At 71.7% G+C, this 102,913-nt stretch carries 98 protein-coding genes, 2 tRNA genes and 3 pseudogenes (1 of these 103 only partly in view); 49 read left to right on the forward strand and 54 right to left on the reverse strand.

Translation table 11 applies throughout. The features are described 5' to 3' along the window. Window positions 1-116: the final stretch of an MOSC domain-containing protein gene (locus AB4Y78_RS10845; protein WP_441714878.1), read on the forward strand. 487 nt of this gene lie to the left of the window's left edge; 116 of the gene's 603 nt are visible here — the last part of the coding sequence; its start codon lies off the left edge, out of view; it ends in the stop codon at window positions 114-116. Window positions 117-164: 48 nt separating this feature from the next. Here AB4Y78_RS10845 and AB4Y78_RS10850 read toward each other — a convergent pair whose 3' ends face one another. Together AB4Y78_RS10850 and AB4Y78_RS10855 are read right to left on the reverse strand one after the other, a co-directional pair. Beyond that, window positions 165-863: a DUF2470 domain-containing protein gene (locus AB4Y78_RS10850; protein WP_441714879.1), complete on the reverse strand. Its 699-nt coding sequence runs from the start codon at window positions 861-863 to the stop codon at window positions 165-167. Between the two features lie 92 nt (window positions 864-955). Continuing rightward, on the reverse strand, window positions 956-2,110 hold the full coding sequence (locus AB4Y78_RS10855; RefSeq protein ID WP_238148002.1) for a glycerophosphodiester phosphodiesterase family protein: 1,155 nt from the start codon (window positions 2,108-2,110) through the stop codon (window positions 956-958). Window positions 2,111-2,272: 162 nt separating this feature from the next. Between AB4Y78_RS10855 and argG the strand changes: the two genes are divergently transcribed. From argG to AB4Y78_RS10915, 12 genes are all read left to right on the forward strand, one after another. Beyond that, a complete protein-coding gene (argG, locus tag AB4Y78_RS10860; RefSeq protein WP_441714882.1) occupies window positions 2,273-3,700 on the forward strand; it encodes an argininosuccinate synthase in 1,428 nt (475 codons plus the stop codon). Between the two features lie 96 nt (window positions 3,701-3,796). Then, entirely contained in the window at window positions 3,797-4,975 is a 1,179-nt protein-coding gene (locus AB4Y78_RS10865) for a PucR family transcriptional regulator (RefSeq protein WP_441714884.1), read from the forward strand. A 55-nt stretch (window positions 4,976-5,030) separates the two neighbouring features. Next, on the forward strand, window positions 5,031-6,212 hold the full coding sequence (locus AB4Y78_RS10870; RefSeq protein ID WP_441714886.1) for an acyltransferase domain-containing protein: 1,182 nt from the start codon (window positions 5,031-5,033) through the stop codon (window positions 6,210-6,212). Then, window positions 6,209-7,207 (forward strand): beta-ketoacyl-ACP synthase III, encoded by a 999-nt coding sequence (locus tag AB4Y78_RS10875; protein ID WP_441714888.1) that lies wholly within the window; start codon window positions 6,209-6,211, stop codon window positions 7,205-7,207. Before AB4Y78_RS10870 ends, AB4Y78_RS10875 begins: the two co-directional genes overlap by 4 nt. A 68-nt stretch (window positions 7,208-7,275) precedes the next feature. Further along, entirely contained in the window at window positions 7,276-7,527 is a 252-nt protein-coding gene (locus AB4Y78_RS10880) for an acyl carrier protein (RefSeq protein WP_007929281.1), read from the forward strand. Between the two features lie 77 nt (window positions 7,528-7,604). After that, window positions 7,605-8,858: a beta-ketoacyl-ACP synthase II gene (gene fabF, locus AB4Y78_RS10885; RefSeq protein ID WP_441714774.1), complete on the forward strand. Its 1,254-nt coding sequence runs from the start codon at window positions 7,605-7,607 to the stop codon at window positions 8,856-8,858. Beyond that, a complete protein-coding gene (locus tag AB4Y78_RS10890; RefSeq protein ID WP_441714768.1) occupies window positions 8,855-10,294 on the forward strand; it encodes an acyl-CoA carboxylase subunit beta in 1,440 nt (479 codons plus the stop codon). Before fabF ends, AB4Y78_RS10890 begins: the two co-directional genes overlap by 4 nt. A gap of 103 nt (window positions 10,295-10,397) precedes the next feature. Then, window positions 10,398-11,186: an amino acid ABC transporter ATP-binding protein gene (locus AB4Y78_RS10895; RefSeq protein ID WP_282070828.1), complete on the forward strand. Its 789-nt coding sequence runs from the start codon at window positions 10,398-10,400 to the stop codon at window positions 11,184-11,186. A 29-nt stretch (window positions 11,187-11,215) separates the two neighbouring features. After that, window positions 11,216-12,040 (forward strand): glutamate ABC transporter substrate-binding protein, encoded by an 825-nt coding sequence (locus tag AB4Y78_RS10900; RefSeq protein WP_441714764.1) that lies wholly within the window; start codon window positions 11,216-11,218, stop codon window positions 12,038-12,040. 92 nt (window positions 12,041-12,132) lie between these two features. Continuing rightward, window positions 12,133-12,813: an amino acid ABC transporter permease gene (locus AB4Y78_RS10905; RefSeq protein ID WP_007929270.1), complete on the forward strand. Its 681-nt coding sequence runs from the start codon at window positions 12,133-12,135 to the stop codon at window positions 12,811-12,813. Beyond that, window positions 12,810-13,685: an amino acid ABC transporter permease gene (locus tag AB4Y78_RS10910; RefSeq protein ID WP_441714760.1), complete on the forward strand. Its 876-nt coding sequence runs from the start codon at window positions 12,810-12,812 to the stop codon at window positions 13,683-13,685. Before AB4Y78_RS10905 ends, AB4Y78_RS10910 begins: the two co-directional genes overlap by 4 nt. A 9-nt stretch (window positions 13,686-13,694) precedes the next feature. Continuing rightward, entirely contained in the window at window positions 13,695-14,120 is a 426-nt protein-coding gene (locus AB4Y78_RS10915; RefSeq protein WP_259909870.1) for a pyridoxamine 5'-phosphate oxidase family protein, read from the forward strand. Between the two features lie 116 nt (window positions 14,121-14,236). Here the strand turns inward: AB4Y78_RS10915 and AB4Y78_RS10920 are convergent, their stop codons facing one another. Next, window positions 14,237-14,749 carry a DUF3145 domain-containing protein gene (locus AB4Y78_RS10920; RefSeq protein ID WP_040881665.1) on the reverse strand — a complete coding sequence of 171 codons (513 nt, stop codon included), beginning with the start codon at window positions 14,747-14,749 and terminating at the stop codon, window positions 14,237-14,239. Window positions 14,750-14,975: 226 nt separating this feature from the next. Here AB4Y78_RS10920 and AB4Y78_RS10925 point away from each other — a divergent pair. The 3 genes from AB4Y78_RS10925 to AB4Y78_RS10935 all read left to right on the forward strand — a co-directional run bounded on the left by AB4Y78_RS10925 (window position 14,976) and on the right by AB4Y78_RS10935 (window position 18,409). After that, a tRNA-Ile gene (locus AB4Y78_RS10925) sits at window positions 14,976-15,049 on the forward strand. Window positions 15,050-15,183: 134 nt separating this feature from the next. Further along, window positions 15,184-17,385 carry a DUF4185 domain-containing protein gene (locus AB4Y78_RS10930; RefSeq protein WP_441737123.1) on the forward strand — a complete coding sequence of 734 codons (2,202 nt, stop codon included), beginning with the start codon at window positions 15,184-15,186 and terminating at the stop codon, window positions 17,383-17,385. A 76-nt stretch (window positions 17,386-17,461) separates the two neighbouring features. Continuing rightward, on the forward strand, window positions 17,462-18,409 hold the full coding sequence (locus AB4Y78_RS10935; RefSeq protein WP_441714755.1) for a transporter substrate-binding domain-containing protein: 948 nt from the start codon (window positions 17,462-17,464) through the stop codon (window positions 18,407-18,409). Window positions 18,410-18,468: 59 nt separating this feature from the next. Here AB4Y78_RS10935 and AB4Y78_RS10940 read toward each other — a convergent pair. The 6 genes from AB4Y78_RS10940 to dusB form a co-directional block, all read right to left on the reverse strand. Beyond that, window positions 18,469-18,541 (reverse strand) — tRNA-Asn (locus AB4Y78_RS10940). Window positions 18,542-18,605: 64 nt separating this feature from the next. Then, window positions 18,606-19,604: an isopenicillin N synthase family dioxygenase gene (locus AB4Y78_RS10945; RefSeq protein ID WP_441714753.1), complete on the reverse strand. Its 999-nt coding sequence runs from the start codon at window positions 19,602-19,604 to the stop codon at window positions 18,606-18,608. Between the two features lie 70 nt (window positions 19,605-19,674). Further along, window positions 19,675-20,187: a hypothetical protein gene (locus AB4Y78_RS10950; RefSeq protein WP_040880920.1), complete on the reverse strand. Its 513-nt coding sequence runs from the start codon at window positions 20,185-20,187 to the stop codon at window positions 19,675-19,677. Further along, window positions 20,187-22,112, reverse strand: coding sequence for a DNA primase (gene dnaG, locus AB4Y78_RS10955; protein ID WP_441714751.1), 1,926 nt, complete (start codon window positions 22,110-22,112; stop codon window positions 20,187-20,189). The genes AB4Y78_RS10950 and dnaG overlap by 1 nt, the downstream gene beginning before the upstream one ends. A gap of 87 nt (window positions 22,113-22,199) precedes the next feature. Further along, on the reverse strand, window positions 22,200-23,429 hold the full coding sequence (locus AB4Y78_RS10960) for a deoxyguanosinetriphosphate triphosphohydrolase (RefSeq protein ID WP_007926339.1): 1,230 nt from the start codon (window positions 23,427-23,429) through the stop codon (window positions 22,200-22,202). A gap of 27 nt (window positions 23,430-23,456) precedes the next feature. Beyond that, window positions 23,457-24,692 (reverse strand): tRNA dihydrouridine synthase DusB, encoded by a 1,236-nt coding sequence (gene dusB, locus AB4Y78_RS10965; protein WP_441737127.1) that lies wholly within the window; start codon window positions 24,690-24,692, stop codon window positions 23,457-23,459. Between the two features lie 49 nt (window positions 24,693-24,741). Between dusB and AB4Y78_RS10970 the strand changes: the two genes are divergently transcribed. From AB4Y78_RS10970 to AB4Y78_RS10980, 3 genes are read left to right on the forward strand one after another with little or no spacing between them, the layout of a single operon-like run. Further along, window positions 24,742-25,389 (forward strand): DUF1648 domain-containing protein, encoded by a 648-nt coding sequence (locus AB4Y78_RS10970; protein WP_441737130.1) that lies wholly within the window; start codon window positions 24,742-24,744, stop codon window positions 25,387-25,389. Next, window positions 25,386-26,336 carry a cation diffusion facilitator family transporter gene (locus AB4Y78_RS10975; protein WP_007926335.1) on the forward strand — a complete coding sequence of 317 codons (951 nt, stop codon included), beginning with the start codon at window positions 25,386-25,388 and terminating at the stop codon, window positions 26,334-26,336. The genes AB4Y78_RS10970 and AB4Y78_RS10975 overlap by 4 nt, the downstream gene beginning before the upstream one ends. Beyond that, window positions 26,333-27,154, forward strand: coding sequence for a sulfurtransferase (locus AB4Y78_RS10980; protein ID WP_441714743.1), 822 nt, complete (start codon window positions 26,333-26,335; stop codon window positions 27,152-27,154). Before AB4Y78_RS10975 ends, AB4Y78_RS10980 begins: the two co-directional genes overlap by 4 nt. A gap of 91 nt (window positions 27,155-27,245) precedes the next feature. Here AB4Y78_RS10980 and AB4Y78_RS10985 read toward each other — a convergent pair whose 3' ends face one another. Further along, window positions 27,246-27,992, reverse strand: coding sequence for an alpha/beta fold hydrolase (locus tag AB4Y78_RS10985; protein WP_441714741.1), 747 nt, complete (start codon window positions 27,990-27,992; stop codon window positions 27,246-27,248). 4 nt (window positions 27,993-27,996) lie between these two features. Next, entirely contained in the window at window positions 27,997-29,403 is a 1,407-nt protein-coding gene (locus AB4Y78_RS10990) for a glycine--tRNA ligase (protein ID WP_282070817.1), read from the reverse strand. A gap of 60 nt (window positions 29,404-29,463) precedes the next feature. Between AB4Y78_RS10990 and AB4Y78_RS10995 the strand changes: the two genes are divergently transcribed. Genes AB4Y78_RS10995 through AB4Y78_RS11015 form a run of 5 tightly spaced genes read left to right on the forward strand, consistent with a single transcriptional unit; the run spans window position 29,464 to window position 32,944 of the window. Beyond that, complete coding sequence (locus AB4Y78_RS10995; RefSeq protein WP_040880987.1) at window positions 29,464-29,772, forward strand: DUF6703 family protein; 309 nt, start codon at window positions 29,464-29,466, stop codon at window positions 29,770-29,772. A gap of 43 nt (window positions 29,773-29,815) precedes the next feature. After that, complete coding sequence (locus AB4Y78_RS11000; protein WP_441714738.1) at window positions 29,816-30,763, forward strand: metal ABC transporter substrate-binding protein; 948 nt, start codon at window positions 29,816-29,818, stop codon at window positions 30,761-30,763. Next, complete coding sequence (locus AB4Y78_RS11005) at window positions 30,760-31,557, forward strand: metal ABC transporter ATP-binding protein (RefSeq protein WP_238148003.1); 798 nt, start codon at window positions 30,760-30,762, stop codon at window positions 31,555-31,557. The genes AB4Y78_RS11000 and AB4Y78_RS11005 overlap by 4 nt, the downstream gene beginning before the upstream one ends. After that, the gene (locus tag AB4Y78_RS11010; protein WP_306514098.1) at window positions 31,554-32,555 is read left to right on the forward strand and encodes a metal ABC transporter permease; all 1,002 of its coding nucleotides are present in this window, start codon (window positions 31,554-31,556) and stop codon (window positions 32,553-32,555) included. Before AB4Y78_RS11005 ends, AB4Y78_RS11010 begins: the two co-directional genes overlap by 4 nt. Then, window positions 32,552-32,944: a Fur family transcriptional regulator gene (locus AB4Y78_RS11015; RefSeq protein WP_259909886.1), complete on the forward strand. Its 393-nt coding sequence runs from the start codon at window positions 32,552-32,554 to the stop codon at window positions 32,942-32,944. Before AB4Y78_RS11010 ends, AB4Y78_RS11015 begins: the two co-directional genes overlap by 4 nt. Here the strand turns inward: AB4Y78_RS11015 and AB4Y78_RS11020 are convergent. The 3 genes from AB4Y78_RS11020 to recO form a co-directional block, all read right to left on the reverse strand. Next, window positions 32,941-33,903 carry a class II glutamine amidotransferase gene (locus tag AB4Y78_RS11020; protein ID WP_007926322.1) on the reverse strand — a complete coding sequence of 321 codons (963 nt, stop codon included), beginning with the start codon at window positions 33,901-33,903 and terminating at the stop codon, window positions 32,941-32,943. The two genes, AB4Y78_RS11015 and AB4Y78_RS11020, sit on opposite strands and share 4 nt — an antisense overlap. Window positions 33,904-33,967: 64 nt before the next feature. Continuing rightward, a complete protein-coding gene (locus AB4Y78_RS11025) occupies window positions 33,968-34,753 on the reverse strand; it encodes an isoprenyl transferase (protein ID WP_007926320.1) in 786 nt (261 codons plus the stop codon). Beyond that, window positions 34,750-35,511 (reverse strand): DNA repair protein RecO, encoded by a 762-nt coding sequence (gene recO, locus AB4Y78_RS11030; protein ID WP_441714733.1) that lies wholly within the window; start codon window positions 35,509-35,511, stop codon window positions 34,750-34,752. Before recO ends, AB4Y78_RS11025 begins: the two co-directional genes overlap by 4 nt. 98 nt (window positions 35,512-35,609) lie before the next feature. Between recO and AB4Y78_RS11035 the strand changes: the two genes are divergently transcribed. Next, a complete protein-coding gene (locus AB4Y78_RS11035; protein WP_441714731.1) occupies window positions 35,610-36,233 on the forward strand; it encodes an alpha-ketoglutarate-dependent dioxygenase AlkB in 624 nt (207 codons plus the stop codon). A 452-nt stretch (window positions 36,234-36,685) separates the two neighbouring features. On the opposite strand, the pseudogene AB4Y78_RS11040 reads toward AB4Y78_RS11035, so the two are convergent. Together AB4Y78_RS11040 and leuA are read right to left on the reverse strand one after the other, a co-directional pair. Beyond that, a pseudogene (locus AB4Y78_RS11040) lies at window positions 36,686-36,874 on the reverse strand (hypothetical protein); the annotation flags it as partial. Window positions 36,875-37,058: 184 nt separating this feature from the next. Continuing rightward, window positions 37,059-38,798 carry a 2-isopropylmalate synthase gene (gene leuA, locus AB4Y78_RS11045; protein ID WP_007926314.1) on the reverse strand — a complete coding sequence of 580 codons (1,740 nt, stop codon included), beginning with the start codon at window positions 38,796-38,798 and terminating at the stop codon, window positions 37,059-37,061. Window positions 38,799-39,045: 247 nt separating this feature from the next. Between leuA and AB4Y78_RS11050 the strand changes: the two genes are divergently transcribed. Genes AB4Y78_RS11050 through AB4Y78_RS11085 form a run of 8 tightly spaced genes read left to right on the forward strand, consistent with a single transcriptional unit; the run spans window position 39,046 to window position 46,596 of the window. Further along, entirely contained in the window at window positions 39,046-40,131 is a 1,086-nt protein-coding gene (locus tag AB4Y78_RS11050) for an MSMEG_0568 family radical SAM protein (RefSeq protein WP_007926312.1), read from the forward strand. After that, window positions 40,131-41,534 carry an MSMEG_0567/sll0787 family protein gene (locus AB4Y78_RS11055; RefSeq protein ID WP_441714727.1) on the forward strand — a complete coding sequence of 468 codons (1,404 nt, stop codon included), beginning with the start codon at window positions 40,131-40,133 and terminating at the stop codon, window positions 41,532-41,534. Before AB4Y78_RS11050 ends, AB4Y78_RS11055 begins: the two co-directional genes overlap by 1 nt. Before the next feature lie 32 nt (window positions 41,535-41,566). Beyond that, window positions 41,567-42,094, forward strand: coding sequence for an MSMEG_0572/Sll0783 family nitrogen starvation response protein (locus AB4Y78_RS11060; protein ID WP_007926309.1), 528 nt, complete (start codon window positions 41,567-41,569; stop codon window positions 42,092-42,094). 29 nt (window positions 42,095-42,123) lie between these two features. Continuing rightward, the gene (locus AB4Y78_RS11065; RefSeq protein ID WP_259909894.1) at window positions 42,124-43,005 is read left to right on the forward strand and encodes a carbon-nitrogen hydrolase family protein; all 882 of its coding nucleotides are present in this window, start codon (window positions 42,124-42,126) and stop codon (window positions 43,003-43,005) included. Continuing rightward, window positions 42,998-43,312 (forward strand): MSMEG_0570 family nitrogen starvation response protein, encoded by a 315-nt coding sequence (locus AB4Y78_RS11070; protein WP_007926305.1) that lies wholly within the window; start codon window positions 42,998-43,000, stop codon window positions 43,310-43,312. The genes AB4Y78_RS11065 and AB4Y78_RS11070 overlap by 8 nt, the downstream gene beginning before the upstream one ends. Then, window positions 43,309-44,562, forward strand: a complete 1,254-nt coding sequence (locus AB4Y78_RS11075) for an MSMEG_0569 family flavin-dependent oxidoreductase (RefSeq protein ID WP_259909895.1) — start codon at window positions 43,309-43,311, stop codon at window positions 44,560-44,562. Before AB4Y78_RS11070 ends, AB4Y78_RS11075 begins: the two co-directional genes overlap by 4 nt. 20 nt (window positions 44,563-44,582) lie before the next feature. Further along, a complete protein-coding gene (locus AB4Y78_RS11080) occupies window positions 44,583-45,443 on the forward strand; it encodes a carbon-nitrogen hydrolase family protein (RefSeq protein ID WP_441714722.1) in 861 nt (286 codons plus the stop codon). Window positions 45,444-45,474: 31 nt separating this feature from the next. Further along, window positions 45,475-46,596, forward strand: coding sequence for an MSMEG_0565 family glycosyltransferase (locus tag AB4Y78_RS11085; protein ID WP_007926300.1), 1,122 nt, complete (start codon window positions 45,475-45,477; stop codon window positions 46,594-46,596). A gap of 98 nt (window positions 46,597-46,694) precedes the next feature. On the opposite strand, the gene AB4Y78_RS11090 is transcribed toward AB4Y78_RS11085, so the two are convergent. The 11 genes from AB4Y78_RS11090 to hrcA form a co-directional block, all read right to left on the reverse strand. After that, on the reverse strand, window positions 46,695-47,732 hold the full coding sequence (locus tag AB4Y78_RS11090; protein ID WP_441714719.1) for an aspartate-semialdehyde dehydrogenase: 1,038 nt from the start codon (window positions 47,730-47,732) through the stop codon (window positions 46,695-46,697). A gap of 69 nt (window positions 47,733-47,801) precedes the next feature. After that, window positions 47,802-49,583: a BCCT family transporter gene (locus tag AB4Y78_RS11095; RefSeq protein ID WP_441714717.1), complete on the reverse strand. Its 1,782-nt coding sequence runs from the start codon at window positions 49,581-49,583 to the stop codon at window positions 47,802-47,804. 211 nt (window positions 49,584-49,794) lie between these two features. Next, window positions 49,795-50,718 (reverse strand): GTPase Era, encoded by a 924-nt coding sequence (gene era / locus AB4Y78_RS11100; protein WP_441714715.1) that lies wholly within the window; start codon window positions 50,716-50,718, stop codon window positions 49,795-49,797. Then, entirely contained in the window at window positions 50,715-52,004 is a 1,290-nt protein-coding gene (locus AB4Y78_RS11105; RefSeq protein ID WP_441714713.1) for a hemolysin family protein, read from the reverse strand. Before AB4Y78_RS11105 ends, era begins: the two co-directional genes overlap by 4 nt. Further along, on the reverse strand, window positions 52,001-52,471 hold the full coding sequence (gene ybeY, locus AB4Y78_RS11110; protein ID WP_007926293.1) for an rRNA maturation RNase YbeY: 471 nt from the start codon (window positions 52,469-52,471) through the stop codon (window positions 52,001-52,003). Before ybeY ends, AB4Y78_RS11105 begins: the two co-directional genes overlap by 4 nt. Then, window positions 52,468-53,520 (reverse strand): PhoH family protein, encoded by a 1,053-nt coding sequence (locus AB4Y78_RS11115; RefSeq protein WP_441714711.1) that lies wholly within the window; start codon window positions 53,518-53,520, stop codon window positions 52,468-52,470. The genes ybeY and AB4Y78_RS11115 overlap by 4 nt, the downstream gene beginning before the upstream one ends. Window positions 53,521-53,570: 50 nt before the next feature. Then, entirely contained in the window at window positions 53,571-54,356 is a 786-nt protein-coding gene (locus AB4Y78_RS11120) for a hypothetical protein (protein ID WP_441714709.1), read from the reverse strand. Next, a complete protein-coding gene (locus tag AB4Y78_RS11125) occupies window positions 54,353-55,093 on the reverse strand; it encodes a 16S rRNA (uracil(1498)-N(3))-methyltransferase (RefSeq protein ID WP_441714708.1) in 741 nt (246 codons plus the stop codon). The genes AB4Y78_RS11120 and AB4Y78_RS11125 overlap by 4 nt, the downstream gene beginning before the upstream one ends. After that, window positions 55,090-55,869 (reverse strand): hypothetical protein, encoded by a 780-nt coding sequence (locus AB4Y78_RS11130; protein ID WP_441714706.1) that lies wholly within the window; start codon window positions 55,867-55,869, stop codon window positions 55,090-55,092. Before AB4Y78_RS11130 ends, AB4Y78_RS11125 begins: the two co-directional genes overlap by 4 nt. Window positions 55,870-55,887: 18 nt before the next feature. Next, window positions 55,888-57,006, reverse strand: coding sequence for a molecular chaperone DnaJ (gene dnaJ / locus AB4Y78_RS11135; RefSeq protein WP_007926288.1), 1,119 nt, complete (start codon window positions 57,004-57,006; stop codon window positions 55,888-55,890). A gap of 55 nt (window positions 57,007-57,061) precedes the next feature. Next, on the reverse strand, window positions 57,062-58,099 hold the full coding sequence (gene hrcA, locus AB4Y78_RS11140) for a heat-inducible transcriptional repressor HrcA (RefSeq protein WP_441737135.1): 1,038 nt from the start codon (window positions 58,097-58,099) through the stop codon (window positions 57,062-57,064). Between the two features lie 139 nt (window positions 58,100-58,238). Between hrcA and AB4Y78_RS11145 the strand changes: the two genes are divergently transcribed. Then, on the forward strand, window positions 58,239-59,114 hold the full coding sequence (locus tag AB4Y78_RS11145) for a DUF3097 domain-containing protein (protein WP_441714702.1): 876 nt from the start codon (window positions 58,239-58,241) through the stop codon (window positions 59,112-59,114). A gap of 4 nt (window positions 59,115-59,118) precedes the next feature. Here AB4Y78_RS11145 and fabG read toward each other — a convergent pair whose 3' ends face one another. From fabG to hemW, 3 genes are all read right to left on the reverse strand, one after another. Further along, the gene (gene fabG / locus AB4Y78_RS11150; RefSeq protein WP_007926283.1) at window positions 59,119-59,874 is read right to left on the reverse strand and encodes a 3-oxoacyl-ACP reductase FabG; all 756 of its coding nucleotides are present in this window, start codon (window positions 59,872-59,874) and stop codon (window positions 59,119-59,121) included. A 68-nt stretch (window positions 59,875-59,942) separates the two neighbouring features. Beyond that, window positions 59,943-60,593, reverse strand: coding sequence for a trimeric intracellular cation channel family protein (locus AB4Y78_RS11155; RefSeq protein ID WP_282070802.1), 651 nt, complete (start codon window positions 60,591-60,593; stop codon window positions 59,943-59,945). After that, window positions 60,586-61,749: a radical SAM family heme chaperone HemW gene (hemW, locus tag AB4Y78_RS11160; RefSeq protein WP_259909910.1), complete on the reverse strand. Its 1,164-nt coding sequence runs from the start codon at window positions 61,747-61,749 to the stop codon at window positions 60,586-60,588. The genes AB4Y78_RS11155 and hemW overlap by 8 nt, the downstream gene beginning before the upstream one ends. A 32-nt stretch (window positions 61,750-61,781) precedes the next feature. Between hemW and AB4Y78_RS11165 the strand changes: the two genes are divergently transcribed. Beyond that, on the forward strand, window positions 61,782-62,555 hold the full coding sequence (locus AB4Y78_RS11165) for a tyrosine-protein phosphatase (RefSeq protein WP_007926280.1): 774 nt from the start codon (window positions 61,782-61,784) through the stop codon (window positions 62,553-62,555). 3 nt (window positions 62,556-62,558) lie between these two features. Here AB4Y78_RS11165 and AB4Y78_RS11170 read toward each other — a convergent pair whose 3' ends face one another. The 4 genes from AB4Y78_RS11170 to AB4Y78_RS11185 form a co-directional block, all read right to left on the reverse strand. Further along, window positions 62,559-63,035, reverse strand: a complete 477-nt coding sequence (locus tag AB4Y78_RS11170) for a hotdog fold domain-containing protein (RefSeq protein WP_007926279.1) — start codon at window positions 63,033-63,035, stop codon at window positions 62,559-62,561. Between the two features lie 76 nt (window positions 63,036-63,111). After that, a complete protein-coding gene (gene lepA, locus AB4Y78_RS11175; protein WP_007926277.1) occupies window positions 63,112-64,968 on the reverse strand; it encodes a translation elongation factor 4 in 1,857 nt (618 codons plus the stop codon). A gap of 49 nt (window positions 64,969-65,017) precedes the next feature. Further along, complete coding sequence (locus tag AB4Y78_RS11180; RefSeq protein WP_441737140.1) at window positions 65,018-66,265, reverse strand: alkaline phosphatase family protein; 1,248 nt, start codon at window positions 66,263-66,265, stop codon at window positions 65,018-65,020. Continuing rightward, window positions 66,262-67,944 (reverse strand): alkaline phosphatase D family protein, encoded by a 1,683-nt coding sequence (locus tag AB4Y78_RS11185; protein WP_441714691.1) that lies wholly within the window; start codon window positions 67,942-67,944, stop codon window positions 66,262-66,264. Before AB4Y78_RS11185 ends, AB4Y78_RS11180 begins: the two co-directional genes overlap by 4 nt. Before the next feature lie 108 nt (window positions 67,945-68,052). Here AB4Y78_RS11185 and AB4Y78_RS11190 point away from each other — a divergent pair, with 108 nt between their 5' ends. Continuing rightward, entirely contained in the window at window positions 68,053-68,493 is a 441-nt protein-coding gene (locus AB4Y78_RS11190) for a type II toxin-antitoxin system PemK/MazF family toxin (protein ID WP_259909914.1), read from the forward strand. A 161-nt stretch (window positions 68,494-68,654) separates the two neighbouring features. Here AB4Y78_RS11190 and rpsT read toward each other — a convergent pair whose 3' ends face one another. The 5 genes from rpsT to AB4Y78_RS11215 form a co-directional block, all read right to left on the reverse strand. Beyond that, on the reverse strand, window positions 68,655-68,915 hold the full coding sequence (gene rpsT / locus AB4Y78_RS11195; RefSeq protein ID WP_007926271.1) for a 30S ribosomal protein S20: 261 nt from the start codon (window positions 68,913-68,915) through the stop codon (window positions 68,655-68,657). A 181-nt stretch (window positions 68,916-69,096) separates the two neighbouring features. Beyond that, complete coding sequence (holA, locus tag AB4Y78_RS11200) at window positions 69,097-70,053, reverse strand: DNA polymerase III subunit delta (RefSeq protein ID WP_441714688.1); 957 nt, start codon at window positions 70,051-70,053, stop codon at window positions 69,097-69,099. Beyond that, window positions 70,050-71,024, reverse strand: a complete 975-nt coding sequence (locus AB4Y78_RS11205) for an aldo/keto reductase (RefSeq protein WP_441714686.1) — start codon at window positions 71,022-71,024, stop codon at window positions 70,050-70,052. Before AB4Y78_RS11205 ends, holA begins: the two co-directional genes overlap by 4 nt. Window positions 71,025-71,033: 9 nt before the next feature. Then, a complete protein-coding gene (locus AB4Y78_RS11210; protein ID WP_441714684.1) occupies window positions 71,034-73,256 on the reverse strand; it encodes an ATP-dependent DNA helicase in 2,223 nt (740 codons plus the stop codon). A gap of 19 nt (window positions 73,257-73,275) precedes the next feature. Further along, window positions 73,276-73,470, reverse strand: coding sequence for a hypothetical protein (locus AB4Y78_RS11215; protein ID WP_441714683.1), 195 nt, complete (start codon window positions 73,468-73,470; stop codon window positions 73,276-73,278). 71 nt (window positions 73,471-73,541) lie between these two features. Between AB4Y78_RS11215 and AB4Y78_RS11220 the strand changes: the two genes are divergently transcribed. From AB4Y78_RS11220 to AB4Y78_RS11230, 3 genes are read left to right on the forward strand one after another with little or no spacing between them, the layout of a single operon-like run. Beyond that, window positions 73,542-75,617 carry an MMPL family transporter gene (locus AB4Y78_RS11220; protein WP_441714681.1) on the forward strand — a complete coding sequence of 692 codons (2,076 nt, stop codon included), beginning with the start codon at window positions 73,542-73,544 and terminating at the stop codon, window positions 75,615-75,617. Further along, entirely contained in the window at window positions 75,614-76,831 is a 1,218-nt protein-coding gene (locus AB4Y78_RS11225) for a sensor histidine kinase (RefSeq protein WP_441714679.1), read from the forward strand. The genes AB4Y78_RS11220 and AB4Y78_RS11225 overlap by 4 nt, the downstream gene beginning before the upstream one ends. Next, the gene (locus AB4Y78_RS11230; RefSeq protein ID WP_441714677.1) at window positions 76,828-77,451 is read left to right on the forward strand and encodes a response regulator; all 624 of its coding nucleotides are present in this window, start codon (window positions 76,828-76,830) and stop codon (window positions 77,449-77,451) included. The genes AB4Y78_RS11225 and AB4Y78_RS11230 overlap by 4 nt, the downstream gene beginning before the upstream one ends. Here the strand turns inward: AB4Y78_RS11230 and AB4Y78_RS11235 are convergent. The 6 genes from AB4Y78_RS11235 to AB4Y78_RS11260 are packed head-to-tail and all read right to left on the reverse strand — an operon-like array spanning window position 77,441 to window position 83,022. Next, complete coding sequence (locus AB4Y78_RS11235) at window positions 77,441-78,106, reverse strand: response regulator transcription factor (RefSeq protein ID WP_128276723.1); 666 nt, start codon at window positions 78,104-78,106, stop codon at window positions 77,441-77,443. The two genes, AB4Y78_RS11230 and AB4Y78_RS11235, sit on opposite strands and share 11 nt — an antisense overlap. Continuing rightward, on the reverse strand, window positions 78,103-79,578 hold the full coding sequence (locus AB4Y78_RS11240; protein WP_441714675.1) for a sensor histidine kinase: 1,476 nt from the start codon (window positions 79,576-79,578) through the stop codon (window positions 78,103-78,105). Before AB4Y78_RS11240 ends, AB4Y78_RS11235 begins: the two co-directional genes overlap by 4 nt. After that, the gene (locus AB4Y78_RS11245; protein ID WP_441714673.1) at window positions 79,578-80,000 is read right to left on the reverse strand and encodes a hypothetical protein; all 423 of its coding nucleotides are present in this window, start codon (window positions 79,998-80,000) and stop codon (window positions 79,578-79,580) included. Before AB4Y78_RS11245 ends, AB4Y78_RS11240 begins: the two co-directional genes overlap by 1 nt. A 58-nt stretch (window positions 80,001-80,058) precedes the next feature. Further along, on the reverse strand, window positions 80,059-81,381 hold the full coding sequence (locus tag AB4Y78_RS11250) for a uracil-xanthine permease family protein (protein WP_441714671.1): 1,323 nt from the start codon (window positions 81,379-81,381) through the stop codon (window positions 80,059-80,061). A gap of 10 nt (window positions 81,382-81,391) precedes the next feature. Then, complete coding sequence (locus AB4Y78_RS11255) at window positions 81,392-82,048, reverse strand: hypothetical protein (protein ID WP_441714669.1); 657 nt, start codon at window positions 82,046-82,048, stop codon at window positions 81,392-81,394. Continuing rightward, window positions 82,045-83,022: a GNAT family N-acetyltransferase gene (locus tag AB4Y78_RS11260; protein ID WP_265229668.1), complete on the reverse strand. Its 978-nt coding sequence runs from the start codon at window positions 83,020-83,022 to the stop codon at window positions 82,045-82,047. Before AB4Y78_RS11260 ends, AB4Y78_RS11255 begins: the two co-directional genes overlap by 4 nt. Window positions 83,023-83,068: 46 nt before the next feature. On the opposite strand from AB4Y78_RS11260, the gene AB4Y78_RS11265 reads away from it, so the two are divergent. The 5 genes and pseudogenes from AB4Y78_RS11265 to AB4Y78_RS11285 all read left to right on the forward strand — a co-directional run bounded on the left by AB4Y78_RS11265 (window position 83,069) and on the right by AB4Y78_RS11285 (window position 88,210). Continuing rightward, entirely contained in the window at window positions 83,069-85,651 is a 2,583-nt protein-coding gene (locus tag AB4Y78_RS11265) for a DEAD/DEAH box helicase (RefSeq protein ID WP_441714667.1), read from the forward strand. A 24-nt stretch (window positions 85,652-85,675) separates the two neighbouring features. Next, window positions 85,676-86,452: pseudogene (locus tag AB4Y78_RS11270) on the forward strand (transporter substrate-binding domain-containing protein); the annotation flags it as partial. 66 nt (window positions 86,453-86,518) lie between these two features. Further along, window positions 86,519-87,142: an amino acid ABC transporter permease gene (locus tag AB4Y78_RS11275; protein WP_441714772.1), complete on the forward strand. Its 624-nt coding sequence runs from the start codon at window positions 86,519-86,521 to the stop codon at window positions 87,140-87,142. Next, the gene (locus AB4Y78_RS11280) at window positions 87,129-87,929 is read left to right on the forward strand and encodes an amino acid ABC transporter ATP-binding protein (RefSeq protein WP_441737143.1); all 801 of its coding nucleotides are present in this window, start codon (window positions 87,129-87,131) and stop codon (window positions 87,927-87,929) included. Before AB4Y78_RS11275 ends, AB4Y78_RS11280 begins: the two co-directional genes overlap by 14 nt. After that, on the forward strand, window positions 87,926-88,210 hold the full coding sequence (locus tag AB4Y78_RS11285) for a DUF4031 domain-containing protein (RefSeq protein WP_441714663.1): 285 nt from the start codon (window positions 87,926-87,928) through the stop codon (window positions 88,208-88,210). Before AB4Y78_RS11280 ends, AB4Y78_RS11285 begins: the two co-directional genes overlap by 4 nt. On the opposite strand, the gene AB4Y78_RS11290 is transcribed toward AB4Y78_RS11285, so the two are convergent. After that, on the reverse strand, window positions 88,167-88,826 hold the full coding sequence (locus AB4Y78_RS11290) for an HD domain-containing protein (RefSeq protein WP_441714661.1): 660 nt from the start codon (window positions 88,824-88,826) through the stop codon (window positions 88,167-88,169). The two genes, AB4Y78_RS11285 and AB4Y78_RS11290, sit on opposite strands and share 44 nt — an antisense overlap. Before the next feature lie 18 nt (window positions 88,827-88,844). Here AB4Y78_RS11290 and AB4Y78_RS11295 point away from each other — a divergent pair, with 18 nt between their 5' ends. Both AB4Y78_RS11295 and AB4Y78_RS11300 read left to right on the forward strand, forming a co-directional pair. After that, the gene (locus AB4Y78_RS11295) at window positions 88,845-90,332 is read left to right on the forward strand and encodes a purine-cytosine permease family protein (protein WP_259909360.1); all 1,488 of its coding nucleotides are present in this window, start codon (window positions 88,845-88,847) and stop codon (window positions 90,330-90,332) included. Further along, window positions 90,329-90,898 (forward strand): cysteine hydrolase family protein, encoded by a 570-nt coding sequence (locus AB4Y78_RS11300; protein ID WP_441714659.1) that lies wholly within the window; start codon window positions 90,329-90,331, stop codon window positions 90,896-90,898. Before AB4Y78_RS11295 ends, AB4Y78_RS11300 begins: the two co-directional genes overlap by 4 nt. Here the strand turns inward: AB4Y78_RS11300 and AB4Y78_RS11305 are convergent. Continuing rightward, window positions 90,885-91,292, reverse strand: a complete 408-nt coding sequence (locus AB4Y78_RS11305) for a VOC family protein (RefSeq protein WP_007926225.1) — start codon at window positions 91,290-91,292, stop codon at window positions 90,885-90,887. The two genes, AB4Y78_RS11300 and AB4Y78_RS11305, sit on opposite strands and share 14 nt — an antisense overlap. 9 nt (window positions 91,293-91,301) lie before the next feature. Then, complete coding sequence (locus AB4Y78_RS11310; RefSeq protein ID WP_007926224.1) at window positions 91,302-92,213, reverse strand: LysR family transcriptional regulator ArgP; 912 nt, start codon at window positions 92,211-92,213, stop codon at window positions 91,302-91,304. A gap of 69 nt (window positions 92,214-92,282) precedes the next feature. On the opposite strand from AB4Y78_RS11310, the gene AB4Y78_RS11315 reads away from it, so the two are divergent. After that, on the forward strand, window positions 92,283-92,873 hold the full coding sequence (locus AB4Y78_RS11315) for a LysE/ArgO family amino acid transporter (RefSeq protein ID WP_441714657.1): 591 nt from the start codon (window positions 92,283-92,285) through the stop codon (window positions 92,871-92,873). Window positions 92,874-92,875: 2 nt separating this feature from the next. Here AB4Y78_RS11315 and hflX read toward each other — a convergent pair whose 3' ends face one another. Both hflX and AB4Y78_RS11325 read right to left on the reverse strand, forming a co-directional pair. Continuing rightward, window positions 92,876-94,375 carry a GTPase HflX gene (gene hflX / locus AB4Y78_RS11320; RefSeq protein WP_007926222.1) on the reverse strand — a complete coding sequence of 500 codons (1,500 nt, stop codon included), beginning with the start codon at window positions 94,373-94,375 and terminating at the stop codon, window positions 92,876-92,878. 15 nt (window positions 94,376-94,390) lie between these two features. Continuing rightward, window positions 94,391-94,765, reverse strand: coding sequence for a hypothetical protein (locus AB4Y78_RS11325; protein WP_441714655.1), 375 nt, complete (start codon window positions 94,763-94,765; stop codon window positions 94,391-94,393). A 282-nt stretch (window positions 94,766-95,047) separates the two neighbouring features. On the opposite strand from AB4Y78_RS11325, the gene AB4Y78_RS11330 reads away from it, so the two are divergent. Continuing rightward, window positions 95,048-96,484: an amino acid permease gene (locus AB4Y78_RS11330; protein WP_441714653.1), complete on the forward strand. Its 1,437-nt coding sequence runs from the start codon at window positions 95,048-95,050 to the stop codon at window positions 96,482-96,484. Here AB4Y78_RS11330 and AB4Y78_RS11335 read toward each other — a convergent pair. The 3 genes and pseudogenes from AB4Y78_RS11335 to AB4Y78_RS11345 all read right to left on the reverse strand — a co-directional run bounded on the left by AB4Y78_RS11335 (window position 96,454) and on the right by AB4Y78_RS11345 (window position 99,628). After that, window positions 96,454-97,653, reverse strand: a complete 1,200-nt coding sequence (locus AB4Y78_RS11335) for an alkaline phosphatase D family protein (RefSeq protein WP_441714770.1) — start codon at window positions 97,651-97,653, stop codon at window positions 96,454-96,456. The genes AB4Y78_RS11330 and AB4Y78_RS11335 overlap by 31 nt on opposite strands. A 24-nt stretch (window positions 97,654-97,677) precedes the next feature. Next, window positions 97,678-97,842 (reverse strand): annotated as a pseudogene (locus AB4Y78_RS11340) (alkaline phosphatase D family protein); the annotation flags it as partial. Window positions 97,843-97,921: 79 nt separating this feature from the next. Beyond that, the gene (locus AB4Y78_RS11345) at window positions 97,922-99,628 is read right to left on the reverse strand and encodes a glycerol-3-phosphate dehydrogenase/oxidase (RefSeq protein ID WP_441714651.1); all 1,707 of its coding nucleotides are present in this window, start codon (window positions 99,626-99,628) and stop codon (window positions 97,922-97,924) included. 59 nt (window positions 99,629-99,687) lie between these two features. Here AB4Y78_RS11345 and glpK point away from each other — a divergent pair, with 59 nt between their 5' ends. Then, window positions 99,688-101,220 (forward strand): glycerol kinase GlpK, encoded by a 1,533-nt coding sequence (gene glpK / locus AB4Y78_RS11350; protein ID WP_259909350.1) that lies wholly within the window; start codon window positions 99,688-99,690, stop codon window positions 101,218-101,220. Window positions 101,221-101,233: 13 nt separating this feature from the next. Here the strand turns inward: glpK and AB4Y78_RS11355 are convergent, their stop codons facing one another. Beyond that, the gene (locus tag AB4Y78_RS11355; protein ID WP_441714650.1) at window positions 101,234-102,622 is read right to left on the reverse strand and encodes a DUF222 domain-containing protein; all 1,389 of its coding nucleotides are present in this window, start codon (window positions 102,620-102,622) and stop codon (window positions 101,234-101,236) included. Between the last annotated feature and the right edge of the window lie 291 nt (window positions 102,623-102,913).

The raw sequence follows: 102,913 nt of genomic DNA on the forward strand, positions 1-102,913 counted from the left end.
TCGTGCGCCGCGCGGGCGTCATGGCCGTCGTCGAGGTCGGCGGTCTCGTCCGACCCGACGACCCCATCCGTGTCGAGCTGCCCGAGCCACCGCACGCACCCCTCACGCCGGTCTGACCGCGCTGAGGGCCCGGCCCGCCCCGGTGGGCGCCTCACCGGCCGAGGTCAGCGGGTGCGCAGGGCGACGAGGTCGGCCAGCGCCGCCTGCGCCTCGCAGGCGCAGGTGACGGCGTACGGGAAGGCGATGCGCACGTCGCGGCGGCAGGCCCCGACGTACTCGCGCAGCACGAGCCCGCTGGCATCGGCGAGCACGGGGCGCACCTGCCCCACGGGCTGGACGACGTCCTCGACCAGTGCGCGCAGTTCCTCGCGGTGGTGCTGGTCGAGGTGGGCGATCCACTCGTCCTGCCAGCCGGCGAGGGGGTCGACCCCGGCCTGCGCGTAGGCGCGGGCGTCGATCGACACGCCGCTGGTGCGCCGCTCGACGTCCCACTCGAGGACCACCGTGTCCGGGACGAGGCGGGCGACCGGGGCCTGCGGCGACACGCCCAGGTGCTCGCGCAGCTCCTGGCACACCGGGTACGGCACGACCTCGGCGCGCCCGGTCAGGCGCACCAGCCCGCGCACCCGCCCGGGGTGGGCCACGGAGGAGACGTCGTGCGCGACGGCGTCGACGACCGGCCCGGGCTCCCCCGGCGTCGCCAGGTGGACGCACTCGGGGGCGGCCTCGCCCAGCGCGAAGAAGAGCGCGCCGGTGCTGTCGGTGGCATGTCGTCCGACCGGAGCGCGACTGCCCATGAGGCCCACCTCGAGCGAGCTCGCCGCCGCGACCACCGTCCTGGCGAGCACTGCGTCCTGCGTCATCAGACCACCTCCACATTGAATGAAGGTAAGCCTAACCTCACAATTCACGAAGGGAGGGTCGCAGCGGGTGCGACCCTCCCATCGTCAGGTCGTCAGTCGTCGCCGAGGAAGGTGCGCCGGGCCTCGACGCACACGTCCGGCTGGTCGCAGAAGACGCCGTCGACCCCGGCCTCGTAGAAGCGGGTGACCTCGTCCAGTGCCCGGCCGAAGTCTGCCGGGTCGGTCCCGATGCGGTAGTCGGTGGGCAGGAAGGAGTTTTCCGCGCGGAAGGTCCACGGCGTGACCTTCAGCCCCGCGGCGTGCGCGTCGGCGACGAAGCGCGTCGGCTCCCCCAGCGACCCGTCAGCACGAAGGGGGATCACCTGCGCCTTCTCGGGGCCGAAGCCGTCGATCCACCGGGAGAGCTCTCCCATGGACCGACGGGTCGTCAGCTCGGCGTAGGTCGTGCCCTGCTCGTGGAGGTCGTAGGGACCTCCCTTCGCCGTGGTGAGGAAGGTGGAGCGGCCCTTGTACCCGGCGCGGCGCAGGTCCTTCAGGGCCGTCAGCTCGAAGGACTGGACCCACATGGGGGCCTTCTTGCTGTTGAGGTGGTACTTCTTCGCCAGCCGGGCGACCTCTCGCTCGGGGTCGAAACCCTCGGCGTGCAGGTAGGTGGAGTGCTTGATCTCCGGGATGATCCCGATCTCCCGGCCGGTCTCCTTCGACAGGCGCGCGCGCTGGCGGAGCACCTCCTCGAAGGTCGGTACCTCGAAGCGGCCGTCGTAGGTGCTCGACTCCTGCCGCAGGTCACCGAGGCGCTCCTTGGCACGCAGGGTCTTGAGCTCGGCGAGGGTGAAGTCGTCGACGAACCAGCCCGTCGTCGGGGTGCCGTCGAGGTCCTTGGTCGTCTTGCGGTCGGCGAACTCCGGGTGGTCGGCGACGTCCGTCGTGCCGGAGATCTCCGGCTCGTGACGGTCGACGAGGACCCCGTCCTTGGTCATGACGAGATCGGGCTCGATGTAGTCGGCGCGCATGCCGACGGCCAGCTCGTAGGCGGCGAGGGTGTGCTCCGGTCGGTAGCCGGAGGCGCCGCGGTGGGCGAAGATCTGCGGCTGCAGGCTCTCCCCCTTCTCCGGGCGGTGACCGGGGCGGTCCGGGGTCGAGGTCTGGACCGTCGACGTGGCCGCGGAGGAGGTGCCGGCCACGGCGACAGGGACGAGCAGGGTGGTGGCACACAGCGCGCCGGTGAGCATCCTGGAGGTGGTCATGCGCGGGACGCTAGGGACCCGAGACCGGCGACCGGAGACGCTGGGGTGCTGCGGGGGTGAAGTCATCATGACGCGACGGTGGCCGGATCGTCAGCACGTGGTCAGGACGATTGGGGTGGACCGCGATGCCGGCCGGTCACCCGAGGACCTAGGCTGTGCGGCGTGTCCAAGGTACTGACTTCCCTCCCTGTTGGTGAACGTGTCGGCATCGCCTTCTCCGGCGGACTCGACACCTCGGTGGCCGTCGCGTGGATGCGCGAGAAGGGGGCGGTGCCGTGCACGTACACCGCCGACCTCGGCCAGTACGACGAGGACGACATCGAGTCGATCCCTGGTCGCGCCGGCCAGTACGGCTCGGAGCTCTCCCGCCTGGTCGACTGCAAGGCCCCGCTCGTCGAGGAGGGCCTGTCCGCGATCGCCACCGGCGCCTTCCACATCCGCAGCGGCGGCCGCACCTACTTCAACACCACCCCCCTCGGCCGCGCCGTCACCGGCACCCTGCTCGTGCGGGCCATGAAGGAGGACGGCGTCTCGATCTGGGGCGACGGCTCGACCTACAAGGGCAACGACATCGAGCGCTTCTACCGCTACGGCCTCATGGCCAACCCCGGGCTGCGCATCTACAAGCCGTGGCTCGACGCCGACTTCGTCACCGAGCTCGGCGGCCGCCAGGAGATGTCCGAGTGGCTGACCGAGCGCGGCCTGCCCTACCGCGACAGCGCCGAGAAGGCCTACTCGACCGACGCCAACATCTGGGGCGCGACCCACGAGGCCAAGACCCTCGAGCACCTCGACGTCTCCCTCGAGACCGTCGAGCCGATCATGGGGGTGCGCTTCTGGGACCCCGAGGTGGCCATCGAGGCCGAGGACGTCACCGTCCGCTTCGAGCGGGGTCGCCCCGTCGCCATCAACGGCGACGACTTCGGGGGCGACGCGGTCGCCCTCGTCATGGCGGCCAACACCATCGGTGGCCGGCACGGCCTGGGCATGTCCGACCAGATCGAAAACCGGATCATCGAGGCCAAGTCCCGGGGCATCTACGAGGGCCCCGCGATGGCCCTGCTCCACCTCACCTACGAGCGCCTGGTCAACGCGGTGCACAACGAGGACACCATCGCCAGCTACCACGCGGAGGGCCGCCGCCTCGGTCGTCTGCTCTACGAGGGCCGCTGGTTCGACCCGCAGGCGCTCATGCTGCGCGAGTCGCTGCAGCGCTGGGTCGCCTCCGTCGTCACCGGCGAGGTCACGGTGCGCCTGCGCCGCGGCGAGGACTGGACGATCGTCGACACGGTGGGCGAGCACTTCAGCTACCACCCCGACAAGCTGTCGATGGAACGCACGGACAATGCCGCCTTCGGCCCCGTCGACCGCATCGGTCAGCTGACGATGCGCAACCTCGACATCGCCGACAGTCGCAGCAAGCTCGAGGTCTACGCCGCGCAGGACCAGCTCTCCGGCGGCTACCTCGACATCATGGGCGAGCTCGAGGCCGGCGGCGGCGACCAGATCGCCTCCAACCCGGCCGCGCAGGACGTCGACGAGATCGACGACGCCCTCGACCGCGCCGCCATGGAGTTCGGCACCGACTGACCGCTCATCTGGTGGAGGAGCGCCGCACGCTCCCTTCGCGCGCTCCGCTCATCGGCCTGCCGGCCCTCTTGTGGTCTTCACACATAGGATGGCGGCGTGTCGCGTCGAGGCCTCGTCTCCCTGACCACCCGCCGTGAGGTCCGCCGGAGGGGCGGTGACCTCGCGCGTGCGGCGACGCAGCGGCTCGAGGCCACCCACGACTGGTACGCCACCCTCACCGCGCAGGAACGGTCGTGGGTGGGGCTCGTGGCCCAGGCGGGCATCGCCAACTTCATCCAGTGGCTCGACGGCAAGGAATCGGCCGACACGCGGACGACCTTCGGCGCCGCACCCCGTGAGCTGACCCGGACGATCAGCCTGGCCCAGACCCTCGAGCTCGCGCGCTCGGTCGTCGACGTCGTCGAGGAGCACGTCGACGAGCTCGCCCGCCCCGGTGACGTCACCGACCTGCGGCTGGCGGTGCTGCGCTACTCGCGCGAGATCGCCTTCGGTGCCGCCCAGGTCTACGCCCACGCCGCGGAGCAGCGGGGCGCCTGGGACGCCCGCTTGGAGTCGCTCGTCATCGACGCGGTGATGCGCGGCGAGGTCGACGAGTCGATCCGCACCCGCGCGGCCGCTCTCGGATGGGGTGAGGTCACCGACATCGTTGTGCTCGTGGGCGGTTCGCCATCGGGCAGCGACGAGGACGACCCTGCCGCCGCCGTGGCAGCGGTCCACTCGACCGCGCGCCGGCACGACCTGCCCGTCCTCACCGGTGTGCAGGGCGCACGGCTCGTGGCCGTCGTCGGGCAGTGCGAGGACGCCGCGTCCACGGCACAGCTCTTCGCCGACTGCTTCGGCGACGGCGACCTCGTGCACGGTCCGCTCGTCGGCGACCTCGCCGAGGGCGCCCTGTCGGCCCACGCCGCCGTCGCCGGCCACGTGGCCGCCCCAGGCTGGCCGGACCGACCCCGACCGGTCGCCGCCGACGACCTGCTCGCCGAGCGGGCGATCGCCGGGGACGACCTCGCGCAGGCACAGCTGGTCGAGCTCGTGCAGACCCCACTCGAGGAGCACCCGAGCCTGCTCGAGACGGCCCGGACGCACCTGGAGTCCCCCGGGCTCGAGGCGACAGCGCGCACGCTCATCGTCCACGTCAACACGGTGCGCTACCGGCTCGGTCGGATCACCGACGTCATCGGCTACGACCTCGGCGACCCGCACGAGGCCTTCACCGTCCGCGTCGCCCTGACCCTCGGGGCCATCTTGGAGGATCCCTCCAAGAGCCTGGGGTGAATCTCTGGGGCCATCGCTGTCGCCCCCAGCGGTCGCCGAGGAGGACTCTGGACTCGTGCTCGCCATCACCTGCCCCGGTCAAGGGTCCCAGACACCCGGTTTCCTCGCCCCCTGGCTCGAGCTGCCCGGGGTGGCCGACCGACTCCACTGGCTGTCGACCGTCGCCGCCATCGACCTGGCAGCCCACGGCACGACCTCCGACGAGGAGACGATCAAGGACACCGCGGTCGCCCAGCCGCTCATCGTCGCCTCGGGGCTCCTCGCGCTCCTCGCCCTCTTCGAGCACCCGGCCGACGGCTTCCGGGTCGTCGGGGCCGGCGCAGGTCACAGCGTCGGCGAGATCACGGCCGCGACCGCTGCCGGCGTCATCACCGCCGAGCAGGCGATGGTCCTCGTGCGTGAGCGGGGCCGGTCGATGGCCGCCGCCTCCCGGGTCGCCCCGACCGGCATGAGCGCCGTCCTGGGCGGTGACGAAGGGGAGGTCCTCGCCGCGATCGAGTCGCACGGCCTGACCCCGGCCAATGTCAACGGTGCCGGCCAGGTCGTCGCCGCCGGCACGCTCGACCAGCTCGCGGCCTTCGCCGCTGCTCCCCCGGCCCGGGCCCGGGTCATGCCGCTCAAGGTCGCCGGGGCCTTCCACACCTCGCACATGGCCCCTGTTGTCGACGACCTCGCTCGTCTGGCCCGCGCCGTCTCGACGCACGACGCCCGGGTCCCCCTCGTCTCCAACGTCGACGGCACCGTCGTGCACTCCGGCAGCGAGGTGCTGCGGCGCATCGTCAGCCAGGTGAGCAACCCGGTGCGCTGGGACCTGTGCATGGAGACGCTCAAGGACCTCGGGGTCACCGGCATCATCGAGATCCCGCCCGCCGGCGCCCTCACCGGCCTCGCCAAGCGCGGGCTCAGGGGCATCGAGGTCCTCGCGCTCAAGACGCCCGACGAGCTCGAGGCCGCGCACCGGATGGTCCGCGAGCACGGCACGAGCCGCCGGGCCACCGAGCCGACGTGGCGCCTGATCACCGCTCCGGTCAAGGGCACCGTCGGCATCACGACGGCCGAGCCCGGCTCGCCGGTCGCGGCCGGGGACGTCGTCGCCCGCATCTCCTCGCTGCGCGACACCCTCGAGGTGCGGGCCGAGCACCCCGGCACGGTCGTCGAGTGGCTCGTCGAGGACGGTGACCCCGTCTCGCCGGGGCAGCCTGTCCTGCGCCTGCACCCGCAGGGCGGCCTCGCGTGAGCACGCTCGGCGTCGCGCAGACGCTGCACCATGCTCGGATCACCGGCATCGGCGGCTACCGCCCGGAGCGGGTCGTCCCCAACAGCGAGATCGTCGCCGCCATCGACTCCTCCGACGAGTGGATCCGCGAGCGCTCCGGCATCGCCTCCCGGCACAAGGCTGCGCCTGACGAGAGCGTCGTCGACATGGCCGAGCACGCCTCCCGCGGTGCCCTCGCCTACGCCGGGCTCGACGCCACGCAGCTCGGTGCGGTGGTCGTGGCCACCGTGACCCACCCCTTCCAGACACCGGCTGCCGCACCCGAGCTCGCCTCTCGTCTGGGCTCGGCCGCCGCCGCCTTCGACGTCTCCGCGGCCTGCGCCGGCTACTGCCACGGCATCTCGCTCGCCAACGACATGGTCCGGGTCGGCACGGCCGAGCACGTGCTCGTCGTGGGGGTCGAAAAGCTGCTCGACTTCACCGACCCGCAGGACCGTGGCTCCGCCTTCATCTTCGGTGACGGAGCGGGCGCCGCGATCGTCTCCCGCAGCGACGTGCCGGGCATCTCCCCGACGGTCTGGGGCAGCGACGGCGAGCAGAAGGACCTCATCGCCCAGCGCGACTCGTGGAACCAGCTGCGCACCGACCGCGGCCTGCGCTGGCCCGCCATCGTCATGCAGGGCCCGAGCGTCTTCCGCTGGGCCGTGTGGTCCATGGCCAAGGAGGCGCAGCGCGCCCTCGACGTGGCCGGCGTGCGCGCGGACGAGCTCGCCGCCTTCATCCCCCACCAGGCCAACGCGCGGATCATCGACCAGATGGTCAAGACGCTCGGCCTGCCGCAGGACCTGCCCGTCGCCCGCGACATCGTCACGACCGCCAACACCTCGGCAGCCTCGATCCCCCTCGCCATGGAGCGCATGCTGCGCGAGGGCGAGGTCGAGCCCGGTGGCCTGGCCCTGCAGATCGGCTTCGGCGCCGGTCTCGTCTGGGCCGCCCAGGTCGTGACCCTGCCCTAGATCACCCGTCGGTCCGACGGGTCCTCGGACCAGCACCACCGCCCCACCCACAACAAAGGAGCAGTTCCATGGCATTCAGCGACCAGGAGATCCTCGACGGCCTCGCCGAGATCGTCTCGGAGGAGACCGGTGTCGACGCGTCCGAGGTGACCGCCGACAAGACCTTCACCGACGACCTCGACGTCGACTCGCTGTCGATGATGACGATCGCCGTGACCGCCGAGGAGAAGTTCGGGGCCAAGATCCCCGACGAGGAGGTCAAGAACCTCAAGACCGTCGGCGACGCCGTCACCTTCATCAAGGCCAACCAGGCCGCGTGAGCCGGGGGTCCTCCCTTCGTCACGAGCGAAGGGAGGACCCGCGCCTCTCCTCCCACCCCACCCGTCAGGAGCCCCGCATGACCTCTCCCCGGCCCACCGTCGTCGTCACCGGCCTCGGCGCCACGACCCCGCTCGGCGGCACCGCCGAGGAGACCTGGCAGGCGGCCCTCGCCGGCCGCTCCGGCGCCCGGACGCTCGACGCGTCGTGGGTCGAGGAGTACGAGCTGCCCGTCTCCTTCGCGGCCCAGCTCGCCGTCCCCGTCTCGCAGGTGCTCAAGAAGGTCGAGACCAAGCGACTCGACCCCTTCGCGCAGTACGCGCTCGTCGCCGCCCGTGAGGCCTGGGCCGACGCCGGCTCGCCGGAGGTCGACCCGGAGCGCCTCGCCAGCTCGGTCGGCACCGGCATCGGCGGTGTGCAGACCCTGCTCACCGCGTGGGAGGCCCTGCGCACCAAGGGTCCGCGCCGCGTCTACCCGCTGTCGATCCCGATGCTCATGCCCAACAGCGCCTCCGGCACCGTCTCGCTCGAGTTCGGCGCCCGCGCCGGCGCGCACACCCTCGTCTCCGCCTGCTCCTCCGGCGCCGAGTCGATCGGGTACGGCGCCCACCTCATCCGCGAGGGGCTCGCCGACGTCGTCATCGCCGGCGGGTCGGAGGCGTCGATCCACCCGCTGCCCATCGCCGGCTTCGCCTCGATGCAGGCCCTGTCGACGCGCAACGACTCCCCCGAGACCGCCTCGCGCCCCTACGACACCGACCGCGACGGATTCCTCCTCGGCGAGGGCGGCGCCATCCTCGTCCTCGAGTCCGAGGAGCACGCCCGCGCCCGCGACGCCCGGATCATCTGCGAGCTCGCCGGCTTCGGCGTGAGTGCCGACTCGCACCACATCGCCGCCCCCGAGCCCGAGGGCGCCGGTGCCTCCCGGGCCATGGCCGACGCGGTCCGCGACGCCGGTGCCACACCCGCCGACGTGTGCCACATCAACGCCCACGCGACGTCGACCCCCGTCGGCGACGTCGCCGAGGTGGCGGCGATCCGTCGGGCCTTCGGTGCCGACGCCGACCACATGGCCATCAGCGGCACGAAGTCGATGACCGGCCATCTCCTCGGCGCCGCCGGCGCCCTCGAGGCGGTCTTCGCCGTGCAGGCCGTCCGCGACCGGGTCGCCCCGCCGACGATCAACATCGACCACCTCGACCCCGCGGTCGACCTCGACATCGTGCGCGACCAGCCCCGTCAGCTCGCCGCCGACGGTGACCTGCTCGTCCTGGACAACTCCTTCGGCTTCGGGGGGCACAACGTCGCCCTGGCCTTCAGGAGCCACGCGTGACCCGCCAGCCCAATGCCGCCTCGGCCGCGGTCGGCAAGCGCGTCAAGGTCCCGCGCGAGGAGGACCCGCGCAACCCGAACCACCGCCTGGCCGCCTTCCTCGACGAGGGCTCGCTCGAGCTGATCACCGAGGACGACGACTCGGGCATGCTCGCCGCGACCGGCACGGTCGGTGGCCAGCCGGTCGTCGTCTTCGCCTCCGATGCGACGATCATGGGCGGCGCGATGGGCGTCGCCGGGTGCACGGTCGTCGTCGCCGCATACGAGCGCGCCCTCGCCGACGGCGTGCCCGTCCTCGGCCTGTGGCACTCGGGCGGCGCGCGCCTGCCCGAAGGCGTCGTCTCGCTCCACGCGGTCGGCGAGGTCTTCGCGATCATGACCCGTGCCTCGGGCAAGATCCCGCAGATCTCCGTCGTCATCGGCGCCGCCGCCGGCGGCGCGGCCTACGGGCCGGCACTCACCGACATCGTCATCCTCGCCCCGGAGGGGCGGATCTTCGTCACCGGGCCGGACGTCGTCCGGTCGGTCACGGGTGAGGACGTCGACGCCCTTCGTCTCGGTGGACCGGAGCCGCACGGTCGCCGCTCGGGGGTCGTCCACGTGCTCGCCGAGTCCATCGACGACGCCTTCGGCCGGGCCGGCACCCTGTGCCGGCTGCTCGGCGACCAGGGCGACTTCGACCTCGCCGCGGTCACCGACGTCGACCTGGCGGAGCAGCTGCCCGAGTCGGCCAAGCGGGCCTACGACGTCCACCCCCTCGTCGAGCAGCTGCTCGACGAGGGAGAGGTCCAGGAGCTGCACGGCCGGTGGGCGCCCAACATCGTGACGACGCTCGGTCGCATGGGCGGACGCACCGTGGGCGTCATCGCCAACAATCCGATGCGGCTGGGCGGCTGCCTCGACTCCTCGTCGGCGGAGAAGGCCGCCCGCTTCGTGCGGATGTGCGATGCCTTCGGTGTCCCGCTCGTCGTACTCGTCGACGTCCCCGGCTACCTCCCCGGGGTCGGTCAGGAGTGGGACGGCGTCGTGCGGCGGGGAGCCAAGCTGCTGCACGCCTTCGCCGAGGCGGTCGTGCCGCGGGTCTCCGTCGTCACCCGAAAGACCTACGGCGGGGCCTACATCGCGATGAACTCCCGTTCCCTGGGCGCCACCAAGGTCTTCGCCTGGCCCGACGCCCACGTGGCCGTCATGGGGTCGGTCGCCGCGATCCGCATCCTGCACCGACGCCGCCTGGCCGAGGTCGACGAGTCGGAACTGGCCGAGGTCGAGCAGCAGCTCGCCGACGAGCACGACCGCCTCTCCGGCGGTCTGCCGCGAGCCGTGGAGATCGGCGTCGTCGACGAGATCGTCGAGCCGACCCGCACGCGGTCGGCGGTCGCGACGGCACTGGCCGAGGCGCCTGCTCGCCGCGGCGAGCACGGCAACATCCCGCTCTGACGAGCGCGACCCACGCTGCGTCGGCGTGACCGGAGTGTCTCACTCAGGTCACGCCGGCGCCCATGTGTGACCGCAGGCACAGACCGGGCACTATGTTGCTCGCATGCCGAGCGACACCTCCACCAGCGCCACCGCCACCAGCGAGACCGCCACCCACGAGCCCCTCGTCGTGCTCACCGACGTCAACAAGCACTTCGGGCAGCTGCACGTCCTCAAGGACATCAACCTCACCGTCGGGCGCGGCGAGGTCGTCGTCGTCATCGGCCCGTCGGGCTCGGGCAAGTCGACGCTCTGCCGCACGATCAACCGGCTCGAGACCTACGAGTCGGGCAGCATCACCGTCGACGGCAAGCCGCTGCCGGAGGAGGGCAAGGAGCTGGCCCGACTGCGCGCCGACGTCGGCATGGTCTTCCAGTCCTTCAACCTCTTCGCGCACAAGACGATCCTCGACAACGTGACGCTCGGTCCGATCAAGGTGCGCAAGAAGTCCAAGGCCGAGGCGACCCAGCGCGCCCACGAGCTGCTGACCCGGGTGGGCGTCGACGCCCAGTCCGCGAAGTACCCCGCCCAGCTCTCCGGCGGCCAGCAGCAGCGGGTGGCCATCGCCCGCTCGCTCGCGATGGACCCCAAGGTCATGCTCTTCGACGAGCCGACGTCGGCCCTCGACCCCGAGATGATCAACGAGGTCCTCGACGTCATGACCCAGCTGGCCCAGACCGGCATGACGATGATCGTCGTCACCCACGAGATGGGCTTCGCGCGCCGCGCGGCCGACCGGGTCGTCTTCATGGCCGACGGGCAGATCGTCGAGACGGCGACGCCCGAGGAGTTCTTCACCAACCCGCAGAGCGATCGTGCCAAGGACTTCCTCGGCAAGATCCTCAGCCACTGACCACGCACGACCCAACCAGGAGGAACAGCATGATGACGCGACGACTCGGCGCAGCAGGAGCAACCCTTGTCCTCGCCCTGGGCCTGGCGGCCTGCGGTGACGACAGCGGCGACGGAGGCGGATCGGGAGGCGACAGCATCAAGATCGGGATCAAGTTCGACCAGCCCGGCCTCGGTCTCAAGGAGGGCAACTCGTACTCGGGCTTCGACGTCGACGTGGCCAACTACGTGGCCAAGGAGATGGGCAAGACCGACGTGCAGTTCGTCCAGGCCCCGAGCAAGCAGCGCGAGGACCTCATCGCCACCGGCCAGGTGGACCTCATCTTCGCGACCTACTCGATCACCGACGAGCGCAAGGAAAAGGTCTCCTTCGCCGGCCCGTACTTCATCGCCGGCCAGGACCTGCTCGTCGCCACGGACGCCAAGATCACCGGGCCCAAGGATCTCGACGGCAAGAAGCTGTGCTCGGTCACCGGCTCCACCTCGGCGGACAACGTCAAGGAGGAGGTCCCGGGCGTCAACCTCCAGGAGTTCGACACCTACTCCAAGTGCGCCGAGGCGGTCTCCAAGGGCCAGCTCGACGCCCTGACGACCGACGACACGATCCTCGCCGGCTATGCGGCGCAGGACCAGTACAAGGGCAAGCTCAAGGTCGTCGGTGCCCCCTTCTCCGAGGAGCGCTACGGCGTCGGCCTCAAGAAGGGCGACACCAAGCTCTGCGAGCAGGTCAACGAGGCGCTGACCAAGATGGTCGACGACGGCGAGTGGGACAAGGCGGTGGAGAAGAACTTCGGGCCGGCCGGCTTCAAGGTGGACTCCAAGACGAACCCGCCGAAGCTCGACTCCTGCTCCTGACCGACGAGGACGAAGGGGGCCGGCCGCCCGCGCGCGGCGGCGTCGGCCCCCTTCGTCCCTCCGCTGACGACGCCATCGACAAGGAGTAGTGGATGAGCGAGCTCTTCCAGCAGTTCGACGTGTGGGGAGCCTTCTGGCTGACCATCAAGCTGGCGGTGTTGTCCCTCGCAGGGGCCCTCGTGCTCGGCACGATCATCGCGATCATGCGGGTCTCGCCGGTGGCGATCTTCCGCTTCGGCGGGGCCGCCTACGTCAACATCGTGCGCAACACGCCACTGACCCTGATCCTGACCTTCACCATCATGGTCATGCTCTACGACCTCGGCATCAACCTCGCCGACGAGAGCAGCCCGACGTCGATCACCGACAACGGCGTGCGCTGGGCGATCGTCGGGCTGGCCGTCTACCACGCGGCCTTCGTCTGCGAGGCGATCCGCAGCGGTATCAACACCGTGCCCGCCGGGCAGGCCGAGGCCGCCCGCTCTCTCGGTCTGGGCTTCACCCAGAACCTGCGGTACGTCGTCCTGCCCCAGGCGGTCCGCGGCGCCATCGCGCCGCTCGCCTCGGTGACCATCGCCCTCATCAAGAACACGACCGTCGCGGCGGCCATCGGCGTCGCCGAGACCGCGGCCTTCATGAACGAGGCGATCGAGCTGCGGGCAGACCTCAACTACGTGACCTTCGCCCTCGTGGCCGGGTTCTTCCTGCTCCTCACCCTGCCGATCGGCATCGGGCTGACGAGCCTGTCGCGGCGGATGGCGGTCAAGCGATGAGCGCCCAGACCGTCCTCTTCGACAACCCCGGCCCCCGAGCGCGGATGCGCTACCGCATCATCGCCGTGCTCGGCCTGGTCCTCGCCGCCGCGGTCGCCTGGGTCGTCGTCGGCAAGCTCAACGAGTACGAGGAGTTCTCCGGCGCGAAGTGGTCGCCGATGGCGACCTGGGAGACCTGGCGCTACTACCTGCTCATGGGCCTGTGGAACACCATCAAGGCGGCCGCGCTGTCGGTCGTCGGCGCGAGCATCTTCGGCTTCGTCTTCGGCTCGGGGCGGCTGTCGGCCCATGCCGGGGTCCGCTGGGTCAGCGGTGCCGTCGTCGAGTTCTTCCGCGCCATCCCCGTGCTGATCATGATGATCTTCTTCTTCGGGATCTACGCCTACAACGGCGTCTTCTCCGCCGACCTCAACCCGCTGGCCGCGGTCGTCACCGCCCTCACCCTCTACAACGGATCGGTCATGGCCGAGCTGCTGCGCTCCGGCGTGCACTCGCTGCCCGCCGGGCAGCGTGAGGCGGGCCTGGCCGTCGGCCTCTCCCCCGGTCAGGTGCTGCGCTCGATCCAGATCCCGCAGGCCGTGACGGCCATGCTGCCGGCGCTGGTGAGCCAGCTCGTCGTCATCCTCAAGGACACCGCGCTCGGCACGGTCATCACCTACCCGGAGCTGCTGCAGCAGGGGCAGAACCTCTCCTCGTTGCACTCCAACATCTTCGCGGCGCTCGTCGTCGTCGCGATCGTCTTCATCGTCGTCAACTGGGGTCTGACCTCGCTCGCGGGCCTGCTCGAGCGGCGGATCAACCGCCGCGGACGCACCGCCGGCGATGCGCTGGCGACGGCCCCGACCGTGGCCGGGGCGGCGGCCGATGACTAGCATCGGAGCATGGACGAGCGCACGCCCGTGAAGATGTCCGTCGACGAGTGCTGGCAGGCCCTCCGGGGCCACGAGTTCGGCCGGCTCGCGTTCCACCTCCTCGGCGACGTGCACCTCACCCCGATCAACTACGCCGTCGACGGCGAGACCCTGCTCCTGCGGACCGCCGAGGGCAACAAGCTGCTCAGCGTCGTCCTGCAGGGCTCGGTCGCGCTCGAGATCGACGAGCTCGGCACCGAGGAGGCGTGGTCGGTCGTCGTGCGCGGCACGACCCGGCTGCTCGAGGGCGACGAGGAGTACCGCGCCGAGCGGGTGCCGCTGCGCCCGTGGGTCGGTGACGACAAGCACCACGTCGTCGAGATCGCGCCGATCGAGGTGAGCGGTCGCCGGTTCCGCCTGTCCAAGCCGTGGGAGCACATGACCCCCGTGAGCTGACGGGCACGCGAGAAGGCGCCGCACGGACGAGCTGGCTCTGCACGCGTCACGAAGGGGGGCCGCGCCAAGGAGGGTGCGCGGCCCCCCTTCGTCGTGGGGCGTGGGTCGTGCGGCGGTCAGCCGACCTTGTGCAGCCAGCGGACCGGGGCGCCGTCGCCGGCGTGGCGGAAGGGCTCGAGCTCGGCGTCCCAGGCGTCGCCGAGCAGCTCGCCGAGCATGTCCTCGACGGCCTCGCCCGCGCCCTGGGCGAGGGTCATGACCTCACGCAGGCGGTTTTCGTGCAGGACGACGTCGCCGGAGGCGCTGATCGTCGCGTGGTGGATGCCGAGGGTGGGCGTGTGGCTCCAGCGGGAGCCGTCGAGACCCGGCGTGGGCTCCTCGGTGACTTCGTACCGCACGTTGTCCCAGCCGCGCAGGGCGGAGGCGAGCTTGGCGCCGGTACCGGGCTCCCCGGTCCAGGAGAACTCGGCACGCTTGAGCGACCGGCCGAGAGGCTGCTCGATCCAGTCCAGTGACACAGCCTGATCCAGCACGGACTCGAGCGCCCACGTGATGTGGGGACACAGGGCCGTCGGGGTGCTGTGGATGAACACCACACCTCGGGTGCTGACACGCTTACCTGCAGACATCTCGATCCTCCTTGAGTGCGATGGACGTCTTCCCCAACGCCAGGCACTGCCATGGGATCGAGCTGCTGCCACGGGTCTCGCTCGTGGGTGTGCTGCTCGCACGATGTGTGGTTGTGCCGCCATTCTGCCCCATCGGGCACAGGAGCACCACCCCTCACCCACGCCCCACCCGTATCGGGCACCACCGACGTCACGGGGTACTCTCACGCCGTCGCCCTCGGGCGAAGGGGCGATAGCTCAGTCGGTCAGAGCAGCGGACTCATAATCCGTCGGTCCTGGGTTCAAGCCCCAGTCGCCCCACCGAGTGGAGCCCGCACAGCGGTGCACGACGGACCTGAATGCGAATCCGCGCACTACGCTGCCCGGGGCGATCCATACGACCGATGTCGTCCGGCTCCCGATCACCCGCGGCGCAGGACTTCTCAGGAGAAGCGATGAGTTCCACCGATCCCGTCCGTCCGGGCTGGCGGCAGGTGCTGCCTCCGGCTGTCGCCGTGCTCCTGGCCGTCGTCGTGATCGGCGAGATCGCGTGGGCCGCCTACATCATCACCGGCTCCGACGATCTGGAGCCGCACTCCGTGCCCGCGGTCGTCGCCGCCGATCCCGTCGTGGCGGAGAGCGTGGCCCGGCACTACGACGCGCTGCCGGGACGACCCGTCGACCTGCGTGCCGTGGCCGACGAGGACGCGGCACGCGCAGCCTTGGCCGACGGGTCCGCACGGGCGGCCCTCGTGGTCGATCTCGACGGGTCGACGGACCGACTGCTCCTGGCCTCGGCCAACGACGACGTCCTCGACGACGCCATCCGTGACCGGGTCGAGCGGAGCGAGCAGCGCATCAACCGGGAGGTCTCCGTCGAGACCGTCGGGTCGGCCGACGCGGACGAGCGACGAGAGGCGGCCCGCCTCGCCGTCGCCCTCGCCCTGCTCCTCGGCTTCCTCGTCGCCGTGGGCACGAGCCTGCGCGCGGGGCCGGTGGCCAGCGGCCTGCGGCAGGGGCTACGACGCCTCCTGGTCGTCGGCGTCCTGTCGGCCCTCGGCGGCGCCGTCATCGGGGTGCTCGCGCTGCGCGGCGACACGTGGGCCGTGGTGCTCGTACCGGCCACGGTGGCCGGGGCGAGCGCGGCGACCGCGCTCGCGCTCGAGGCGCTCTTCGGGTGGGCCGGCCTCGGGCTGGCCGTCGTCGCCTTCTTCGCCACGGGCGCACCCGTGCTCACCCGAGTGGACCGCTACCTCGTCGGCGAACCCTGGTCCAGCATCGCGACCCTCGGGCTGCCCGGAGCCGGGCTCGAGACCGCGACCGAGCTGAGCCTCCACGGGCGGCTCGCGCCGGAGCCGTCCGCCGTGGTCCTCGTGTGGCTCGTCACCGCACCGCTCGTCATCCTCCTCGCCCGGGTCGTGCGCCAGCGCCAGGAGGTGCCCTCCCCGGTCGACGACGACGGGATGCGCCACATCGGTGGGATGAACGGCTGGCGCATCCGGGTACTCGGGGTCGTCGCTCCGCTCACGGCGGCGATGCTCGTGCTCTCCTTCGTCGTGCCACGCGCCGAGGTCTCCGCTGCACCGCGCCTCGCCTCGCTCGCCGCCAGCGCGGACTGTGTGAGGTCAGGCAGCGTGACGTCGGTCGCCGATCTCAACCGGATCGCCGCGATGCGCGGCACCGATGACTTCCGCGGGGGTGACGTCGGCGCCGATGCCCTGCTTCAGGACGGCCGGCGTGCCTGGCTCTTCGGCGACACCCTGCAGGACGGGGTGACGGGGTCCGGTTATGTCCGCAACTCGATGCTCGTCACGGACGAGAAGTGCATCCGGGCCGTCGTTCCGGAGAACGGCGGGGCCCTCGTCCCCGACCGGACGGGTGCGGGCGAGAGCCCGGTCGGGTACTGGCCCATGTCGACGGTCGTCGACGAGCGGGCTGGCTACGACCTGCTCTACGTGACGACCCAGCGCGTGCGCACCACCGGCTCGGACGCCTTCGGCTTCGAGAACCTCGGGCTGTCCGTCGCCGTCTTCGTCGTGCCCATCGGTGGGACCCCACAGCTCCTCGAGCGCCGTGACATCGGCCCGGACAGAGACGACCGAGACCACCCGACGTGGGGTGCGGCGACCACGCTCACCGGGCGTGGCGACGACCGGTGGCTGTACGTCTTCGGCACCGCGAACCCCGGCACCGACAAGGCGTGGGGCTACTCCCTTCGCGTGGCGAGGGTACGACCTGACGACTTCCTGGACCAGGACCGCTGGCGCTACTGGGACGGCTCGGAATGGTCCCGCGAGGAGGACGACGCCACCGAGATGATCCCCGCCAAGGACGGGGTCTCGCAGACGTTGAGCGTCTTCACCCAGGGCGACCGGTGGTACGCGCTCAGCAAGCGCAACGACCTGCTCGGCAGCGACATCACCGTGTGGAGCGCTGACTCCCCGACCGGCCCCTGGTCCTCGGGCACCGCGGTCAAGAGGATCCCGAAGGGCGGGACCGGCCAGGTGCGCTACATGCCTCTGGCCCACCCGACCCTCTTCCCGAAGGAGGGCAGCGTCGTCGCCTCGTACAGCACCAACGACATCAACAGCGAGCGGGTCGCCGCCGACCCGCTGCGGTACCGTCCCCAGTTCGTGGAGGTGCCACTTCCCCGATGATGTCCCTGCGGCGGGCTCCCACCCGATCCAGTGCGCGGGCCTGCGAGGATGGAGCCGTCCGACGAAGGGGGTAGATGTGCGCCGCACCGCCGTGCTGGCCTCGGCCGCGATCACCGCTGCCCTGGTGACGGGCTGCGTCCGCCCCGTCGACGTCGAGCCGACCGGCACCACCAGCGCGAGCCCGGGGTCGACCTCCACCCCGGCCCCCACGACGAGCCAGACGTCCGCGCTCCACCAGACCGACGCGCCGAGCTCGCTGCGGGTGGCCATCACCTTCGACCAGCCGGGGGTCGGGCTGCGCGAGGGCGACACCTACAGCGGGCTCGACGTCGACGTGGCCCGCTACGTCGCGCGCTACATCGGCGTGACCCGGATCAGCTTCGTCGAGGCGGTCACCGAACAGCGCGAGACCCTGCTCGCGACCGGGCAGGCCGACCTCGTGCTCGCGGCCTACTCGATCACCCCGGACCGGTCCGACGACGTGACCTTTGCCGGGCCCTACCTGTCCACCGGTCAGGGGCTGCTCGTGCGCTCCCGCAGTCGGATCCGCACGCCCGAGCAGCTCCCCGGTTTCACCGTGTGCAGCGTGCAGGGCTCGACCTCGACCGAGGAGCTCGTCGACAACCACCCCGGCCTGCACCTGACGGTTCAGCCTCGTCTGTCGGACTGCGTGGACCTGCTCAAGGAGAGCAAGGTCAACGCCGTGACGGCGGACGCCGCCGTGCTCTCCGGCTACGCCCGGGAGTCGTCCGCGCCCGACGTGCTCCGCACGAGCAGCACGACCTTCACCACGGAGCGCTGGGGTGTCGCGATGCGCCGCGACGACACGGACCTGTGCGAGGACGTCAACGATGCGTTGGCCGACATGGTCGAGACCGGGGCGTGGAAGCGCGCGGTCCGCAGCAACCTCGGCACGAGCTCCACGCTCCCCCGCCGGACCCTCACCCCGCCGAGACTGCAGGCCTGCCCGGAGCCTCGTCCGTCGACCACCTCGAGCGACGGGTCGACCCCGACGTCGAGCTGAGCCCGCCCCGGCACGCCGAAGGCCCGCGGTCCGATCGGACCGCGGGCCTTCGTCTGGGGCTCCCCCACTTGGACTCGAACCAAGAACCCTCCGATTAACAGTCGAATGCTCTGCCAATTGAGCTATAGGGGATCGCGCCGAAGCGCTGCGCCACCATAGCAAGAAGGTGGCGCGGATACGAAAACGAGGGGGTCGATCAGCCCTCGCCCGCCAGCAGGTCGGCGTGGTGCCGGGCCGCGACGTCGGGGTGGGCCCGCAGCCGCGCCTTGAGCAGGTTGTCCCCGTAGCGCGCGGAGATGACGTTGGAGGCGTCCTGGGTGACCCCGCGAGCGCGCTCCGCGTACTCGGGACGAAGGGGGACGACCGGCACCTCGGCCGCGAGACCGGGGTTGAAGAAGAAGGGGATCGACAGCCGCTCGGTCCCGAGCGCGGGCGCGGTGACCCGGTGGGAGGTCGCCCGCAGGTAGCCGTCGGTCACCGCCTCCATGAGCTCGCCGATGTTGACGACGAAGCAGTCGTCGGTGGGCGGCACGTCGATCCACCCGTCGTCGGTCTGCACCTGCAGGCCGCCCTGGCCGGGCTCGATGAGGAGCAGGGTGAGGAAGCCGGGGTCCTTGTGGTCGCCGACGCCCTGGGAGGTCTCGACGGTGCCGGGATAGCGCACGATCTTCAGCAGCGTCGACGCGTCGTCGAAGGTCGCGTCGAAGTGGTCGGCGGGCGCGCCGAGCGCGAGCGCCCACTGCGACATCAGCCGGCGGCCGATGATGCCGAGCCGCTCGGTCCACGCCTCGGTGACGGTGCGCAGCTGCGGCAGCGCGGCGGGCCACTGGTTGGGCCCGTCGAGCCGCAGGTAGGGCGGGTCGACGACGGTCCGCTCGGGCATCTCGGGACCGATGTCGATCTGCTCGCGGTAGTCGACCTGCCCCTGGGTGAGCTCGCCGCCCAGCCGCGTCCATCCACGGAAGTGGGGGCTGTGGGTCATCTCGATCGCCCGCTTGTCCTCCTCCGGGAGGGCGAAGAAGGCCCGACCGATGTCGAAGAGCTCGTCGACGACCGCGCGGTCGATGCCGTGGCGCAGGTGGAAGAAGCCGACCTCGCGCGTCGCGACCCGCAGCTGCTCCCGGAATCGCTCCTGCGCCTCGGGACCTGCGTCGAGGTCGGCCAGGTCGAGGACGGGCAGGGCATCACGCGTCATGTCCCCACCATAGGAAGGGCACCCCCGGCGATCGAGACCCGGTCAGCCCTAGGACGGCCGGGCGCACCGGTCAGGCCTGCCGGCCCACCTGCTCCGCGAGCCGGTCGGCGACCGCCTCCGTCGCCGCGACGAGCTCCGGGTCGTCGGGGTCGCACCCGCGTCCGACGATCGTCTGGGCCAGCACCACGTCGGAGGCGAGGTCACGACGCAGCACGACCCGCGCGCGGCGGGTGCGGTCGAGAGCGACCTCCTCGACGAGGACGATGCTCGCCTGCACGCGCTCTCGGAAGAGGTCCGGCACTCCCCCGGGTCGGGTGAGGCGCCACCGACCGGCAGGCGATCCGTCGACCCAGGTGACGGACAGGACGTCGGTGTCGGGGTCCCAGCGGCCGCGGTCGACGAGGTGCCAGGGACGCCCTTCGTCGAGGTCTCCGCCGGGGACGACCAACCGCTGGGTCGTGATGACCACGACCTCCTCGTCGGCAGTCGCGGCCGTCGCGAGGACCCTCTCCCCCGCGAGCGTCGTCAGCCCCTCGGGCACGGGCACGGCCCGGGCTCGCGGCAGGCGGCTCCACAGGGCCATCACTGGACTTCTTCGCGCAGGGCGGCCCGCTCGCGCTCGAGGGACTGCAGGCTCAGCGACAGCTCGCGCAGCAACGCCTGGTCGGCCGTCGGGTCGGCGGCCAGGCGACGCATCTGCGCCATGCCGTCGGAGATGCGCCGGCCGACGGCGACCTCCCGCACGCGCACGAGGAGCGAGCGGGTGTAGTGCGGCGGCGGCATCCCCGTCGACGGGTCGTGCACCACCGGCAGCGGCGCGACCGACAGCTCGGCGACGAGCGAGGAGACGGCCAGTGGCGTCGCCTCGTCGATCCGCGCGTGCCACGCCGACAGGCTCTCGGACTCGCGCAGCGGCCCCACCTCGCGCACCGCGTCGAAGACCGCGCGGTGCGCCGGCGCGACGAAACCCTCGGGCTCGACGGCGTCGAGGTCCGCCGGGGTGAAGAGCGAGGGGTGCTGGAGCATCGACTGGAGCAGCTGGCGCTCGGCCATGACGATCGGGTCGCGCAGGTCCGGGCTCGGTACCCCGGAGGCGGCCTCCCCGGCCGTCGGCTCGGGTGACTCGACCTCGCCGTGGCGGGCCTCCCCCTTCGCCTCCTCACGCGCCTGGATGCGACCGGCGCGGCTCACCGCGTCGCGCATCTGCTCGACCTCGACGCCGACCCAGCCGGCGACGGTCCGGACGTACTCCGGCCGCAGGGAGGAGTCACGGATGCTGTTGATGATCGGGGCGACGGCACCCATGCCCCGCACCCGCCCCTCGGCGGTGTCGAGGTCGAAGCGCGCCAAGGTCGTGCGGACCGCGAACTCGAACATCGGGACGGCGTCGGCGACCAGCTCACGCACCGCGAGGTCCCCCTCGCGCAGCCGCAGGTCGCAGGGGTCCATGCCCTCCCGGGCCACGGCCACGAAGCTCTGGCTGGCCCACTTGTCGTCCTGGGCGTAGGCCTTCATCGCCGCCTTCTGCCCCGCGGCATCACCGTCGAAGGTGAAGACCACCTTGGCCGGGGCGAGGTCGGCCTCGTCACGGACGATCCGCCGGATGACCTTGATGTGGTCCTCGCCGAAGGCCGTGCCGCACGTCGCGACCGCCCCCTCGACCCCCGACAGGTGCGCCGCCATGACGTCGGTGTAGCCCTCGACGACGACGACCTGGCGCTCGTCACGGATCGCCTTCTTGGCCAGGTCGAGCCCGTAGAGGACGGTGGACTTCTTGTAGATCGGCGTCTCGGTCGTGTTGAGGTACTTCGCCGCGATGCGGTCGTTGTCCCACAGCCGGCGCGCGCCGAAGCCGATCGTGTCGCCGGTGATGTCGCGTATCGGCCAGATGAGCCGTCCGCGGAAGCGGTCGTAGAGCCCGCGCGAGCCACGACCGCACAGACCGCCGACGGTCAGCTCCTCGTCGGTGAACCCCTTGGCGCGCAGGTGCCGGGCGAGCTCCTCGCCACCGCGCGGTGCGTAGCCGATGCCGAAGAGCTTGGCCTCCGGCGAGGCGAAGCCCCGCTCGCGCAGGAAGTCGCGCCCGATGCGCGCCTCGGGCGTCTCGAGGAGACGGGAGTGGTAGTACTCCGCGGCCACGCGGTGGGCCTCGAGCAGCCGCGACCGCTTGCCGAGCCCGACGCCGTCACGGGGGCCGCCCCCTTCGTCGTAGCGCAGCTCCATGCCGAGCTTGCCGGCGAGCCGCTCGACGGCCTCGGCGAAGGTCAGGTGGTCGAGCTTTTGCACGAAGGAGATGACGTCGCCGCCCTCGCCACAGCCGAAGCAGTGGTAGGCACCGACGGTCTCGCGCACGGTGAAGCTCGGCGTCTTTTCGTCGTGGAAGGGGCACAGGCCCTTCATCGACCCGATGCCGGCGGGGCGCAGCGAGACGTGCTCACGGACGACATCGGTGATCGAGGAGCGCTCCTTGACCGCCTGCACGTCCTCCGCGCGGATCCGTCCCGCCACTGCTCACCTCACACGCTCGACCCGGGTGCCGTCGAGTCTAGGTGGCCCGTCCGACAGCAGCCGCCCCAGGCCGAGGGCGGCCGCTCGTCAGCAGTGGGCCGCGTGCAGGGCGAGCGCGCGCACGTCGGTCAGGCCGGCGACCTGGTCGACGACGACCCGCAGCCGAGCCGTGTCGTCCGCGGCGAGGGCCAGGTCCGCGCTGAGGTCGGCGTCGAGCCGGCCCTCGGGGTCGGCCGCGAACCACGAGACCAGGTCGGCGACGACGGCCCGCTGGTGGGCGTACTCGCCGTCGCGCTCGCCGGAGAACATGACGAAGTGGGCGGCCACCGCCTTGAGCACCGCCACCTCGGCCCGCGAGTCGTCCGGCACGACGAGTCGGGCGTCGTAGCGCCCGAGGTCCCCCGGGCCGTGGACGGCCCGCGTCGCCTGCTCGGCGGCGTGGACGAAACGACCGATGAGCCGCGAGGTCATGTCCTTGAGCGCTGCGAGGTCGACCCGCGACCCGTCGTGCCGCTCGGGGACCGCGCCGGTCGCGAGGATCCGCTCGAGACCCTCACCGACGGCGTCACGGCCGAGGTCGGCGGCGAAGTGCCGCACCGCGGTGTCGAGGACGTCGTCGGTGTCGGCCGCGTCGCGCAGCCGCCGCAGGTCGAGCCGCCTCGAGGCGACTGCATCCTCCACGTCGTGCACCGAGTAGGCGACGTCGTCGGACCAGTCCATGACATCGGCCTCGAGGCAGCGCACGAAGCCGCCGGGGCTCCCAGCACGCATCCAGTCGAAGACCGGCAGATCGTCCTCGTACACCCCGAACTTGGGGGTGGGCACGGGGCCACGACCGCGGCGCCACGGGTACTTGGTCGCCGCGTCGAGGCTGGCACGGGTGAGGTTGAGCCCGGCCGGGCGGCCGTCTGGGTGGACCCGCTTGGGCTCGAGGCGGGTGAGGATGCGCAGGGTCTGCGCATTGCCCTCGAAGCCGCCGATGTCGGCCGCGACCTCGTCGAGGGCCGTCTCGCCGTTGTGGCCGAAGGGAGGATGCCCCAGGTCGTGCGCGAGGCAGGCCACCTCGACGACGTCGGCGCGGCACCCCAGTGCGCCACCGAACTCCCGGCCGATCTGGGCCACCTCGAGGCTGTGTGTGAGTCGGTTGCGCACGAAGTCGTCGCTGCCCGGCCCCAGGACCTGGGTCTTCGCCGACAGGCGCCGCAGCGCAGCAGAGTGGATGAGGCGGCCGCGGTCCCGGGCGAAGTCGTCCCGGTCGGCGCGCTTGTGCACCGGGTCCTCGGAGACCCAACGCTCGCGATCGCTGAGGTTGCTCACGACTGTGAGCCTATGCGCACGTGGGGCTCAGCCGCCGTCGGCGACCGACTGCTCGGCGGCAGCGACCTGGGCGCGCTGGGCCTCGTCGAGGTCCTGCGAGGCCAGCCAGTTCTCCGGGAGCGCGACGACCCGGGAGGACCCGGCGCGACCACGCTGACCCTCCGCGGCGTCACCGGGCCACGGGCTGGACGCGTCCATCGTCTCGATGAGCCGGTCGAGGGCGGCGAGCGAGTCGACGAGCGCAAGCTGGTTGCGCACGGTCGAGCCGGCCGGGAAGCCCTTGAGGTACCACGCGATGTGCTTGCGGATGTCGCGGCAGGCGCGCAGCTCGTCGCCCCCGTAGAAGTCGGTGAGCAGCTCCGCGTGGCGTCGCAGGGTGGCGGTCACCTCGCCCAGGGTCGGGCGCACCCGCACCTGCGCACCGGCGAAGGCCGCGGACAGGTCGGCGAAGAGCCAGGGACGGCCGAGGCAGCCGCGACCGACGACGACGCCGTCGCAGCCGGTCTCCTCGACCATGCGCAGGGCGTCCTCGGCCGACCAGATGTCGCCGTTGCCGAGGACGGGCACCGACGTGACCGTCTCCTTGAGCAGCTTGATCGCCGACCAGTCGGCCTGCCCGGAGTAGGCCTGCGAGGCGGTACGGCCGTGCAGCGCGACGGCGGCGACGCCCTCCTCCACGGCGGCCGTCGCGGCCTCGAGGTAGGTGAGGTGCTCGTCGTCGATGCCCTTGCGCATCTTGACGGTGACGGGGACCTCCCCCTTCGCCCCCTCGGTGACCGCGGCGGAGACGATGGCCCGGAAGAGGTCGCGCTTCCACGGCAGGGCGGCGCCGCCGCCCTTGCGGGTCACCTTGGGCACCGGGCAGCCGAAGTTGAGGTCGATGTGGTCCGCGCGGTCCTCGGTGACGAGCATCCGCACGGCGGCGGCGGTCGTCGCCGGGTCGACGCTGTAGAGCTGCACGCTCCGCGGGCGCTCGTCCCCGTCGTGCTCGATGAGACGCATCGACTCGGGGGTGCGCTCGACGAGCGCGCGCGAGGTGACCATCTCGTTGACGTAGAGGCTGCTCGCGCCGGTGAGGCCGCTCGCGGCGAGTCCCGCGTCACCGGCTTCGCGGCACAGCCGGCGGAAGGCGCGGTTGGTGATGCCGGCCATCGGCGCGAGGACGACCGGCGAGTCGATGACGTGCCGGCCGATGCGAAGGGGAGGCAGCACGCGCTCCCCCGGAATCGCCGGGGTGGTCTGGGCAAGGGCGGAGGTCGTCATCGCACCTCCCAGTGTCGCACCGGCGGGGCCGGCAGGGACAATCGTGGTCATGGCTCCGATCACCCCCGGGTACCGCCCCGTCATCGGCTGGGCGCTGCTGTGCCTGGCCCTCGGAGTGGTCGCCGTCGTCGTCGCGGTTGCCCGGTTCGCGGACCTGCCGGACCCGTACCCGACCCACTTCGGGCTCGGTGGCCAGGCGGACCGGTTCTCCCCCAGGTCGCGGGGTGCGGTGCTCGGCCCCGTCGTCGTGGGGCAGCTGAGCGGACTGGTCGTCACCGCCATGACGCTCGCCCTCCCCGACCGGGCGGCCCGCCTGCGCACCCCGCTGGCCGCCCTCGGGTGCGCGATCGGTGGTGGCATCGCCCTGATGTCGATCCAGCAGTACCTCGCTGCCGATGGCACGCCCGCGGCGTGGGGCTTCTGGGCCTTCCTCGTCCTCGTCCTGGCCACCACGGTGTGGCTCGTCGTCGTCAGCCTGCGGGTCGCGCGCACGGAGCTCGCCGACTCCCCCGACCGGGACCACTGGCGACTCGGCGGTCTCGTGTACGTGAACGCCGAGGACCCCGACGTCTTCGTCAGCAAGGCCGTCGGCCCCGGCACGACGCTCAACCTCGGCCGACCGATGGGGTGGATCGTCCTGGCCCTGGTGCTCGCACCCGCAGTCCTCCTCGTCGTGCTCGTCGGGACCCTGACGTGAGCCCCACCCCGCGCACCCACCTGGAGAGGTACGCCTGGCTGTCCATCGCCGCTGCCCTCGCGACGATCACGATGAAGACCGGCGCCTGGTGGGTCACCGGCTCGGTCGGCCTGCTCGCCGACGCCGCCGAGTCGATCGTCAACCTCGTCGCGGCGGTCGCGGCGCTCGTCGCCCTGCGCGTCGCCGCCCGGGCGGCGGACGACAACCACCACTTCGGTCACAGCAAGGCGGAGTACTTCTCCGCGGCGATCGAGGGCGCGATGATCTTCGTCGCCGCCTCCTTCATCATCTGGCAGTCGATCGGGCGCCTGCTCGACCCGCAACCCGTGGAGCGGGCTGGCGTGGGTCTGGCGATCTCGGTCGTCGCCTCCGTCGTCAACGGCGCGGTGGCGTGGGTCCTGCTGCGTGCCGGCCGCCGTCACCGCTCGATCACCCTGCGGGCCGACGGCCAGCACCTGCTCACCGACGTGTGGACCTCCGTGGGCGTCGTCGTCGGCGTGCTCCTCGTCGTGCTCACCGGCCTCGACTGGCTCGACCCCGTCGTCGCGCTGCTCGTCGGGGCCAACATCATCTGGACCGGGTGGAGGCTCGTCTCCGAGTCCGGCCGCGGCCTCATGGACGAGGCGCTCGACCCGCAGGTCAACGCACGCATCGCCGATGCACTCGCCCGGCACCGCACCGACGAGGTCGACATCCACGGCCTGCGCACCCGGGGAGCCGGTCACCTCTCCTTCGCCGACATGCACGTCCTCGTCCCCGGCGCCTGGTCCGTGCGCCGCGCCCACGACACCGTCGAGGAGATCGAGCACGCACTCGCGGAGGAGTTCGACGACCTCACGGTGACGATCCACATCGAGCCGCGCGAGGACCCGCGCGCCTACGACGACTTCGGTGACTACGAGGTCCCGATCCAGACCCTGCCCCATGACCCCGAGGAGCCCGCATGACCGCCCTGATCAACGCCGCCGACCTGCTGCACGAGATCGACGACGAGGACCTCGTCGTCCTCGACGTCCAGTACACCCTGACCGGCGACGGTCCCCGTCTGTACACCGAGGGCCACCTGCCGGGCGCTCCCTTCGTCGACGTCGACACGGTCCTGGCCGGCCCCGCCGGCGAAGGGGGACGACACCCCCTGCCCGACGTGGCGACGCTGCAGGCCGGACTGCGCACGGCCGGCCTCGGCGACGACTCCCGCGTCGTCGTCTACGACCAAGGCACCTCCCTGGGCGCCGCTCGCGCCTGGTGGGTGCTGCGCTGGGCCGGCGTCGAGGACGTGCGCGTCCTCGACGGTGGTCTCGCGGCGTGGCGGGCAGCAGGTGGCCCGGTCGTCACCGAGCCGGTGGCTCCCGAGGAGGGCGAGATCCACCTCGAGGCCGACCACCTCGTCGAGCTCGACGCCGAGGACGCCGTCGCCACGGCCAAGCTCGGCGTGCTCGTCGACGCGCGCTCGCCGGAGCGGTACCGAGGCGAGACCGAGCCGATCGACCCGGTCGCCGGCCACATCCCCGGCGCGGTCAACGTCCCGATGAGCGACCTCGTCCAGCCCGACGGGCGGCTGCGGCCGGCCCGCGAGCTGCGCGAGCGGTTTGCCCGCGAGGGCATCGACGAGGTGACCGTCGTCGGCACGTACTGCGGCTCCGGCATCACCGCCGCCCACACCGCCCTGGCCCTGCACGAGGCGGGCGTCGACGCCGACGTCTACGTCGGCAGCTGGAGCGAGTGGATCACCGACCCGAGCCGCCCGGTGGCGACGGGCGCCTGATCCCGCCCTCCGCATTTCCCTAGGGAAATGCGCAGTGGCGACCGAAAGGGCCGCATTTCCCTAGGGAAATGCGGTCCTTTGGGGTGGCGACTCAGGCCGGCAGGCCGGAGACGAACTCTGCGATCGCCCGGGCCACGGGCAGCGGGTGGGTCATCGGCGCGAAGTGGGTGGCGCCGGGCACGTGGACGATCTCGAGGTCCTGCCGGAGGCGACGGGCCCTCCCTTCGCCGACCCGGAACTGGTCGAACTCGCCGTTGATCGCGAGGATCGGCACGTCGACGTGTGTCAGGGACCGCAGGTCGACACCGTCGATGACCGCGTCCCAGGCATCGGGGATCGCCTTGAGCCCGGGGCCCCGCTCGATCACGGCGGTCGCCGTGCGCGCGCCGATGATGCGGCGCAGGGAGGCCGCATCGGTCTCCCCCAGCCGGTCGGCACGACGCTCGTCCTCGAGCCCGGCGCGCAGCGCGCTGCCGAAGGCGCGGTAGATCCCGGCCAGGCGTGAGCTCGGCTGGGCCGTCGAGCCCATGAGCACGAGACCGGCGATGACCATGTGGTGCCGCGCGGCCCACTCCATCGCGACGTAGCCGCCGAGGCTGTGGCCGGCGACGACGACACGGTGCTGCGACGGGTCGAGGTCGGCGACTCCGGCGCCGACGACCTCGAGTGCCGCCTCCATCGTGAAGGGGACGTCGCTGCGGGTGCCGTGACCGGGCAGGTCGACGTGGTCGCAGACGATCCGCCCGAGCAGGGCCTCCTCGAGCGGGAGCCAGGCCGCCGCGTTGAGGCGGCTGCCGTGGACGAGGAGCAGCCGGATCGGCCGGGCCGACCCGCTCACGGGATCAGGACCCGAGCAGCTTGGGCGCGAGCCAGGCCTCGACCTGGTCGATCGAGACCCGCTCCTGGGCCATCGAGTCCCGCTCGCGGATCGTCACCGCGTTGTCCTCGAGGGTGTCGAAGTCGACGGTGATGCAGTACGGGGTGCCGATCTCGTCCTGACGGCGGTAGCGCTTGCCGATCGCCTGCGCGTCGTCGAAGTCGACATTCCAGTTCTTGCGCAGCTGGGCGGCGAGGTCGCGGGCCTTGGGCGAGAGGTCGGCATTGCGCGACAGGGGCAGCACGGCCGCCTTGACCGGCGCCAGCCGGTGGTCGAGCCGCAGGACGGTGCGCTTGTCCACCCCACCCTTGGCGTTGGGGGCCTCGTCCTCGGCGTAGGCGTCGACGAGGAAGGTCATGATCGAGCGGGAGAGGCCGGCCGCCGGCTCGATGACGTAGGGGGTGTAGCGCTCGTTGTTGGCCTGGTCGTAGAAGACGAGGTCGGTGCCCGAGTGCTTGCTGTGGCTCGTCAGGTCGAAGTCGGTGCGGTTGGCGATGCCCTCGAGCTCGCCCCACTCGCTGCCGGCGAAGTTGAAGCGGTACTCGATGTCGACGGTGCGCTTGGAGTAGTGGCTGAGCTTTTCTTGCGCGTGCTCGTAGTGGCGCAGGTTGTCGGGGTTGATGCCGAGGTCGGTGTACCAGCGGGTGCGCTCGTCGATCCAGTACTGGTGCCACTCCTCGTCCTCGCCCGGCTTGACGAAGAACTCCATCTCCATCTGCTCGAACTCACGGGTGCGGAAGATGAAGTTGCCCGGCGTGATCTCGTTGCGGAAGGACTTGCCCGTCTGCGCGATGCCGAAGGGCGGCTTCTTGCGCGAGGTCTGCAGGACGTTGTTGAAGTTGATGAAGATGCCCTGCGCGGTCTCGGGGCGCAGGTAGTGCAGCCCGGACTCGTCCTCGATGACGCCGAGGTAGGTCTTGAGCATCATGTTGAACTCGCGGGCCTCGGTCCACTGACCGCGGGTGCCGCAGTCGGGGCAGACGATCTCGCTCATGGGGATGCTGTCGGGGTCGACCTCCTCCCCCTTCTTCGCCGCCTTGTCGGCCACGGCCTCCTGGAGGTGGTCCTGGCGGTGCCGCTTGTGGCAGTTGAGGCACTCGGTCAGCGGGTCACTGAAGGTGCCGACGTGACCGGAGGCGACCCAGGTCTCACGCGGCAGGATGATCGAGGAGTCGAGACCGACGACGTCGTCGCGCCCGGTGACCATCGACTTCCACCACTGGCGCTTGATGTTTTCCTTCAGCTCGACGCCGAGGGGTCCATAGTCCCACGCGGAGCGCGTCCCGCCGTAGATCTCGCCGCAGGGGAAGACGAAGCCCCTGCGCTTGCACAGGTTGACGACGGTGTCCACGGTGGAGGTCTGCTTGGCCATGTGGGAGAGGTTATCCGCCGCGGTGGCGTGGGGCCGCATCGGCCCGCTTACCCTGTGGGGATGCCCAGCAGTCCCCAGCCCCGCCCCGAGCCCGTCGCGACCAACGCCGTCGAGCGGGCGAGCCTGCCCCTGACCCGTCTCATCGCGCGGCTGCCCCCGCTGGTCCCGATCGCCGTGGTCTTCCTCCTCGTGCTCGTCGGGTCCTTCCTCGGCCCCTGGGGCGCGATCCCGCTCGGCCTCGTCGTGCTCTTCCTCGTGTGGATGCTCGCGCTGAGCTGGCCCCGCCTCACCCGCAGCGAGGTGCTCATGCGGGTCGCCGTCATCGTGCTCGTCCTCGGCCTGACGGTCATCAAGATCTTCCCCCGCTGAGCGGGTTTGACAACGGTTCTCACCTTCACTGAGAATCGTTCTCATGAAGATGCGCCACCGCCTCCCGCTCCTCGTCTCCGCCGCGATCCTCGCCGTCACCGGCTGCGGTACCGGCGATGACGGGGGCAGCGGCAGTGACGGGCGCCTGTCCGTCGCGACGAGCTTCTACCCCCTCCAGCACGCGGCCGAGCAGGTCGGCGGCGAGCACGTCGAGGTCACCAACCTCACCAAGCCCGGCGCCGAGCCGCACGACCTCGAGCTGACCCCCAAGCAGGTCCTCGAGGCGACCAAGGCTGACGCCCTCGTCTACCTGGCGGACTTCCAGCCGTCGGTCGACGACGCCGCCGCCGAGGCCGGCGACAGCGCGATGGACGTCTCCCCCTTCGCCCGGCTCGACATCGAGAGCGACGAGCACGAGGAGCACGACCACGAGGAAGGCGAGGAGGGACACGCCGGACATGATCATGGCGGCACCGACCCGCACTTCTGGCTCGACCCGACGCGGTACGCCGACGTCGTCGACGCGATCGGCGAGCGCTTCGCCGAGGCCGACCCGGAGCACGCCGCGGACTACCGCGCCAACGCCGAGGCCTTCTCGAAGCAGCTGACGCAGCTCGACGAGGACCTGACCGAGGGCCTCCAGGACTGCACGAGCACCGACCTGGTGACGGGGCACTCGGCCTTCGCCTACTTCGCCGACCGCTACGGTTTGCACCAGGAGTCGGTGAGCGGGCTGACCCCCGGCGCCGACCCCAGCCCGACCGCGCTCGCCGACCTCATCCAGCACATCAAGGACGAGAAGATCACCACCGTGTACGCCGAGACGCTCGTGCCCCAGGACACCGCGGACACCATCGCCCGCGACACCGACGCCGAGGTCGCCGTCCTCGACCCGCTCGAGGGGCTGACCGATGCCTCCGCCGGCGACGACTACCTGTCGGTCATGCGCAGCAACCTCGCGACCGTCCAGCAGGGCCAGGGGTGCTCGTGACCGACCCCGCACCCGTCATCGAGCTCGAGGGCGCCGCCTTCGGCTACGACGACCGCACCATCGTCAGCGGTCTCGACCTCACCGTCCGTCGCGGTGAGGTCGTCGCCGTGCTCGGCCCCAACGGCGCCGGCAAGTCGACGCTCGTCAAGGGGCTGCTCGGCCTCTCCGACCTCCACGGCGGCCGGGCCCGGGTGCTCGGGCACGACATCGGCACCCCGGGCGCCCGCGCCGGCATCGGCTACGTGCCGCAGCGGCACACCCTCGCCTCGGCGGTGCGGGCCACGGCCGCCGAGATCGTCACCATGGGCCGCACCGTGCGCACCCCGTGGTGGGCGCCGTGGCGCATCCGCGACGGCGCGAGCCGCGAGACGGTGCGAGGGGCCCTGTCCGTCGTCGGCCTCGCCGACCTCGCCGACCACGACGTCGCCACGCTCTCCGGCGGCCAGCAGCGCCGCGTGCTCATCGCCCGCGCCATCGCGAGCCAGCCCGACGTCTTCCTCATGGACGAGCCGACCGCCGGCGTCGACCGCGGCCACCAGGCCGTGCTCGTCGCCGTGATGCGCCGCCTCGTCGAGCGCGGCGCGACCCTCGTCATCGTCACCCACGAGCTCGACGCCCTCGCCGACATCGTCACCCGCACCGTCGTCGTGCGCGGCGGCGGCATCCAGCAGGACTGCGCGCCGGCGCAGCTCGCCGCCGGCGAGCAAGCGCACACGCACCACTCCGACGAGGGGGCGGCACCCCCTTCGACCGTGCCGACGACGATCATCACGACGAAGGGGGGACCCCGGTGACCGACCTGCTCGCCCTGGAGTTCATGCGCAACTCGCTCATCGCAGCCCTGCTCGTCGGGGCATCGGCACCGCTCGTCGGGGTCTTCCTCGTCCAGCGCGGCATGTCGCTCATCGGTGACGGCATGGGGCACGTCGCCCTCGCCGGCGTCGGCATCGGGGTGCTCACGAGTACCTCCCCCGTGCTCACCGCCCTCGTCGTGGTCGTCGTCGCCGCCGTCGCCATCGAGGTGCTGCGCCACGTCGGGCGCACCGGGGGCGACCTCGCGCTCGCGGTGATGTTCTACGGCGGCCTGGCTGCCGGCGTCGTCATCATCGCCAAGGCACCCGAGGGGTCGGCGTCCAACCTGCAGGGCTACCTCTTCGGCGCGCTGACGACCGTCTCGCCGAGCGACCTCGTCCAGTTCGCCGTGCTCGCCGCCGTCGTCGTCGTCACGGTGCTCGTGCTGCGCGAGCGGCTCTTCGCCGTCGCCCAGGACGACGAGTACGCCCGCGCCTCCGGGCTGCCCGTGCTCGCGACCAACATCCTGCTCGCCGTGCTCACCGGTGTCACCGTCGTCATCTCGATGCGGGTCATCGGCCTGCTGCTCATCAGCGCGCTGATGATCCTGCCCAATGCGACCGGCCAGCAGCTCGGCCGATCCTTCCGCGGCGGTCTGGTGTGGGCGGTGCTCGTCGGCATGCTCACGAGCGTCGGCGGCGTCGTCACGAGCTTCTACGCCGACACCCCCTCCGGCGCGACGATCGTGCTGCTCGCCATCGCCGTCTTCGTCACCTCGGCCGCCGCCGGCGGGACCGTCCGCGCGCTCGCCCGGCGCCGGCACCGCACCGCCGAGGCGCACGAGCACGTGCACTGGGAGGAGTGCGGCCACGAGGTCGTCCTCCACGGAGACCACGTCGACTACCTGCACGACGGCCACCGGCACGCCCGCCACGGCGACCACTGGGACGAGCACGACCCCGACCACACCGACAGCGAGCTCGAAGGGAGCCACCGATGACCGACACCCGCACCCGCCGCCCCACCCGGCAGCGCACCGCGATCGAGGCCGACGTCGACCGGTCCGACGAGTTCCGCTCCGCCCAGGAGATCCATGCCAGCCTCGTCGCCGGCGGCGACAAGATCGGTCTGGCGACGGTCTACCGGACCCTGCAGGCCATGGTCGACGAGGAGGCGCTGGACTCCCTGCGCACCGACGACGGCGAGATCGTCTACCGCCGGTGCAGCACCGGGCACCACCACCACCTCGTCTGCCGCGACTGCGGCCGGACCGTCGAGGTCGAGGGTCCGGCCGTCGAGCGCTGGGCCGACAAGGTGAGCGCCGAGCACGGCTTCAGCGACGTGTCGCACACGCTCGAGCTCTTCGGCCGCTGCGGGGACTGCGGCTAGGGCGCCGGCGGCAGGCTCAGCTCGCGCACCGAGCGCGTGACGCGCCCCTCCTCCCTCGTGAGGAACATGATCGAGCCGTAGTCCAGCGGCAGCCAGTCCTCGCCGTCCTCGGTGAGGGGCTCGGAGGCGAAGATCGCCGCGGTGGCGTCGTCCTGCGTGCACTCCTCGAAGCCGTACGATCCCTCGGCCTGCTCGAAGTTGCGGCCGAGCAGCACGTACATCGGCTCCAGGAGCATGCCGAGGTCGAAGTCGTCGGTGCCCGCAGGTGCCGTGCGCAGCTCGCGCCAGTCGCCCGCCGGGTCCACCTCGCCGTGGTGCCCGAGACCCCAGTTGATCCCGATGATGCGCCCCGGCGAGACCAGGGCCATCTTGAGCTTGGTCAGGCCCGGCAGCTGCAGCGTCGACATCGCGTCGGCGACGAGCCGGACCAGCTGCTCGACGGCCCGCTGGACGTGCTCGTCGCTCTCGCCCTCGAGCAGGGACAGCAGCAGCACGGCGAGGAACTCGGTGTCCGTCGTGCCGCGCATCTGCGTGAGGTACTCGTCGCGGCAGTGCTCCAGCAGCTCGCGCTGCAGCACCTGCCAGCCCGGCAGATAGCCGTTCTGCGCGACGAGCCAGGGCGCCCCCTCGAAGAAGAAGGGGTGGCAGTTTTCGTCAGCCAGCACGACCTGGGAGTCGTAGGCCGCGGCCCGCACGTGCGCGAGCATGGTGTTGGCCAGGAGGCTCGGGATCAGGCTCGCCGCGTTGTCATCGTAGAAGGCCGCCATCGGCCGGCGGTAGATGAGGGGCTCGTCCGGCTTGAGTAGGTGGTCTCCCCACGCTCCGAAGCCCCAGCCCGCGAGTTGGAGCTCGGGGTGACGCTCCGGGTCGAGCGCCTGGTTGACCAGGCTGTTGTCCGGCGTGAGCAGCAGGCTCTCGAGCGGGATCTCCGGCCCGACGTAGGCAAGGACTCGGCACATGTGCGACCTCTCGGTGGTGGATCACCGTGCAGCGGTGCACGGGTCTCGTCACCCTAGGCGACCCTCAGGTGCCGTCCGTCGGCGCGTCCACCGCGCCGCCGTACCGGCGCTCGCGCCGGGCATACGTCTCGATGGCCTCCCACAGGTGCCGCCGGTCGTAGTCGGGCCACAGGGTGTCCTGGAAGACCATCTCGGCGTAGGCCGACTGCCACAGCAGGAAGTTGCTCGTGCGCTGCTCCCCCGAGCTGCGCAGGAAGAGGTCGACGTCGGGCATGGTCGGCTCGGTGAGGTAGCGCGCGATGGTGCGCTCGTCGATGCCCGAGCCCTTGAGCCGGCCCGCCTTGACGTCCTCGGCGATCCGCCGCACGCCGTCGGCGATCTCGGCGCGACCGCCGTAGTTGACGCAGAAGTACAGAGTCATCGCGTCGTTGTCCCGGGTCATCTCCTGGGCGATCTCGAGCTCCTTGATGACCGAGCTCCACAGCCGCGGGCGGCGGCCGACCCACCGCATGCGCACCCCCCAGGCGTGCAGCTGGTCGCGCCGGCGGCGGATGACGTCCCGGTTGAAGCCCATGAGGAAGCGCACTTCCTCGGGCGAGCGACGCCAGTTTTCCGTCGAGAAGGCGTAGGTCGAGAGGTGCTTGACCCCGATGTCGAGCGCGCCGGCGACGACGTCGAGCAGCGCCCCCTCACCGGCCTCGTGCCCCTTGGTCCGCGGCAGGCCGCGCTGGTTGGCCCACCGGCCGTTGCCGTCCATGACGATCGCGACGTGCCCGGGCACGAGATCGGCAGGCACGGGCGGGGGCGTCGCTCCGCTCGGGTGGGCGAAGGGGGTCTCGTAGCGGCTCATCCGGTCCTCTGCGCTGGGGTGGGGTGGGTGGGCGTGCGGTCGACGTGACGAAGGGAGAGCACCCCACGCTCGAGGTGCCACTGGAGGTACGCGGCGGTCAGGCCGGCGCCCTCGCGGCGGTGCCGCTGCTCGGAGCCGTCGGCGACGACCCAGTCGCCGACGAGCAGCGCGGCGAGGAGCTCGAGCGTCTCGGGGGCGGGCGCGGACGACCCGGGCACACGACAGCTGCGGCAGAGCACCCCGCCGTGCGCGACGTGGAAGGCGCGGTGCGGGCCCTCGTCGCCGCACTGGGCGCAGTCGTGGAAGCTCGGCGCCCAGCCCGCGATCGCGAGAGCGCGCAGCAGGTAGGCGTCGAGGACGAGCTCGGCCGCGTGGTCGCCCTGGGCGAGGGTCCGCAGCGCCCCGGCAAGCAGGCGGTACTGCTGCACGGACGGCTCGCGCTCCTCGGTGAGCCGGTCGGCGGTCTCGAGGATCGCGGTCGCTGCCGTCCACCGCGAGTAGTCCCGGGCCAGGGCATCACCCCACGGGTCGAGCGACTCGGTCTGGGTCACGGTGTCGAGGTTGCGCCCCTCGTAGCACTGGAGGTCGACGTGCATGCCCGGCTCGAGGCGGGCGCCGAACTTCGACTTCGTCCGACGCACCCCCTTGGCCACCGTGCGGATCTTGCCACGGCCCCGCGTGAGCACGGTGATGATCCGGTCGGCCTCACCCAGCTTGTGGGTGCGCAGCACGACTCCGGAGTCGCGGTAGAGGGGCATGGCTCCATTGTCTCCCTTCGCCCTGACAGCGCGCCGACCCCACGCCGCGCCCGTACAACCTGTCGAACATTTGTTCGACCCACTGCTATGGTCTGAACATGCAGGCGCTCCAGTCCTCGCTCTTCGACACAGCCGACTCCCCCACGCTCGGTGACCTCGCGCGGCGCCATCGGCGCTACCTCGACGGCACGGCGTGGGTCGACCTGCTGCCCGGGTGGGCGTGCGGCAGCGACGAGGTCCTCGACGCCCTGCTCCACGACGTCCCGTGGCGGGCCGAGCGCCGTCGGATGTACGACTCGGTCGTCGACGTCCCTCGTCTGACCTGCTTCTACGCCGCAGGCGAGAGCCTCCCCCACCCACTGCTCACCGACATGCGTGAGCAGCTCTCGGCGCACTACGCGACCGAGCTGGGTGAGCCCTTCGTCACAGCGGGGCTGTGCCTCTACCGCAACGGGCAGGACTCCGTCGCCTGGCACGGGGATCGCATCGGCCGCAGCCGCGAGCAGGACACGATGATCGCCATCGTCTCCCTCGGCTCCGCGCGGCACCTCTGCCTGCGGCCACGCGAGGGCGGGCCCTCGCAGCGGGTCGCGCTCGGCCACGGCGACCTCGTCGTCATGGGCGGCGCCTGCCAGCGCACCTGGGAGCACGCGGTACCCAAGACGAGCGCTCGGGTCGGGCCGAGGGTGTCGATCCAGTTCCGCGTCGCCGGGGTGCGCTGAGTCGGACCCCGTCGACGAGTCCGCGCAGGTCCGCGACGAGGTCGTCGGGCTGCTCGAGCGCCGCGACGTGGCCCCCGTGGTCGAGGTCGGTCCAGCGCACGATCGCGTTGCTCTGCTCGGCGCAGCGCCGGATCGAGATGTCCTCGGCCGCCACGAGCACCCCGGTCGGCACGCCCGAGGGGGCGAAGGCTGTGGGGTCGGCGAAAAGGCTCCCGTACTGCGCGTAGACGACGTCCGCCGCCGACGCCGCCGTGCGGGTGAGCCAGAAGAGCAGCACGCCGGCCAGGTGCCGGGCGCGGAGGTGCGGCTCCTCGAGCGGGGCCCCGTCGTGGGTCCACTCGACGACCTTGTCGACGATCCAGGCCAGTTGCCCGGCCGGCGAGTCCTCGAGCCCGTCGCTCGGAACGCACGTGGACGAAGTGGATGCGGGCGCCGTCGATGCGGATCGTCCACTGCGGCAGGCGGTTGAGGCCCGCAGCGACCCGGTGCGGGTCGAGTGCCGCCAGGTCGTCGCCCACCGCCTCGCCTCGGCGACGGGCACTCCCTTCGCCCGGCCGTGGCCGCCGGGCAGCTGCTGCGGCCAGCCGCTCACGCAGGTCGCGCACGGCGTCGTCGTCGATCTCGAGGGTGAAGCGGTCCATCGGTGGGTCCTCCCGTGGGGTGCTGGTGCGCACGACGCCAGGCAGGCATGCGGACACGATCTGTCACCGTCGCCGGCCCTCAGGAGTCACTCTCGACAAGAGAAACCCCAGCTTCGCAAGGGTTCGGGACCCTTGCGAAGCCGGGGTTCCTCGGGTGACCCGGAAACCGTGGGGCGGGTGGGCGTCAGACCTTCGCCGCGTCCCGCTCGGCGCGGTTGACCGCCGACAGGATCGCGCGCAGCGAGGCCTTGACGATCGAGTCGTGCAGGCCGACGCCCCACAGGACCCGTTCGCCGACGGCGCACTCCACGTAGGCGGCGGCGCGGGCGTCGCCACCGGCGGAGAGGGCATGCTCGGCGTAGTCGAGGACCCGCACGTCCACACCGAGGGGAGAAAGGGCGTCGAGGAAGGCGGCGATCGGGCCGTTGCCGCTGCCGGAGATCTCGACCTCCTGGCCGGCGTCGAGGATGTGCCCTTCGATGCGGTCCAGACCGGAGTCCTCACCGGTGAGCGTGGAGCGCACGGGCTGGAAGCGTCCCCAGCCGTCCTTGTCCTCGCTGTGCAGGTACTCGTCGTTGAAGACCTCCCACAGCGCGAGACCGCTCATCTCGCCGCCGTCGCTGTCGGTCTTGCGCTGGACGACGGCCGAGAACTCCATCTGCAGGCGACGCGGCAGGTCGAGGCCGTGCTCGGACTTCAGCAGGTAGGCGACGCCACCCTTGCCCGACTGGGAGTTGACGCGGACGACCGCCTCGTAGGACCTGCCGATGTCGTGCGGGTCGATGGGCAGGTAGGGCACGCCCCAGTCGATGCCGTTGACGTCGGTGCCGGCCTCCTTGGCCCGCACCTCCATGTCCTCGAAGCCCTTCTTGATCGCGTCCTGGTGCGAGCCGGAGAAGGCGGTGTAGACGAGGTCGCCACCCCACGGGTGCCGCGGGTGCACCGGGAGCTGGGTGCAGTGCTCGACGGTGCGCCGGATCTCGTCCATCTGCGAGAAGTCGACCTGCGGGTCGATGCCCTGACTGAAGAGGTTCATGCCCAGCGTCACCAGGTCGACGTTGCCGGTGCGCTCGCCGTTGCCGAAGAGGCAGCCCTCGATGCGGTCGGCGCCGGCGAGATAGCCGAGCTCGGCGGCCGCCACCCCTTCGCCGCGATCGTTGTGCGGGTGGAGCGACAGCACGACCGACTCGCGACGCTCGAGGTGACGGCTCATCCACTCGATGGAGTCGGCGTAGACGTTGGGCGTGGCCATCTCGACCGTCGCCGGCAGGTTGATGATCATCTTGTGGTCCGGCGTCGGGTCGATGATGTCGATGACCTCGTTGCAGATCCGCGCGGCGAAGTCGAGCTCGGTGCCCGTGTAGGACTCCGGCGAGTACTGGTAGTAGACGTCGGTGTCGGGGATGGTCTCCTCGAGCTTCTTGCACAGCCGCGCACCCTGCAGGGCGATGTCGACGATGCCGTCCTGGTCGGAGTTGAAGACCACGCGCCGCTGCAGGACGGACGTCGAGTTGTAGAAGTGGACGATCGCGGTCTTGCTGCCGGCGATGGCGTCGAAGGTCTTTTCGATGAGGTGGTCGCGGCACTGCGTGAGCACCTGGATCGTCACGTCATCGGGGATGTGCCCGCCGTCGATGAGCTGACGACAGAAGTTGTAGTCGGTCTCGCTCGCGCTCGGGAAGCCGACCTCGATCTCCTTGTAGCCCATCTTGACGAGCAGCTGGAACATCTGCAGCTTGCGGTCGGCGTCCATCGGGTCGATGAGAGCCTGGTTGCCGTCGCGCAGATCGACCGCGCACCAGCGCGGGGCCTGCGTCATGACCCGGTCGGGCCAGGTGCGGTCGGGAAGCTCGACGGAGATCTGGTCCTGAAAGGGGACGTACTTGCGCACCGGCATCGAGGTGGGCTGCTGGGGGTGGATCATGCTCTGTCCTTCGTCACGTGTGGTCTGTGCTGGTCGGCACCACGAACTCCGCGACGAGGTGGCCGTGTGTCAGGCCTCGCCGCGGCAGAGAAGGAGGAGGTTCGCCCGCATGCCCAGCACGATACTCCTCACCTCACGAGACCATGACGCCGGTCACCATGCGGACGAAACACGATCGTTTCACCCGGAAACAGTCCTGCATTCCGAGTGAAACCAGTCCGAAACGGGCCGACCGTGTACTTGCCGCATGGCCCCGAACCCGACACCGAACCCCGACCGCGTCTCCACCCGTGTCGACATCGCGATCCTCGGCGTCCGTAGCGACGCACCGGTCCGCCGTACGGGCGGTGCGGGCCCGAGCGATGACGGCCATTTTGCCATCGATGGCCTCGGAGCCGCACTCCGGCTCGACAGCAGCAGCCCCTACGTCGTCGATCCGGCCGGCCGTCTGACGCTTGACGGCGCGGACCTGGGCCTCGACATCTCCCCCGTCGCCCGCCCCCGCTTCTACGACCTGTCGACGGCGGACGGCGTCGCCTACGACAAGATCGGCAAGCTCCACGGCACCAACGTGCTCGCCACCACCGTCGTGCAGACGTGCGTGCGGTACGCGGAGAGCGAGCGCTGTCGCTTCTGCGCGATCGAGGCCTCCCTCGACGCCGGCTCGACGATCGCCGTCAAGACCCCGGCGATGCTCGCCGAGGTCGCCGAGGCGGCGGTCCGCCTCGACGGCGTGACGAGCATGGTGATGACCACCGGGACGTCGAACGGGTGGGACCGCGGAGCCAAGCACCTCGCCCGATGCGTCCGGGCGGTCAAGGACGCGGTGCCCTCGCTGGAGATCCAGGTCCAGTGCGAGCCACCCGCGGACCTGCAGGCGATCACCGACCTCTACGACGCTGGCGCCCGATCCATCGGCATCCACGTCGAGTCGATGGACGACGCCGTACGGTCCCGCTGGATGCCGGGCAAGTCACGCGTGACCATGGCCGAGTACCGCACGGCCTGGCGGGAGGCGGTCCGGGTCTTCGGCCGGAACCAGGTCTCGACCTACCTGCTCGTCGGGCTCGGGGAGGACCCGGACGAACTCGTCGACGGAGCACGGGAGCTCGTCGACATGGGCGTCTACCCCTTCGTCGTCCCCTTCCGCCCGCTCGCTGGGACCCTCGCGACCGACGTCGACCACGTCCCGGCCCCCGACCGACAGGTCGTCAACGACGTCACGGCCCGCGTGGCGACACTGCTGCGGGACGCCGGGATGCGCGGCGCCGACCAGCGAGCCGGGTGCGCCGCCTGCGGCGCCTGCAGCGCACTGCAGACGGCAGGTGCCTGATGCGGCTCGAGATCCCCTCGCTCATGGGCCCGACGGTGGCCCACGACACGCGAGCCTGGACCATCGGCCGTGCCGACCCCCGTGAGACGGCGGACTACCGGGCCCTGCGCCGCGAGGTCTTCGTCGCCGAGCAACGCGTCCTCGACGTCGACCACGACGATCTCGACGACGACCCGCGCACGATCGTCCTCGTCGCCCGCAGCGCAGACGGCCGAGTGCTCGGCGGCGTCAGGCTGGCCCCCGCCACTCCGGGGCGCGACATCGGCTGGTGGACGGGCAGCCGGCTCGTGGTCCGTCGGGACGCTCGCCAGTCCGGTGGCATCGGGCCCGCCCTCGTCCGCGAGGCCTGCGCCACCGCGCTGCGGATGGGCGTACTGCGCTTCGAGGCGACCGTCCAGGAGCCCAACGAGGTCCTCTTCCGCAGACTCGGGTGGACGGCCTGGGGGGCGACGCGCATCCAGGGCACGCCGCACGTGCGGATGCGCTGGCCCATCACCCGGATCCGCGACCTCGTGGCGGCCACCAAGAGCGAGCTGGGCTCTCTCGTCGGCGACCTGCAGCAGGACAGCCCGTTCGCCCTCGGCGGGGCCGAGTTCCTCGGCGACGACGGAGCCCCTGTCCCCGGCACCGACGTCGTCGCCGCCTGCGACGCGATCCTCCCGGCCCTCGTCGACCGGGACCCCGAGTGGGCTGGCTGGTGCGCCGTGCTCGTCAACGTCAACGACCTCGCCGCGATGGGCGCCTTGCCGGTCGGCCTCCTCGACGCGATCGGCGCACCCTCCCCCGAGATCGCCCGGCGGGTCGTCGGTGGCATCCGCAGCGCCGCCCAGGCGTGGGGTGTGCCCGTCCTGGGCGGCCACACCCAGATCGGTGTGCCCTCCGCGCTCACCGTCACCGCCCTCGGCCGGACGGACGCCCCGGTCCCCGGTGGTGGCGCGCACCGTGGGGACGACATCTCGCTCACCGTCGACCTGCACGGTCGCTGGCGTCCCGGATTCGAGGGCCGTCAGTGGGACAGCACCTCCACCCGCACCGGCGCCGACCTGCGCGCACTGGGGTCGCTCGTCGCGGGTGCTCGTCCCGCAGCGGCCAAGGACGTCAGCATGGCCGGCATCGTCGGCACGGCCGCGATGCTCGCCGAGGCGTCGGCCGTCGGGGCAACCCTCGAACCGGACTCGATCCCCGCACCGGACGGCGTCCCCTTCGGCGACTGGCTCACCTGCTTCCCCGGCTTCGCCATGCTCACCGCCGACCGCCCCGGGCAGGAGCGGATGACCTCCCCGATCGCGCGGACCGCGCGCATCGGCACCGCCACCGCCGAGCCCGGCGTGCGCCTCCTCTGGCCGGACGGCGTCGAGACCGACGCCGCCTGCCCCACAGCCACCGGGCTCCTGCCCGGTTGATCACCCACCGCACCCCCACGAAAGGCACCACCATGACCAACGACATCGACGCCCAGATCGCCGACAACATCGCCAAGTCGCTCGGCGAGATCCCCCACCCCGCCCTGCCCAAGGGCAGCAACGTGTACGGCTCGACGAAGATCTTCCCCGACTATCAGGCCGAGGACGGGGAGAGCTACTTCACCCTCATCCACGGGATCCCGCACGAGTCGTCGGTGAGCTTCGTCGCCGTCCTCCAGGCCACCCGCGCCCTGCGCAAGGGCTTCGAGTCCGCGATCTACCTCTACGGACCGGGCACCCTGGCGGCCACCGCGAACCGCGGGTTCCCGACCTCGGGTGACTCGGGCTTCCCGGGTGAGCTCAACATGAACGACTCGCTCGAGACCTTCATCAAGGAGGGCGGCACGGTCTACTGCTGTCGCTTCGGGCTCGCGCTCCACGGCATCCGCGAGGAGGACCTCATCGAGGGCGTCATCCCCGCGCACCCCCTGGACGTGCAGGACGCCCTCATCCACTACGCCCGCAAGGGCGCCATCATCAACTCCACCTACAACCTCTGAGGCCTGCGATGACCATCAAAGTCGCGTCCGTGTCCGCGAACTTCACCCGGGACCTGGAGCAGAACTACGCCCTCATCGCCCAGCTGCTCGACGACGCCCGCGCCGAGGAGGTCTCCTTCGTCGCCTTCCCCGAGGCCGCGATCGGCGGCTACCTCTCGTCGCTCGGCAACCACGGGGACACCCTGCAGACGACCAGCAGGTCCCTGCCGCCGGCGATCCGGCTGGACGGACCGGAGATCCGACGCGTGCAGGAGCTCGCGGGTGACATCGTGCTGACGATCGGCTTCTGCGAGCTCGCCGACGACGGGAGCACCCGCTACAACGCCGCGGTGTGTCTCGACGGCAGCACGATCTACGGCTCCTACCGCAAGGTGCACCAGCCGCTCGGCGAGAACATGTCGTACTCCGCGGGTGACAGCTACCACGCCTTCGACACCCCGGTCGGCCGCGTCGGCATGCAGATCTGCTACGACAAGGCCTTCCCCGAGGCCGCCCGCATGCTCGCCCTCGACGGTGCCGAGATCGTCGTGAGCATGTCCGCATGGCCCGCCGCCCGGACCGCGACGGCGGACAACCTGCAGGAGGACCGCTGGACCTACCGGTTCAACCAGTTCGACATCGCGCGTGCCCTGGACAATCAGGTCTTCTGGATGGCGTCGAACCAGTCCGGCACCTTCGGCTCGCTGCGCTACGTCGGCAACGCCAAGGTCGTCGACCCGGGCGGCAACATCCTCGCCACCACCCTGCTCGGGACCGGGCTGGCGATCGCGGAGATCGACGTCGACGCGACCTTCCGGACCATGCGTGCCGGGATGTTCCACCTGCGCGACCGGTGCCCGCACGTGTACGGCCCGGTGGCCGAGATCTCGGCGCCGCACGTCGACCGGTGGCGGGAGCTCGCCCATGCCTGAGATGACCTTCTCCGTGCGCTGGCCGGACGGCGCCGAGACCTCGCACTACTCCCCCAGCCTGGTGATGCACGACCACCTCGAGGCGGGTGCCCGGTACCCGCTTGCGGACTTCGTCGCCCGGACGGGCGCGGCCCTGGGCGAGGCCAGCGAGCGCGTGCGCGCGAAGTACGGCATGGCCTGCACCTCGGCCATGCAGTCGCAGCAGACGATCGCGGCCACGGCCGCCCACTACCCGGCCGACGTCCACCCGACGGCCGAGGTCGAGGTGCTCACCATGGAACCGCAGCTCGAGAGGACCGGATCATGATCCCGACCCCAGTCATCGCAGGTGACCACTACGACGCCGTCATCGTGGGAGGCGGGCAGGCCGGCCTCTCGCTCAGCCGCCACCTCGTCGAGAGGGGCATCCGGCACATCGTCATCGAGCGTGACGAGGTCGGCCACGAGTGGCGCGACGGACGGTGGGACGCCTTCACGCTCGTCACGCCGAACTGGCACTGCCGGCTCCCGGGATACGCGTACGACGGCCCGGACCCCGACGGGTTCATGACGCGCGACGAGGTCCACGCCTGGGTGCGGGCGTATGCCGACACCTTCGACGCCCCCGTCGCGCAGGGCGTCGAGGTCGTCCGGGTCGAGCAGCGACCGGAGGGCGGCTTCACCGTCGTCACCTCGGCCGGGGTGCTCACCGCCGACACCGTCACCTCCGCCACCGGTGGGTACCACGAGCCCGTGGTGCCCGACTGGGCGAAGGACGTCCCGGTGTCGGTCACGCAGGTGCACTCGCACGAGTACCGCAACGCGCGCCAGTTGCCGGAGGGGCCGGTGCTCGTCGTCGGCACCGGGCAGTCGGGCACCCAGATCGCCGAGGACCTGCACATCGAGGGCCGCAACGTGCATCTCGCCGTGGGCCGGGCACCCCGTGTCGCCCGGTTCTACCGGGGCAGGGACTGTATGACCTGGCTCGCCGAGATGGGCCTGTACGACGTGCCGGTCACGACGCGCGGCCTCACCAAGCGGGAGTCCACCAACCACTACGTCACGGGGCGCGACGGCGGCCGCGACATCGATCTGCGGCAGTTCGCCGTCGGCGGCATGGCGTTGCACGGCCGGGCGCTCGCGGTCGTCGACGGGGCAGTCCACTTCGACGACTCCCTGGCGAGCAACCTCGACCACGCCGACTCGGTCGCCGAGTCCATCAAGGACGACATCGACCGGTACATCGAGCGCGAAGGCATCGACGCCCCCGTGGAGGCACGCCACACCCCCGTGTGGCAACCACGGCCCGGGGGCAGCAGCCTGGACCTCCGCGACATCGGCAGCATCGTCTGGGCCGTCGGCTTCCGGGCGGACTGGGGCTGGCTCGGCGAGCTCGGCGTCCTCGACGAGGATGGCCACCCGAGGCACGAGCGCGGTGCCACGTCCGTGCCCGGCTTCCACTTCCTCGGGCTGCCGTGGCTCCACACATGGGGCTCCGGGCGGTTCCACGCGATCGCCCGCGACGCGGAGCACGTGGCATCGCTCGTCGCCGAGGGCGCGGCCGCCCGCGCGGCCTGACGCGTCCCTAGTCTGGGCCGATGAGCACCGTGACGATGGCGGCCGTGGCCGCACACTTCGGACGCGACGTCGAGCGCACTCTCACCAAGCTGTCCAGCATCGTCCAGCAGGCCCGCGAACGCGGCGTCGACCTGCTCGTCCTCCCGGACGCCACGATCGGCGGTTACCTCGGCGATCTGAGGCATCCGGGAAGCACGGGGGTCGACCTCCCTCCGGCCATCGCGCTCGACGGGCCCGAGCTCGCCACCGTCGTGTCGCTGGCGGGCGGGATGACGGTCTGCTTCGGCCTCACGGAGCGCGCCGTCGTCGACGGCGAGGAGGTGCGCTGCAACACCGCGGCCTGCGTGAGCGGCGACGGCCTGCTCGGCGTGCACCGCAAGGTGCACCTACCGCTCGGCGAGGCCGAGGCCTATCGCCCCGGCGACAGCTTCCGGGCCTTCGACACCCCTGTCGGACGGATCGGCATGCTCATCGACTTCGACAAGACCTTCCCCGAGGCCGCCCGCACGCTGGCCCTCGACGGCGCCGAGGTGGTGACCTGCCTCAGCGCGTGGCCCGCCAGCGTCACCGACCGGTCGGACCGGATCCGCAACGACCGCCAGGCCCACCTCTTCGACCTCTACGACTGCGCCCGGGCCGCCGAGAACCAGGTGTACCTCGTGTCGTCGAACCAGACCGGGGTGCTCGGGGGCCTGCGCTTCCTCGGTCAGGCCAAGGTCGTCGACCCCGCCGGCGAGATCGTCGCCAAGACCTGGGCGAAGGGGGGACTGGCCGTCGCCGAGGCCGACGTCAGCACTGCCGTGGCGCGGGCCCGCCGCTCCCTCGACCACATCCACCAGCGCGTGGAGCACGCCTACCGACTCACCACCACCAGCGCCTGACCGTCACCGGCGGCGCACGATCGGACGACCCATGCGTATCGCCCAGCTCACCTACTCCACCAAGCCCCGTGGCGGGGTCGTCCACACGCTCGCCCTGTCGGAGGCACTCGCGGCCCGCGGGCACGACGTCGAGATCTGGACCCTGGGACGGGGCGGTGACCGCGCCTTCTTCCGGGACCTCGACCCGCGCGTGCAGGTGCGGGTCGTCCCCTTCGTCTCTCGCGAGGACGAGAGCGTCGGTGACCGCATCGAGCGGTCCATCGCGGCTCTGGCCGCGGCCTTCGACACCGGCGCGGACGTCGTGCACGCGCAGGACTGCATCTCGGCCAATGCCGTGCTCGACGCCGGCGTCGCGCCCATCCGCACCATCCACCACCTGGACGCCTTCACGACACCTCGTCTGGTCTCCTGCCACGAGCGTGCCATCCACGCCCCGGCCGCGCGCATCTGCGTCTCGCGGGCGGTTGCCGACGAGGTCGAGGCCGCCTACGGCTACCGCGCGGCGGTGATTCCCAACGGGGTCGACGCGGGCCGGTTCGCCCGCGCTGCCGGCCCCGAGGGTGCGCCCGCCCGCGACGCCTGGACCGCCCGGCTGGGCGGCTACGTCCTGGCGCTCGGTGGCATCGAGCCGCGCAAGGGCACGATCGACCTGCTCGAGGCCTTCGCCCGGCTCGACCGCCGCGATCTGCAGCTCGTCATCGGTGGTGGGGAGACGCTCTTCGACTACCGCGACTACCGCGCCCGATGTGAAGCCCGCGCCCGCGAGCTCGGCGTCAGCCCGCTCGTGCTGGGGCCGGTCGACGACGACGAGCTGCCAGCACTCGTCGCCGGCGCACAGGTGCTCGGCTTCCCCTCGACGAAGGAGGGGTTCGGGCTCGCGGCGATGGAAGCACTCGCCGCCGGGGTACCTGTCGTCGCCCGTGACCTCCCGGTGCTGCGGGAGGTCTTCGGGGACACCGTGCGCTACGGCAGCGACGTCGACGGTCTGGCGGCGGCGCTCGACGCTGCGCTGTCCGACCCCCCGTGCCACGCCGAGCCCGGGCGGGAGCTGGCGGCCGGCTACACCTGGGCCGCGGCGGCCTCCGCGCACGAGGACTTCTACGTCCGCCACCTCGACGCGACGACGGCCCGAGCGGTCCTCCCTTCGCGCTGAGCAAGAGAAACCCCGGCTTCGCAGGAGTACCAAACCCTTGCGAAGCCGGGGTTCATCGGGTGACCCGAGAATCGGGTGACGGGTGGGACGAGGCGCCGTCAGCCCTTGCGCGCGACGATCGCCTCGGCGATCTGCACGGCGTTGAGCGCTGCGCCCTTGCGCAGGTTGTCCCCGACGACGAAGAGCGTCAGGCCCTTGCCGTCGGCGACGGACTGGTCGGCGCGGATGCGCCCGACGTAGACGTCGTCCTTGCCGGTCGCCTCGAGCGGGTTGGGCACGGCCGTGACGACGACGCCGTCGGCGGCCTCGAGGATCTCGGTGGCCCGCTCGGGGCTGATCTCCCGCTCGAACTCCGCGTGGATCGCCAGCGAGTGGCCGCTGAAGACCGGGACGCGCACGCACGTGCCCGAGACCCGCAGGTCGGGGATGTGCAGGATCTTGCGCGACTCGTTGCGCAGCTTTTGCTCCTCGTCGGTCTCGAGGGTGCCGTCGTCCTGGACGGACCCGGCGATCGCGACGACGTTGAAGCCGACGGGCACCTCGTAGACCTGCGGGGCCGGCAGCGTCAGGGCGCTGCCGTCGCGGGCGAGGTCCTTGGGGTCGCCGGAGGCGTAACCGCCGCGCAGCTGGCTGTCGAGCTCGGTCAGCCCGGCGCCGCCCGAGCCGGAGACGGCCTGATAGGTGGCGACGCGAAGGGCGACGAGCCCCGCCTCGTCGTGCAGCGGCTTGAGGACCGGCATCGCGGCCATCGTCGTGCAGTTGGGGTTGGCGATGACGCCCTTGGGCAGGTCGTCGAGGTCGGTGGGGTTGACCTCGGAGACCACGAGCGGGACCTCCGGGTCCTTGCGCCAGGCGCTCGAGTTGTCGACGACGGTCGCGCCAGCGGCGGCCACCTTGGGCGCCCACTCCTTGCTCGTGGACCCGCCGTTGGAAAACAGCGCGATGTCCAGGCCGGAGAAGTCGGCGGTCGCGGTGTCCTCGACCGTCACCTCCTCGCCCTTCCACGGCAGGGTCGTGCCGGCGGACCGGGCAGAGGCGAAGTAGCGGATCGAGGTGACGGGGAAGTCCCGCTCCTCGAGCAGCGTGCGCATGACCTGTCCGACCTGGCCGGTGGCTCCAAAGACTCCGATGTGCATGGGCCCAAGGATAGGCGTCGGGGCCTGAACACCCACATCGTGTTCAGGCCCCGGACGCGGTGGAGCAGGTCAGGCGGTCGGTGTCTGGCCCGGCCGCGGGTCCGTCTCTGCCTGCTCGGTGGCTGCCTCTCCCTGCTCGGTGGCCGTCGCCGAACCACCGTTGCTGGCGTGCAGCACCTTGTCCCGGTCGATGCCCTCGCCGGGCTCGGCGTGGTCGATCGACAGGACGAAGTCGTCCCCGTGCTCCTTGACACCCGCGACGACGGCCTGCGAGAGGGCCTCGACGGCGTAGGCGCGCCGCACCGCCATCGGGTCGGACTGCAGGTCCTTCACGAGCGCGACCGCCATGCCGATCATGATGAGCACGAAGGGCAGGGCCGCGATGATCGTGATCTGCTGCAGACCGGTCAGCGAGTCCTCGCCGCCGATCGTCAGCATGATCGCGGCCGCGGCACCGGTGGCCACACCCCAGAAGATCACGGTGAACTTGTTGGGCTCGAGGGTGCCGCGCTCGCTGAGCGAACCCATGACGATCGAGGCGGCGTCGGCGCCGGACACGAAGAAGATCGCGACGAGCACCATGACGAGGATCGAGGTGGCCCCGGCCCACGGCATCGAGTCGAGCAGCGCGAAGAGCGTGCTCTCCTCGCCGTCGCCGAACTTGTCGAGCGTCGCGCCCATCTCCTGCGCCTTGATCGCGGCACCACCGAAGATCGCGAACCAGACGAGGCTGACGGTGCTCGGGACGAGGAGCACGCCGGTGACGAACTCACGGATGGTGCGCCCCCGCGAGATGCGGGCGATGAACATTCCGACGAAGGGGGTCCAGCTGACCCACCACGCCCAGTAGAAGATCGTCCAGCCGGACAGCCACCCCTTGACGCCGGACTCGCCCTGCGCGTTGGTCCGCGCGGCGTACTCCATGAGGTGCTGCATGTAGGTGCCGAGCGAGGTCGGGACGAGGTTGAGGATGAAGATCGTCGGGCCGACGACGAAGACGAAGGCGGCCAGGACGAAGGCCAGCACCATGTTGGTGTTGGAGAGCCACTGGATGCCCTTTTCGACGCCGGAGACGGCCGAGAAGATGAAGCAGATCGTCAGCACGACGATGATCAGGACGAGGACCGTGTTGGTCACGTCGTCGGCCCAGCCGACGATCTTGGCGCCGGAGGCGATCTGCAGGGCACCGAGGCCGAGCGAGGTCGCGGAGCCGAAGAGTGTGGCGAAGATGGCGAAGATGTCGATGACTTTGCCCACCGGACCGTTGACCTGGCGCTTGCCGATGAGCGGCTCGAAGACCGCACTGATCGTCAGGCCGCGACCCTTGCGGAAGACGCCGTAGCCGATGGCCAGACCCGCGACGGTGTAGATCGCCCAGGGGTGGAGCGTCCAGTGGAAGAGGGTCGTCGCCATCGCGGTGCGCGTCGAGCTGTCGTTGCCCGCCTCACCGGTGCCGGGCGGCGGCGTGAGGTAGTGCGCGAGCGGCTCGGCGGCACCCCAGAACATCAGGCCGATGCCCATGCCGGCCGAGAACATCATCGCGATCCACGAGATGGTCCGGAACTCCGGCTCCTCGCCGTCGGCGCCCAGGGGGATGTTGCCGTACTTGCTGGCGGCCAGCCAGATGACGAAGAAGACGAAGCCGGTCGAGGCCAGAGCGAAGAGCCAGCCGGTGTTGGTCACGACCCAGTCGAGTCCGCTCTCCGAGGCGCTGGACAGCGACGAGGTGCTGATGACACCCCACAGGACGAAGGCGACGGACAGCACGGCGGTGATGCCGAAGACGATCCAGTCGATGCCCAGCTTGTCCTGCTTGCGCAGGATGCGCGGCTCGAGGGCCGGGTGGTCCACCCGACGGGTGTCGCGCGGCGGGGCGTTCTTGCCAGAGGGTGGCGGTTGCGTAGGTGCAGTCACGTGTCGTCCGACCCGGACATCGCTGGAGCCGCCCGGGCCGCTCCTCCCAAGTCAGAGTCGGTGGCGTTAGCGGGCAGCATGCTGCCCAGCCACTCACTTTGACCCCAAGCGCACCCGGAGCCCAAATGCTTGTGACCGAGTCGTGACCTCAGAAGCCGAGGCGGTGCAGCTGCTTGGGGTCGCGCTGCCAGTCCTTGGCCACCTTGACGTGCAGGTCGAGGAAGACCTTCTGACCGAGCAGCTTTTCGATGCCGACCCGGGCCGTCGTGCCGACCTCGCGCAGCCGCGAGCCACCCCGGCCGATGATGATCGCCTTCTGGCTGTCGCGCTCGACGAAGACGTTGACCCGCACGTCGAGCATCGGGTCGTCGTCGGGTCGACCCTCGCGGGGCACGACCTCCTCGACGACGACGGCCAGGCTGTGCGGCAGCTCGTCGCGGACCCCTTCGAGGGCGGCCTCGCGCACGAGCTCGGCGATCATCTTCTCGTCGTCCTCGTCGCTTACCTGGTCGACGGGGTAGAGCGGCGCGGGCGAGGGCGGCAGGTAGCCACCCAGCACGGCGAGCACGTCGTCGACCTGGTCCCCACGGACCGCGGAGCACGGGACGATGGCGGCCCAGTCGCCGAGCTGGTCGATGGCGATGAGGTGCTCGGCGAGGCGCTCGCGGTCGACCGCGTCGGCCTTCGTCGCGATGGCGACGACCGGCACTCGCTTGGCTCGCTGCAGCTCGGCGAGGTCCTTGGCGATGTAGGTGTCGCCGGGGCCGATCCGCTGGTCGGCGGGCATGCAGAAGCCGATGACGTCGACCTCGAGCAGGGTCTCGCGGACGAGGTCGTTGAGCCGCTCGCCGAGCAGGGTGCGGGGCTTGTGCAGGCCCGGCGTGTCGACGAGCACGAGCTGCTGGTGGTCGCGCGTGACGATGCCACGGATCGTGTGCCGCGTCGTCTGCGGCTTGCTCGAGGTGATGGCGACCTTGTCGCCGACGAGCGCATTGGTCAGCGTCGACTTGCCGGCATTGGGCCGGCCCACCAGGCAGGCGAAGCCCGCCCGCCACTGGGTCTCGTCGGTCATGCGTCGACCTCCTCGTGCTCGTGCCGGTCGCGCGCCGGTGCCGTCCTCTCGACGATGACGGTCGCGATCCGGTGCTGTCGTCCGGACATCTTCTCAGCCGTGAGCCGCAGGCCGGCGACCTCGCAGGTCGTGCCGACGATCGGCACCCGGCCGGTGATCTTGCCGATGAGGCCACCGACGGTGTCGACCTCCTCGTCCTCGAGGTCGACGTCGAGCAGCTCGGCGAGGTCGTCGACGTGCAGCCCCGCCGGCACCCGGTATCGGCCGTCGTCGAGCTCCTCGACACCCGGCCCCTCGCGGTCGTACTCATCGGTGATCTCGCCGACGATCTCCTCGAGGATGTCCTCGATCGTCACCAGGCCGGCAGTGCCGCCGTACTCGTCGACGACGATCGCGGCGTGGATCTGGTCGCGCTGCATCTCGCGCAGCAGGTGGTCGACGGGCTTGCTCTCGGGGACGAAGGGAGCCGGCCGCATGAACTGCGAGACCGGCAGATCACGGCTCGTCTCGTCGGCCAGCAGGCGGCGCACGACGTCCTTGAGGTAGAGCAGGCCGACGATGTCGTCGCTCGACTCCCCCACGACGGGGACGCGGGAGAAGCCGGAGCGGATGAAGAGGTTGAGCCCCTTGCGCGCCGGCTTGTCCGACTCGATAGTGATCATGTCGGTGCGCGGGACCATGACCTCGCTGGCCATGGTGTCGCCGAGCTCGAAGACCGAGTGGAGCATGTCGCGCTCCTCGTCCTCGATGAGCGCGGACTCCCCCGCGAGGTCGAGCAGGTCGCGCAGCTCGGCCTCGGAGCGGAAGGGCCCGTCGCGGTAGCCGCGCCCCGGCGTCACCGCGTTGCCGAAGGTGACGAGCAGCCGGGCGAAGGGGCCCAGCACGCGACGCAGCCCGATGACCGCGGGCGCCGCGGCGAGCGCGATCGGCGTGCTGTGCTGCTGCCCGAGGGTCCGTGGGGAGACCCCGACGAGGACGAAGGTGACGACGACCATGATCCCGGCGGAGACGAGCAGCGCGACCCAGGTCCGCTCGACCTGCCCGACGACGACGAGGGTGATGAGCACGGCCGCGCTCGCCTCGGCGATGGCCCGGAGGAAGGCGATGACGGAGATCGGTCCCGCGCTGTCGGCGAGGATCTGGCGCAGGGCGGGTGCCCCCCTTCGTCCCGCGCTGTCGGCCTCCTCCGCGGCGACGCGGGAGGCCGAGCCGATGGCGGCGTCGACGAGGGTGAGGACGAAGGCGGCGACGATCGCGACGACCGCGCCGATGATCAGGGTGGTCACCCCTGGGCCTCCCGGCCGCGGCCGGCGAGGAAGGTGAGCAGCAGCTGGCGTTGCAGCTCGAACATCTCCTTTTCCTCGTCGGGCTCCGCGTGGTCGTAGCCGAGCAGGTGGAGGATCCCGTGCGTCGTCAGCAGGAGCATCTCCTCGATGGCGGCGTGGCCCGCTGCGGCGGCCTGCCGCTCCGCGACCGACGGGCACACGACGATGTCGCCGAGGACCCCCTCGGCGGAGGTCTCGCCCTCGCGACCGGGCCGCAGCTCGTCCATCGGGAAGCTCATGACGTCGGTCGGGCCGGCGAGGTCCATCCACTGCTCGTGCAGGACGGTCATCGTCGCCTCGTCGACGAAGCGGATGCACAGCTCGGCCTGCGGGTGCACGCGCATCTGCTCGAGCACGTAGCGGCTGAGGTCGACGAACTCGACCTCGTCGACGTCGTGGTCGGTCTCGTTGAGCACGTCGATGCTCATCGGCGCTGCCCCTTCGTCGCGTCGTATCGGTCGTAGGCCCCGACGATCTCCCCGACGAGCCGGTGGCGGACGACGTCGGAGGCGTCGAGGTGGGCGAAGTGGACGCCCTCGATGTCGGTGAGGATGCGCTGGACGACCTTGAGGCCGGACTCCATCCCGCCGGGCAGGTCGACCTGGCTCGTGTCGCCGGTGACGACCATCTTCGAGCCGAAGCCGAGGCGGGTGAGGAACATCTTCATCTGCTCGGGCGAGGTGTTCTGCGCCTCGTCGAGGATGATGAAGGAGTCGTTGAGGGTGCGGCCGCGCATGAAGGCCAGGGGGGCGACCTCGATGGTGCCGGCGGCCATGAGCCGCGGGATCGAGTCGGGGTCGATCATGTCGTGCAGGGCGTCGTAGAGCGGCCGCAGGTAGGGGTCGATCTTGTCGCCGAGGGTGCCCGGGAGGAAGCCGAGCTTTTCGCCGGCCTCGACCGCGGGCCGGGTCAGGATGATCCGGCTGACCTCCTTGGCCTGCAGGGCGGCGACCGCCTTGGCCATCGCCAGGTAGGTCTTGCCGGTGCCGGCCGGCCCGATGCCGAAGATCACCGTGTTGTCGCCGATGGCGTCGACGTAGTGCTTCTGCCCGAGGGTCTTGGGCCGGATGGTGCGGCCGCGGTTGGAGACGATGTTCATCGTCAGCACGTCAGCGGGCCGCTCCCGGGTCTGCCCCCGCAGCATGGCGATCGAGCGCTCGATGGCATCGCGGTTGAGCGGCTGGCCGGCCTCGACGATCTCCATGACCTCGTCGAGGAGACGGTCGATGATCGCGAGGTCCTCGGTCGGCCCCTCGAGGCGGAACTCGTTGCCGCGCACGAGGATCTCGGTCTTGGGGAAGGCGCGCTCCATGGTCCGCAGGAGCTCGTCCGTCGGACCGAGGATGTTGACCATCGGCACGTTGTCCGGCAGGACGATCGTCTGCCGGGAGCGGGTGCCGCGCTCGTGCGCGGTGGCGCGCGGGTCGTCGGAGATCGCGTCGAGGGCGCGCAGGTCGGGCTGGTCTGATGGAGGCATCGTGCCGCCGATTCTACGGGCGGCGCCGCGCCGGGACGACCGGATCGGCCTCAGCCCTGCGGCAGCCCCACGACCGGGTCGACGAGGGCCCGCTCCCGCTGCAGCTCAGGGGCGCGGCGCAGGTCACCGGCACGCACCCTGCGGGCGAGGACGAAGGGGGTCAGTCCCGCCGCGGGGTAGCCGTCGGCGACCATCGCCGCCTCGACCGCCTGGAGGAAGGCTCGCGGGTCGCTCGGCCCGAGCTGCCACCAGCCGAAGGGGCTGTCGGTGGGAGCCGGTTGGTACCGGTACCCCTGGGAGAGCGCCTCGGCGACCGGCAGCGACCCGAGTGGGCGGTCGGTCCAGGCGTTGACGACGACGCCCGGGGGCAGGACCGCCTGCTGGCGGTGCAGGGCGAGCGGCATCCGCGTCATCGCGCGGACGCTCGTCGCGATGAAGATGCGGCCAGGGTCCATCGACTCCCAGGGCAGCGCCTCGGCCCGACTCCCCGGGCCGCGGACGACGAGCCCGTGGCGGTGGACGTCCTGCCGGGTGCGGCGGGCGGCCAGGTGGACGACGAGCATGACCGGGAGGTACACCGCGGCCGCGACGCACCACGCCCCGACGACGAGCGCGAGCGAGGGCCCGCCGGGGGCGAGCCCGGCCACCATCGCGCCGAGCCCGACGCAGACGAGCGCGAGGAGGGCGAGCGAGCGGCCCCGGGCCCGGGCGCCGACCCCGCCCCTGAAGGACGCGAGCAGCGGCCCCATGTCGGCCGGACCGGCAGCTGACATGCGGGCCAGCGCGGCGTGGTCGTCCGGGGTCCCGCCGGCCCACGCGTAGTACTGGCGCGTCACGCCCAGCGGCCCCGTGCGCTGACGACGGCGATGGCGGCCGGCCCGGCCGTCGAGGCGCGCAGGACCTGCGCCCCCAGCCGCACGGGCGTGGCGCCTGCCGCGACGAAGGCCTCGAGCTCCTGGGGCGAGATCCCCCCTTCGGGTCCGACGACGAGCAGGACCTCGCCGGAGTCCGGGAGCGGCGCGGTGGCCAGCGGGGTCGTCGCGTCCTCGTGCAGCACGAAGGTCGTCGCGCCCGCGCAGCGCCGGGCGAGGGCGGAGCTCGTGACGAGCCCGTCGACCTGGGGCCACCGGCCCCGACGCGACTGCTTCGCGGCGCGCTCGACGACATTGGCCCACTTGCGCTGGCCCTTGTCGACCTTGGGGCCCTTCCACCGCACGATCGACCGGTCGGCCTGCCACGGGACGACGGTGTCGACGCCGAACTCGGTGGCGGCCTCGACGGCGTCCTCGTCCCGCCCGTCCTTGGCCAGGGCCTGCACGAGCGTCAGGCGGAGGGAGGACTCCGGCTCGTCGGCGCGCTCGAGCACCCGCAGCCGCACCAGCTCTCGGGCGACCTCGGTGACCTCGGTGAGCACGCGGGCCCCCTGCCGGTCGGCGACGAGCACGTGCTCCCCCACCGCGAGCCGCACGACGGCCGCGGCGTGGTGGGCCTCCGGCCCGGTGAGGTCGACGACGTCGGCGACCCCGAGACCGTCGAGGGCACCGGGGTCGACGACGAAGAGTGGTGCGGTCATGGCCCCAGTCCTGCCTCTGGTCGGGCCCGCCACAGCGGCGGGTCGTGCGGCGCCCGGCGCGGGAGGGCCTCGCGACCGGCCGGCACGTCGGTCCGGTGCCGCGCCAGGTGGTCGGCGAGCCCGTGCACGGGGTAGCCGTCGGCGACCATCGCCGCCTCGAGGTCACGGACGAAGGCGGCGACGTCGCGGGGGCCGAGCGCCCACCAGACGAAGGGGGTGTCCAGCCGCGGGGCCCGCGGCAACGGGTCGTACCTGCCCCCGAGGCCCCGCCAGTCGTCGACGGCGTCGGGCCCGTCGGTGCCGTTGAGCAGCAGGCACTCCCCGCCGGCCACCCGGCGGCGCCGGGCGAGCGTGACGACGGAGCGGGCAGCCCGGGCGGACGTCGCCCACACCATGCGGCCGGGGTCCATCGTCGCGAAGGGGACCGGGCGCGAGCCGACGACCAGGCCGTGGGCGCGCACCTCGATGCCCCGGCTGTCGTGGGTGGCCGCGAGACCCACCCCGACGAGCACGGCCACGGCCACCCCGATGGCCAGAGGGCACAGGACGGCGGCCACCGGCAGCGCGCCGAGCACCACGAGCACGGTCGCGGTCGCGACGGCCAGGACCACCACGACCCCGACGACCGCGAGCAGGGCCGCCACGGGACGCGAGGCGGCGGGCACGGTGTGCCGGGCGCGCACCGGCCCGAGCTGCTCAGGGGTGGTGCGCAGCGACGTCTCGAGCGCCGGCGACGCCTGCGGTGTGCCGTCGAGGCCGACGAAGCGGCGCAACATCGCGCGGCGTCCGGGCCGTCAGCGCTTGAAGGCGTGCCGCAGGCGCCCGACGAAGCCGGAGTCGACGTCGTGGAGCTCGCCGTCGGGCTGCTCCTCGTCACGCAGCCGCGCGAGGTCGCGCAGCAGCTGCTCCTGCTCGGCATCGAGCTTGGTCGGGGTGCGCACGTCGACGTGGATGACGAGGTCGCCACGCCCTTCGTGCCGCAGGTGGGTCACGCCGAGCCCGGGCAGGACGATCGTGTCGCCGGGCTGGGTGCCGCGCTTGATGGTGATCTCCTGCTCGCCGTCGAGGGTGGCAAAGCTCATCGTCACGCCGAGGGCGGCTGCCGTCATCGGTACCGCGACCGATGCGTGCAGGTCGTCGCCGCGCCGGGTGAAGGTCTCGTGCTCGGCGACCCGCAGCTCGACGTAGAGGTCCCCGGCCGGCCCACCACCGGGACCGACCTCCCCTTCGCCGGCGAGGTGGATGCGGGTGCCGGTGTCGACACCGGCGGGGATGCGCACCTTCATCGTGCGGCGGCTGCGCACGCGGCCCTGGCCGGAGCACTCGTGGCAGGGGCTCGGGATGACCTCGCCGAAGCCCTGGCAGGTCGGGCACGGACGGCTCGTCATCACCTGGCCGAGGAAGGAGCGCTGCACCTGCTGGACCTCACCGCGCCCACCACAGGTGTCGCACGTGCGGCGACCGGTGCCGGGCTGGGCCCCGTCGCCGGAGCACGAGCCGCACACTGCCGCGGTGTCGATCGTCAGGTCCTGCTCGCCGCCGAAGACCGCCGTCGCGAGGTCGATCTCGAGACCCACGAGGCCGTCCTGCCCACGTGAGGAGCGCGAGCGCGGCCCACGACCGCCGCCCGCGGCCTGGCCGAAGAACTGCTCCATGATGTCGCTGAAGCTGAAGCCGGCACCGAAGCCCTCGTGCGCACCGCCGTAGGGGTCACCGCCCATGTCGTACTGGCGGCGCTTCGTCTCGTCGGAGAGGACGTCGTAGGCCTGCGAGACCCGCTTGAACTGCTCCTCCGCCTCGGGGCCGGGGTTGACGTCCGGGTGCAGGGTGCGGGCGAGCTTGCGGTACGCCCGCTTGATCTCCTCGGGCGTGGCCTCGCGGCTGACGCCCAGATCCTCGTAGTAGTCGTTCACGCGTGAGGTCCTCGTGGGTCGTGGTCGATGTCGGTCGGGTGCGGGGTGGCGCCGGTCAGGCGTCCACGATCCGCGAGAGGTAGGCGGCCACAGCGCGCACCTGCGCCATGGTCGCCGGGTAGTCCATGCGGGTCGGGCCGAGCACGCCGACGGCACCGACGTGCTCGTCGCCCGCGCCGTAGCCCGAGGTGATGAAGGAGGTCGACTGCAGGCTCGACACCGGGTTTTCGGCGCCGATGCGTACCGAGACGCCCGTCGACGCGTCGTGGGCCTCGGCGCTCAGCAGGCGCAGCAGCACCACGTGCTGCTCGAGGGCGTCGAGCACCGGCTCGAGCGTCATCGGGAAGTCGCCGGAGCTGCGGGCGAGGTTGGCGGTGCCGGCGAGCGTCACCTTGGTCGCCCGCTCCTCCGCGAGCGCCGCGTCGAGCGCGGCGAGCACGCCCGCCGTCAGGGCGTCCTCGGTCTCACGGTCGTCCTCGTGGAGGGTCGCGAGCGAGGTGAGCGCCTCGGCGAGGCGCCGGTCGTGGGTCGCGGCGTTGATCCGCGCACGCGCGCTGGCGAGGGCCTCGGCCCCCGCCGCGGTCGTGTAGTCGACGTTGATCGGGATGATCCGCTGCTCGACGCGGCCGCTGCCCATGATGACGACGACCATGAGCCGCGTCCGGCTCATCGGGACGAGCTCGACGTGCCGGACGGTGCTGCGGGTCAGCGAGGGGTACTGCACGACGGCGACCTGACGGGTGAGCGTCGACAGCAGACGCACCGTCCGGTCGAGGACGGTGTCGAGGTCGTCGGCGCCCTCGAGGTAGCTCGTGATGGCGGCCCGCTCCCCCTTCGACATCGGGCGGACGGCTGCCAGGCGGTCGACGAAGAGCCGGTAGCCGGCATCGGTGGGGATCCGCCCGGCGGAGGTGTGCGGCGCCGCGATGAGGCCCTCGTCCTCGAGCGCGGCCATGTCGTTGCGCACCGTCGCGGCCGAGACGTTGAGCTGGTGCCGGTCCAGGAGAGCCTTGGAACCCACCGGCTCGGAGGTCTGCACGTAGTCCTCGATGATGGCGCTCAGCACGGCCATGCGCCGCTGCTCCTGGCTCATGCGGACCTCCCTTCGACACGATGCTCGGACCGCTGGCACTCGGTCCACCTGAGTGCCAAGTCTACGACCGGGGCGGGCATTCCCCGGAATCCGGCGTGCCGCCTGCGCCGGCGACCGCCCTTCGGCCTACCGTCCCTGCGTGAGCGATCGATACGGCAAGGACGTCCTCTCCGCCGGCTGGCAGTCGAAGGGGAGGCTGGCGCGGCCCACCTCCCGCGCCCTCGAGGCGGTGACCGGCACCGTCGTCGAGGACGTCGAGACCGGCTGGGTCGGCGCCGTGGTCGCGGTGGAGAAGGCCGGCGGCGTCCACGTCGTCCACCTCGAGGACCGACGTGGCAAGGTCAAGGCCTTCCCGCTCGGGCCGGGCTTCCACGTCGACGGCGCCCCCGTGACCCTCACCCCGCCGAAGGGGGCGCAGCGCGCGGCCCTCGCCGCCGCCCAGCAGCAGGCCTCGCGCACCGCGAGCGGCTCCGTCGCCGTCCACGACGGCAAGGCCCGCGTCGCCCGAGGCTCGCGGATCTTCGTCGAGGGGCGCCACGACGCCGAGCTCGTCGAAAAGGTCTGGGGCCACGACCTGCGCGTCGAGGGTGTCGTCGTCGAGCCGCTCGACGGCGTCGACGACCTGGCTGCCGCGATCCGCGACTTCGCTCCCGGCCCCGGCCGCCGGATGGGCGTGCTCGTCGACCACCTCGTGCCGGGCAGCAAGGAGTCGCGCATCGTCGAGAAGGCCAACCGGGTCGCCCCTGAGCACGTGCTCGTCCTCGGCCACCCCTACGTCGACGTCTGGCAGTCGGTCCGGCCCCAGCGTCTCGGCATGGACACCTGGCCGACGGTCTCCCGCTCGATCGAGTGGAAGAAGGGCATCTGCCAGCACCTCGGCTGGGCCCACGACACCCAGGCCGACATCGCCCGTGCCTGGAAACAGATCCTCGCCACCGTGCGCACCTACGCCGACCTCGAGCCGGCGCTGCTCGGCCGCGTCGAGGAGCTCATCGACTTCGTCACGGCCGAGTAGCGGGTCAGTCGCGCGGGCCGCCGGCGACGTAGATGACCTGGCCGGAGACGAAGCCGGCCTCCTCGGACAGCAGGAAGGATGCGGTGGCGGCGATGTCCTCGGGCTGGCCGACGCGACCGACAGGGGTCTCCTTGGCGGCGTGGGCGAGGAAGTCCTCGAAGGGCACGCCGATCCGCTCGGCGGTGGCCGCGGTCATGTCGGTCTGGATGAAGCCCGGAGCGATGGCATTGGCGGTGACACCGAACTTGCCGAGCTCGATGGCGAGGGTCTTGGTGAAGCCCTGCATGCCGGCCTTGGCGGCGGAGTAGTTGGCCTGGCCCCGGTTGCCGAGGGCGGAGGTCGAGGAGAGGTTGACGATGCGGCCGTACTTCTCCGCGGTCATGTGGGCCTGGGCCGCCTTGGTCATGAGGAAGGCGCCGCGCAGGTGGACCGCCATGACGGAGTCCCAGTCGTCGACCGACATCTTGAAGAGCATGTTGTCGCGGATGATGCCCGCGTTGTTGACGAGCAGGGTCGGGGCGCCGAGCTCTGCGGCGACCCGAGCGACGCCCGCCTCGACCTGCTCGGCGTCAGAGACGTCCACGCCCACGGCGAGAGCGGTCCCGCCCCCTTCGGTGATCTCGTCGACGACCACCTGGCAGGCGGACTCGTCGAGGTCGAGGACGGCGACGTGGTGGCCGTCCGTGGCGAGGCGAAGGGCGATGGCCCGGCCGATCCCGCGGGCGGCTCCGGTGACGATGGCGGTACGAGTCGTGGTCATGCCCTCATCGTGCGCCATGGGGTAAGCGCCCGCACACCTGCGTCCGCGAAGCGGTCATCGACACCGGGTCAGCGGCGGTGCACCCGGCTCGGGCGCCACTTCGGCTCGGTCGGCAGCATCCACCCACGCCGTCGAGCGAGGTCGCACACGCCGCCGCCAATGAGCAGTGCCCCCAACGAGGCGAGCGGATCAGTGGTCACCAGCTGGAGCAGGACGAAGGAGGCGCCGCCGGCGAAGGCCGCGGTCGCGTAGAGCTCGGAGCGCTGCAGGATCGCGGGCACGCTGCCGAGCATGACGTCGCGCACGACCCCTCCCCCGCACGCGGTGAGTACGCCGAGCAGGATCGCCGGGAACCAGTGGATGTCGAGCAGCAGCGCCTTCTGGGTGCCGACGACGGCCCAGGTGCCGAGCGCCACGGCGTCCACCCAGGGGAAGACCTGCCGCCAGCGGCGCCCTTCGAGCGGGACGAGGAAGGCGATGAGGGCGGCCGTGAGCGCCACCGTGAGGTACCGCAGGTCGGTCAGCGCCACCGGCTGGACGTCGAGCAGCACGTCACGGATCGCGCCACCCCCGAGGGCGGAGACGACGGCGAGCACGCAGAAGCCGACCGGGTCGAGCTGGTAGCGCCGGGCGACGGCCCCACCGAGCAGCCCGTTGGCGAAGACGCCGAGCAGGTCGAAGGCGGCGATGAGGTCGGGGATCTGCGGGACGTCAGGCACCTGCGCTCCTGACGAGGTGGTGGACGACGGTGTCGGCCAGCAGTCGACCACGGCGGGTGAGGACGACACGGCCGCCGATCGCGGCCCGACCCTCGACGAGGCCGTCGGCGACGAGGCCCGCGACGGCCCGACGCCCCTGCGGCGTCAAGCGATCGGTCGGCAGCCCGTCGACGAGACGCACCCCGAGCAGGACGTCCTCGTCGGCGCGCTGCTCGGCCGTCAGGACCTCGCGCTCGGCGGCCGGGTCCCCCTCGGCCAGCGCCTTGGCCCAGGTCGCCGGGTGCTTGAGGTTCCACCAGCGCTCGCCGTCGACGTGGCTGTGCGCGCCCGGGCCGACGCCCCACCAGTCGTGGCTGCGCCAGTAGGCCTCGTTGTGCCGGCAGCGGTCGGCGGGCGTGCGGGCCCAGTTGCTGATCTCGTACCAGCCGTAGCCGGCCGCGGCGAGCAGCTCGTCGGCCAGCTCGTACTTGTCCGCCTCGTCGTCACCCGTCGGCATCGGCAGCTCGCCCCGACGCACCCGGGCGGCCATCTTGGTGCCGTCCTCGACGGTCAGGGCATAGGCGGACAGGTGGTCGGGCTCGAGGGCGACGGCGGTCTCGAGCGAGGTGCGCCACTGGTCGAGGGTCTCCCCCGGCGTGCCGTAGATGAGGTCCAGGCTCACCGCGAGACCCGCGGCACGGGCCGCGGCCAGGGCACGGGCGACGTTGGCAGGGTCATGGGTGCGGTCGAGCGTCGCGAGCACCTGCGGCACGGCTGACTGCATGCCGATGCTCACCCGGCTGAAACCGCCGTCGGCGAGCACCCGCAGCGACTCCTCGGTGACGCTGTCGGGGTTGGCCTCCGTCGTTACCTCGGCATCGTCGTCCAGGCCCCACCGCTCCCGCACGGCATCGAGGAAGCGCACGAGGTCCTGCGGGGGCAGCAGCGTCGGCGTGCCGCCCCCGACGAAGACCGTCGAGACCGGGCGGTCCGTGCCCACGGACCGCGCCGCCAGGTCGAGCTCGCCGATCGCGGCGTCGACGAAGGTGGCGACGCTCGCCCCCTTCGCGCCGCCGACGGGGCCCAGCTCGGTGGCCGTGTAGGTGTTGAAGTCGCAGTACCCGCATCGGACCGTGCAGAAGGGCACGTGCAGGTAGATGCCGAAGGGGGGACGCACCGGCCCATCCTCCCACCGATAGCGTGGGCGGCATGACCCGGTGGATCGAGCTCGACGGCGTCGTCAACATGCGTGACCTCGGTGGCCTGCCCACCCGCGACGGCCGCACCACCCGCGAGGGGCGGCTCATCCGCAGCGACAACCTCCAGGACCTGAGCGAAGGGGATGTCCGTCACCTCGTCGAGGTGCTCGGGGTGACGGACGTCGTCGACCTGCGCAGCCACGTCGAGCACGAGGTCACCGGCGCCGGGCCGCTGCGCTCCACCCCGCTGACCCACCACCACCACAGCCTGCTGCGCGAGGACCTCGGGGCCGATGAGACGGTCGAGGAGGCACTGGCGGTCCGGTGGGGTCGCGGGGACCCCGCGCCGCGGGACGGGGCCTTCTGGGCCCGGCACTACACGGGCTACCTCACGCGGCGCCCCGACTCCGTCGCCGCGGCACTCGCCGCGATCCGGGACAGCGCCGGAGGCACCGTCGTCCACTGCGCCGCGGGCAAGGACCGCACGGGCACGGTCGTCGGCATGGCTCTGGCGGTCGCCGGGGTCCCCGACGAGGAGATCGTCGCCGACTACGTCCTGACCGCCGGGCGGCTCGAGCGGATCATCGATCGCCTCATCGAGGTCGAGCCCTACCGCAGGTCACTGCCCACCCACACCCTCGAGGAGCAGCTGCCCCGCGCGGAGTCGATGGCGGCGGTGCTCGCCCACCTCGACGAGGAGTTCGGCGGGACGATCGGCTGGCTGGAGGCCGCCGGGTGGACCCAGGAGGAGGTCACGCGGCTGCGCGACCGGCTCGTGGGGTGAGGCTCAGGCCTTCTTCGGCTTGGCAGTGACGTAGACGGGGATGACGCCCTCGACGACGACGACGCCGTCGGTGCGCACCGCCTTGACCCGGATGTCGACGTCGTAGGGAGCCTCGCCCGTCCACTGCTCGGGGTCGGTCTCGGCGACGCACAGCAGGTCGGTCGTCGACTTGGCGAGGTAGCTCACCCGCAGGCCCCGCGGCAGCCATCGCTGGTCGCTCGGGCAGGTTGCCTCGGCGAGCAGACCCATCGCGGCCTCGAGCCCGTTGCACACGGCGATCGCGTGGAGGGTGCCGATGTGGTTGTGCACCCGCTTGCGGTTGCGGATCGACAGCTCGGCGTGGTTGGCGCGGACCTCGCGCACCTTCGGTCGGACGGTGGCGAAGTACGGCGCCTTGACGGCGTAGAGCAGGGAGAAGATCCGCTTGCCGGCCGGGAGGCTCGTGACGCGCTGGTAGAGGTCGAAGGTCTGCTGTGCCATGACCGCCACACTAAGCCAGCGCTTAGTGGCCGGGAAGGGTCCCCGGCGTCGGCTGCGTCACGTCAGCATCGCGCCGTTACTTCTTGGCCTTGTCCACGGCGCTGTCGTCAGAGGAGAGCGCAGCGATGAAGGCCTCCTGGGGCACCTCGACGGTGCCGATGTTCTTCATCCGCTTCTTGCCCTCCTTCTGCTTCTCGAGCAGCTTGCGCTTGCGGGAGATGTCACCGCCGTAGCACTTGGCGAGCACGTCCTTGCGGATGGCGCGGATGGTCTCGCGGGCGATGATCCGCGCGCCGATGGCGGCCTGGATCGGCACCTCGAACTGCTGGCGCGGGATGAGTTCCTTGAGCTTGCCGGCCATCATCGTGCCGTAGGCATAGGCCTTGTCCTTGTGGACGACCGCGCTGAAGGCGTCGACGGTCTCGCCCTGCAGGAGGATGTCGACCTTGACCAGGTCGGCGGCCTGGTCGCCCGCCTCCTGGTAGTCGAGGGAGGCGTAGCCGCGGGTCTTGGACTTCAGCTGGTCGAAGAAGTCGAAGACGATCTCGGCGAGCGGCAGCGTGTAGCGCATCTCGACGCGGTCCTCGGAGAGGTAGTCCATGCCGCCGAGCTGGCCGCGCTTGCCCTGGCACAACTCCATGATCGCGCCGATGAACTCGCTCGGCGCGAGGATCGTCGCCTTGACGACCGGCTCGCGGACCTCGGCAACCTTGCCGTAGGGGAACTCGCTGGGGTTGGTCACGAGGATCTCGGAGCCGTCGTCCATCGTCACCTCGTAGACCACGTTGGGCTGGGTCGAGATGAGGTCGAGGTCGAACTCGCGCTCGAGCCGCTCGCGGACGATCTCCAGGTGGAGCAGGCCGAGGAAGCCGCAGCGGAAGCCGAAGCCGAGGGCAGCGGAGGTCTCCGGCTCGTAGACGAGCGCGGCGTCGTTGAGCTTGAGCTTGTCGAGGGCGTCGCGCAGCGTCGGGTAGTCGGACCCGTCGATCGGGTAGAGCCCCGAGAAGACCATGGGGTTGGGGTCCTTGTAGCCACCGATCGCGTCGGCCGCGGGCGCCGCGGCATTGGTCACGGTGTCACCGACCTTGGACTGGCGCACGTCCTTGACCCCGGTGATGAGGTAGCCGACCTCGCCGACGCCCAGCCCCTTGCTCGGCAGCATCTCCGGCGAGATGACGCCGATCTCGAGCAGCTCGTGGGTCGCCTTGGTCGACATCATCGCGATCTTCTCGCGGGGGTGCAGGGCCCCGTCGACGACACGCACGTAGGTGACGACGCCGCGGTAGTTGTCGTACACGGAGTCGAAGATCATCGCGCGGGCCGGGGCGCTCGCGTCGCCCTCGGGAGCGGGCAGCTTGGCGACGATCTCGTCGAGCAGCTCCTCGACCCCTTCGCCCGTCTTGCCGCTCACCTTGAGCACGTCCTCGGGCTCGCACCCGATGAGGCCGGCGATCTCCTCCGCGTACTTCTCCGGCTGTGCCGCCGGGAGGTCGATCTTGTTGAGCACCGGGATGATCGTCAGGTCGTTTTCCATCGCCAGGTAGAGGTTGGCGAGGGTCTGCGCCTCGATCCCCTGGGCGGCGTCGACGAGGAGGATCGCTCCCTCGCACGCGGCGAGGGAGCGGGAGACCTCGTAGGTGAAGTCGACGTGCCCCGGGGTGTCGATCATGTTGAGGCAGAAGGTCTCCCCCTCCTGCTCCCACGGCATGCGCACGGCCTGCGACTTGATGGTGATGCCGCGCTCGCGCTCGATGTCCATGCGGTCGAGGTACTGCGCGCGCATCTGCCGGGCCTCGACCACGCCGGTGATCTGCAGCATCCGGTCGGCCAGCGTCGACTTGCCGTGGTCGATGTGGGCGATGATGCAGAAGTTGCGGATCTGCGCCGGCGGGGTCGCGTTCGGCGGGAGGGCCTCACGGGCCTGGGGTGACACGGGTTGCGGACCTCGGGTTCGTCGGGACAGGGCTCAGTGGCCCATCCTCTCAGACCAGACGCGATCTCCCGTCATATCCCGTCGTCGGCAGGCCGAAGTACTGCGCGATCGTCGGCGCGACGTCCATCGTGTGCGCGACCGCGGTGCGCACCCCGGGCCTCACCTGGGCGGCTCCGCCGGCCACGATGAAGGGGATCGGCTCGGTCACCGGGTGCCCGTGGTTGCCCGGGATGGGGTTGTTGAAGATCGTCGGGTCGGAGAAGCGCCACCCCGCCTTGCAGTAGACGATGAGGTCGCCGGCATTGGGGCTCAGGCGCAGGTCGGCGGGCGTGTGCACGGACAGCACGCCGTTTTGCCTGAGGACGAGCTCGCGCAGCCGCTTCAGCCCAGCCGCCTTGTCGGCCGCGGGCCCGGTCCAGTACAGGCAGTCCGCTCCGCCGTTCTGCGCGATCTCGACGTTGTCGCGCAGCGTGCGGTCGAACCAGATCGGCGCCCCGAGCGAGATGACCCGGTGGCCCATGGACCAGTCCATCGAGTGGTCCGCGAGGACGATGACGAGCGAGTCCTTCCACCGGTTGGTCGACTTGAGGTAGCTGACGAAGTTGCCGATCAGACGGTCGGTGTTGTTGAGCACCGCGTAGCGCATGGCCGGGACGGTGACCGTGCCACCGGGGTCTGCGTGCCCGACCCGGTCGATGTCGCCGAAGTTGGCGAAGACGAGGTTGGGGTCGGCTGCGCCGACCATCTTGACCAGCGCGTCGTAGGTGTACCCGTCGGGCGCGTGGTCGGTGATCGGCATGAGCGGCTTGGGCTCCCAGCGGTACATCGCCTTTTCGCCGAAGATCCCGTAGAGGTAGTCCTTGGACAGGACGGTGCCGCCGGTCACCCCCTTCGTCTCGAGCTGCTCGAAGATCGTCGGGGCCTTGATGTCGCTCTCGCGGTCCATGTCGCGGACCTCGCCGAGCGCACGGTCGTAGATCTTGTTGGCCGGCACGCCGTTACGGTCCGGTCGCACCCCCGTCATCATCATGACGTGGTTGGGGATCGTCTCCATGATGGGCAGCGATCGTGCATTCGGGTACCAGGTACCGGTCGAGCGCAGCTGGTGGAGGTTGGGCGTGCGCGAGACGGTGATCTCGTCCGGGCGCAGCCCGTCTGTGACGAGCACGTAGACCCGCTTGCGGCTGCGGGTCGTGGCCGCGGAGGCGGCACTCGCGCCGGCCGCCGCCGAGAGGGTGATCGTCGCGCCGCTCGCGGCGGCGACGCGCATGACGGTACGGCGGGTGGGGGTGGTCATGAGGCGGCCTTCCAGACGCGGCGGACCCGGTTGGTCCCGGGCAGGGTCTCGAACCCGGCGCTCCACCGCGCGGTGGACTGCCGGTTGGTCCGGTCCGCGAGTGCGTACCAGTCCATCTGCGCCCGCGCGGGCGTCAGGGTGAGCACGGAGTAGCCGTGCCGGTCGAAGTCGAGGTAGCGCACGTGGAGGTTGGCCCCACGGATGGCGCCCTCGACGGCGAGCGAGAGGGTGCGCGGCTCGACCTTGAGGATGTCGTCGAGGTTGTTGGAGGTCACCGACGTGCCGACGAACTCGACGGCGACGGACCGACTCAGCGGGTACGTGCCGACGTTCTTGGGGATGTCGCAGGCCCAGGCCGAGTGGATGTCACCGGTGAGGAAGACGGTGTTGTCGATCGCGTGGTCGGCGATGTGGTCGATGAGCTCGCGGCGGTCGGCCGTGTACCCGTCCCACTGGTCGACGTTGTACGGGATCCCCTCTGGGGGCAGCACCCCACCCATGTCGTGCAGGGCCCGGCCCACCTCGACGTCGACCGCGCCGAAGGTCACGGGCGCGATCATCACCGGGTTGCCGACGAGCTTCCACGTCGCCGTGGACCTGCTCAGCGACTGCTTGAGCCAGGTCATCTGGGCATCGCCGGTGATCGTGCGGTCGGCGTCGCCGACGGCACCCAGCCGGGCCGCCGAGGCCTGCTCGCTGCGGTAGGTGCGCAGGTCGAGCATCCGCAGGTCGGCGAGGGTGCCGAAGGAGAGCTGCCGGAAGATCTGGCTGCCGTCGCCGATGGCGGCGGTGCCGGAGAGGCGGATCGGCATCCACTCGTCGTAGGCGCGGCGGGCCGCCGCGGCGCGGTCACGCCACCTGCCCTCGGTCAGCGGGTCGTGGTTCTCGGCTCCGCCGATCCAGGCGTCGTTGGCGCTCTCGTGGTCGTCCCACGTCGTGATCCACGCAGCCGCGGCGTGCAGCGCCTGCAGGTCGGGGTCGGTCTTGTAGTGCCCGTGGCGGATGCGGTAGTCGGCGAGGGTGACGATCTCGTGCGCCGGCTCGCTGGTGCGCACCGCCCCCTTCGCCGCCCCGTACTCACCGGTGGGGTACTCGTAGAGGTAGTCGCCCATGTGGAGCACGGCGTCCAGGCCCTGGTGAGCGGCGAGGTGGCGGTAGGCGGCGAAGTAGCCGGCCTCCCAGTTGGAGCACGACACGACACCCAGGCGCAGCCGGCTCGGGGTGGAGCCGGCCGCGGGAGGGGTCTTCGTCCAGCCGGTCGGCGAGACCGAGCCGCCGCTGCGGAAGCGGTAGGCGTAGCGGGTCGCGGGCGTGAGGCCGGTCGCGTCGACCTTGACGGTGTGGTCGCGCTCGGTGCCGGTCGTCATCGAGCCCCGCCGCACGACGGTGCGGAAGGACGCGTCGGTCGCGACCTCCCAGGTGACGGTGACGCGCGCGCCGCGCCCCGAGCCCGGGGTGGCGTCGGCGGTCGGCGTCACGCGGGTCCACAGGACGACGGCGGTGGGCAGAGGGTCGCCGGAGGCGACGCCGTGGAGGAAGCCCGTCGTCGTGGCGGCCTGCGCCGGGCTCGTGGCGAAGGGGGCGACCGTCGCCGTAGCGACGGCGGCACCTGCGGCCGCGCCGCGGACGACGTCGCGCCGGGCGGGTCCGGGCAGGGGTGAGTCGGGTGTGGCGGTCATGTCGGTGAGCCTCTCGAGGCTTGATGACCGGTGGGTAACCTCAAGGTGTCCGCTACGGATGTCGAAGAGGTGAGCCTTTTCACCGCGTCACCGCTAGCGTGACGTGCTATGAGCGAGTATCCCGGCGACTTCACGGGCACGCCTGACCTGCGCTGGGCGCCGACCCCGGACGACCCGAGACCCTCCCCCGGCGAGGTCGTGTGGGCCTGGGTGCCGTACGAGGAGGACCACCGTCAGGGCAAGGACCGCCCGGTGCTGCTCGTCGGCGAGGACGGCGACTGGCTGCTCGGCCTGCAGGTGACCAGCCAGGACCACGACCTCGACGCGGAGCAGGAGGCTCGGGCGGGTCGGCGCTGGATCGACATCGGAGCCGGCGCCTGGGACCGCGAGGGGCGGCGCAGCGAGGTGCGGGTCAACCGCATCGTGCGCCTCGACCCGGCCGCGGTCCGTCGTGAGGGCGCGGTGCTCGACGAGCGGGTCTTCGCCGCCGTCGTGGAGGCGGTGCGCGCCGTCGCCGCCGGCAGGAACTACGACAACGATCCCGTGTGAGTGGTGATTTCCCTAGGGAGATGCGGCCGGGGGTGCGCATTTCCCTAGGGAAATTCGGCAGGGGGTGCGCATTTCCCTAGGGAGATGCGCACTCTGGGCCATGACGAAGGGGGCCGGTCACCTCGCGGTGACCGGCCCCCTTCGTGCTGCCATGAGGCAGATTAGATCTTGTTGACCCGCTTGGCCAGAGCCGACTTCTTGTTGGCCGCCTGGTTGGCGTGCAGGACGCCCTTGCTGACGGCCTTGTCGAGCTTCTTGCTCGCGGTGACGAGCGCGGTCTGCGCACCGTCGCGGTCGCCGGCGTCGGCGGCCTCACGGACCTTGCGGATCCACGTGCGCAGCTCCGACTTGTAGGCGCGGTTGCGCTCGGTGCGGGCCGCGTTGGTCTTGACGCGCTTGATCTGGGACTTGATGTTTGCCACAGGAATCTTTCTTGACTGGGTTGGTCGAGCTTCTGCCGTAGAGGGCGGCAAGGCATCTCGGGACCGGCGTGGGGACACCGTGGGAGAGACACCCTGGGTGGTGCTGCGTTGCGCGCACGACCATGCGCGCACGCGAGGAGCAAATCTAGCAGCGGCCAGCGGCCCCAGCCAAACCCGCCAACTACCCCGTGACGCCCTTGGCCGCGATGACGAGGATCGCCCGCTCGACGGCGTAGACCGGGTCGCGGCCACCGCCCTTGACCTCGAAGTCGGCGGCGGCGACGGCCTGGATGCTGCGACCCAGGCCCTCACCGGTCCAGCCCTGCAGCGAACGGCGAGCCTTGTCGACCTGCCAGGGCGCCATGCCGAGGTCCCTGGCGAGGTCGGCGCTGCGGCCCCGGCCCGCTCCCCCGACCTTCGCCAGCTGGCGCAGCTGCTGCGCGAGCACCGCGACGATCGGCACCGGGTCGACGCCGACGTTGACCGCGTGCCGCAGCAGGCGCAGCGCCTCACCGGTCTGCCCGGCGACGGCGGCGTCGGCGACCTTGAATCCCGTGGCCTCGACCCGGCCGCCGTGGTACCGCTCGACGACCTCGGCGTCGATGACGCCCGTGGTGTCGTCGACGAGTTGTTGGCAGGCCGAGGCCAGCTCACGCACGTCCTTGCCCACCGCCTCGACGAGCGCCTGGACCGCGCCGGCATCCGCCTTGCGCCGGGCCCGACGAAACTCGTTGGTCACGAAGTCGGTCTTGTCGCGGTCGCTCTTGATCGCCGGCGCCTCGAGCACGAGGGCCTTGGCCTTCTTGAGCGTGTCGAGCACCTTCTTGCCCTTGTTGCCCGAGGCATGGGTGACGACGAGCGTCACGCCGTCGGCGGGGTCGGCGAGGTAGCCGAGCAGGTCGAGCTGCAGGGCATCGGGCGCCTGGTGCAGGTCGCGCACGATGATCAGCTTGTCCTCGCCGAAGAGCGAGGGGCTGGCGTGGACGCCCAGCTCCCCCTCCTCGTAGCCCTCCGCCCGGAGGGTGACGACCTCGACCTCCGGCGAGGTCACCCGCACGTCGGCGACGACCTGCTCCAGCGCCCGGTCGGCGAGGACCGCCTCGGGCCCCTGGACGAGCACGAGCGACGGGGTGCTCAAAACAGTGCCACCTTGGGCACCCGCGGGAAGATCTCGTCGAGCGCGGCCTCGTCCTCGGCGGTCGGCACCCAGTCGGCCGCCGCGGCATTGGCGACGACCTGCTCGGGCCGGGTCGCGCCCGCGATGACGCTGCTCACCGCCGGGCGGGAGGCGAGCCACGAGAAGGCGACCTGCAGCTCGGTGAGATCGCGCTCGCGCGCGAAGTCACCGAAGGCCCGCAGCTGGTCGAGGTCGATCTGCTCGAGCAGGTGCTGGCGGGCGTGCGTCAGCCGGCTGCCCTCGGGCGCGGTGCCCTGCGAGTACTTGCCGGTGAGCAGACCGTTGGCCAGCGGGAAGTACGGCAGCACCCCCAGGCCGAAGGCCTCGGCCGCCGGTGTCACCTCGAGCTCGGCCCGCCGGTCGAGGAGGTTGTAGTGGTTCTGGCTCGAGACGAAGCGGCTGCCGCCCCGGGCCCGTGCCACGTGCTCGGCATCGGCGATCTGCCACCCGGCGAAGTTGGAGTGGCCGATGTAGCGCACCTTGCCCGCCCGCACGAGGTCGTCGAGCGCATCGAGCGTCTCCTCGATCGGCGTCGCCGGGTCGGGGGTGTGGAACTGGTACAAGTCGATGTGGTCGGTGCCCAGCCGCTGCAGCGAGGCCTCGACCGCCCGCGTGACGTAGCGCCGCGACCCCCGCGCCCCGAAGTCCCCACCCCCGATGCCACCGACGTCCATGCCGAACTTCGTCGCGAGGACGACCTCGTCGCGCCGAGCCCCCAGGGCCCGCCCGAGCATCGTCTCGGACAGCCCGGCCTCGGCACCGTAGACGTCGGCGACGTCGAAGAGGGTGATGCCCGCGTCGAGCGCCGCGTGCACGACGGCGTCGGTCCCCTCCTGCGTCGCGGTCACGGTGCCGGCGCGACCGAGGTTGTTGCACCCCAGCCCGACGACGGAGACGGCGAGTCCGGAGCGGCCCAGGCGTGAGGTCTGCATGTCGACAGGCTATCCGCGGGTGGGGACACGCAGACCGAGCGCCTGCGCGCGGGCCGCGACCGCGGACTCCTCCCGGTCGAGGGAGGCCGCCAGCTCCTCGAGGGGCAGCCCGAGGTCGACACCGTCACGCAGCTCGTCGTCGTCCTGGACGGACCACCCTTCGCCCTGCACGACCGCGGTCCGCGCACCAGCGGCGGGACCGGGGTCGGCGACCGCGCCGGTCATGCTCCGCTTGCCCGGCTCGGCCACGGGCAGCGGCGGCGGCGCGATCTGGTCGAGGCGGGTCAGCGCGCCGAGGACGAGCTGGCGGTCGGTCGTCGGCCAGAAGGGCGGCAGCGAGCGCTGGAGGAAGCCCGCGTAGCGCGCCTTGATCATCCGGTGGTCGAGGAAGGCGACGACGCCCCGGTCGTCACCGCGCCGGACGAGCCGGCCGGCACCCTGCGCCAGGCGCAGGGCGGCGTGCGTCGCCGAGACCGCCATGAAGCCGTTGCCGCCGCGCCGCGCGATCTCCTGCGTGCGCGCCGAGCTCAGCGGGTCGTCGGGCCGGGGGAAGGGGATGCGGTCGATGATGACGAGCTGGCAGCTGCTGCCGGGCACGTCGACGCCCTGCCACAGGGTGAGCGTCCCGAAGAGGATCGTGCGCGGGTCACGTGCGAAGTCCCGCACCAGCGTGCCGATCATGTCCTCGCCCTGGCAGAGCACGGTGAAGGACTCGTCGAGCCGCTCGCGCATCGCCTCGGAGGCCTCCTTGGCCGCGCGCATCGACGAGAAGAGCCCGAGCGTGCGCCCACCGGCGGCCCGCACGAGCGCCTCGATCTCGTCGAGGGTCTGCGGCGCCAGCCCGTCCCGGCCGGGGGCCGGCAGGTGCTCGGCGACGTAGGCGATGCCCTGCTGCTGGTAGTCGAAGGGGGACCCCACGTCGAGCCCGGTCCACTCCGGTGCTCCCGGCCCCCGCAGACCGAGGGTGCCCGCGACCGCGTCGAAGGTCCCGCCGAGCTCGAGCGTCGCCGAGGTGAGCACGACCGTGCGGTCGCGCACGCCCTCGTCGTCGTCGGTGGCGCCCGTGCCGAAGATCCGCTCGCGCATCCGCATCGCCACGCTCATCGGCGCCACCCGCAGCAGCGGCCCGCGACGCAGGTCACGGCTGACCCAGATGACGTCGAGCTCGTGCTCCTCGAGCATCCGGCCGGCCGTCTCGTGGACCTCGTCGACCGCCGCGAGGGCGACCTGACGGGTGCCGTCGACCTGCTCCCCCTTCGGCGGCTTCATCTCCGTGAGCAGGTTGCGGCTGACGTCGCGGCAGCGCCCGAGGACGCTGGCGAGCGCGTCGGGGATGCCGGTGGCCAGCCGCCCCTCCGGCGCCTCCTCGAGGACCGCCTCGAGGTCGGAGGCGATGTCGTCGAGCGCGTCGGAGGACTCGGCGTACTTGCGCGCCCGCTTGGCCGCAGCGCGCACGCCACCGGGCGCCAGCTCGTCGGTGACCGTCGAGGTGACCCGGTCGACGAGCTCGTGCGCCTCGTCGATGACGAGCACGTCGTGGTCGGGCAGCATCGGGCGCCCCTCGAAGGCGTCGATGGCCATGAAGGAGTGGTTGGTGACGATGACGTCGACGTCCTTGGCGGCCTCGCGCGAGCGCTCGACGAAGCACTCGGTGACCATCGGGCACTTCGAGCCGAGGCACTCCTGCGCGGAGACGGAGACCTGGCGCCACGCCTTCTCGGAGACGCCCGGGACGAGCTCGTCGCGGTCGCCGGACTCGGTCTCCTCAGCCCACGCGCGGACGCGGACGACCTCCTTGCCGAGCCACCCGGCCTGGGCGTCGGCCTCACCGACGTCGAAGAGCCCGTCCTCGTCGTCGGGGAAGCCGCCCTCGGTCTTGTGCTTGCACACGTAGTTGCGCCGGCCCTTGACGATCGCGTAGGTCGGGCGCCGGCGCAGGTGCGGTGTCAGGGCATCGGCGAGGCGGGGCATGTCGCGGTCGACGATCTGCCCCTGGAGGGCGAGCGTCGCCGTCGCGACGACGGCCGGCTTGCCGACCCGCTGGGCGTGCTCGACGGCCGGGACGAGGTAGGCCAGCGACTTGCCGGTGCCGGTGCCGGCCTGGACGAGCAGGTGCTCCTCGGCGTCGATGGCGTGGGCCACGGCCTTGGCCATCTCGACCTGCCCCGGCCGGGTCGACCCACCCACTCCCCCGACGGCAGCAGCGAGCAGGGACTCCACGGACGATGACACGACCCCACCTTATGCGCCCTCACCGACGAGCACGGCGGGCGATCCACAGCCAGCGGACGACGAAGGAGGTCGGCGCAGCGTCAAGTCGACGTCGAGAACGACAACGTGCCCACACGACAAGGAGGGACTTCGGCAGCGCGCCGGCCTTCTTCGTCGGGAGCGGGCCGGCGCCGACCTCCCCTGCCGTCCGCTCGGTGGTGTCGCCGGGGTCCATCGAAAGGTTGATCGACGGACCAACCTCCCGCGCGATGTGGCGGGACCCCCTTCGGCGGTGGACTGGATGGCATGACGCCAGACCTGCGCCCTGCACCTTCCCAGCCCTCGCCCACAGCCACCCGCTCCCCCTTCGTCCAGCGCATCCTCGGGCGGCGGGGAGCTGCTCTCGTGCTCGTGCTCGCCGTCCTCGTCGTGGGGCAGGCGTCGGTCCTCCTGGGGTCGGCGCAGGCGCCGCCGCGGGGGGCGGCGTACCCGGAATCGGCGGAGTCGGCGGTGGTGGCGGAGCAGCTCGAGGGCTTCCCCGGCAGCGACACCGCGCCCGTCCTCCTCGTGGCGACGAAGGGGGACGGCGGCAGCCTGTCGACGGCCGACGAGCGGGGCCTGGCGCAGCTGGCCCACGAGCTCGGGGCCGGCGAGCGCGCCCACGTGCAGGTGAGCGATGACGGGCTGGCGGCGACGGTGACCGTGCCCGTCGCCACGAGCGACGACAGCGCGACGCAGGTCCAGACCATCACCGACCTGCGGGCCGACGTGGCCGACCACGCACCGGCCGACCTGACCGTGCAGGTCACCGGCGGCCCCGCGATCGGCGCCGACATCGCCTCCTCCTTCGACGGGGCGGACTTCACGCTGCTCGCCGTGACCATCGGGGTCGTCGCGCTGCTGCTCCTGCTCACCTACCGCTCCCCCGTCCTGTGGCTCGTGCCGCTGCTCGTCGTCGGCGTCGCCGACCAGCTCGCCGGGACCGTGACGGCCGCCGTCGGTGAGGCGAGCGGCCTCCCCTTCGACGCCGGCATCGTGTCGGTCCTCGTCTTCGGCGCCTGCGCCAACTACGCCCTGCTGCTCATCTCGCGCTACCGCGAGGAGCTGCACGAGCACGACGACCACCGCACGGCGCTGGCCGCAGCATGGCGGGCGACGGTCCCGGCGATCGTCGCGAGCAATGTCACCGTCGTCCTCGCCCTGGCGACCCTCCTCCTCGCGGCCGTGCCCGGCACCCGCGGGCTCGGGCTCGCCTCTGCCGTCGGTCTGCTCGTCGCCCTCGCCGCGGTCGTCCTCGTCCTGCCCGCGGCCCTGGCCCTCGTCGGCCGTCGCGTTTTCTGGCCCTTCGTCCCCCACCCCGGCGACGACCTCTCGCACGCAGGCGTCTGGGCCCGGGTCGCCCGTCGGGTCGTCGCCCGGCCCGCGCTGCACCTCGGCGCCGGCCTGGTCGTGCTCGCGGTGCTCGCCTCCGGCCTGCTCGGCGCCCGCGTCGGGCTGAGCCAGGCCGACTCCTTCCGCACCGCCTCCGAGTCGGCGGCCGGGCTCCAGGTCGTCGCCGAGCACTTCCCGGCCGGGTCGGCCGCTCCCTTCGTCGTGACGACGGACGAAGGGAGCGCCACTCGCCTCACGAGCACCCTCCAGCAGGTGCCGGGCGTGACCGCGGTCGCGCCGGCGGGCACGGACGGGCAGGGGCTGGCCCGGCTCACCGTCATCGGCGAACCGGCACCGGGTACGCCGGCCAGCCTCGACCTCGCCGAGCACGTGCGGGAGAGCGCGCACGCCGTGCCCGGCGCCGACGCCCTCGTCGGGGGCGGCTCCGCCGAGCTGCTCGACGCCCGCTCGGCAGCCGAGGCCGACCTCGCCACCGTCGTGCCCCTCGTCCTGCTCGTGAGCCTCGGGGTCCTCGTGGTCCTGCTGCGGGCGCTCGTCGGCCCGCTCGTGCTGCTCGCCCTCAACGCGGCGAGCGCCGTCGCCGCGCTCGGCCTCGGCGCCTGGCTCGACGAGCACCTGCTCGGCCACCCGGCGCTCGACGTGCAGGTGCCACTCGTGGCCTTCCTCTTCCTCGTCGCGCTGGGCATCGACTACACGATCTTCCTCGTGCACCGGGCCCGGGCCGAGGCCGTCGAGCACGGCACCCGTGACGGGGTCGCCCGCGCGGTCGCCCGCACCGGTGCGGTCATCACGAGCGCCGGCGTCGTCCTCGCCGCGGTCTTCGCCGCGCTCGGGGTGCTGCCGCTCGTCGTCCTCGGGCAGCTCGGCCTGGTCGTCGGGCTGGGCGTGCTGCTCGACACGCTGCTCGTGCGGACCGTCGTCGTGCCGGCGGCGACCGCGCTCGTCGGGGACCGCTTCTGGTGGCCCAGCCGGGTAGCGTCGCGGTCGTGACGACGAGCACCGACCCGACGGGCACCGGCCGCTGGCTGCGCCTGGGTCAGCACACGCTGCTCGCCGTGCTCGTGCTCGTGTGCGGTGGCCGGTCGATCGCCGACGGCGCCCATCCCGTCGCCGAGCTCGCGGCGCTCGCGGCCTTCGTCGCGTGGTACGCCGTCGGACCTCGCCTGGCGCGGGCCGGCCGCGGTGGCACGACGTGGTTCGTCGGGCTCGTGGTCCTGTGGGGCCTGCTCGTGCTCGTCTCGCCGGAAAACGTCTGGCTGGCCTTCCCGCTGTGGCTGCTCGCCGGGCACGTCCTGCCGCTGCTGCCCGCGGTGCTCATCTCGCTCGCCGTCCTCGTGGTCGTCGCCCTCGAGCCAGTGCGGCACACCGGTGAGGCGTCGTACGCGGCGATGATCGGCCCGTGCATCGGCATGGTCGTGGCCCTGGGTGTCGCCAAGGCGCAGCAGGCCCTCGTGCGCGACGGCATCGAGCGGCAGCGACTCATCGCCTCGCTCTACGCGGCGCAGGAGGAGAGCGCGGCGCTCACCGACGAGCTGGCCCGCGTCCAGCGCGCCGAAGGCGCGAGCAGCGAGCGCACCCGCCTCTCCCGCGACATCCACGACGGCATCGCGCAGGGATTTTCGTCGATCGTCCTGCTCGCCCGCGCGGCCCGCACGGAGGAGGACCCGCAGCGGGTGCGTGAGCTGCTCGCCCACCTGGAGGACGGTGCCACCCGCGGGCTCGAGGAGTCGCGGCGGGTCGTCGCCGCGCTCGCGCCGGCCGACCTCGACGAAGGGAGTCTCGCCGGCGCCGTCCGTCGCGTCACCGAGCGCTTCGGCACGGAGTCGGGGGTCGACGCGCAGGTCGACGTCATCGGCCAGCTCCCCCCGCTGCCGACGACGACGGAGGTGACCCTGCTGCGCTGCGTCCAGGGAGCCCTGGCCAATGTCCGCACCCACGCCCGGGCCACGCAGGTCGTCGTCACCCTCGACGCCACCGATGACACCGTGCGGGTCGACGTGGTCGACGACGGCCGAGGCTTCGACACCGACGCGTGGTGGGCATCGGGCGCCGCCCCCTCCGGCGAAGGGGGCTACGGCCTGCGCGCCACCCGGGCCCGCCTGCGAGAGGTCGGCGGCGGCCTGGCCGTCGAGTCCACGCCCGGCGAGGGCACCGCGGTCTCCGCGTGGGCGCCCCTGCCGACGCGTCGGGGGGAGGGCTCGTGAGCGTGCGCGTCATCGTCGTCGAGGACCACCCGGTGACCCGCGTGGGCATCGTCGCCCTGCTCGGCCAGGACGACCGGATCACCGTCGTCGGTGAGGCTGCCGACGGCGAGGGCGGCCTCGAGGTGGCCGCGCGAGAGGACCCCGACGTCGTCGTCACCGACCTGCGGCTCGGCGACGGCCTGGACGGGGTGGGTCTGACGCGGGCCCTGCGGTCCGGTCGCGGTGCCCCGGCGGTCCTCGTGCTGACGACCTACGACACCGACCGCGACATCGTCCGCGCCGTCGAGGCGGGCGCCTCCGGGTACCTGCTCAAGGACGCCGCACCGGCCGACATCGTCGGGGCCGTCGTCCGGGCGGCCGGGGGCGAGACGGTGCTGGCACCTGCGCTCGCGCAGCGGGTGGTCGCACGCATGTCACGCCCGCGACCCGAGCTGTCCGCCCGCGAGGTGGAGATCGTCGCGGCGGTCGCCCGGGGCCTGGGCAACCGCGAGATCGCCCGGACGCTCGTCATCTCCGAGGCGACGGTCAAGACGCACCTCGTGCACGTCTTCACCAAGCTCGACGTCGACTCGCGCACCGCGGCCGTGGCCCGGGCGCGCGAGGAGGGGCTCATCCCCTGAGCCGGTAGCCCACGCCGCGCACCGTGACGATCCGCTCGGACCCGATCTTCGAGCGCAGGGAGCGGACGAAGACGTCGACGACGTTGGACCCCGGGTCGAAGTCCATGTCCCAGACCATGCCGAGCAGCTGCTCGCGCGAGAGCACCTGCTCGGGGTGCTCGACGAAGGCCTCGAGCAGCGCGAACTCCCGCGCCGTCAGCTCGACCTCGCGGTCGGCCACCCGCGCGGTGCGGCGACGGACGTCGAGGCTGAGGTCACCGACGGTCAGGGCGGAGTCGTCGGCAGGGGCGGCGCCCCCTTCGCGAAGTCGCAGTCGCACGCGGGCGAGCAGCTCGGCGAACTGGAAGGGCTTGGTCATGTAGTCGTTGGCCCCGCCCTCGAGCCCGGCGACGGTGTCGTCGACGCCGTCACGGGCGGTGAGGATGATGACGGGGACGTCGACACCGTCACCGCGCAGTCGCCGCAGCACCTCGAAGCCGTCGAGCCCGGGCAGGCCGACGTCGAGGATCAGCAGGTCGAAGGCGCCCGTGCCCGCGAGGGCCCAGGCCTGCCGACCGTCGGCGGTGATCGTCGTGCGGTGGCCGTTGGCCCGCAGCCCCTTGTCGATGAAGCTCGAGATCTCCGCGTGGTCCTCGGCGATGAGGATGCTGCTCATGGTGCCTCCTGCTCGTCCGGACCGGTGCGTCCGGTCTCGTCGTCCACGGGGAGCACGAGGGTGAAGACGGCTCCCTCACCGGGGTGACCCCCGACGTCCACGCGCCCGCCGTGGCCCTCCGCGATGGCGCGCACGATGGCCAGCCCGAGGCCGGCCCCGCTGTGCCGGCGCCCGTCCGGGGGCTCGCCGTGGGCGAAGCGCTGGAAGATCCGCTCCCGCTCGTCCTCCGGCACCCCCGGACCGGTGTCGGTGATCGAGACCCGCAGCACGCGCCCGAGCTCGGTGTCGTCGTCGACCTGCGAGCCGAGGATGATCGCGTCGCCCTCGACGGTGTGCTGCACCGCGTTTTGCGCCAGCTGGAGCACGGCCTGGGTGACCCGCTCGGCGTCGAGACGGGCGGTGCCCTCGGCGACCCGGCTGACCTGCCAGCGCCGCTCGGCCAGGGCCGAGATCTTCGCGTCGAGCGAGACCGTGAGCACCGACAGGTCGACATCGGCCGTCGGGCGGATGAAGTCGGGCCGGTCGGCCTTGGCCAGCGCGAGCAGGTCGGTGACGATCCGGCTCATCCGGTCGAGCTCCTGGGTGACGATGCGCATCGTCGCCGCACGCGACTGCGGGTCGTCGTCCATGAGCTCCAGGTGCCCGCGGATCACCGTGATCGGCGTCCGCAGCTCGTGGCCGGCGTCGTCGACGAAGCGCTGCTCGGCCCGGAAGGACTCCTCGAGCCGGTCGAGCATCCGGTTGAAGGTCGCCGCCAGCCCGGAGACGTCGTCGTCGCCGACGTCGATGCGACGGGTGAGGTCCTGCTCGGTGATCTCCTCGGCGGCCTCGTGGACGAGGCGCACCGGGCGCAGCAGCCGCCCGGCGACGAGCCACGAGACGACCCCGGCCAGGAGGAGGGCGACGAAGGAGACGAGGCCGAGGGTGCGCACGGTGCCGTCCGCCTCGGCGCGGGCCTCGTCGGTGAAGACGGCGACGAGCAGCATCGCGTCGTCGCCGCCGGGGACATCGACGACCGTGCGGGCCCAGCGCATCTCCCCGGCTGCGGTGTCCGTCGTGCCCGAGGTGGAGCGCTCGGCCGCCGCCATGAGCTCCGGGTCGCGGGTCAGGTCGTACTCCGCGACGTCGGGGGTCCGTGGCCCCGGCGAGGTCGTGACGACTCCCGACTGCCCGACGTAGCCGACGATGACCTCGCCCTCCCCCGGGCGCTGCCGGGTGAGGTAGACGGTGAGGAGGCGCTCGGCCGAGGTGAAGGGCTTGGAGGTCTCGGGGTCGACGCCCTCCTGGGTGAAGGTGCGAAACTCCTCGATCTCCTGCGAGACATCGGCATTGGCCCGCTCGGTGACCGCCAGGTGGAGGCTCTCGCGCACGATGATGACGACGCTCAGCAGGCTGACGAAGAGCACGAGCAGCATCCAGCCGACGATCGTGTCCCTCGCCAGCCGGGGCCGGCGGCGGCGCTCAGCGGGCATCAGTCGTCGTCATCGTCGTCATCATCGTCATCGTCGTCGTCGTCGTCGTCGTCATCATCATCGTGCGAGGGCACCGGTGCCTGCGTGCGGGTGGTCAGCGTGGGCGGTGGTGGCGTCCACGTCGGGCGCGGTGTGGACGCCGGCGGGGTGGTGCGGCGGGGGGCGGAGGTCGAGCTCTTCGACGACGAGGAGGTCTTCGACGTCGTCTTCGAGCTGCTCTTCGACGAGCTCGAGGACGACCTCGTCGTCGACGTGCCGCTCGGCTCGCTGGTCTCGCTCGTCAGCTGCAGCGGCCGCTCCTGCACCGGAGGCGGGTCGGAAGGCGCTGCCGCGACCCGGAAGCCGAGCAGCACGAGCAGCGGCACGCACAGCAGTGCCACGAGCAGCAGGCCGTCCCGGCCGATCAGTCGTCCTGTCCCCATGGCAGTGGACCCTACGGACGGGGCATGACCCGCAGGTGAGAGCTGGATGAGGAGATCTTCATCCGTCGAGCGGCTCGAGCGGGTCCGGCACCGCGCGGGTCAGGAGGTTGACCCCTCGCATGACGTGGAAGCCGACGAGGGCGGCGCCCGTCCCGAGCGCGATGCCCGCGAACTGCAGGTCGCCGACATTCCACGTGAAGTCGGCGATGCCGATGATCAGGGCCACGGCGGCGGTCATGAGGTTGATCGGGTTGCCGAAGTCGACCCCGGCCTCGACCCAGATCTTCGCGCCGAGCAGCCCGATCATCCCGTAGAGGACGACGCCCGCCCCGCCGAGCACACCCTGCGGGACGGTGGCGATCGCCTCGCCGAACTTCGGCGAGAAGGACAGCAGCAGGGCGACGGCCGCGGCGACCCAGTAGGCGGCGGTCGAGTACACGCGGGTCGCGGCCATGACGCCGATGTTTTCCGCGTAGGTCGTCGTGCCCGATCCACCGCCGGCACCCGCGAGGGTCGTCGCGAGCCCGTCGGCGATGAGCGCCCGCCCGGCGACGGGGTCGAGGTCCTCCCCCGTCATCGAGGCGACCGAGCGGATGTGCCCGACATTTTCCGCGACGAGCACGAGGACGACGGGGACGAAGAGGCCGGCCACCGCGAGGTCGATGTGCGGCGCGGTGAAGGTCGGCAGGCCCACCCAGTCGGCGGCCTCGACCTTGGTGAAGGCGACCTCGTCGCGCAGCAGCGCGGTGACGTAGCCGGCGGCGACACCGACGAGGATCGCGATGCGGGAGAAGAGGGTTCGCGTCGCGACGGTGACGAGGAGGATGACGACGACCGTCACGAGGGCGGTCACCGGCGAGAGGACGAACTTCTCCTTCGCGGTCGGCGCGAGGTTGAGCCCGATGAGCGCGACGATCGCGCCGGTGACGATCGGGGGCATGAGGGCCCGCAGCCACCGGTCGCCGGCGAGCTGCACGACGACCCCGACGAGCGCGAGGGCGAGGCCGGCCATGACGACGCCGCCGAGGGCGGTGGGCATGTCGTGGGTCTTCGACGCCGCGGCGAGCGGGGCGATGAAGGCGAAGGAGCTGCCGAGGTAGCTCGGGACCCGCCCGGCCGTGATGAGCAGGAAGAGCATCGTGCCGATGCCGCTGAAGAAGAGGGTCGTCGCCGGCGGGAGGCCGGTGATGAGCGGCACGAGGAAGGTCGCGCCGAACATCGCGACGACGTGCTGGGCGCCCAGACCGATCGTCCGCGGCCACGAGAGCCGCTCGCCGGGGAGGACGACCTCGCCGGGCCGGACCCCGCGGCCGTCGCCGTGGACTCGCCACCCCAGGCCGAAGGGGGGTCTGCTCGCGCTGTCGTGATCGGTCTGGGTCATGGCCCGAATGCTAGGTCCTGCGCCGCACCAGCTTCGACCACAGCCAGGGGGTGCGCGAGGGCGTCTCGACCTGCGCAGGCGGGGGTGGGCCCTCGTCGACGTCGTCGAAGAGGAGCGCGTGCCCCGGGACCTCGCCGCTGAGGGTCGTCGGGTCGATGCTCCAACCGCGCGAGACCGCCATGACGGTCTGCTCGTTGACGTCGAGGACGACCTGGAATCGCGCCTCCTCGTCGGTGATCTCCTCGAGCGCGGGGAGCCCGAGACCGGTCTCGGTGGGAGTGGGCACCCCGGCCCAGACGAGCTCACCGCTCTCGCCCACGACCTCGACATGGCGCAGCAGTCGCCCGCGGTCCGCCAGGAGCCACCGGTGGGCCTCGACGACCCGGTGGCTCGCGAAGGCCTGGACACGGGTGCCGAGCAGCGCCGACAGCGAGGCGAGCCGGGTGGCCGAGATGTCCGCGAGATCGGAGCTGACCGCCAGGGTCCACCGACCGTCCACCCCGGGCACCGGCGGGAGCAGGCCGACCTCGTCGAAGGCCTCGGCGGCCTCGCCACCCGAGACGTTGCGCCCGCCGGTCAGGCCGAGGGCCTCGGCCACCTGCGCCTGCGAGCGGTCGAGGACCGCCAGCCAGGCGGTCTTGTACCCGAAGGGCTCGAGGTGGGTCACAACGAGCGCGCCATGATGACGCCGTCACGGTCGTCGCCGGGGGCCACCCGGACGCCTCCGGGCACCCGGCCGACCTCCGTGTAGCCGTAGCGGGTGTAGAACTCCCCGAGCCCGGTCCCGCCGCGGTAGTCGAGCGTCACGAGCTCGACCCCCGCCTCGCGGGCCGCGCGGTGCAGCCCCGCCATGAGGAGCGCGCCGTGGTTGGTCCCCCGACGGCCGGGGTCGGTCATGATCCGCTCGAGGTTGGCGGTGTGAGCCACCGTCGCGCCGGTGGGCCGGACGACGAAGCCGAAGCCGAGCAGGTCACCGAGCGGCGAGTTCAGCGCGACGCACCGCACCCCGCCGTCGCCGAGGCGCGCGATGTACCCGTCGAGGACGCGGGCGACCTCCCCTTCGCTCGCACCGGGCGCGAAGCCCACGGCGCCGCCGGCGTCGTTGACCTCGACCCACATCCGCAGCATCGCCTCGCGCGCCCGTGCGGGGACCTTGTCGGTGATCCGCACGTAGGGCAGCTCGAGGACCTCCCACGCGTCGCCGTCGACGGTGTGGTCGAGCTCGGGCACGTGCACCATGCCCGCGGCCTCCGCGACGAAGCGGGTCGAGATGTCCTCGGGGGCGACCCGCAGCCGCAGCGGCAGGTCCGGCAGCCACTCGAGGCAGTACGCGACGACGAGCCGCAGCGCCCGCCCGGCGAGGGTGTCGCTCCCTTCGCCCTCGACGACGCGGATCGTCACCCGGATGAAGTCGGCGTGGGCACGCAGCCCGACGAAGCCCACCCGAGCGCCGACGCCGTCCTGCACGATCCAGGCTCCGTAACCGTGCTCGTCCCAGTGCTCGCGCCAGCCCCGCACGATCTGCGCGGGGCGCTCCGCGGAGACGGGCACGTCCATCAGCTCGGCCACGAGCTGCGCGTCGTCGTCGACGGGCGGCTGCAGCGAGAGGTCATCGGTGGTGATCGATCGTGGTGCAGTCACGGGACCCATGGTGACACCCGGATCGGCGCGCTGGGACGATGGCCAGATGAGTGAACCGCTGCACGTACCCGTCGGCACGGGACCCGACGACCTCTTCGAGCGGTTCACCCGGTGGGCGCAGGAGCGGGGCACCCCGCTCTACCCCCACCAGGAGGAGGCGCTCCTCGCGCTCCTGGGCGACGACCACGTCGTGCTCGCCACCCCCACCGGCTCCGGCAAGTCGCTCGTGGCGACCGGCGCCATCGCCCACGCGATGGCCAAGGACGAGGTCGCCTTCTACACCGCGCCGATCAAGGCGCTCGTGTCGGAGAAGTTCTTCGACCTCTGCGCGATCTTCGGTGCCGACAACGTCGGCATGCTCACCGGCGACGCCTCGGTCAACGCCGACGCGCCCGTCATCGTGTGCACCGCCGAGGTCCTCGCCAACCTCGCCCTGCGCGAAGGGAACGAGGCCGACGTCGGTCTCGTCGTCATGGACGAGTTCCACTACTACTCCGAGCCGGAGCGTGGCTGGGCCTGGCAGGTCCCCCTGCTCGAGCTGCCCCAGGCGCAGATGCTCCTCATGTCGGCGACCCTCGGCGACACCCGGGCCATCGAGACCGACCTCGCCGAGCGGACCGGCCGTGACGTCGTCGTCGTCGCGGACGCCGAGCGCCCCGTGCCGCTCACCTTCTCGTGGGCGCTCACCCCGATCCAGGAGACGATCGAGGAGATCATCGAGTGGCGCCGCGCGCCGGTCTATGTCGTCCACCAGACGCAGGCCAATGCCGCCGAGCACGCCCGCCTGCTGCAGACGCTCAAGCTCCTCGACGCGGACGAGAAGCAGGCCATCGCCGACCGGCTCGCCGGCTTCCGCTTCTCCGCGGGCTTCGGTCGCACCCTCGGCGCGATGCTGCGCCGCGGCGTCGGCGTGCACCACGCCGGCATGCTGCCGCGCTACCGCCGGCTCGTCGAGCAGCTCGCCCAGGCCGGCCTGCTCAAGGTCATCTGCGGCACCGACACCCTCGGTGTCGGCATCAACGTCCCGATCCGCACGGTGCTCTTCACCTCGCTGACGAAGTTCGACGGCTCCCGCCACCGCGTGCTCCGGGTCCGCGAGTTCCTCCAGATCGCCGGCCGGGCCGGCCGCGCCGGCTACGACACCGAGGGCTACGTCGTCGTCCAGGCCCCCGAGCACGTCATCGACAACCACCGTGCGCTGCTCAAGGCGGGCGACGACGAGAAGAAGCGCAAGAAGGTCCAGCGCAAGAAGCCGCCGGAGGGCTTCGTCGTGTGGACCGAGGAGACCTTCACCAAGCTGACGACGGCCACCCCCGAGACCCTGCGCTCGCGCATGAAGGTCGACAACTCCATGATCCTCAACGTCGTCGCCCGGCCGGGTGACCCGGTGGCGGCCCTCTCGCGCCTCACCCGCGACAACCACGAGGACGCGAAGGGGAGGGCTCGCCTCGCCCGACGGGCCATCCGTCTGGGGCGCAGCCTGCTCGACTCCGGGGTGCTCGAGCGGCTGCCCGAGCCGGACCCGACCGGCCGCACCGTGGCGCTCACCCTCGACCTGCCCCCGGACTTCGCGCTCAACCAGCCGCTCGCCCCCTTCGCGCTGGCAGCGCTCGACCTGCTCGACCCCGACTCCCCGACCCACGCCCTCGACGTCGTCTCGACGATCGAGGCGGTCCTCGAGGCGCCCTTCGCGATCCTCATGGCGCAGCAGCACGCCGCTCGCGGCGAGGCGGTCGCCGAGATGAAGGCGGACGGCATCGAGTACGAGGAGCGGATGCGGCTGCTCGACGAGATCACCTGGCCGCGGCCGCTCGCCGAGGAGCTGACCGCCGCCTTCGAGACCTACCGGCAGACCCACCCGTGGCTGCCGGAGGAGGCCCTCGTCCCGAAGTCCGTCGTGCGCCTCATGTGGGAGGAGGGCATGTCCTTCGCCGACTTCGTGCGCCGCTTCACCCTCGCCCCCCGCGAAGGACTCGTCCTGCGCTACCTCACCGACGCCTACCGCACGCTGACCCGCACCGTGCCCGAGAGCTACTCCTCGCCCGAGCTGGCCCAGATCGTCGAGTGGCTCGGCGAGACGGTCCGCCAGACCGACTCGTCGCTGCTCGACGAGTGGGAGGCTCTCTCCGACCCCGACGCGGCCGCCCGGCTCGCCGAAGGGCGGGAGGCCGCCGCCCCGCCGCGCCCGCTCACCGCGCGCACCGGCCCCTTCCGCACCATGGTCCGCGGCGCCCTGTGGCAGCGGGTCGAGCGGGCCGCGCGCGACGACCTGACCGCCCTCGCTGCCATCGAGCAGGCCGCGGCCGAGCTCGCCGACGACGACCGCTCCCCCGTCATGCGGTACGACGACTGGGACGTCGCCCTCGGCGACTACTGGGAGGAGCACGACCGGATCGGCACCGATCAGGACGCCCGGGGCCCGCACCACCTGCACGTCGAGGAGACGAGCGGCCCCGCCCCGGGACTCGACCCGGACGAGGCCCCGGACGTGCGGCTGTGGGAGGTCCGCCAGACGCTCGCCGACCCCGAGGGCGACGGCGACTGGGTCATCGAGGCCACGGTCGACCTCGACGCCTCCGACCGGGTCGGCGAGGCCGTCGTGCTCGCGACCGCCCTGCGCCGGCTGTGACCGCGGGCATATCCTGACGCCCTGATGATCACCCTCCCCCGGCGCCTCGCGCACCTCCTCCTGGCCCTGGCCCTCGCGCTCGGCCCGGCACTCCTCGCCCCACCGTCGGCGTCCGCAGCACCGACCGAGCGCTCCGACACCACGGCGAGCAAGGTGCCCAACCCCCTGCGCGTCGGGACCGAAGGGGTGTACGCCCCCTTCTCCGTCAAGCAGGGCGACGACTTCACCGGCTTCGACGTCGAGGTGATCAAGGCGGTCGGCGAGCGGCTCGGTGTCGAGGTCGAGTTCGTCGGCACCCCGTGGGACTCGATGTTTGCCGCGCTGGGCGCCGGACGATTCGACATCGTCGCCAACCAGGTCAACGTCAACCCGGAGCGCGAGAAGCTCTACGACCTCTCCGACCCCTACGTCGACACCGCCGGCGTGCTCGTCGTCGCCGAGGACAACCCGGAGGGCATCACGCAGCTCTCGGACCTCAAGGGCAAGAAGGCCGCGGAAAACATCACGAGCAGCTGGGCCGAGGTGGCCGAGGAGCACGGCGCCGACGTCGTCGGCGTCGACGGCATGAACGAGGCTATGGCCAGCCTCAAGGAGGGCCGCGTCGACGCGATCGTCAACGACAAGCTCGCGGTGCGCAACTACATCGCGACCGCGCCCGACCCCGGGGTCAAGGTCGTCGCCGAGACCGATGACAAGGCGCAGTCCGTCTTCGCCGCCAAGAAGGGCTCCGGCTACATGCCGGAGATCAACAAGGCGTTGGCCGAGATGGAGGCTGACGGCACCACCCAGCAGATCTACGACAAGTACTTCAGCGCCGACAACGCCACCCCGAGCTCCTGGGACCTCGTCAAGACCAATGCCTGGCCCATGGCGTGGAAGGCCATCGCCGTCACCATCCCGCTGACCGCGATCTCCTTCGTCGTCGGGCTCGCGCTCGCCCTCGTCACGGCCATCGGTCGGAGGTCGACGTCGGCGCTCCCCCGCGGTCTCGCCCGCGCCTACATCTCGGTCATCCGCGGCACACCGCTGCTCGTGCAACTCTTCCTCATCTTCTACGCACTGCCGGAGATCGGGGTGGACTTCCCGCCCTTCGTCGCGGCGGTCATCGCCCTCTCGCTCAACGTCGGTGGCTACGCGGCCGAGATCATCCGCTCGGCGATCGAGTCGATCCCCCGCGGCCAGTGGGAGGCCGCGCAGACCATCGGCATGAGCCGCACGACCGCACTGCGCCGGATCATCCTGCCGCAGGCGGCCCGCACGGCGATCCCGCCGTTGTCCAACACGCTGATCTCGCTGCTCAAGGACACCTCGCTCACGTCGATCATCCTCGTCGTCGAGCTGACCCAGGCGGCCCGCTTCGCGGCCGCCCCGACCTTCCAGTACATGCCGATGTTCGGCCTGGCCGCGCTCTACTACTGGATCATCTGCACGGTCCTCTCGCTCGTCCAGGACCGTGCCGAGGAGAGGTTCAGCCGCTATGTCGCAGCCTGAGGCACGCACCCCCGCCGTCACCGTGCAGCACGTGCGCAAGAGCTTCGGTGACAAGGAGGTCCTGCAGGACATCTCCTTCGAGGTCGGCACCGGCGAGGTGAGCGTCGTCCTCGGCCCCTCGGGCTCGGGCAAGACGACGCTGCTGCGGGCGCTCGGCGGGCTCGAGCGGCCCGACTCCGGCGTCATCACCATCGGCGGCGCGAGCGTCGACTTCGCCGAGCTCACCCCGAGCCGGCGCGGCAGCCTCCCCCGGGGACAGCGTGCGCAGGTCGAGGCGCTCGGGGCGCAGAGCGGCTTCGTCTTCCAGGGCCACAACCTCTTCGCCCACAAGAGCGCCCTCGACAACATCACCGAGGGCCCGGTTGTCGTCCAGGGCGAGGACCCCGAGGCCGCGCGGGAGCGGGCCCGGACGCTCCTCGAGCAGGTCGGGCTGTCGGAGCACGCCGACAAGTACCCCTACCAGCTCTCCGGCGGCCAGCAGCAGCGCGTCGGCATCGCCCGGGCCCTCGCCCAGCGGCCGGCGGTCGTGCTCTTCGACGAGCCGACCTCCGCCCTCGACCCGGAGACCGTCGGCGAGGTGCTCGCCGTGATGCGCGACCTCGCCGAGGCCGGCTGGACGATGGTCGTCGTCACCCACGAGATCCGCTTCGCGCGCGAGGTCGCCGACGAGGTGCTCTTCATCGACGGCGGGCTCGTCGTCGAGCACGGGCCCCCCGAGCGGGTCATCCTCGACCCGCAGCAGCCGCGCACGCAGGCCTTCCTCCAGCGGATCCTCGACCCGCTGTGATCCTCGTCGACCCACCCACGTGGCCCGGCTGGGGCCGCACGTGGAGCCACCTCGTGTCGGACACCTCCCTGGCGGAGCTGCACGACTTCGCCGAGCGGGTGCGCCTGCCACGGCGCCTCTTCGACGAGGACCACTACGACGTGCCGGCCGAGCGCTACGACGAGGTCGTGGCCGCCGGCGCCCAACCGGTCGCGGGGAGCGTGCTGATCCGCCGCCTCATCCGCAGCGGGCTGCGGGTCACGCAGGCCGAGCGATCCGGGCGATCTCCCGACGCAGGTTGACGCGGGCTCGACCGCTCCACCGCCGGTGCGCGTGGTCGGTGAGGTAGAGCCGCTCCCGGTCGACGAAGGGGGTGAGCACCGCCGCCCTCCCCCGCGCGTAGTCCGCGTCGGAGTAGTCGCCGTACTCGAGGCGCACCTGGTGGCAGTAGGCATCGAAGCGCTCGGTCGGCGCGGCGAGCACCCACAGGTCGGCGTCGTGGAAGGCGCGGGCGGCCGCGTCGGTGCTGCTCATCTCGTGGGTCGCGCTGTCGCGCACCAGGGTCGCCACGTGCGCCACGCGCTCGGCCGGCAGGCCGAGCGCGGTGAGCCGCTCCTCGGCGAGCACCGCAGACGCCTCCTCGTTGGCCCCCGGCGGGGCCGCCGGGTCGTACACGGCGTCGTGGTACCAGGCGACCAGCCCTGCGAGGTGCCGGTCGAGGGCGGGGAGGTCACCCCCTTCGTGCAGCTCGTCGAGGGCCGCGAGGACCTCCGCCAGGTGGACGGCGTCGTGGTACGAGCGGTGGTCCTCGAGCCAGCGGTCGAGCAGGTCGGTGACCTCGGCAGCGACCCGCTCCGGCAGCGCGGTCGGGCACAGTGCGGTGACATCGGCGTGCCACCGGCTCCTCAGGGTCTCCACCTGTGCGATTCTGCCCGAATGAGCGCTGACTCCCTCGAGTCCGTCCGCCGCGCGGGCGTCGAGACCACCGGTATCGAGATCATCGACGAGGCGGATCGCACCGCCCGACCCGCTGACCTCTTCTGGCCGTGGTTCGCCGCCAACGTCTCGGTCTTCGGCATCTCCTACGGCAGCTTCGTCCTCGGCTTCGGCATCTCCTTCGTCCAGGCCCTCGTCGTCTCCCTCGTCGGCATCGTCGTCTCCTTCCTGCTGTGCGGGCTCGTCGCCGTCGCCGGCAAGCGCGGGTCGGCACCGACCATGGTCATCTCGCGGGCCGCCTTCGGCGTGCAGGGGCAAAAGCTCCCCGGCGTCGTCTCGTGGGTGGTCTCCATCGGCTGGGAGACCTTCCTCGCGATCATGGCGACGCTCGCCACGGCGACCGTCATGCGCGAGCTCGGCTGGGGCGGCGGCACGCCGACCAAGGTCGTCGCGATGCTCGTCGTCGCGGCCCTCATCGTCACCGCCTCCGTCGCGGGCTACCACCTGATCATGCGGCTGCAGTCGGTGCTCACCTGGCTCACCGGCATCGCGACCCTGCTCTACCTCGCCCTGACCGTGCGCCACATCGACTGGTCGGCGCTCACCGCGCTCGAAGGTGGCTCGACCCAGCAGGTCCTCGGCGCCCTCATCATGGTGATGACCGGCTTCGGGCTCGGGTGGATCAACATCGCCGCCGACTGGTCGCGCTACCAGAGCCGCCAGGCCCCCTCCGGCGCGATCGTCGCGTGGAACACCCTGGGCGGCGCCCTCGCCCCCGCCCTCCTCGTCGCCTACGGCATCGGCCTCGCCGGCTCGGACGAGGCCCTGAGCGCCGGCATCGCCGCCGACCCCGTCGGCACGCTCGCGACGATCCTGCCGACCTGGTACCTCGTGATCTTCGGCGTCGCGGCGGTCCTCGCACTCGTCTCCGGTGCCGTGCTCGGCATCTACTCCTCCGGCCTGACGCTGCTCAGCCTCGGCGTGCGCATCCCCCGCCCCGCGGCCGCGGGTCTCGACGGGCTGCTGCTCACCCTCGGCACGATCTACGTCGTCTTCTTCGCCGAAAACTTCCTCGGGCCCTTCCAGTCCTTCCTCATCACCCTCGGCGTGCCGCTCGCGGCGTGGGCCGGCATCTTCCTCTCCGACCTCGCGCTGCGCCGCCGTGACTACGACGAGGAGGCCCTCTTCGACGCCCGCGGTCGCTACGGGTCGATCGACTGGACCTCCGTCGGCACGATGGTGCTCACCTCGGTCATCGGCTGGGGACTGGTCACCAACGCCATGCCGGACTCGACGTGGAACAACTGGCAGGGCTATCTGCTCAAGGCCTTCATGGGCACCGAGCTCGTCGAGGACCCGGCGGGCAACTACTGGGCCGGCGACTGGTCCTACGCCAACCTCGGCGTCATCGTCGCCCTCGTGCTCGCCTTCGTCATCACCTGGGTCGCGCGCCGGGGCACCGTGCGCCGCCAGGAGGAGCAGGCATGAGCGAGCTGCCCGACCTCTCCGACGCCTGGCTCGTCGTCATCGACCCCCAGCGGGTCTTCGCCGACCGCGGCTCGGAGTGGGGGTCGCCCATGTTTGACGACGCGCTCGGCCCGATCAAGAGCCTGCGCTCGGGCTTCGGAGCGGACCGCACGCTGGTGACCCGGTGGGTGCCGGGCGCCGATCGTCCGGGCTCGTGGGGGCCCTACTTCGAGCGCTGGTCCTTCGCCGACCGACCGGCGACCGACCCGCTCTTCGACCTCGTCTCCCCGGCCAACGGCTGGAGCAGCCGGGGCACGGTCGACGTGTCGACCTTCGGCAAGTGGGGCGAGGGCATCACCCGCACGACCGGCGAGACGCCCACCCTCGTGCTGGCGGGCGTCTCGACCGACTGCTGCGTCATCTCCACCGCGCTCCCCGCCGCTGACGCTGGCGCCGCCGTCGTGGTGGCCGCCGATGCCTGCGCCGGCTCCAGCGAGGACAGCCACGCCGCGGCGCTGCAGGTCATGGGGCTCTACGCGCCCCAGATCGTCGTCGCGACGAGCTCGGACGTGCTCAGCTCCCGCTGATGTTGACCATCCACGGGATGCCGTAGCGGTCGGTGAAGGAGCCGTACTCGTCGCCCCACATCTGCATCTCGAGGGGCATCTCGATCTGGGCCCCGGCGGTGAGCCCGGCCCAGTAGCTGCGCACCTGCTCGGTGTCGTCACCGCTGATGCTGACCGTCACCGAGGTGCCGAGGGTGCGGGCCATCCCGGGCGGGGTGTCGCTGGCGAAGATCGTGTAGCCGGCCTCGGTGACGAGGCTGGCGTGCATGACCTGGTCGGCGATCTCGCCGGCATCGGGCATGCTGTCGCCGAAGGTGTGGACGAGCAGCTCACCGCCGAGCACCGACTGGTAGAACTCCATCGCCTCGCGGGCGTTGCCGTCGAAGTTGAGGTACGGGTTGAGTTTCGATGCCATGGCCCGACGCTAGGCCTGCGCACCGACAACCGGAAGACCTGCGGCCCCCCGCACCGGACGCAGCCTCCGGGCCGCGTCGTGCACCGCGTCGGTGAGCCGCGCGATGCGTGGGGTGGCCAGGGTCCAGACCTGCCAGTGCAGCGGCACGTCGCGGTGCTCCCGGCGGCGCAGCAGCACGAGGCGGCCGGTGTCGAGGTCGTCCTCGAGCTGGGCCTCGGGGACCATCGCCCAGCCGAGCCCGGCCCGCACCGCCGCGACGAAGCCCTCGGAGGAGGGCACCTGCGAGGTCGGCGGCGGCGCGCCCACCCCGAGGTCGCGCAGCACCCCGAGCTGCAGGTCGTCCTTGGCGTTGAAGCGCAGCACCGGCATCGCCGACCAGTCGTACCCGCGGCCCCGGGCGAAGCGCTCCGCCAGCTGCGGAGCGGCCACCGGGAGGTACCGCATCGCGCCGAGCGGCTCGGTGCGGCAGCCTGACACCGGTACGGGGTTGGCCGTCACGGCCCCGACCACCCCACCCCGACGCAGGTGGTCAGCGCTGTACTCCTCGTCCTCGACCTCGAGCTGCAGCCGGGTGCCCTCCCAGCCCGCGGCCGCCCCGAGCACCGGCGCGAACCACGTCGCGAGGGAGTCGGCGTTGACCGCGACCGGCAGCGCGACGGGGGCGTCACTCCCTTCGCCCAGCGCGGCACGCGCCTCGTCCTCGAGCAGGACCATCTGGCGGGCCGTGCGCACGAGCGTCTCCCCCGCAGCCGTGGCACGGCAGGGGGCGGTGCGCTGGACGAGCACCCGGCCGGCATCGCGCTCGAGCGCCTTGATCCGCTGGCTCACCGCCGAGGGGGTCACGTGGAGCACGCCGGCGGCGGCGTCGAAGGTCCCGGTGTCGATGACGGCGAGCAGCGCTCGCAGCTGATCGAGCTGCATGAAGCAATGCTAATGATCCCCAAGGATCTTTCGCTGGGCTTGCTCGCCACGTCCACCTAGCGTTGCCCCGTGCTCACCACTGCCCTCGCCGGTCTGCTCACCGGCCTCACGCTCATCGTCGCCATCGGTGCGCAAAATGCCTTCGTCCTGCGCCAGGGCATCCGTCGTGAGCACCTGCTGCCGGTCGTGGCGATCTGCATCGCCGCGGACGCCACGCTCATCGCCCTCGGCACGGGTGGGGTCGGGGCGCTCGTGAGCAGCCACCCCGGGCTGGTGCGCGTCGTCACGTGGGTCGGCGCCGCCTACCTCGTCGGCTACGGCCTGCTCGCCCTGCGTCGCGCCACCCGCCCCACTGGTCTCGAGGCGACCGCACCCGCCTCCAGGGGGTCCGTGGTCGCGACGACGCTCGCGATCACCTTCCTCAACCCCCACGTCTACCTCGACACCGTCCTCATGCTCGGGTCGATCGCCAACGGCTTCGAGGACGAGCGGTGGGCCTTCGCCGGCGGCGCCGTGGTCGGCAGCACGGTGTGGTTCACCGGCCTCGCCCTCGGCGCGCGGGCGCTGGCCCGACCGCTGGCGAGCCCGCGGACGTGGCGCGTCCTCGACGCCATCATCGGCGTGACGATGGTCGGGCTGGGCGTGCTGCTCGCCCTCTGAGGTCAGCCGGCGGCGGCGAAGGGGGTGAGCTCGGCCGCGAGGTCACCGTGCACCCGTGCCCGGAGGTGGGTGCCCTCGGCGACGTGCTCCTCGGCGAGGATCTCGGCCTCGTCGTGCAGTCGGCTGACGAGGTCACCGCGCGCATACGGCACGAGCACCTCGACGTCGATGTCCGGTCGGGGCAGCTCCTCCGCGACGAGGTCGAGCAGCTCGGGGATGCCCTGGCCCGTGCGCGCCGAGACGGCGACGGAGTAGCGCTCGTTGCGCAGGATCCGGTCGACGACCTCGGGGTCGGCCGCATCCGCCTTGTTGATGACGACGACCTCCTTGACGTCGGTCGCGTCGACGTCGGCGAGGACGCTGCGGACGGCGGAGATCTGCCCCTCGGGGTCGGGGTGCGAGCCGTCGACGACGTGCAGCAGCAGGTCGGCGTCGCCGACCTCCTCGAGCGTCGAGCGGAAGGCCTCGACGAGCTGCTCGGGCAGGTGGCGGACGAAGCCGACGGTGTCCGCGAGGGTGAACTCGCGCCCGTCGGCGGTCTCGGAGCGCCGCACCGTCGTGTCGAGGGTCGCGAAGAGCTGGTTGTCGACGAGCACGCCCGCGTGGGTCAGCCGGTTGAGCAGGGTCGACTTGCCGGCATTGGTGTAGCCGGCGATGACGACCGACGGCGTGCCGTTGTGCCGGCGGGAGGAGCGGCTCGTGTCGCGGTGGGTCTTCATCCCCGCGATGTCGCGCTTGAGCTTGGCGATGCGCGAGTTGATCCGGCGACGGTCCAGCTCGATCTTGGTCTCACCCGGGCCACGCGAGCCCATGCCCTGACCGCCGGCGGCCTGACCGCCGGCCTGCCGGGACATCGACTCACCCCAACCGCGCAGACGCGGCAGGAGGTAGGTCAGCTGGGCCAGCTCGACCTGCGCGCGACCCTCGCGCGAGGTGGCGTGCTGGGCGAAGATGTCGAGGATCAGCGCCGTGCGATCGATGACCTTGACCTTGACGACGTCCTCGAGGGCGCGCCGCTGGCTCGGGCTGAGCTCGTCGTCGCAGACGACGGTGTCGGCCCCCTCCGCCACGACGATGTCGCGCAGCTCGAGGGCCTTGCCCGAGCCGAGGTAGGTGCCCGGGTCGGGGTTCTGCCGGCGCTGGAGGACACCGGCCAGCACCTCGGAGCCGGCCGTCTCGGCGAGCGCGGCGAGCTCTCGCAGCGAGTTTTCGGCGTCCTCGACCCGGCCGTCGGTCCACACCGCGGCGAGGACGACCCGCTCGAGCCGCAGCTGGCGGTACTCGACCTCGGTGATGTCCTCGAGCTCGGTGGACAGGCCCTGGACACGGCGAAGGGCGGAGCGCTCCTCGCGGTCGAGCTGCTCGCCGTCGTAGTCGCTCCGGTCGACGAAGCCGTCGTCGTCGGCGAGCGCCTGGGCGCGTCGGGAGAGGACCCGGTCGATGGTCGGGTTGATGGTGATGTCGTCGCCGCCGTCGTGGGCGCTGCGCAGTGGTTCTGTCATGTTCTCCTCAGGATCTCACCCTGCAACGCCCGCAGGCCAGCCATTAGTCCTCGTCGCCCTCCACCGCATCGGTGAAGGCCCGGGCTGCGTCTCGAACTCGCCGGCGGCGAACTGCGCGAGCCACTGCAGGCCGAGGAGGACACCCGGCCCTGAGACGGGGAGCACGACGAGGTGGCGGAAGCGGATGGCGAGCAGCAGCCCACCGGGCGGGCTGGCGATGCCGGCCTGCTCGAGCACCTCGTCGAGGACGAGGACACGGCTGGCACCGAAGTAGTCGTCGGTGACGAGGACGTGCACCCGGGACGTCGGGTCGTCCTCGTCGACGAGCACGGAGTCGGGCGCCGCGTACTCGGGTGGCGACGGCATCTCGTCGGGGCGGTGCAGACGCACGAGGACGGACCGCGGGTGCGGTGGGCCCTCCGGCACCGGCTTGTCGAGCAGCGCGTCGAGGTGGGTGCCCGACCATCTGCGGCCATTCCTTCTCCGGTGCCCGGGCCGCAGCAGCCGCGAGGTTGTGCAGGCCGAAGACCTCACCGTCGTCGGCCTCGAGGTACCCCGCGTTGGCCCCCGGGTGGTGGTGGAGTCGGACGGCGTCGCCGGCTGAAGATCCCCACACCGACATCCTGCCACCGGTGCCGCGGCACCCCCGGCGAGCGCGTAGGGTCTCCAGCCGTGTCCGACTCCCCCACCACCGTCCCCGAGCACGAGCACCTCGACCGCGGGCTGAACCCCCGCCACGTGCAGTTCATCGCGCTCGGCACCGCCATCGGCACCGGCCTCTTCTACGGATCGTCCGAGACCATCCAGGCCGCCGGCCCCGCCGTCCTCGTCGCCTACGCCGTCGCCGGCTTCATGGTCTACGTCGTCATGCGGGCCCTTGGTGAGATGGCCGTGCGCCACCCCGTCGCAGGGTCCTTCGCCCAGTACGCCGGCTCCTTCCTCGGCCCGTACGCGGGCTTCATCGTCGGCTGGGTCTTCTGGCTCGAGCTGGCCGTCGTCGCCATCGCCGACATGACGGCCGTCGCGACGTACATGGGGCTGTGGTTCCCCGGGGTCCCCGGCTGGGTGTGGATGGCGGCGGCGATCGCCCTCATCGGGGCGCTCAACCTCATGGCGGTGCGGGTCTTCGGGGAGATGGAGTTCTGGTTCTCCCTCATCAAGGTGACGGCGATCATCGCCCTCGTCGTCGGTGGACTCGCGCTCATCCTCTGGGGGCGCGAGGTCGGCGGCACGACCCCGGACTTCGCCCACCTGTGGAGCCACGACGGCTTCGCCCCCTTCGGCCTGTGGGGCATCATCATGAGCTTCAGCGTCGTCGTCTTCTCCTTCGGCGGCATCGAGACGCTCGGGATGACGGCCGGCGAGGCCGACGACCCGGAGCACTCCATCGCGCGCGCGGTCAACACCGTGCCCTTCCGCATCCTGCTCTTCTACGTCGCGGCGCTCGCGGTGATCATGTCGATCATCCCGTGGGACGAGGTCACCGGTGAGTCCTCCCCCTTCGTCGAGGTCTTCGCCGCGCTCCAGGTGCCGGCCGCGCAGCACGTGATGAACTTCGTCGTCCTCACAGCCGCCCTGTCCGCGATGAACGCGATCTTCTACGCCTGCTCCCGGACGATGTACGGCCTCGCCGAGCAGGGGCACGCCCCGCGCTCCTTCCTCCACCTGTCCCCGCGGGCGCACATCCCGATCTACCCGGTCGTGTGCATGTTTGCCGCAGGCGGAGTCGGCCTCGTGCTCTTCCTCGTCATCGAGGACCGGCTCTTCTTCTTCGTCGCCGCGATCGCCTCCTTCGCCACGGTCTTCACCTGGCTGATGATCCTGCTGGCGCACCTGCGGATGCGGGCCCGCATGGCGCGCGAGGGTGCCCGGCCCGGCGGCTTCGCGATGCCCTTCTTCCCCGTGCTCAACGTCATCGCAATGACCTTCATGGTCGGCGTCATCGTGCTGCTCGCGACGACCGAGGACGGACGCAATGCCTTCCTCGTCGGTGCGGGTGCGCTCGTGCTGCTGACGATCGCGTGGTTCGCCCTCGTGCGCGGCGAAGGGCGGCGCCCGATCGTCCTCGAGGACGCCGGTCAGCGCTCCGGCGACAGCTCCCGCGTGTAGAGCACCGTCCCCTGCGCGTCGCGGAGGGTGACCGTCAGCGTGCCGTCGTCGGCGATGTCGGCGTGACCGAAGAACTGGTTGCCGCCCCGCGGCGACTGGTTGGGGTGGTCGGCGCTCTTGACGAAGTCGACCCGGGGGCCGAAGGTGCCGTCCATCTCGTTGGGCCCGAAGGTGCCCGCGTTGATCGGCCCGGCGACGAACTCCCAGAAGGGCGCGAAGTCGGTGAAGGCCGCTCGCTCAGGGCTGTAGTGGTGGGCGGCGCAGTAGTGCACGTCGGCGGTGATCCACACGACTCCGGGCACGTGCTTGATCTCACGCAGCAGCCAGGCCAGCTCGATCTCCTTGCCGAGCGGCGCACCGTCGTCGGCATTGGCGAGGGACTCCTGGGCATCGCCGTCGGGCACGACGATGCCGAGCGGCAGGTCGGCCGAGATGACCTTCCACGTCGCGGTGGAACGCTTGAGCTCACGGGCGAGCCAGCGGACCTGCTCGTCGCCGATGAGGCTGGTGCGGCGCTGCTCGAGACCCGGGGTGTTGGGGTCCTTGAAGGTGCGCATGTCGAGGCAGAAGACGTCGAGGTGCCTACCACGCGAGACCCTGCGGTGAATGCGCTGCCCGTCGCGTCGGTCCTGACCGTTGCTGATCGGCTGCCACTCCCACCACGCGCGCTTGGCGTAGCGCGCGAGGACGTCGACGCGCCGCTCGCGGTCGTACCGGGGGTCCTCGAGGACCTCGCCCGGGTACCAGTTGTTCGTCGTCTCGTGGTCGTCCCACTGGGCGATCACGGGGACGTCGGCGTACATGGCGCGCAGGTTGCCGTCGAGGTGGTTGTAGCGGTGACGCCCGCGAAACTCGGCGAGGGTCTGGGCGACGTCAGTCACCTCGGGGATCACGAGATTGCGCCACACCTGCCCGTCGGGCTCGGTGACGCTCGCCTCGATCGGCCCGTCGGCGTAGATCGTGTCGCCGCAGTGGATGAAGAAGTCCGGGCGCGTCGCGTGCATGGCGCGGTAGGCGACGTACCCGCCGAGGTCCGGGGTGATCCCCCAGCCCTGCCCGGCGGTGTCACCGGTCCAGACGAAGGACTGGCTCCCCCGGCCCCGGTCGGCCGTGGTGAAGCTCAGGTCGGCGCTCTCGCCGCGGCGGCCGTGCTCGTCCTCGAAGGCCACCTCGATCTCGTGCCGGCGCCCCGGTGCGAGATGGCGCAGGTCGATCTTGCCCGTGTGGTCGGTGCCCGGCGTGACCCACGGCCCGCGGATCGTGCGGCGGGAGCGGCCTCGCCCCGTGAGCGTGGCCACCATCCGCGAAGGGCGGTCCGCCCGGGCCCAGACGATCGCCGAGTCGGTCGTCACGTCACCTGACGAGACGCCCGAGGTGAGCCGTGGGCGCCGGGTGGACCGGTCAGGGTGTGCAGGTGACGGTGGCGTGTCCGGGAGGTCAGCCCTTTGCCAAGGTGCGGATGTCGGTGGCCTCGGTGCGCTCGGCGTCGGCCCGCTCGTCCTCGGTCATCTGCTGGCTCTCGATCTCCGCCTGCACCCGCCGCAGGTAGTGCTCGACCTCCGAGCGCGTGCGCTCCTCGTCCCACCCGAGCTCGGCCGCGAGGATCTGGGCTGCCGGCTCGGCCGCCTCGACACCCCGGTCGGTCGTCTCGATCGAGATGCGCGTGCGCCGGGTCAGCAGGTCGTTGAGGTGGAGGGTGGCCTCGTGGCGCGCCGCGTAGACCACCTCGACCCGGAGGTACTCCGCCGCTCCTGCGAGCGGCTCTGCGAGAGAGCGGTCCTCGTCGATCATGGCGAAGAGGTCGACAGCCATAGAGCCGTAACGGTCGAGCAGGTGGGTCACCCGCCAGACCGGCAGGTCGTGACGCCGGCTCAGGGTGTCGAGCTGGTTGACCAGAGCCTGGTAGCCCTCGGCCCCGACCAGCGGAATGTGCTCGGTGACGCTGTCGGGCACGCCGGGCGAGAGATCCTCACGAGCGGCGTCGACGGCGTCGGCGGCCATGACGCGATAGGTCGTGTACTTGCCACCGGCGATCGAGATGAGGCCCGGCTGGGGCCGGGCGACGGCGTGCTCGCGGCTGAGCTGCGAGGACTCCTCCGACTCCCCGGCGAGCAGCGGTCGCAGGCCGGCGTAGACGCCTTGGATGTCGTCGCGGGTCAGCGGCGTGAGGAGCACGCCGTTGATCTGCTCGAGGATGTAGTCGATGTCCGCCGAGGTCGCAGCGGGGTGCGCCCGGGAGAGGTTCCAGTCGGTGTCGGTCGTGCCGATGATCCAGTGTGTGCCCCACGGGATGCAGAAGAGCACCGACTTCTCGGTGCGCAGGATCAGGCCGGTCTCGGAGTTGACCCGGTCGCGGGCGACGACGATGTGCACGCCCTTGCTCGCGCGGACGTGGAATCGCCCCCGCCCCCCGGCCATGGTCTGGATGTCGTCGGTCCACACGCCGGTGCAGTTGATGACCACCGAGGCACCCACCTCGACCTCGTCACCGGTCTCGACGTCGAGCACCCGGGCGCCCACGACGCGCTCACCGGCGTGGAGCAGGCCGGTGACCTTGGCGGAGTTGAGCACCGTGGCGCCGTAGGAGGCGGCAGTGCGCACGACCGTGAGGGTGTGGCGAGCGTCGTCGCACTGGGCGTCGTGGTAGAGCAGCCCGCCGTGGTGGGCGGAGGGCTTGAGCGCCGGGACGAGGCGACGCACTCCCCCCTTCGTCAGCTGCTTGGTCCGCGGCACGGACCGGCCGCCGCCCATCGTGTCGTAGAGGGTCAGGCCCGCAGTGACGTAGGGGCGCTCCCAGACCGGGTGCTCGAGGGGGTAGAGGAAGGAGACCGGCTTGACCAGGTGCGGCGCGATCCGGGTGAGCATGAGCTCGCGCTCTTTGAGCGCCTCGCGGACGAGCCCGAAGTTCAGCTGCTCGAGGTAGCGCACCCCTCCGTGGAAGAGCTTGCTCGAGCGCGACGAGGTCCCCGAGGCGAAGTCCCGCTGCTCGACGAGAGCCACCTTGAGGCCGCGCGTCGCGGCGTCGAGGGCGACCCCGGCGCCGGTGACGCCACCCCCGATGACGAGGACGTCGAGGTCCTGGCTCGCGATGCGGCGCCAGGCCTCGGCGCGCTGCTGGGGGTCCAGAGGTGTGGGAGTCGGCATGGCACAAAGGTAGTCGCGTCTGCCGCCGTGGCCGAACCCAAACCTGACAGGATGCGGCCATGAGCGCTGCGACGACCTACGTGCTGGCCATCGACCAGGGGACGACGAGCACCCGGGCGATGGTCTTCGACCGTGACGGGGCGGTCGTGGCGACCGACCAGATCGAGCACGAGCAGATCTTCCCGCGGGCCGGCTGGGTCGAGCACGACGCGCTGGAGATCTGGGGCAACACGCGCCGGGTCATCGGCGGGGCCCTCGGCAAGGCCAATCTCAACAGCGGCCACATCGAGGCCGTCGGCATCACCAACCAGCGTGAGACGACCGTCGTGTGGGACAAGGCGACCGGCCAACCGATCCACCACGCGGTCGTCTGGCAGGACACCCGCACCCAGGGGATCGTCGACGAGCTCGCGGCCGACGGCGGGCTCGACCGCTTCAAGGAGGTCTGCGGCCTGCCGCTCGCGACCTACTTCGCCGGGCCCAAGATCGCGTGGATCCTCGACCACGTCGAGGGCGCCCGCGAGCGGGCGGAGGCGGGCGAGCTGCTCGCCGGGACGATGGACACCTGGGTGCTGTGGAACCTCACCGGCGGCGGCGAGAACGACGGCGTGCACGTCACCGACGTCACCAATGCCTCGCGCACGATGCTCATGGACCTGCGCACGCTGCAGTGGGACGAGGCCATCTGCGAGGCGATCGGGGTGCCCCTGCAGGTGCTGCCCGAGATCCGCTCCTCGTCCGAGGTCTACGGCGAGTGCAAGCCGGGCGTCCTCAACGGCACGCCCATCGCGGGGATCCTCGGCGACCAGCAGTCGGCGACCTTCGGCCAGGCCTGCCTGACGCCGGGGACGGCCAAGAACACATACGGCACGGGCAACTTCATGCTGCTCAACACGGGCACGGAGATCGTCACGAGCGACAACGGCCTGCTGACGACGGTCTGCTACCAGCTCGGCGACGAGCCGGCCGTGTACGCGCTGGAGGGCTCGATCGCCGTCACCGGGTCGCTCATCCAGTGGCTGCGAGACAACCTCGGTTTCATCCGGGAGGCGCCCGAGGTCGAGCAGCTCGCCGGGACCGTCGAGGACAACGGCGGCGTGTACTTCGTGCCGGCCTTCTCCGGGCTCTTCGCCCCGCACTGGCGCCCCGACGCCCGGGGGGCGATCCTCGGTCTGACGCGCTTCGCCAACAAGGGCCACATCGCCCGGGCCGCGCTCGAGTCGACGGCCTACCAGACCCGCGACGTGCTCGACGCGATGCAGGAGGATGCCGAGCGCGCGGGCGGCCGGCTCACGGAGCTCAAGGTCGACGGCGGCATGGTCGCCAACGAGACGCTCATGCAGTTCCAGGCCGACATCCTCGGCGTCGACGTCGTGCGCCCCAAGATCGCCGAGACCACTGCGCTCGGTGCTGCCTACGCGGCCGGGCTGGCCGTCGGCTACTGGGAGTCGACGGACGAGATCGTCGACAACTGGACCGAGGACGAGCGGTGGTCCCCGTCGATGGACGAGACCGAGGTCGAGCGACTGCACCGCAACTGGACCAAGGCGATCTCCAAGACCCTCGACTGGGTCGACGAGGACGTCGACTGACCGCCCGCCGGGCTCAGGCAGCGAGCCCAGCGAGGTACTCCTCCACGGGCGACCAGTGCAGGTCGGCCCGTGGACCCGACCCGCGACGAAGGGGGTCAGTGTCGCGACCCCGTCCGTGCCCGAGGAGTGGTGGGGCAAGGCAGTGGTGGTCGCTGCCGGTCGGGGTGGTGATGACCACCTCGTGGGCCCCGCCTCCGGGGTCGAGCCCGGTCGAGATCACCTCGGCCCGCCAGCCGGGGGTCTCCTTGACCAGGTTGTGCGCCTGACAGGTCCCCCACCCACCAGCCGCGCTGGTGGCGCCGCCGGATGCGTGTGGGGTGATGTGGTCGATGTCCCGGATCGGGGCCCCGCACCACGGGACACGACAGGTCCCGGCGTCGCGGGCGTGGATGAACCTGCGCAGCCCGCCCGCGAAGAGGCGGCGGGTGGAGTCCATCGCCACCAGGTCCTTGCCGTCGGGGGTGGTCCACAATCGGCGCAACCACGTCGCCGTGTCACGGCCCTCAGCATCACTCGCGTCTTCGAGGAGACGCAGCAGGTGCTCCCGCGCCGTACCCGCGGGGATCGGGCCGTGGCCGACCACCTCCACGCCGCTCTCGGACTCGCCGGCGGTGTCGCTGGTGGGGATCAGGAGGCTCTCGTTCATCACCAGGCCGATCTCGACCGGCTGCGTCTGCCCCTGCGCCCGGCCCGAGAGCCGCTCCAGAGCGGTGTCGGTCATCCACGCCCCACGCCCCCGGTCATCCGCGGCACGTGCCGCGTCCGTCTCGGGGTCGCCGGTCGCGACGAACCGGGCCTGCTCGGCGGCCTTGAGCGCCGCGAACGCCCCGACGACGTCGACCATCGGGCCCAGCACGCTCAACCACGCCATCCCATCGGCCGCGGGGCGGATGCTCACCCGCCGCGACGCCACCGCCCGCTCCCTCCTGCGCACCAAGGATTCCTGGTCCAGGTCCACCGTCACCCGGTGCGCAGCAGCCCGCAGCTGCCGATCCCCCAACGTGGTCAGGCACCCCGACAACCGCTCGTCGGCGATCACGCGGTCCTCGTGGGACAGGCACGCCGTCTCCCTCGCGACGATCGTCGCCCGCCACTCACCCACCTCACCCGAGGTCAACGCCTGCAGTGTGTGCGGCAAGTCCTCCACCAACGCCTTGGCCAACCCCACGTGCCGGTCCGCCTGGCTGGGCGAGCAGCGCCGCGCCAACGCCACCTCACACCGCGACCCGCGCCGCCGAGACGTCGCCTCACGCGCACTGATCTCCCCCGCCTGCTTCTGCTCACCGGTCCGCGCGTCCCGCTCCGCGACGAACCGAGCCGTCGCCCGCGCCTGCACCCCAGCCAGCGACCCCTTCAACGCCTCACCCAACGTGATGACCTCGAGCAGGTCCGCCTCGCTCAACCCCTCAGGGCGAGCCGCAGCCAACTCCGCGAGCATCCCCCGAAGACGCCTCGGCAGACCAACTCGCTCCCCCGACTGCACTTGCTGTGTCTGCCCGCTCATCGCACCTCCCCTCGCTCACCCAGTATCGAACACCTGTTCGAATGCCGTCAAGAGGGGGTGGGGACAACTTCTCGACGACATCCCCACCACCTCCCCCGACACCACCGAGCCTGCCACCACCCACCGAAGACCCGCGTCACCAAGGTCATGCCCAGTTACACCTAGGTGTAACTGGGCATGACCTTGGTG

This window comes from Janibacter sp. RAF52 (assembly GCF_052114035.1).
In the GTDB taxonomy this organism is placed as follows: domain Bacteria; phylum Actinomycetota; class Actinomycetes; order Actinomycetales; family Dermatophilaceae; genus Janibacter; species Janibacter hoylei.

What these genes read in the sequence shown, in the direction of transcription:
- dusB (WP_441737127.1), bottom strand. Translation starts at nt 24,692, where the DNA reads ATGACGACCTCCGCCCTTGCCCAGACCACCCCGGCGATTCCGGGGGAG.
- hrcA (WP_441737135.1), bottom strand. Translation starts at nt 58,099, where the DNA reads ATGAGCCAGGAGCAGCGGCGCATGGCCGTGCTGAGCGCCATCATCGAG.
- AB4Y78_RS10910 (WP_441714760.1), top strand. Translation starts at nt 12,810, where the DNA reads ATGAGCGCCCAGACCGTCCTCTTCGACAACCCCGGCCCCCGAGCGCGG.
- AB4Y78_RS11085 (WP_007926300.1), top strand. Translation starts at nt 45,475, where the DNA reads ATGCGTATCGCCCAGCTCACCTACTCCACCAAGCCCCGTGGCGGGGTC.
- AB4Y78_RS11170 (WP_007926279.1), bottom strand. Translation starts at nt 63,035, where the DNA reads ATGGCACAGCAGACCTTCGACCTCTACCAGCGCGTCACGAGCCTCCCG.
- AB4Y78_RS11125 (WP_441714708.1), bottom strand. Translation starts at nt 55,093, where the DNA reads ATGACCGCACCACTCTTCGTCGTCGACCCCGGTGCCCTCGACGGTCTC.
- AB4Y78_RS11250 (WP_441714671.1), bottom strand. Translation starts at nt 81,381, where the DNA reads ATGACCCAGACCGATCACGACAGCGCGAGCAGACCCCCCTTCGGCCTG.
- AB4Y78_RS11215 (WP_441714683.1), bottom strand. Translation starts at nt 73,470, where the DNA reads ATGGACCCCGGCGACACCACCGAGCGGACGGCAGGGGAGGTCGGCGCC.
- AB4Y78_RS11075 (WP_259909895.1), top strand. Translation starts at nt 43,309, where the DNA reads ATGATCCCGACCCCAGTCATCGCAGGTGACCACTACGACGCCGTCATC.
- AB4Y78_RS10950 (WP_040880920.1), bottom strand. Translation starts at nt 20,187, where the DNA reads ATGGCCCTGTGGAGCCGCCTGCCGCGAGCCCGGGCCGTGCCCGTGCCC.
- AB4Y78_RS11090 (WP_441714719.1), bottom strand. Translation starts at nt 47,732, where the DNA reads ATGCACATCGGAGTCTTTGGAGCCACCGGCCAGGTCGGACAGGTCATG.
- AB4Y78_RS11310 (WP_007926224.1), bottom strand. Translation starts at nt 92,213, where the DNA reads ATGCAGCTCGATCAGCTGCGAGCGCTGCTCGCCGTCATCGACACCGGG.
- AB4Y78_RS11205 (WP_441714686.1), bottom strand. Translation starts at nt 71,024, where the DNA reads ATGCAGACCTCACGCCTGGGCCGCTCCGGACTCGCCGTCTCCGTCGTC.
- AB4Y78_RS10945 (WP_441714753.1), bottom strand. Translation starts at nt 19,604, where the DNA reads ATGACGCGTGATGCCCTGCCCGTCCTCGACCTGGCCGACCTCGACGCA.
- AB4Y78_RS10980 (WP_441714743.1), top strand. Translation starts at nt 26,333, where the DNA reads ATGACCGCCCTGATCAACGCCGCCGACCTGCTGCACGAGATCGACGAC.
- glpK (WP_259909350.1), top strand. Translation starts at nt 99,688, where the DNA reads ATGAGCGCTGCGACGACCTACGTGCTGGCCATCGACCAGGGGACGACG.
- AB4Y78_RS11245 (WP_441714673.1), bottom strand. Translation starts at nt 80,000, where the DNA reads ATGGGGACAGGACGACTGATCGGCCGGGACGGCCTGCTGCTCGTGGCA.
- AB4Y78_RS11060 (WP_007926309.1), top strand. Translation starts at nt 41,567, where the DNA reads ATGACCAACGACATCGACGCCCAGATCGCCGACAACATCGCCAAGTCG.
- AB4Y78_RS11235 (WP_128276723.1), bottom strand. Translation starts at nt 78,106, where the DNA reads ATGAGCAGCATCCTCATCGCCGAGGACCACGCGGAGATCTCGAGCTTC.
- AB4Y78_RS11070 (WP_007926305.1), top strand. Translation starts at nt 42,998, where the DNA reads ATGCCTGAGATGACCTTCTCCGTGCGCTGGCCGGACGGCGCCGAGACC.
- AB4Y78_RS11185 (WP_441714691.1), bottom strand. Translation starts at nt 67,944, where the DNA reads ATGACCGCCACACCCGACTCACCCCTGCCCGGACCCGCCCGGCGCGAC.
- leuA (WP_007926314.1), bottom strand. Translation starts at nt 38,798, where the DNA reads ATGATCCACCCCCAGCAGCCCACCTCGATGCCGGTGCGCAAGTACGTC.
- AB4Y78_RS11055 (WP_441714727.1), top strand. Translation starts at nt 40,131, where the DNA reads ATGCGGCTCGAGATCCCCTCGCTCATGGGCCCGACGGTGGCCCACGAC.
- AB4Y78_RS11190 (WP_259909914.1), top strand. Translation starts at nt 68,053, where the DNA reads ATGAGCGAGTATCCCGGCGACTTCACGGGCACGCCTGACCTGCGCTGG.
- AB4Y78_RS11165 (WP_007926280.1), top strand. Translation starts at nt 61,782, where the DNA reads ATGACCCGGTGGATCGAGCTCGACGGCGTCGTCAACATGCGTGACCTC.
- AB4Y78_RS10905 (WP_007929270.1), top strand. Translation starts at nt 12,133, where the DNA reads ATGAGCGAGCTCTTCCAGCAGTTCGACGTGTGGGGAGCCTTCTGGCTG.
- AB4Y78_RS10970 (WP_441737130.1), top strand. Translation starts at nt 24,742, where the DNA reads ATGGCTCCGATCACCCCCGGGTACCGCCCCGTCATCGGCTGGGCGCTG.
- fabG (WP_007926283.1), bottom strand. Translation starts at nt 59,874, where the DNA reads ATGACCACGACTCGTACCGCCATCGTCACCGGAGCCGCCCGCGGGATC.
- AB4Y78_RS11015 (WP_259909886.1), top strand. Translation starts at nt 32,552, where the DNA reads ATGACCGACACCCGCACCCGCCGCCCCACCCGGCAGCGCACCGCGATC.
- AB4Y78_RS11180 (WP_441737140.1), bottom strand. Translation starts at nt 66,265, where the DNA reads ATGACCACCCCCACCCGCCGTACCGTCATGCGCGTCGCCGCCGCGAGC.
- AB4Y78_RS10920 (WP_040881665.1), bottom strand. Translation starts at nt 14,749, where the DNA reads ATGTCTGCAGGTAAGCGTGTCAGCACCCGAGGTGTGGTGTTCATCCAC.
- recO (WP_441714733.1), bottom strand. Translation starts at nt 35,511, where the DNA reads ATGCCCCTCTACCGCGACTCCGGAGTCGTGCTGCGCACCCACAAGCTG.
- era (WP_441714715.1), bottom strand. Translation starts at nt 50,718, where the DNA reads ATGACCGACGAGACCCAGTGGCGGGCGGGCTTCGCCTGCCTGGTGGGC.
- AB4Y78_RS11115 (WP_441714711.1), bottom strand. Translation starts at nt 53,520, where the DNA reads ATGCCTCCATCAGACCAGCCCGACCTGCGCGCCCTCGACGCGATCTCC.
- AB4Y78_RS11345 (WP_441714651.1), bottom strand. Translation starts at nt 99,628, where the DNA reads ATGCCGACTCCCACACCTCTGGACCCCCAGCAGCGCGCCGAGGCCTGG.
- AB4Y78_RS11130 (WP_441714706.1), bottom strand. Translation starts at nt 55,869, where the DNA reads ATGTTGCGCCGCTTCGTCGGCCTCGACGGCACACCGCAGGCGTCGCCG.
- AB4Y78_RS11240 (WP_441714675.1), bottom strand. Translation starts at nt 79,578, where the DNA reads ATGCCCGCTGAGCGCCGCCGCCGGCCCCGGCTGGCGAGGGACACGATC.
- AB4Y78_RS11280 (WP_441737143.1), top strand. Translation starts at nt 87,129, where the DNA reads ATGTCGCAGCCTGAGGCACGCACCCCCGCCGTCACCGTGCAGCACGTG.
- ybeY (WP_007926293.1), bottom strand. Translation starts at nt 52,471, where the DNA reads ATGAGCATCGACGTGCTCAACGAGACCGACCACGACGTCGACGAGGTC.
- AB4Y78_RS11220 (WP_441714681.1), top strand. Translation starts at nt 73,542, where the DNA reads ATGACGCCAGACCTGCGCCCTGCACCTTCCCAGCCCTCGCCCACAGCC.
- fabF (WP_441714774.1), top strand. Translation starts at nt 7,605, where the DNA reads ATGACCTCTCCCCGGCCCACCGTCGTCGTCACCGGCCTCGGCGCCACG.
- AB4Y78_RS10930 (WP_441737123.1), top strand. Translation starts at nt 15,184, where the DNA reads ATGAGTTCCACCGATCCCGTCCGTCCGGGCTGGCGGCAGGTGCTGCCT.
- AB4Y78_RS11035 (WP_441714731.1), top strand. Translation starts at nt 35,610, where the DNA reads ATGCAGGCGCTCCAGTCCTCGCTCTTCGACACAGCCGACTCCCCCACG.
- hflX (WP_007926222.1), bottom strand. Translation starts at nt 94,375, where the DNA reads ATGACAGAACCACTGCGCAGCGCCCACGACGGCGGCGACGACATCACC.
- AB4Y78_RS10850 (WP_441714879.1), bottom strand. Translation starts at nt 863, where the DNA reads ATGACGCAGGACGCAGTGCTCGCCAGGACGGTGGTCGCGGCGGCGAGC.
- AB4Y78_RS10995 (WP_040880987.1), top strand. Translation starts at nt 29,464, where the DNA reads ATGCCCAGCAGTCCCCAGCCCCGCCCCGAGCCCGTCGCGACCAACGCC.
- AB4Y78_RS10855 (WP_238148002.1), bottom strand. Translation starts at nt 2,110, where the DNA reads ATGACCACCTCCAGGATGCTCACCGGCGCGCTGTGTGCCACCACCCTG.
- AB4Y78_RS11020 (WP_007926322.1), bottom strand. Translation starts at nt 33,903, where the DNA reads ATGTGCCGAGTCCTTGCCTACGTCGGGCCGGAGATCCCGCTCGAGAGC.
- AB4Y78_RS10915 (WP_259909870.1), top strand. Translation starts at nt 13,695, where the DNA reads ATGGACGAGCGCACGCCCGTGAAGATGTCCGTCGACGAGTGCTGGCAG.
- AB4Y78_RS11025 (WP_007926320.1), bottom strand. Translation starts at nt 34,753, where the DNA reads ATGAGCCGCTACGAGACCCCCTTCGCCCACCCGAGCGGAGCGACGCCC.
- AB4Y78_RS11265 (WP_441714667.1), top strand. Translation starts at nt 83,069, where the DNA reads ATGAGTGAACCGCTGCACGTACCCGTCGGCACGGGACCCGACGACCTC.
- AB4Y78_RS11080 (WP_441714722.1), top strand. Translation starts at nt 44,583, where the DNA reads ATGAGCACCGTGACGATGGCGGCCGTGGCCGCACACTTCGGACGCGAC.
- AB4Y78_RS11300 (WP_441714659.1), top strand. Translation starts at nt 90,329, where the DNA reads ATGAGCGAGCTGCCCGACCTCTCCGACGCCTGGCTCGTCGTCATCGAC.
- AB4Y78_RS11000 (WP_441714738.1), top strand. Translation starts at nt 29,816, where the DNA reads ATGAAGATGCGCCACCGCCTCCCGCTCCTCGTCTCCGCCGCGATCCTC.
- AB4Y78_RS11305 (WP_007926225.1), bottom strand. Translation starts at nt 91,292, where the DNA reads ATGGCATCGAAACTCAACCCGTACCTCAACTTCGACGGCAACGCCCGC.
- AB4Y78_RS11275 (WP_441714772.1), top strand. Translation starts at nt 86,519, where the DNA reads ATGGCGTGGAAGGCCATCGCCGTCACCATCCCGCTGACCGCGATCTCC.
- AB4Y78_RS10990 (WP_282070817.1), bottom strand. Translation starts at nt 29,403, where the DNA reads ATGGCCAAGCAGACCTCCACCGTGGACACCGTCGTCAACCTGTGCAAG.
- AB4Y78_RS10895 (WP_282070828.1), top strand. Translation starts at nt 10,398, where the DNA reads ATGCCGAGCGACACCTCCACCAGCGCCACCGCCACCAGCGAGACCGCC.
- AB4Y78_RS10880 (WP_007929281.1), top strand. Translation starts at nt 7,276, where the DNA reads ATGGCATTCAGCGACCAGGAGATCCTCGACGGCCTCGCCGAGATCGTC.
- AB4Y78_RS10900 (WP_441714764.1), top strand. Translation starts at nt 11,216, where the DNA reads ATGATGACGCGACGACTCGGCGCAGCAGGAGCAACCCTTGTCCTCGCC.
- AB4Y78_RS11295 (WP_259909360.1), top strand. Translation starts at nt 88,845, where the DNA reads ATGAGCGCTGACTCCCTCGAGTCCGTCCGCCGCGCGGGCGTCGAGACC.
- AB4Y78_RS11050 (WP_007926312.1), top strand. Translation starts at nt 39,046, where the DNA reads ATGGCCCCGAACCCGACACCGAACCCCGACCGCGTCTCCACCCGTGTC.